Annotated in this window: 107 protein-coding genes, 1 tRNA gene, 3 pseudogenes and 1 riboswitch (1 of these 112 cut by a window edge); of the genes and pseudogenes, 42 read left to right on the top strand and 69 right to left on the bottom strand. The window is 62.5% G+C overall.

What is annotated here, in order from left to right:
• From Clow_RS06145 to rho, 5 genes and pseudogenes are all read right to left on the bottom strand, one after another.
• Positions 1-354: pseudogene (locus tag Clow_RS06145) on the bottom strand (MraY family glycosyltransferase) (its annotated part extends 721 nt beyond the left edge of the window); the annotation flags it as partial.
• The gene (locus Clow_RS06140; protein ID WP_055177814.1) at positions 355-1,023 is read right to left on the bottom strand and encodes an L-threonylcarbamoyladenylate synthase; all 669 of its coding nucleotides are present in this window, start codon (positions 1,021-1,023) and stop codon (positions 355-357) included.
• Positions 1,024-1,055: 32 nt separating this feature from the next.
• Complete coding sequence (gene prmC, locus Clow_RS06135; RefSeq protein WP_055177812.1) at positions 1,056-1,886, bottom strand: peptide chain release factor N(5)-glutamine methyltransferase; 831 nt, start codon at positions 1,884-1,886, stop codon at positions 1,056-1,058.
• Positions 1,883-2,956 carry a peptide chain release factor 1 gene (prfA, locus tag Clow_RS06130; protein WP_055177810.1) on the bottom strand — a complete coding sequence of 358 codons (1,074 nt, stop codon included), beginning with the start codon at positions 2,954-2,956 and terminating at the stop codon, positions 1,883-1,885. The genes prmC and prfA overlap by 4 nt, the downstream gene beginning before the upstream one ends.
• A gap of 1 nt (position 2,957) precedes the next feature.
• The gene (gene rho, locus Clow_RS06125; RefSeq protein WP_055177808.1) at positions 2,958-4,727 is read right to left on the bottom strand and encodes a transcription termination factor Rho; all 1,770 of its coding nucleotides are present in this window, start codon (positions 4,725-4,727) and stop codon (positions 2,958-2,960) included.
• A 305-nt stretch (positions 4,728-5,032) separates the two neighbouring features.
• On the opposite strand from rho, the gene Clow_RS06120 reads away from it, so the two are divergent.
• Both Clow_RS06120 and Clow_RS06115 read left to right on the top strand, forming a co-directional pair.
• The gene (locus tag Clow_RS06120; protein WP_055177807.1) at positions 5,033-6,709 is read left to right on the top strand and encodes a long-chain fatty-acid--CoA ligase; all 1,677 of its coding nucleotides are present in this window, start codon (positions 5,033-5,035) and stop codon (positions 6,707-6,709) included.
• A 75-nt stretch (positions 6,710-6,784) separates the two neighbouring features.
• On the top strand, positions 6,785-7,417 hold the full coding sequence (locus Clow_RS06115; RefSeq protein WP_055177805.1) for a helix-turn-helix transcriptional regulator: 633 nt from the start codon (positions 6,785-6,787) through the stop codon (positions 7,415-7,417).
• Positions 7,418-7,427: 10 nt separating this feature from the next.
• Here Clow_RS06115 and Clow_RS06110 read toward each other — a convergent pair whose 3' ends face one another.
• The 7 genes from Clow_RS06110 to Clow_RS06080 form a co-directional block, all read right to left on the bottom strand.
• Positions 7,428-7,727, bottom strand: a complete 300-nt coding sequence (locus Clow_RS06110) for a hypothetical protein (RefSeq protein ID WP_156334696.1) — start codon at positions 7,725-7,727, stop codon at positions 7,428-7,430.
• Between the two features lie 37 nt (positions 7,728-7,764).
• Positions 7,765-8,694: a homoserine kinase gene (thrB, locus tag Clow_RS06105; RefSeq protein ID WP_055177801.1), complete on the bottom strand. Its 930-nt coding sequence runs from the start codon at positions 8,692-8,694 to the stop codon at positions 7,765-7,767.
• A 9-nt stretch (positions 8,695-8,703) separates the two neighbouring features.
• The gene (locus Clow_RS06100; protein ID WP_055177799.1) at positions 8,704-10,035 is read right to left on the bottom strand and encodes a homoserine dehydrogenase; all 1,332 of its coding nucleotides are present in this window, start codon (positions 10,033-10,035) and stop codon (positions 8,704-8,706) included.
• 163 nt (positions 10,036-10,198) lie between these two features.
• On the bottom strand, positions 10,199-10,711 hold the full coding sequence (locus Clow_RS06095; protein WP_055177797.1) for a DUF1707 SHOCT-like domain-containing protein: 513 nt from the start codon (positions 10,709-10,711) through the stop codon (positions 10,199-10,201).
• A 24-nt stretch (positions 10,712-10,735) separates the two neighbouring features.
• Positions 10,736-12,106 (bottom strand): diaminopimelate decarboxylase, encoded by a 1,371-nt coding sequence (gene lysA, locus Clow_RS06090; protein ID WP_055177795.1) that lies wholly within the window; start codon positions 12,104-12,106, stop codon positions 10,736-10,738.
• Between the two features lie 159 nt (positions 12,107-12,265).
• On the bottom strand, positions 12,266-13,921 hold the full coding sequence (gene argS, locus Clow_RS06085) for an arginine--tRNA ligase (protein WP_055177793.1): 1,656 nt from the start codon (positions 13,919-13,921) through the stop codon (positions 12,266-12,268).
• Positions 13,922-13,954: 33 nt separating this feature from the next.
• Entirely contained in the window at positions 13,955-15,523 is a 1,569-nt protein-coding gene (locus tag Clow_RS06080; RefSeq protein ID WP_055177791.1) for an L-lactate permease, read from the bottom strand.
• A 152-nt stretch (positions 15,524-15,675) separates the two neighbouring features.
• Between Clow_RS06080 and Clow_RS06075 the strand changes: the two genes are divergently transcribed.
• The 4 genes from Clow_RS06075 to Clow_RS06060 all read left to right on the top strand — a co-directional run bounded on the left by Clow_RS06075 (position 15,676) and on the right by Clow_RS06060 (position 17,856).
• Positions 15,676-16,389, top strand: a complete 714-nt coding sequence (locus tag Clow_RS06075) for an AAA family ATPase (protein ID WP_055177789.1) — start codon at positions 15,676-15,678, stop codon at positions 16,387-16,389.
• Complete coding sequence (locus tag Clow_RS06070) at positions 16,382-17,146, top strand: AAA family ATPase (protein ID WP_055177787.1); 765 nt, start codon at positions 16,382-16,384, stop codon at positions 17,144-17,146. The genes Clow_RS06075 and Clow_RS06070 overlap by 8 nt, the downstream gene beginning before the upstream one ends.
• A 54-nt stretch (positions 17,147-17,200) precedes the next feature.
• Positions 17,201-17,273, top strand: a tRNA-Arg gene (locus Clow_RS06065).
• A 280-nt stretch (positions 17,274-17,553) separates the two neighbouring features.
• Positions 17,554-17,856: a hypothetical protein gene (locus Clow_RS06060; protein WP_055177785.1), complete on the top strand. Its 303-nt coding sequence runs from the start codon at positions 17,554-17,556 to the stop codon at positions 17,854-17,856.
• A gap of 115 nt (positions 17,857-17,971) precedes the next feature.
• Here Clow_RS06060 and Clow_RS06055 read toward each other — a convergent pair whose 3' ends face one another.
• Both Clow_RS06055 and Clow_RS06050 read right to left on the bottom strand, forming a co-directional pair.
• Positions 17,972-19,024 carry an esterase/lipase family protein gene (locus tag Clow_RS06055; protein ID WP_055177783.1) on the bottom strand — a complete coding sequence of 351 codons (1,053 nt, stop codon included), beginning with the start codon at positions 19,022-19,024 and terminating at the stop codon, positions 17,972-17,974.
• A 288-nt stretch (positions 19,025-19,312) separates the two neighbouring features.
• Positions 19,313-19,828 carry a MarR family winged helix-turn-helix transcriptional regulator gene (locus tag Clow_RS06050; protein ID WP_055178029.1) on the bottom strand — a complete coding sequence of 172 codons (516 nt, stop codon included), beginning with the start codon at positions 19,826-19,828 and terminating at the stop codon, positions 19,313-19,315.
• A gap of 149 nt (positions 19,829-19,977) precedes the next feature.
• Here Clow_RS06050 and Clow_RS06045 point away from each other — a divergent pair, with 149 nt between their 5' ends.
• Positions 19,978-20,517 (top strand): YceI family protein, encoded by a 540-nt coding sequence (locus Clow_RS06045; RefSeq protein WP_055177781.1) that lies wholly within the window; start codon positions 19,978-19,980, stop codon positions 20,515-20,517.
• On the opposite strand, the gene Clow_RS06040 is transcribed toward Clow_RS06045, so the two are convergent.
• Genes Clow_RS06040 through Clow_RS06025 form a run of 4 tightly spaced genes read right to left on the bottom strand, consistent with a single transcriptional unit; the run spans position 20,504 to position 28,187 of the window.
• Positions 20,504-23,074 carry an AAA family ATPase gene (locus Clow_RS06040; RefSeq protein WP_055177779.1) on the bottom strand — a complete coding sequence of 857 codons (2,571 nt, stop codon included), beginning with the start codon at positions 23,072-23,074 and terminating at the stop codon, positions 20,504-20,506. The two genes, Clow_RS06045 and Clow_RS06040, sit on opposite strands and share 14 nt — an antisense overlap.
• Entirely contained in the window at positions 23,071-24,237 is a 1,167-nt protein-coding gene (locus Clow_RS06035) for a metallophosphoesterase family protein (protein ID WP_055177777.1), read from the bottom strand. The genes Clow_RS06040 and Clow_RS06035 overlap by 4 nt, the downstream gene beginning before the upstream one ends.
• Before the next feature lie 10 nt (positions 24,238-24,247).
• On the bottom strand, positions 24,248-25,075 hold the full coding sequence (locus Clow_RS06030; protein ID WP_055177775.1) for a hypothetical protein: 828 nt from the start codon (positions 25,073-25,075) through the stop codon (positions 24,248-24,250).
• Positions 25,076-25,085: 10 nt separating this feature from the next.
• On the bottom strand, positions 25,086-28,187 hold the full coding sequence (locus Clow_RS06025; RefSeq protein ID WP_055177772.1) for a DEAD/DEAH box helicase: 3,102 nt from the start codon (positions 28,185-28,187) through the stop codon (positions 25,086-25,088).
• 178 nt (positions 28,188-28,365) lie between these two features.
• On the opposite strand from Clow_RS06025, the gene putP reads away from it, so the two are divergent.
• The 3 genes from putP to Clow_RS06010 are packed head-to-tail and all read left to right on the top strand — an operon-like array spanning position 28,366 to position 31,077.
• Positions 28,366-29,886: a sodium/proline symporter PutP gene (gene putP / locus Clow_RS06020; protein WP_055177770.1), complete on the top strand. Its 1,521-nt coding sequence runs from the start codon at positions 28,366-28,368 to the stop codon at positions 29,884-29,886.
• Between the two features lie 21 nt (positions 29,887-29,907).
• Complete coding sequence (locus tag Clow_RS06015; protein ID WP_082418567.1) at positions 29,908-30,552, top strand: HNH endonuclease family protein; 645 nt, start codon at positions 29,908-29,910, stop codon at positions 30,550-30,552.
• 33 nt (positions 30,553-30,585) lie between these two features.
• The gene (locus tag Clow_RS06010) at positions 30,586-31,077 is read left to right on the top strand and encodes a hypothetical protein (RefSeq protein WP_055178027.1); all 492 of its coding nucleotides are present in this window, start codon (positions 30,586-30,588) and stop codon (positions 31,075-31,077) included.
• 114 nt (positions 31,078-31,191) lie between these two features.
• Here Clow_RS06010 and Clow_RS06005 read toward each other — a convergent pair whose 3' ends face one another.
• Together Clow_RS06005 and Clow_RS06000 are read right to left on the bottom strand one after the other, a co-directional pair.
• A complete protein-coding gene (locus tag Clow_RS06005; RefSeq protein ID WP_055177768.1) occupies positions 31,192-33,150 on the bottom strand; it encodes a DEAD/DEAH box helicase in 1,959 nt (652 codons plus the stop codon).
• Positions 33,151-33,214: 64 nt separating this feature from the next.
• Complete coding sequence (locus Clow_RS06000) at positions 33,215-34,393, bottom strand: MFS transporter (protein WP_055177766.1); 1,179 nt, start codon at positions 34,391-34,393, stop codon at positions 33,215-33,217.
• A gap of 101 nt (positions 34,394-34,494) precedes the next feature.
• On the opposite strand from Clow_RS06000, the gene Clow_RS05995 reads away from it, so the two are divergent.
• Positions 34,495-34,995 (top strand): hypothetical protein, encoded by a 501-nt coding sequence (locus Clow_RS05995; protein ID WP_069724589.1) that lies wholly within the window; start codon positions 34,495-34,497, stop codon positions 34,993-34,995.
• On the opposite strand, the gene Clow_RS05990 is transcribed toward Clow_RS05995, so the two are convergent.
• The 5 genes from Clow_RS05990 to Clow_RS05970 all read right to left on the bottom strand — a co-directional run bounded on the left by Clow_RS05990 (position 34,992) and on the right by Clow_RS05970 (position 39,408).
• On the bottom strand, positions 34,992-36,137 hold the full coding sequence (locus Clow_RS05990) for an ATP-binding cassette domain-containing protein (protein WP_055177761.1): 1,146 nt from the start codon (positions 36,135-36,137) through the stop codon (positions 34,992-34,994). The two genes, Clow_RS05995 and Clow_RS05990, sit on opposite strands and share 4 nt — an antisense overlap.
• The gene (locus Clow_RS05985; protein WP_069724583.1) at positions 36,134-36,850 is read right to left on the bottom strand and encodes a CbiQ family ECF transporter T component; all 717 of its coding nucleotides are present in this window, start codon (positions 36,848-36,850) and stop codon (positions 36,134-36,136) included. Before Clow_RS05985 ends, Clow_RS05990 begins: the two co-directional genes overlap by 4 nt.
• Positions 36,843-37,580, bottom strand: coding sequence for a hypothetical protein (locus tag Clow_RS05980; protein ID WP_055177757.1), 738 nt, complete (start codon positions 37,578-37,580; stop codon positions 36,843-36,845). The genes Clow_RS05985 and Clow_RS05980 overlap by 8 nt, the downstream gene beginning before the upstream one ends.
• Positions 37,581-37,687: 107 nt before the next feature.
• Positions 37,688-38,626 carry a nucleoside hydrolase gene (locus tag Clow_RS05975; protein ID WP_055177755.1) on the bottom strand — a complete coding sequence of 313 codons (939 nt, stop codon included), beginning with the start codon at positions 38,624-38,626 and terminating at the stop codon, positions 37,688-37,690.
• Positions 38,623-39,408, bottom strand: coding sequence for a hypothetical protein (locus Clow_RS05970; protein WP_055177753.1), 786 nt, complete (start codon positions 39,406-39,408; stop codon positions 38,623-38,625). The genes Clow_RS05975 and Clow_RS05970 overlap by 4 nt, the downstream gene beginning before the upstream one ends.
• Positions 39,409-39,550: 142 nt before the next feature.
• On the opposite strand from Clow_RS05970, the gene Clow_RS05965 reads away from it, so the two are divergent.
• The 3 genes from Clow_RS05965 (at position 39,551) to Clow_RS05955 (ending at position 44,941) form a co-directional block, all read left to right on the top strand.
• Positions 39,551-40,369 carry a shikimate 5-dehydrogenase gene (locus Clow_RS05965; protein ID WP_055177751.1) on the top strand — a complete coding sequence of 273 codons (819 nt, stop codon included), beginning with the start codon at positions 39,551-39,553 and terminating at the stop codon, positions 40,367-40,369.
• Entirely contained in the window at positions 40,366-41,034 is a 669-nt protein-coding gene (locus Clow_RS05960) for a hypothetical protein (protein ID WP_055177749.1), read from the top strand. The genes Clow_RS05965 and Clow_RS05960 overlap by 4 nt, the downstream gene beginning before the upstream one ends.
• A gap of 163 nt (positions 41,035-41,197) precedes the next feature.
• The gene (locus Clow_RS05955; RefSeq protein WP_055177747.1) at positions 41,198-44,941 is read left to right on the top strand and encodes a multifunctional oxoglutarate decarboxylase/oxoglutarate dehydrogenase thiamine pyrophosphate-binding subunit/dihydrolipoyllysine-residue succinyltransferase subunit; all 3,744 of its coding nucleotides are present in this window, start codon (positions 41,198-41,200) and stop codon (positions 44,939-44,941) included.
• A 78-nt stretch (positions 44,942-45,019) separates the two neighbouring features.
• Here Clow_RS05955 and Clow_RS05950 read toward each other — a convergent pair whose 3' ends face one another.
• Together Clow_RS05950 and Clow_RS05945 are read right to left on the bottom strand one after the other, a co-directional pair.
• Positions 45,020-45,700, bottom strand: a complete 681-nt coding sequence (locus Clow_RS05950; RefSeq protein ID WP_055177744.1) for a hypothetical protein — start codon at positions 45,698-45,700, stop codon at positions 45,020-45,022.
• A gap of 10 nt (positions 45,701-45,710) precedes the next feature.
• Complete coding sequence (locus tag Clow_RS05945; RefSeq protein WP_055177741.1) at positions 45,711-46,223, bottom strand: general stress protein; 513 nt, start codon at positions 46,221-46,223, stop codon at positions 45,711-45,713.
• Between the two features lie 131 nt (positions 46,224-46,354).
• Between Clow_RS05945 and Clow_RS05940 the strand changes: the two genes are divergently transcribed.
• From Clow_RS05940 to Clow_RS05930, 3 genes are read left to right on the top strand one after another with little or no spacing between them, the layout of a single operon-like run.
• Positions 46,355-47,656, top strand: a complete 1,302-nt coding sequence (locus Clow_RS05940) for a magnesium transporter MgtE N-terminal domain-containing protein (RefSeq protein ID WP_055177739.1) — start codon at positions 46,355-46,357, stop codon at positions 47,654-47,656.
• On the top strand, positions 47,649-48,209 hold the full coding sequence (locus Clow_RS05935) for a DUF1003 domain-containing protein (protein WP_055177737.1): 561 nt from the start codon (positions 47,649-47,651) through the stop codon (positions 48,207-48,209). The genes Clow_RS05940 and Clow_RS05935 overlap by 8 nt, the downstream gene beginning before the upstream one ends.
• Before the next feature lie 20 nt (positions 48,210-48,229).
• A complete protein-coding gene (locus Clow_RS05930) occupies positions 48,230-49,363 on the top strand; it encodes an Mrp/NBP35 family ATP-binding protein (RefSeq protein WP_055177734.1) in 1,134 nt (377 codons plus the stop codon).
• A gap of 152 nt (positions 49,364-49,515) precedes the next feature.
• Here Clow_RS05930 and tatB read toward each other — a convergent pair whose 3' ends face one another.
• From tatB to sigE, 3 genes are read right to left on the bottom strand one after another with little or no spacing between them, the layout of a single operon-like run.
• Positions 49,516-50,007 (bottom strand): Sec-independent protein translocase subunit TatB, encoded by a 492-nt coding sequence (tatB, locus tag Clow_RS05925; protein ID WP_055177732.1) that lies wholly within the window; start codon positions 50,005-50,007, stop codon positions 49,516-49,518.
• 16 nt (positions 50,008-50,023) lie between these two features.
• The gene (locus Clow_RS05920) at positions 50,024-50,437 is read right to left on the bottom strand and encodes an anti-sigma factor family protein (protein ID WP_245625715.1); all 414 of its coding nucleotides are present in this window, start codon (positions 50,435-50,437) and stop codon (positions 50,024-50,026) included.
• A 29-nt stretch (positions 50,438-50,466) separates the two neighbouring features.
• Entirely contained in the window at positions 50,467-51,108 is a 642-nt protein-coding gene (gene sigE / locus Clow_RS05915) for an RNA polymerase sigma factor SigE (RefSeq protein WP_370871889.1), read from the bottom strand.
• A gap of 122 nt (positions 51,109-51,230) precedes the next feature.
• Here sigE and Clow_RS05910 point away from each other — a divergent pair, with 122 nt between their 5' ends.
• The 3 genes from Clow_RS05910 to Clow_RS05900 are packed head-to-tail and all read left to right on the top strand — an operon-like array spanning position 51,231 to position 54,221.
• Positions 51,231-51,908 carry an O-methyltransferase gene (locus Clow_RS05910; protein ID WP_082418565.1) on the top strand — a complete coding sequence of 226 codons (678 nt, stop codon included), beginning with the start codon at positions 51,231-51,233 and terminating at the stop codon, positions 51,906-51,908.
• A 54-nt stretch (positions 51,909-51,962) separates the two neighbouring features.
• Entirely contained in the window at positions 51,963-52,703 is a 741-nt protein-coding gene (gene budA, locus Clow_RS05905; protein ID WP_055177730.1) for an acetolactate decarboxylase, read from the top strand.
• 18 nt (positions 52,704-52,721) lie between these two features.
• Entirely contained in the window at positions 52,722-54,221 is a 1,500-nt protein-coding gene (locus Clow_RS05900) for a glycoside hydrolase family 32 protein (protein WP_055177728.1), read from the top strand.
• A gap of 5 nt (positions 54,222-54,226) precedes the next feature.
• Here Clow_RS05900 and Clow_RS05895 read toward each other — a convergent pair whose 3' ends face one another.
• From Clow_RS05895 to dapE, 7 genes are all read right to left on the bottom strand, one after another.
• Complete coding sequence (locus Clow_RS05895; RefSeq protein ID WP_055177726.1) at positions 54,227-55,093, bottom strand: methyltransferase domain-containing protein; 867 nt, start codon at positions 55,091-55,093, stop codon at positions 54,227-54,229.
• 59 nt (positions 55,094-55,152) lie between these two features.
• On the bottom strand, positions 55,153-55,329 hold the full coding sequence (locus Clow_RS11175; RefSeq protein WP_069724582.1) for a DUF3117 domain-containing protein: 177 nt from the start codon (positions 55,327-55,329) through the stop codon (positions 55,153-55,155).
• Between the two features lie 44 nt (positions 55,330-55,373).
• Positions 55,374-55,676 carry a DivIVA domain-containing protein gene (locus Clow_RS05890; RefSeq protein ID WP_055177724.1) on the bottom strand — a complete coding sequence of 101 codons (303 nt, stop codon included), beginning with the start codon at positions 55,674-55,676 and terminating at the stop codon, positions 55,374-55,376.
• A gap of 10 nt (positions 55,677-55,686) precedes the next feature.
• Positions 55,687-56,436, bottom strand: a complete 750-nt coding sequence (locus Clow_RS05885; RefSeq protein WP_055178023.1) for a glucosyl-3-phosphoglycerate synthase — start codon at positions 56,434-56,436, stop codon at positions 55,687-55,689.
• A 5-nt stretch (positions 56,437-56,441) separates the two neighbouring features.
• Complete coding sequence (gene folP / locus Clow_RS05880) at positions 56,442-57,278, bottom strand: dihydropteroate synthase (RefSeq protein WP_055177722.1); 837 nt, start codon at positions 57,276-57,278, stop codon at positions 56,442-56,444.
• A gap of 35 nt (positions 57,279-57,313) precedes the next feature.
• A complete protein-coding gene (locus tag Clow_RS05875) occupies positions 57,314-58,171 on the bottom strand; it encodes an LOG family protein (protein WP_082418578.1) in 858 nt (285 codons plus the stop codon).
• A 119-nt stretch (positions 58,172-58,290) separates the two neighbouring features.
• Positions 58,291-59,400, bottom strand: a complete 1,110-nt coding sequence (dapE, locus tag Clow_RS05870) for a succinyl-diaminopimelate desuccinylase (RefSeq protein ID WP_211256941.1) — start codon at positions 59,398-59,400, stop codon at positions 58,291-58,293.
• A gap of 95 nt (positions 59,401-59,495) precedes the next feature.
• Here dapE and Clow_RS05865 point away from each other — a divergent pair, with 95 nt between their 5' ends.
• From Clow_RS05865 to dapD, 3 genes are read left to right on the top strand one after another with little or no spacing between them, the layout of a single operon-like run.
• Positions 59,496-60,896, top strand: coding sequence for an amino acid permease (locus Clow_RS05865; RefSeq protein ID WP_055177719.1), 1,401 nt, complete (start codon positions 59,496-59,498; stop codon positions 60,894-60,896).
• The gene (locus tag Clow_RS05860) at positions 60,896-62,281 is read left to right on the top strand and encodes an amino acid permease (protein ID WP_055177715.1); all 1,386 of its coding nucleotides are present in this window, start codon (positions 60,896-60,898) and stop codon (positions 62,279-62,281) included. The genes Clow_RS05865 and Clow_RS05860 overlap by 1 nt, the downstream gene beginning before the upstream one ends.
• Positions 62,278-63,246 carry a 2,3,4,5-tetrahydropyridine-2,6-dicarboxylate N-succinyltransferase gene (dapD, locus tag Clow_RS05855; protein ID WP_055177713.1) on the top strand — a complete coding sequence of 323 codons (969 nt, stop codon included), beginning with the start codon at positions 62,278-62,280 and terminating at the stop codon, positions 63,244-63,246. Before Clow_RS05860 ends, dapD begins: the two co-directional genes overlap by 4 nt.
• 52 nt (positions 63,247-63,298) lie before the next feature.
• On the opposite strand, the gene Clow_RS11740 is transcribed toward dapD, so the two are convergent.
• Positions 63,299-63,670, bottom strand: a complete 372-nt coding sequence (locus Clow_RS11740; RefSeq protein ID WP_156334694.1) for a hypothetical protein — start codon at positions 63,668-63,670, stop codon at positions 63,299-63,301.
• Between the two features lie 573 nt (positions 63,671-64,243).
• Here Clow_RS11740 and Clow_RS05850 point away from each other — a divergent pair.
• The 3 genes from Clow_RS05850 to Clow_RS05840 are packed head-to-tail and all read left to right on the top strand — an operon-like array spanning position 64,244 to position 65,434.
• Complete coding sequence (locus tag Clow_RS05850) at positions 64,244-64,465, top strand: helix-turn-helix transcriptional regulator (protein ID WP_055177711.1); 222 nt, start codon at positions 64,244-64,246, stop codon at positions 64,463-64,465.
• Entirely contained in the window at positions 64,462-64,938 is a 477-nt protein-coding gene (locus tag Clow_RS05845; RefSeq protein WP_055177709.1) for a hypothetical protein, read from the top strand. The genes Clow_RS05850 and Clow_RS05845 overlap by 4 nt, the downstream gene beginning before the upstream one ends.
• Positions 64,939-64,951: 13 nt before the next feature.
• Positions 64,952-65,434, top strand: coding sequence for a hypothetical protein (locus Clow_RS05840; RefSeq protein WP_055177707.1), 483 nt, complete (start codon positions 64,952-64,954; stop codon positions 65,432-65,434).
• On the opposite strand, the gene Clow_RS05835 is transcribed toward Clow_RS05840, so the two are convergent.
• The 8 genes from Clow_RS05835 to Clow_RS05800 all read right to left on the bottom strand — a co-directional run bounded on the left by Clow_RS05835 (position 65,431) and on the right by Clow_RS05800 (position 72,792).
• A complete protein-coding gene (locus tag Clow_RS05835; protein WP_055177706.1) occupies positions 65,431-66,006 on the bottom strand; it encodes a GtrA family protein in 576 nt (191 codons plus the stop codon). The genes Clow_RS05840 and Clow_RS05835 overlap by 4 nt on opposite strands.
• Before the next feature lie 57 nt (positions 66,007-66,063).
• A complete protein-coding gene (gene dapC / locus Clow_RS05830) occupies positions 66,064-67,173 on the bottom strand; it encodes a succinyldiaminopimelate transaminase (RefSeq protein ID WP_055177703.1) in 1,110 nt (369 codons plus the stop codon).
• Between the two features lie 22 nt (positions 67,174-67,195).
• Complete coding sequence (fdxA, locus tag Clow_RS05825) at positions 67,196-67,519, bottom strand: ferredoxin (RefSeq protein ID WP_055177701.1); 324 nt, start codon at positions 67,517-67,519, stop codon at positions 67,196-67,198.
• 64 nt (positions 67,520-67,583) lie between these two features.
• Positions 67,584-67,994 (bottom strand): hypothetical protein, encoded by a 411-nt coding sequence (locus tag Clow_RS05820; protein WP_055177699.1) that lies wholly within the window; start codon positions 67,992-67,994, stop codon positions 67,584-67,586.
• Positions 67,987-68,874: an N-acetyl-1-D-myo-inositol-2-amino-2-deoxy-alpha-D-glucopyranoside deacetylase gene (gene mshB / locus Clow_RS05815; protein ID WP_055177697.1), complete on the bottom strand. Its 888-nt coding sequence runs from the start codon at positions 68,872-68,874 to the stop codon at positions 67,987-67,989. Before mshB ends, Clow_RS05820 begins: the two co-directional genes overlap by 8 nt.
• 11 nt (positions 68,875-68,885) lie before the next feature.
• Entirely contained in the window at positions 68,886-70,493 is a 1,608-nt protein-coding gene (locus tag Clow_RS05810) for an ABC transporter family substrate-binding protein (protein ID WP_156334692.1), read from the bottom strand.
• Positions 70,494-70,535: 42 nt separating this feature from the next.
• Positions 70,536-72,449: a translational GTPase TypA gene (gene typA, locus Clow_RS05805; protein ID WP_055177695.1), complete on the bottom strand. Its 1,914-nt coding sequence runs from the start codon at positions 72,447-72,449 to the stop codon at positions 70,536-70,538.
• A gap of 139 nt (positions 72,450-72,588) precedes the next feature.
• On the bottom strand, positions 72,589-72,792 hold the full coding sequence (locus Clow_RS05800; RefSeq protein ID WP_055177693.1) for a hypothetical protein: 204 nt from the start codon (positions 72,790-72,792) through the stop codon (positions 72,589-72,591).
• Between the two features lie 136 nt (positions 72,793-72,928).
• Here Clow_RS05800 and Clow_RS05795 point away from each other — a divergent pair, with 136 nt between their 5' ends.
• Together Clow_RS05795 and Clow_RS05790 are read left to right on the top strand one after the other, a co-directional pair.
• Entirely contained in the window at positions 72,929-73,618 is a 690-nt protein-coding gene (locus tag Clow_RS05795; protein WP_055177692.1) for an Rv1157c family protein, read from the top strand.
• Between the two features lie 53 nt (positions 73,619-73,671).
• Positions 73,672-74,163 carry a ribonuclease FAU-1 family protein gene (locus Clow_RS05790; RefSeq protein ID WP_245625714.1) on the top strand — a complete coding sequence of 164 codons (492 nt, stop codon included), beginning with the start codon at positions 73,672-73,674 and terminating at the stop codon, positions 74,161-74,163.
• On the opposite strand, the gene rraA is transcribed toward Clow_RS05790, so the two are convergent.
• Positions 74,144-74,641, bottom strand: a complete 498-nt coding sequence (gene rraA / locus Clow_RS05785) for a ribonuclease E activity regulator RraA (protein WP_055177686.1) — start codon at positions 74,639-74,641, stop codon at positions 74,144-74,146. The genes Clow_RS05790 and rraA overlap by 20 nt on opposite strands.
• 47 nt (positions 74,642-74,688) lie before the next feature.
• Positions 74,689-75,984 carry an isocitrate lyase gene (gene aceA / locus Clow_RS05780; RefSeq protein ID WP_055177684.1) on the bottom strand — a complete coding sequence of 432 codons (1,296 nt, stop codon included), beginning with the start codon at positions 75,982-75,984 and terminating at the stop codon, positions 74,689-74,691.
• Between the two features lie 453 nt (positions 75,985-76,437).
• On the opposite strand from aceA, the gene glcB reads away from it, so the two are divergent.
• Complete coding sequence (gene glcB, locus Clow_RS05775) at positions 76,438-78,639, top strand: malate synthase G (protein WP_055177681.1); 2,202 nt, start codon at positions 76,438-76,440, stop codon at positions 78,637-78,639.
• A gap of 61 nt (positions 78,640-78,700) precedes the next feature.
• On the opposite strand, the gene Clow_RS11965 is transcribed toward glcB, so the two are convergent.
• The 13 genes from Clow_RS11965 to Clow_RS05715 all read right to left on the bottom strand — a co-directional run bounded on the left by Clow_RS11965 (position 78,701) and on the right by Clow_RS05715 (position 90,469).
• Positions 78,701-79,216 (bottom strand): hypothetical protein, encoded by a 516-nt coding sequence (locus Clow_RS11965; RefSeq protein WP_211256940.1) that lies wholly within the window; start codon positions 79,214-79,216, stop codon positions 78,701-78,703.
• Positions 79,213-80,526, bottom strand: coding sequence for a subtype A tannase (locus Clow_RS05770; RefSeq protein WP_211256939.1), 1,314 nt, complete (start codon positions 80,524-80,526; stop codon positions 79,213-79,215). The genes Clow_RS11965 and Clow_RS05770 overlap by 4 nt, the downstream gene beginning before the upstream one ends.
• A gap of 170 nt (positions 80,527-80,696) precedes the next feature.
• Positions 80,697-81,299, bottom strand: a complete 603-nt coding sequence (locus Clow_RS05765; RefSeq protein WP_055177679.1) for a cation efflux transmembrane domain-containing protein — start codon at positions 81,297-81,299, stop codon at positions 80,697-80,699.
• 13 nt (positions 81,300-81,312) lie between these two features.
• Entirely contained in the window at positions 81,313-82,857 is a 1,545-nt protein-coding gene (locus tag Clow_RS05760; protein WP_055177676.1) for a dipeptide ABC transporter ATP-binding protein, read from the bottom strand.
• A complete protein-coding gene (locus tag Clow_RS05755) occupies positions 82,854-83,792 on the bottom strand; it encodes an ABC transporter permease (RefSeq protein ID WP_156334690.1) in 939 nt (312 codons plus the stop codon). Before Clow_RS05755 ends, Clow_RS05760 begins: the two co-directional genes overlap by 4 nt.
• On the bottom strand, positions 83,785-84,711 hold the full coding sequence (locus Clow_RS05750) for an ABC transporter permease (protein ID WP_055177674.1): 927 nt from the start codon (positions 84,709-84,711) through the stop codon (positions 83,785-83,787). The genes Clow_RS05755 and Clow_RS05750 overlap by 8 nt, the downstream gene beginning before the upstream one ends.
• Positions 84,708-86,279 (bottom strand): peptide ABC transporter substrate-binding protein, encoded by a 1,572-nt coding sequence (locus tag Clow_RS05745; RefSeq protein ID WP_055177672.1) that lies wholly within the window; start codon positions 86,277-86,279, stop codon positions 84,708-84,710. The genes Clow_RS05750 and Clow_RS05745 overlap by 4 nt, the downstream gene beginning before the upstream one ends.
• A gap of 66 nt (positions 86,280-86,345) precedes the next feature.
• Positions 86,346-86,762 carry an NUDIX hydrolase gene (locus Clow_RS05740; protein ID WP_281175660.1) on the bottom strand — a complete coding sequence of 139 codons (417 nt, stop codon included), beginning with the start codon at positions 86,760-86,762 and terminating at the stop codon, positions 86,346-86,348.
• Positions 86,749-87,237: a nucleoside/nucleotide kinase family protein gene (locus Clow_RS05735; protein WP_055177669.1), complete on the bottom strand. Its 489-nt coding sequence runs from the start codon at positions 87,235-87,237 to the stop codon at positions 86,749-86,751. The genes Clow_RS05740 and Clow_RS05735 overlap by 14 nt, the downstream gene beginning before the upstream one ends.
• Positions 87,234-87,995, bottom strand: coding sequence for an energy-coupling factor transporter transmembrane component T family protein (locus Clow_RS05730; protein WP_055177667.1), 762 nt, complete (start codon positions 87,993-87,995; stop codon positions 87,234-87,236). Before Clow_RS05730 ends, Clow_RS05735 begins: the two co-directional genes overlap by 4 nt.
• A gap of 2 nt (positions 87,996-87,997) precedes the next feature.
• On the bottom strand, positions 87,998-89,431 hold the full coding sequence (locus Clow_RS05725; protein WP_082418562.1) for an ABC transporter ATP-binding protein: 1,434 nt from the start codon (positions 89,429-89,431) through the stop codon (positions 87,998-88,000).
• Positions 89,428-90,015, bottom strand: coding sequence for an ECF transporter S component (locus Clow_RS05720; protein WP_055177665.1), 588 nt, complete (start codon positions 90,013-90,015; stop codon positions 89,428-89,430). The genes Clow_RS05725 and Clow_RS05720 overlap by 4 nt, the downstream gene beginning before the upstream one ends.
• A riboswitch (TPP riboswitch) is annotated at positions 90,005-90,104 on the bottom strand. It overlaps the preceding gene by 11 nt.
• Positions 90,105-90,118: 14 nt before the next feature.
• A complete protein-coding gene (locus Clow_RS05715; RefSeq protein WP_055177663.1) occupies positions 90,119-90,469 on the bottom strand; it encodes a DUF2218 domain-containing protein in 351 nt (116 codons plus the stop codon).
• A 57-nt stretch (positions 90,470-90,526) separates the two neighbouring features.
• On the opposite strand from Clow_RS05715, the gene Clow_RS05710 reads away from it, so the two are divergent.
• Entirely contained in the window at positions 90,527-91,414 is an 888-nt protein-coding gene (locus Clow_RS05710) for a patatin-like phospholipase family protein (protein ID WP_055177662.1), read from the top strand.
• A 195-nt stretch (positions 91,415-91,609) separates the two neighbouring features.
• Here the strand turns inward: Clow_RS05710 and Clow_RS11395 are convergent, their stop codons facing one another.
• From Clow_RS11395 to Clow_RS05690, 5 genes are all read right to left on the bottom strand, one after another.
• Complete coding sequence (locus Clow_RS11395; RefSeq protein WP_082418561.1) at positions 91,610-92,311, bottom strand: DUF3800 domain-containing protein; 702 nt, start codon at positions 92,309-92,311, stop codon at positions 91,610-91,612.
• A 47-nt stretch (positions 92,312-92,358) separates the two neighbouring features.
• The gene (locus tag Clow_RS05705) at positions 92,359-93,009 is read right to left on the bottom strand and encodes an ABC transporter ATP-binding protein (RefSeq protein ID WP_055177660.1); all 651 of its coding nucleotides are present in this window, start codon (positions 93,007-93,009) and stop codon (positions 92,359-92,361) included.
• 18 nt (positions 93,010-93,027) lie between these two features.
• The gene (locus tag Clow_RS05700) at positions 93,028-94,974 is read right to left on the bottom strand and encodes a hypothetical protein (RefSeq protein ID WP_055177658.1); all 1,947 of its coding nucleotides are present in this window, start codon (positions 94,972-94,974) and stop codon (positions 93,028-93,030) included.
• Positions 94,975-95,013: 39 nt separating this feature from the next.
• Positions 95,014-95,439, bottom strand: a complete 426-nt coding sequence (locus tag Clow_RS05695; protein ID WP_211256938.1) for a lactococcin 972 family bacteriocin — start codon at positions 95,437-95,439, stop codon at positions 95,014-95,016.
• A 125-nt stretch (positions 95,440-95,564) separates the two neighbouring features.
• Positions 95,565-97,511 carry a BCCT family transporter gene (locus Clow_RS05690; protein WP_245625713.1) on the bottom strand — a complete coding sequence of 649 codons (1,947 nt, stop codon included), beginning with the start codon at positions 97,509-97,511 and terminating at the stop codon, positions 95,565-95,567.
• A 45-nt stretch (positions 97,512-97,556) separates the two neighbouring features.
• Between Clow_RS05690 and Clow_RS05685 the strand changes: the two genes are divergently transcribed.
• From Clow_RS05685 to Clow_RS11390, 7 genes are all read left to right on the top strand, one after another.
• Complete coding sequence (locus tag Clow_RS05685; protein WP_055177654.1) at positions 97,557-99,905, top strand: ATP-binding cassette domain-containing protein; 2,349 nt, start codon at positions 97,557-97,559, stop codon at positions 99,903-99,905.
• Positions 99,902-101,083: a sensor histidine kinase gene (locus Clow_RS05680; RefSeq protein ID WP_055177649.1), complete on the top strand. Its 1,182-nt coding sequence runs from the start codon at positions 99,902-99,904 to the stop codon at positions 101,081-101,083. Before Clow_RS05685 ends, Clow_RS05680 begins: the two co-directional genes overlap by 4 nt.
• Positions 101,076-101,750 carry a response regulator gene (locus Clow_RS05675; protein ID WP_055177647.1) on the top strand — a complete coding sequence of 225 codons (675 nt, stop codon included), beginning with the start codon at positions 101,076-101,078 and terminating at the stop codon, positions 101,748-101,750. Before Clow_RS05680 ends, Clow_RS05675 begins: the two co-directional genes overlap by 8 nt.
• Before the next feature lie 91 nt (positions 101,751-101,841).
• Positions 101,842-102,552 (top strand): ATP-binding cassette domain-containing protein, encoded by a 711-nt coding sequence (locus Clow_RS05670; RefSeq protein ID WP_055177645.1) that lies wholly within the window; start codon positions 101,842-101,844, stop codon positions 102,550-102,552.
• On the top strand, positions 102,549-103,958 hold the full coding sequence (locus Clow_RS05665) for a lantibiotic immunity ABC transporter MutE/EpiE family permease subunit (RefSeq protein ID WP_055177642.1): 1,410 nt from the start codon (positions 102,549-102,551) through the stop codon (positions 103,956-103,958). Before Clow_RS05670 ends, Clow_RS05665 begins: the two co-directional genes overlap by 4 nt.
• Positions 103,959-103,968: 10 nt before the next feature.
• The gene (gene lplB, locus Clow_RS05660) at positions 103,969-105,024 is read left to right on the top strand and encodes a lipoate-protein ligase small subunit (RefSeq protein ID WP_055178019.1); all 1,056 of its coding nucleotides are present in this window, start codon (positions 103,969-103,971) and stop codon (positions 105,022-105,024) included.
• Positions 105,025-105,215: 191 nt separating this feature from the next.
• Positions 105,216-106,103 (top strand): Abi family protein, encoded by an 888-nt coding sequence (locus Clow_RS11390; RefSeq protein WP_211256937.1) that lies wholly within the window; start codon positions 105,216-105,218, stop codon positions 106,101-106,103.
• A gap of 2 nt (positions 106,104-106,105) precedes the next feature.
• Here the strand turns inward: Clow_RS11390 and Clow_RS05655 are convergent, their stop codons facing one another.
• Complete coding sequence (locus Clow_RS05655; RefSeq protein WP_055177640.1) at positions 106,106-106,987, bottom strand: GIY-YIG nuclease family protein; 882 nt, start codon at positions 106,985-106,987, stop codon at positions 106,106-106,108.
• Positions 106,988-107,000: 13 nt separating this feature from the next.
• Complete coding sequence (locus Clow_RS05650; RefSeq protein WP_055177639.1) at positions 107,001-107,345, bottom strand: DUF4143 domain-containing protein; 345 nt, start codon at positions 107,343-107,345, stop codon at positions 107,001-107,003.
• Positions 107,346-107,557: 212 nt separating this feature from the next.
• On the opposite strand from Clow_RS05650, the gene betT reads away from it, so the two are divergent.
• The 4 genes from betT (at position 107,558) to Clow_RS05630 (ending at position 113,176) form a co-directional block, all read left to right on the top strand.
• Positions 107,558-109,684 (top strand): choline BCCT transporter BetT, encoded by a 2,127-nt coding sequence (gene betT, locus Clow_RS05645; protein ID WP_082418558.1) that lies wholly within the window; start codon positions 107,558-107,560, stop codon positions 109,682-109,684.
• Entirely contained in the window at positions 109,677-111,152 is a 1,476-nt protein-coding gene (locus Clow_RS05640; protein ID WP_055177637.1) for an aldehyde dehydrogenase family protein, read from the top strand. The genes betT and Clow_RS05640 overlap by 8 nt, the downstream gene beginning before the upstream one ends.
• Positions 111,153-111,157: 5 nt before the next feature.
• Positions 111,158-112,729: a GMC family oxidoreductase gene (locus Clow_RS05635; protein ID WP_055177635.1), complete on the top strand. Its 1,572-nt coding sequence runs from the start codon at positions 111,158-111,160 to the stop codon at positions 112,727-112,729.
• Between the two features lie 129 nt (positions 112,730-112,858).
• Positions 112,859-113,176: a GyrI-like domain-containing protein gene (locus Clow_RS05630; RefSeq protein ID WP_055177633.1), complete on the top strand. Its 318-nt coding sequence runs from the start codon at positions 112,859-112,861 to the stop codon at positions 113,174-113,176.
• 192 nt (positions 113,177-113,368) lie between these two features.
• Here Clow_RS05630 and Clow_RS05625 read toward each other — a convergent pair.
• Positions 113,369-113,793, bottom strand: a pseudogene (locus Clow_RS05625) (VapC toxin family PIN domain ribonuclease).
• 270 nt (positions 113,794-114,063) lie between these two features.
• Here Clow_RS05625 and Clow_RS11735 point away from each other — a divergent pair.
• Positions 114,064-114,205, top strand: a pseudogene (locus Clow_RS11735) (PTS transporter subunit IIC); the annotation flags it as partial.

Here is a 114,205-nt window from a genome sequence, read left to right as displayed (position 1 = left end):
GAGCTTGGTCACGGCATCGAGCTCATAGAGATCATCGACGATTCCCACCAACACGATGGCGGCCCCGGCCCACACCACGGCATTCATCTCCGGGGTCACCGGCATGAAGCCACGGGTGAGCGCGGGCAGTTGATTGGCCACTAACACGGCGGAAAGGAAGCCGGTAAACATCGCCACCCCGCCCAAGCTCGGCGTGGGTTGCGTATGCACGTCGCGGGCGCGCACCTCGGCCACCCGCCCCGAGCGCAGCACGAGGGAGCGCACGGCCCCGGTGCTCAGAAAGGTCACCGCGGCGGCCACCAGGATCACCAGCCCCAACTCGCGCAGCGGCACTCCCTCCACGCCCACCCCCATCTAAGCGGTTCCCTCCGAGCCGCGTATCTCCGCCGCTCCAAGGCCCAGCACCTCGGCTATCGCCTCGGCGCTCACCGCACCTTCGCGCAGGATTTTCGGCGTGACTGCGGTGAGATCGACGATCGTCGAGGGCTCCCCCACCGTGGCCCGTCCGGCGTCAAGATAGGTTTCCACCGCATCGCCCAGTTGCCGTTGGGCCTCCTGGGCGGTGACGGGCGGTTGATGCCCGTGGAGATTGGCCGAGGAAACGGCCATCGGGCCAACCTCGCGCAGCAATTGCAGAGCCACGGGGTGATTCGGCATACGCAGCATCACGGAACCATGCGTATCGCCCAGGTTCCAGGGCAAAGAGGGAGCCTGCGGCACCACGAGGGAAAGTCCTCCAGGCCAAAAGGCCTCCACCAGCGTGCGCGCGGAATCGCTCAGGGAGGAGGTGAGCCCCGCGATGGTATCCCAGGAGCCCACCAGCACTGGCACCGGATAATCGGGGCCGCGCTTTTTTGCTGCCAAGAGAGCCGCCACGGCCTCGTTATTAAAGGCATCCGCTCCGATGCCATAGAGGGTATCCGTGGGCATGACCACGAGGTTGCCTGCCTTCGCGCTCTGGGCTGCGGAGGCAATCACCTGGGCACGAGTGCGGGCGTCCATACAACTAGCAATGGCCCCCATGAGGCTTCCCCTTTGGATTGACGGCAAATAGATCAGTTGTTGAGCTTACCCGCTATCACAAACCGATCCCTACCGGAGAGGTCGCGCAGAGGCTCTGGTGGGCTCATCAGAGGCAACCCCGCCACCAACTCCGCCACAGCCAGCGCCGTGGTGTCGTCGTGCTCAATGCCGAGTAATCCGCCTGGCCGCAGCAGCGCCGCGGCGGGGCCAACCAGGCGATTAATCACGCTCATGCCGTCCGCTCCGGCAAATACCGCCTCGTGTGGATCGTGATAAATCTCCGCCGGTAATCCCTCGGATTCCGGCACGTAAGGAGGATTACTCACCACCGCGTGTGCCTTTCCTGCCAGGTCAGCCAGCAGGGCGGGGTCGGTGGCGTCCCCCAGGCGCAGTTCCACGCCCAGGGGTTCAAGGTTGCGCCGCGCCCACGCGGCAGCCTCGGGGCTGCGCTCCACGGCAACCACCTGGGCGTCGCCACGCTGGTGCACGATATAGGCGGCCAGCGCGCCGGAACCGGTACACAAGTCGATCACCAGGGGCTTATCGACGCCGCGCAGCCCCCGCACCGCCCAATCCGCCAGCACCTCGGTTTCCGGGCGTGGAATGAACACCCCCGGCCCCACGGCCAGGCTCAGCGGGCCGAAGGCGGCCTGGCCCAGGATGTATTGCAATGGCTCGCGGCGGGCGCGGCGCTCCACCAGCTCCCAATAACCGGGAGGGGTCTCGGCTGCCCGCAGGGTGACCTCCAAGGGGGAGCACCCCAGCAGATGCGCGGCGAGTTCCCGCGCATCCACCTCCGGGCTTTCCACCCCCGCTCCCGCCAATATCTCGCGGGCGCGGGCGATGTCCTCGCGCAGGGTCATTCTGGCTCTAGGCGCTCGGCGCGCTCGGCGGCCTGCAAGGCGGTGAAGAGATCGTCGAGGTTGCCGTCGAGCACCTGATCCAGGTTATTGGCCTTGAAGCCAATGCGGTGATCGGAGATGCGGTTTTCCGGCCAATTATAGGTGCGGATGCGCTCGGAGCGATCCATCGTGCGCACCTGCTTGGCGCGACCCTCGGCGGCCTGGGCCTCGGCCTCATCCTCCTTGAGCTGCTGCAAACGCGCGGCCAGCACCTGCATGGCGCGGGCCTTGTTTTGAATCTGCGAGCGCTCCTTCTGACAGGTCACCACCAGCCCCGTGGGCAGGTGGGTGATGCGCACGGCGGAGTCGGTGGTATTCACACCCTGGCCGCCCTTGCCGGAGGAACGATAGACGTCCACGCGGATGTCCTTATCGTCGATCTCCACCTGCTCCACCTCGTCGGGTTCGGGGTAGACCAGCACGCCCGCGGCGGAGGTCTGGATACGCCCCTGGGACTCGGTGACAGGAACGCGCTGCACGCGGTGCACGCCGCCCTCGAACTTGAATACGCTCCACGCGCCATCGCGGGAGGGGTTCTTAGCACGGATAGACAAGGTCATGTCCTTGACTCCGCCGAGGTCGGACTCCGCAAGCCCCAGAATCTCGTAGGTGAACTCGTGCTTGTCCGCGTACTTCTCGTACATGCGCACCAGGTCACCCGCGAAGAGCGCGGCCTCCTCGCCACCCGCACCGGCCTTAATCTCCATGATGATGTCATCTCCATCGTGGGGGTCGCGCGGTGCAAGGAGATCGGCAAGTTTTTCCTCCAACTCCACCGCACTGGCCTCTAGGCGCTCGGCCTCGGCGGCGAACTCTCGGTCCTCCCGCGCCATCTCGCGGGCGTCCTCCAAGTCTGCGCGCACCTGCTCTAGGTCGGTGGCCACCTTCACGATGGGTTGAAGCTGGGTATAGCGCTTGGAGAGCTTACGGAACTGCGCCTGATCCCCAATCACCTCGGGATCGGCCATCTGCGCCTCGATGCCCTGGTACTCGGAGAGCACATCATCGACGGCTGAAACCTGATCCGCCATCTTAGGAATAATCCTCCTCTTCATCGCGCGCGGCCATCGGTGCAGAGGAAGCCACCTGCATGAGGAACTCGCCGTTATTCTTCGTCTTTTTCAGCTGCTTCATCAACAGGTCAATGGCCTGCTGGTTATCCAGTGCCGCCAGAATACGCCGCAACTTGTGCACCAGGCGGGCCTCCTCCGGGGCGAGCAGAAGCTCGTCCTTGCGGGTGCCCGAGGGGCCCACGTCCACAGCGGGGAATACCCGACGCTCGGAAATCTTGCGGTCCAGTTTCAGCTCCGCGTTGCCGGTGCCCTTGAACTCCTCGAAGATCACGGTGTCACCCGCCGAGCCCGTCTCCACCATCGCGGTGGCGATGATGGTGAGGCTGCCGCCATTTTCGATATTGCGGGCGGCACCCAGGAAGCGCTTGGGCGGATAGAGCGCGTTGGAATCCACACCACCGGAGAGGATACGGCCCGAGGCCGGGGAGGAATTGTTATAGGCGCGGCCCAGGCGGGTGATGGAATCCAGCAGCACCACCACATCGCGGCCCTGCTCCACCAGGCGCTTGGCGCGCTCGATGGCCAGCTCGGCCACGGCGGTGTGCTCGCTCGGGGGACGATCGAAGGTAGAGGCGATGACCTCGCCGTTCACGGAGCGCTGCATGTCCGTGACCTCCTCCGGGCGCTCGTCCACCAGCACCACCATGAGGTAACACTCGGGGTTATTGGTGGAAATCGCGTTGGCCACGTTTTGCAGAATCGTGGTCTTACCGGCCTTGGGCGGGGAAACGATGAGCGCGCGCTGCCCCTTACCGATGGGCATAATCAGATCAATCACGCGGGTGGTGAGGATCTTCTGCTCCGTCTCCAGGCGCAGGCGCTGGTTGGGATACAGCGGGGTGAGCTTGGCAAAGTTGGGGCGCTGGCGGGCCTCGTCCACGGTCATGCCGTTGACGGTGTCCACCCGCACCAGGTTGTTGTACTTCTGCTTGTTGCGCCCGTGCCCCCTGGTCTGAGTCTGGCCCTGCTTGACCTGCCCCACGATGGCGTCGCCACCGCGCAGCCCGCACTTGCGGATGAGCTGGCTGCTCACGTACACGTCCGCGGAGGAGGGGTGATAGCCGGTGGTGCGCAGGAAGGCCACGTTGTTATCCACGACGTCGAGGATGCCCGCCACCTGCTCCAATTCCTCGGGTAGCAGCGGCTCGTTGTGCTCGCGGCCCCCCTCGTGATTGCGGCCCCGGCGATTATTGCGCCGATTATTACGGCGGTTTCCACGCCCGCCACGGTGCTCCCTGTTATCGCGGTATTCCCCCTCGCGCTCGCCGCCGTCTCTCCCCTTCTCCGCAGCCCGATCGGTGGCCCGATCTGCGCTCTTATCGGAGTTCTCGGCGGTGCGTTCGGCGTTTCCCTCCTCGCGGTGCTGTTGCCGGGCGCGGTTGCGCCGTGCCCGGCGCGCGGCGGAACGGGATTCGTAGTGGTTGCTATCGGAGTTTTCTCGCTCCTGCTCCCCCGCTCCCGTTGCCCGCTCCGAGGCGTCGTGAGCCCGCTCCTGTGTGTTCTGCTCCGCCAATGCCTCTGGCTCCTTGACCGATGTTTTCTTGGGCGTGCTACGGGGAGTGCCGTGCGGCCCACGGCCTTGAATTGCATCAATCAGCTCGGATTTGCGCAGTCCCGAGATTCCTTTGAGTCCCCTCTGCGCAGCTAATGCCCGGAGTTCGGGAATACGTAAGGCCGCCAAGTTTTGCTCGGAGCCGCCCTGTGGGGCGGCGTTCTCCGGTGTGGTCACAGATGTCCTTTCATCGCTTGACCGGAAGTGAGGGGAGAAAGCGGGGGCAGATGGTGCCCGGAGGCGTTTCTCCATAATCTATTTCAGGGCGACGCCGCTCACCCCGCAGTGCGTGTGGGGAGCAGGCCGTACCAGCATGGGGTTCTCGCAGGAATACAAAAACTACGAGCCCTCGTGGAAACACACAATTCCGTGCGACTTCGTCCCTCCGAACGGCACTCGGAATTGATCCAGAATCAGTGTAACTCATAAAGCACGCCGCGATGTACCCGCCTCGTGCGCACCTCCCGGTTAGAGTAGACCTCATGCAGTCCACGATGCAGGACATTCCGCTGTCCCTCGCCAGTATTCTTTCCTACGGTGCCTCCGTGCACGGGGATACCAAGGTGACTACCTGGGAGGACGGCCAGGCTCACTCCACCACCTTTGCCGAGGTGGGGGCGCGAGCGGCGGCGCTGGCGCACGCTTTGCATGATGACCTCGGCATCACCGGGGATCAGCGGGTGGGGACCTTTATGGATAATTGCGCCGAGCATCTAGAAACAATCCTTGCCGTTCCCGCTATGGGCGCGGTCATTACTCCCCTCAATAAGAATCTGATGAGCGCGCAGATTCAGCACATCGTTAATCACGCGGAGGTGGAGGTCATCGTGGCCGATCCGCACCTGGCCTCTCCCCTGAGCGAGGTCCTAGCGGCCTGCCCGAGCGTGCGTGCGGTGCTCTTTACCGGGCTGGGACCCCTGCCGGACCACGGCCTGCCAGCCACGGTAGAGGTTCACTCCTACGAGGCGCTTCTCGACGGCCGCTCCACCGTCTACGAGTGGCCCACCCTCGACGAGACCACGGCGGCGGCCCTGTGTTATTCCACCGGCACCACCGGCCCGGCCAAACCCGTGGCCTATTCCCACCGCTCGATGTACCTCATGTCGATGGAACTGCGCACCACGGATTCCTTTGCTATCACCGAGGGAGAATCCTTCCTGTGCTGCGTGCCCATCTTCCACGTGCTCAGCTGGGGAGTCCCCTACGCCGCCTTCATGGCCGGTACCCCCTTGATATTCCCCGGCTCCGATCTCTCCCCGGCCACCTTGGCGGATCTCATCGCCACCACGCACCCCCGCGTAGCCCACGGGGTGCCTACCGTGTGGATGCAGCTCATCGTGCATTACCTGCACCACCCGCCGGAGCGCATGTCCCTGGTGGAAATCTATGTGGGCGGCTCCCCCGCCCCGCCCATCCTCATCCGCATGTGGGAGGAACGCTACGGCGTGGACGTGATTCACGTGTGGGGCATGACGGAGACCTCCACCGTGGGTACCGTGGCCCGCCCTCCCGCAGGAGTATCGGGCGAGGCCCGCTGGACCTACCGAATCAGCCAGGGGCGTTTTCCCGCGGCCTTGGAATATCGCGTGGTCAATGATGGCAAGGTGGTCTCCTCCACCGATCGCAACCAGGGCGAGATTCAGGTGCGCGGCAACCTCGTGGCCGATCACTACTACGACCCCGCAGGTGAGCAACCCCCCGAGCAGTTCACCGCCGATGGCTGGCTGCGCACAGGCGATGTCGGCTCCGTGACCTCGGACGGTTACCTCACCATCCACGACCGCGCCCGCGACGTGATTCGCTCCGGAGGGGAATGGATTTACTCCGCCCTCCTAGAAAATCTGGTGATGGAGGCCCCCGAGGTAGTGGAGGCCGCCGTGATCGGATACCCCGATAAAAAATGGGGTGAACGCCCCCTGGTGGTCACCGTGCTGCACGCCGATTCCGAGCCCTCCGAGGACACCGCGATCCTGCTGCGGGAGCGCCTACGCACCACAATTCCCCATTGGATGCTCCCCGAATACTGGACCTTCGTAAAGAGCATTGATAAGACCTCCGTGAATAAGTTTGATAAAAAAGACCTACGCAAACATCTCGCCGCGGGCGAGTTTGAGGTTATTGCCCTCCCCGGGCCCAGCCACAAACCCGATACCAAGTAATTTCCGCTCCGAGACTATTGGCGGTTACAATGACGTATCCGTATCAACACTGCCCCCGTACCCAAGGAGTGTTCCGTGCCCCAGGCATCGCAACAAACCCCTCGCGCTGCCACTGAGTTCTTCCCCGAGGCCCTCGCCCTGAGCCCCAAGCAGAACTTGGTGCTCACCACCCTGCGCGAGTTTCCCGAGGGAGCCAGCGCCACGCAGCTCGCTGAGCGCCTGGGGATGCACGCCAATACGGTGCGCGGCCACTTAGAAGAACTCATCGCCCAGCAGGCGGTAAGCCAGCACAACGCCCCGGTCAAGGGGCGCGGCCGCCCCACCCTGCTTTACCAGGTGCGCGTAGCCGATACCCGCGCCGTGGCCCAGGAATACATCACCATGATCCGCCACCTGGCCGGAGCAATCAAGCCCGAGCAGGCCCGCGAGGTGGGCCGCCTGTGGGCTCGTTCCGAGGGAACGGGGACAGTGACCGAGCTGATCGAAAAGCTCCGCGGCCTGGGCTTCGATCCCTCCCTGCGCGAGGACGGCACCGCCCTCGACCTGCGCGCCTGCCCCTTCATCCAGGACTCCACGCTGCCGCACCCCTCCGTCTGCGGAATGCACGAGGGCTTCTTCCAGGAGTTCCTTGAGGCCCCCAAGGACGCCACCATGCTCTCCTTGCAGGCCAACTGTGCCTGCACTGTTACTCTCGACGCCGCGAAGTAGCGCTCTAGCACTATCTAAAGCTCAGGTGCTCCGGGCTGGGCATGTGTATCGGCTCGTCTCTCACTGGGGCTACCTCAAGCTCAATGAGTTCATCGGCGTGAAGATGGAGCAGCACCATCGCGTGCTGGGCCGTATCGTGCGCGCCCAAAACCGTCTGAGAGCCTCCCTCTGTGGAAGAAAACCTCATAGAGGGGCAGATGCCACAACCGCATTGTTCGATCACGGTGCTAGCGCGCGAGGCAGCCAGCCACAGACGGCGCTGCTCCGGGCCAGGCTGAGGGCCTTGCTCCGCAAAAGCCCAGAGAATCATGGCTTCGAGCACCCGCCTTTCTGCGGGTTCAAGCTCCCTACTGACCATTCACCTGTGTTTCCGGCCGCCCCGCCACCTCAAGTTCCAGCACCCTCAGCCCGGCGGCCTTGGCCTCCGCCAGAATCTCCGGGTCCACCGGCTCGCTGTGCAGCACCATCACCGTGGGGCCTGCTCCGGAAAGATAGGCGGCATAGCCGCGGTTGCGCAGTCGGTTCACCCATTCGGCGGTCACCGGAAGCACATCGGCGCGATAGGGCTGGTGCAGGCGATCGCGGGTGCCCTCCCACAGGAGTTCCGGGTGCGTTTGCAGCGCCACGGTGAGTACGGCGGTGCGCGAGACGTTAAAGCGGGCGTCGATATGCGTGACGTGGCTGGGCAGCACGCGGCGAATGGCCTCAGTGGAGGCGTGGAAGTCCGGTACCAGGGCGGTGGCCTTAATCCCCTCATGCACCGGGATACTCACGGCGCGATAGGCGGGCTTGGAGCGGCCATCAATGGGAATCTCCGTCCAGGAGACCACGGCGGCACCCAGTACGGAGGCCCCGGCGTTATCCGGGTGTCCCTCAAAGGAAGAGGCCAACTGCACCAGCTGGGCATCATCGAGGGGGGAACCGGCCAGGGCGTTAGCGGCCAGCACCCCGCCCACCGCGGCGGCGGCCGAGGAACCCAGGCCACGCGATTGCGGGATGACGTTGGTGCACACCAGCCGCAGGCCGGGAGCGGTGACGTCGGCGGCATTCAAGCCCGCGCGCAGGGCCTTCACCACGAGGTTGGAGGAATCCCTGGGGAGGTCGTTTTCCCCCTCGCCGTGGATATGCACCTCTAGGCCGGAGGGAATCACCTCCACTTCCAGGGTGTCGTAGATGCTCACGGCCAGGCCCAGGGTGTCAAAACCCGGCCCAAGATTGGCCGTGGACCCCGGCACCCGCACCTTAACGCGGCGGCCTACCTCTAATTCCGTGCTCATGTGTGCTCCTTATTCTGCCAGTCGGATCACGCTATTGATCGCCAGGACGTCCTCAAAGGCCTCCAACTCCTTGACCGTGGTGGCGAGGTCCCCCTCGGAGGCCGTGTGGGTAAAGAGAATGAGGCGCGCGCCCTCTTCGGCCTCCTCCTGGCGCACGGTGCGCAGGGAGATACCGTGCTTGGCGCAGATAGCGGAGAGTTCCGCGAGCACTCCGGCCCGATCCCGCACGCGCATGTTGATGTAGTAGCGGGTGGGCACCACGGAGAAGTCCGCCAGCGGCAGACTCGCGTAGGTATTCTCCTCCGGAGCGCGCCCGCCGTGAACCTTGTTGCGGGCCGCGCCCACCAGATCGCCCAGCACCGCAGAGGCCGTGGGGTTACCGCCCGCGCCATTGCCGTAGAACATCAGGCGCCCGGCGGCCTCGGCCTCCACGAATACCGCGTTATAGGAACCGCTCACGCTGGCCAGGGGGTGATCGCGGCGCACGAGGGTGGGGTGCACGCGGGCGGAAACGGACTCCGTGCCCTCGGCGTCCGTGATGCGCTCGCACACGGCCAGCAACTTGATGGTGTAGCCGGCATTCTTGGCAGCCTCGATGTCATCGGCGGTAATGCCGGTAATGCCCTCGCAGTGCACATCGGAGAAGTTCACACGGGTATAAAAGCCCAGGGAAGCCAGGATGGCGGCCTTGGAGGCGGCGTCGTGACCCTCGACGTCCGCGGTGGGGTCGGCCTCCGCGTAGCCCAGGCGGGTGGCCTCGGCCAGCATGTTGTCGTAACTAGCCCCCGTGTTATCCATCGCGTCCAGGATAAAGTTGGTGGTGCCATTGACGATGCCGGAGATGCGCTCTACCTGATCGCCCGCCAACGAGCGGCGCAGCATACCCACCACTGGGATGGCGGCGGCCACGGCGGCCTCAAAGTACAGGTCCACCCCGGCCTTATCGGCAGCCTCGGCCAGCTCATCGGCGTGCGCGGCCACCAGGGCCTTATTGGCCGTGACCACGGACTTTCCGGCGTTCAGAGCGGCGAGCACCAGTTGGCGCGGGTAGTCGATGCCGCCGATGACCTCTACCACCACGTCTACGTCATCGCGGGCGATGAGTTCCATCGCGTCGTCGAAAAGCAATTCCTCCGGCACGGTGCGGCTGTGCTTGGTGGGGTTGGAGACCGCCACGCCGCGCAGCGCCAGCGGGCCGCCGATGCGATGGGCAAAGTCCTGGGCGTTTTCTTCCATGAGGCGGCGCACCTCTGATCCCACGGTGCCGTGGCCGAGAATGGCCACTCCTACCTCGCGTCCCTGTGCTTCCGGCTTGGCGGATACCTCACTGGTGGTGCTCATGGTTCTCCCAGAAAATTGTGACTTAGCCTTTCAGGCTAACTATAGCGACCCTGCGGGACGGGCAACAGACGCGCTCGGCCGCACCACACCGCCCACCGGCCTTATCCGCGCTCAGTCCCGGTCGCGCGGCCCGAATACAAGCCCGCGGGCGTGAAAATAATAGTTAGCGCCCCAACTCACGGCGCCGCTTGGCCGCGATGCGCAGGCGATCGCTGCGCTCCTTCTTTTCTTCCTCTTTCAGCTTCTCGAAGAGTTCTTCATCCTCATCGCCAAAGGAATAGATCATGCGCGCGCCTGCGGAGGCCACACCCGCTATCACAAACGCCACCCAGAGGTAATCCCAGTGGAAGACGAAGTGCCCCACGAGTAAGCCGGCGATGGCCGCGGTCCAAATAATGCCGTCCATCACCTTGACCTTGCGGCCGCGCTCTAGCACCAGGTCCAGTTCCTTTTGGGCGCTGGATTCCCCCGAGGCCGTCTCCTCTGCCTCTAATTCCGGCAAGTCGGAAAAGAGCACCGCCAGTTCCCCCTGGGTGCGCGCGGCCGCCGCTTGGCCCGTGCGCTCCTCGAACTCGGCGGCGTCGATAAAGCCGCGCACAAAGTGCTCCCCCAGGGCGTCGAGAGCCTCGCTGCGCTCCTTATCGCCCACCCGGATATTCTCAGCAGGATTAGCCATGCCTGAGATTATGCCAGTTTGCTTTTATTCGGCCTCAAGGGCCAGTAGATCCTCTACCGTTTCGCGCCGCAGCATTACCCGTGCCTTGCCCGAGGAAACCACGATGACCGGGGGGCGGCCAAAGGCGTTATAGCGGCTGGACATTGCGTAGCAATAGGCCCCGGTGGCGGGAATAGCCAGGATGTCTCCGGGCTCAATGTCGTTGGGGAAGTGGGCGTTTTCGATGAGAATATCGCCGGATTCGCAGTGCGAGCCCACCACGCGGCTCTCCACCGGGTCACCATCCACAAAGCGGGACACCACGCGGGCGTCGTACTGCGCACCGTAGAGGGCCGGGCGGATGTTATCGGACATTCCCCCGTCCACCGAGAGGTAGCGGCGCACGCGATCGTCCCCCACGTGAACGTCCTTGACGGTGCCCACCGTGTACACCGTCACCGTGGAGGGGCCCGCGATGGCGCGGCCCGGCTCCACCATCACGGTGGGCGTGGGCAGGGCCAGTTCCTCGGCTTGGGCGGCCACCTTGGCCAGGAGGTCCGCGGCCACGGCGGCGACGTCCAAGGGTTGTTCCTGGGCGAGGTAGGCGATGCCGTAGCCCCCGCCGAGATCGAGCGTGGAAAGCTGCTGGGCCAGGCCCTCGCGCCCACCGGGGTGTAGGGAACCCAACTCGGAGAGAATCGTACCGAGCAAGCCCAGCACCCGCTCGGCGGCCTGGGAGAATCCCTCGGCGTCAAAGACCTGCGAGCCCACGTGACAGTGCAGGCCCACCAGGCGCAGGTGCGGGTGCTCCAATACCTCGCGGGCGGCCTTCAACGCGGAACCGGAGGCCAGGGAGAACCCGAACTTCTGGTCCTCGTGTGCGGTGGCGATGAACTCGTGAGTATGGGCCTCAATACCGGGCTTGACGCGCACCAACACCGGCTGAACAACCCCGGCTTGCTCCGCCACCGCTCCCAGGCGCTCAATCTCCTGGAAGGAATCGAGCACGATGCGCCCCACACCGCGCTCTACGCAGCGGCGCAGGAACTCCACCGTCTTGTTATTGCCGTGGGCGGCGATACGCTCGGCCGGAAACTCCGCGGCCAAAGCGATCTGCAATTCATTATCCGAGGCCACATCCAGGCACAGGCCCTCCTCGTCCACCCAGCGCGCCACCGCGCGGGTGAGAAAGGCCTTGGCCGCGTAGTGCACGTGATCGGCCCCGCCGAAGGCCTCCGCCATCGTGCGGCATCGGCATCGAAAATCTGCCTCATCAATCACAAAGGCGGGGCTGCCATATTCCTCCACAATCTCCGGGAGCGGTACCCCAGCGATGGTGACCACACCATCCTCCTGGCGGCGCGCGTGGGTGGGCCACACGTGGCTGGGCAGCTCATTGAACGTATCGGCGTTCATGGATTCCTTTTGGCACTCACAGCGGGAGGGCCAGAAAAATCCGATCCTCCCGCATACTTCACGGACAAAAACATACGCGCGCTAGGCTACACTGCCGCCGGGCGCGCGCACTACTCCCCGCCCCCTTTAGATGCACGCCCAACGTGTTGACGTGCACGCCTACATGCGCTCGGGCGCGTTTACCCCCACCATGCCCAGCGCGTTAGCCAGCACCACGCGGGTGGCTCCCGCCAGGGAGAGCCGCGCGGTATGGATCGGCTCTACGTCCTCCCCCTCCTTGGGCAGGATCTGGCAGCGATCGTAGAAGCGGTGGAACACGCCCGCCAATTCCTCGCAGTAGCGCGCCAGGCGGTGCGGCTCGCGCAGTTCAGCGGCGGACTTCACCACGGCCGGGTATTCGCCCAGGGTGCGGATCAGATCGCCCTCGCGCTCGTGCACGAGCAGGGAGTAATCCGGGGTGGCATCGCTGACCACGCCCACGGACTCTGCTTTGCGACGCAGCGAGCACAGGCGTGCGTGGGCATACTGCACGTAGTACACGGGGTTATCCGAGGACTGCGAGGCCCACAGTTCGAGGTCAATATCCAGGGAGGAATCCACCGAGGAACGCACCAGCGAGTAGCGAGCGGCATCGACGCCGATGGCCTCCACCAGGTCATCAAGGGTAATCACGGTACCGGCACGCTTGGACATGCGCACGGTCTCACCATCCTTGACCAGGTTGACCATCTGGCCGATGAGCACTTCCACCTGATCGGCGGAATAACCCAGGGCCGCCGCCGCGGCCTTGAGGCGCTTGATATAGCCGTGGTGGTCTGCGCCCAGCATGTAAATGCACAGGTTGTGGCCGCGGCCGATCTTATCCCCGATGTAGGCAATATCGCCGGCGATATAGGCGGCATTGCCGTCGGACTTAATCACCACGCGGTCCTTATCGTCCCCAAAGTCCGTGGTGCGCAGCCACCAGGCCCCCTCGCTTTCGTAGAGGTTGCCATTTTCCTTCAGGGTTGCCACGGCGGCATCCACCGCGCCGGATTCAAAAAGCGAGTTCTCATGGAAGAAAACGTCAAAATCCGTGCCGAACTCGTGCAGAGATTCCTTGATGTGGGAGAACATCATTTGCACGCCCGCCTCACGGAAAACCTCTTGGGTTTGCTCCGGGGCGTGGTCCAGGGCGTCGGGATGCTCCTTGAGCACGGCTGCGGCAATATCCTTGATGTAGTCTCCGCCGTAACCATCCTCCGGGGTGGGCTCGCCCTTGGCGGCGGCCACCAGGGAACGAGCAAAGCGGTCAATCTGCTCGCCGTGATCGTTAAAGTAGTACTCCCTGGTCACGGTGGCGCCGGAGGCCTCCAGCACGCGGCCCAGGGAATCTCCCACCGCAGCCCAGCGGGTGCCGCCCAAGTGGATGGGGCCGGTGGGATTGGCAGAAACAAACTCCAGATTGACCTTCATATCCCGGTAGAGATCGCTGGTGCCGTAGGCATCCCCCTGCTCCCACACCCGGGCGATAATCTCGCCCTGAGCGGCGGCGGCCAGCCGGAGATTCAAAAAGCCCGGCCCCGCAATATCCGCGGCGGTGATGAAATCCTCCCCCGCCAGGGAATCCGCCAGCCACTGCACCAAATCCCTGGGGTTTGTTCCCGCTTTCTTAGCCACCTGAAGCGCCACATTCGTGGCGTAATCGCCGTGTTCGGGATTACGCGGACGCTCCACCGTCACCTGCTCCGGCAACACGGAGGTATCGAGGTCGTGGGCCGCCAGTACCTCCACGGCGTGACGGCGAATCAAGGAAGAAAGCTCAACGGGGGTCATAACTCGGGATTCTAGTCCACCCTCCCGTTTTTCCTATCCCAGGGTGGATTGGAGGAATACTAAAGCACACATTCCGGCCAAAAGCGGGAGAGAATAAGCAACAGAGGACTTCAAAATGGTGGACTCCCCGCCCTCCATCTGCGTAGCCGCAGCGGCGATGGCCGCGGTTTGCGGGGCCAGCATCTTGCCCAGGGTGGCGCCGGAGGTATTGGCCGCTACCAAGAGCGAGGGGTCCGCCCCCACCTGGGCCGCCGTGGTGGCCTGCATCTGGGCGAAGAGGGCGTTAGAGGAGGTGGCCGAGGCCGTCACCGAGGTACCCAGCCAGCCCAAAACCGGGGAGATCAGGGGGAAGGCCGAGCCCGTGGCCGCGAGCAGCGCGCCGATGGCGGCGGTTTGCCCGGAGAGATTCATCACGTAGGCCAAACCCATCACCGCCGCGATGGTGAAGTAAGACATCTTCATGCGGGATACCCCGCGCCCGAGTTCCCCGAAGCCGCGCCCCCAACCCAGGCGATAAGCACCCTGGCCGTCATAGGCCGTGAGCACCGCCACGGTGATGAGCGCGCACAGCATCAAGATGGTGCCGGGGCCGGAAAGCCAGTTGAAGGTATAGGTGGTGCCCAGGCGCGGCCATTCAATGAGCACATCGGTGCTGGCCAGTGCCTTGGGAATATCAATGCCCCAGCGCCAGAGCTTAGCGATGGCAAAGACCACCACGATAAGGATGTAAGGGAAAAGCGCCAAGGTGATCTTGGCCGGAGTCAGCACCGCCGTATTCTCCCCCGCCTGCGAGGCCTGATCCTCCGGGGTGGTGGGAGTCCACACTTGCAAGAAAGCCAGCCCCGCCGCCAAGGAAAGCAGGCAGGCCACCACATCGGTGAGCTCGTAGGCAAAGTAATTAGAGGCGAGGAACTGCCCGCCGCCAAAAGCGACGCCCAGCACCAGGGCCATCGGCCACACCTGCTTGAGGCCACGCAGCCCGTCCATGATGAGGCAGAGCACAAAAGGTACCACCAGCGCCAAAACGGAAACTTGCTTGCCGACGAGCCCCGCGACTTCCTGTGCGGGCAGATCCGCCAGGGCGGCGGCGGTGGTCACCGGAATAGCCATTGCACCATAGGCCACGGGAGCCGCATTGGCCACCAGTGTGACGAGCGCCGCTTTTAGCGGTTTCATGCCGATGGCGAAGAGCATGGCGGCCACGATGGCGATGGGAGCGCCAAAACCAGCCAGCGCCTCCAATAGACCACCAAAAGCAAAGCCAATGAGCATGGCCTGCACGCGCATATCGCCTTTACCCACCTTGGAAAACACCAGGCGCAAATCCTCAAAGCGCCCCGAGGCCACGGTGAGATCATAAATCCATACCGCGGCAATGATGATGTAAATGACGGGGAATATTCCGAAGGAAACTCCCTGCGCCAAGGCCAATCCCGCCTCCACGGCGGGGGTATCAAAAAGGAGAACGGCCAGTACCAAGCCCACTCCCAGGGCTCCCAAGGCGGCCCAGAGGGCCTTCCATTTCAGGCCCATCAAAAGAACAAAAAACGTAATAAGCGGGGTAACACCCGCTAGCGCTGCAAGCGCAAGTGAATCCACGATGTGGCTACCTTTCTTTCCGTGCGTCTAGTATCGCAGACACAATGGACCATTAGAACTTTCGTGATAAGCGTCACCGTGGACGGTTTGGTTACCCTGGTAGATACGGTTTTCTTCCCCGCTCGCAGAACAAAAACCTGCCGAGGAGTCCTTTCATGTTTCTCCAATCCTTAAGCCTCAACACTCCCCTCCATCACCTGTCCGAGGATTACGTAGCCGCCCTCCCCGCCGTGCAACATGTGGCACAGCACCCGCTGAGATTCACCGCCCCCGTCACCATCTTTAGCGGCGAAAACGGTGCGGGAAAGTCCACCCTCATTGAGGCCATCGCCGTGGGCATGGGATTCCAGCACCAAGGCGGCACCCGGCACCTCCGCACGGATAGGCCTAACGACGTCTCCGAGCTGTACAAATACCTCACGCTTTCCAGGAGCCAGAATCCCCCTCACGGATATTTTCTGCGCGGGGAAACTCACTTCAACGTGGCCATCGCCTATGGGGAGATAGACCCCGGCTCCCCGCACCTCAACCACATGAGCCACGGGGAATCACTCATGCAGGTAATGCGCCAGTACTTTCACGGCGGAGGATTCTTCATCCTGGACGAGCCCGAGGCCGGTCTCTCCCTACTCCGCCAACTAGAACTCCTGGGACTCATCGCCAATCTGGCGCGGCAGGGATCACAATTCCTCCTCGCCACTCACTCCCCCATTCTCATGGCTATCCCGCAGGCCACGCTGCTGGAAATCACCGACGCCGGAATATCCTCCGTGGCCTTTGAGAAGGCCGAGGCCGTGCAGGCCGCCCACGAGTTCATTCTCAATCCCGAGGAAACCGCGCGCTATCTACTGGGAGAAAACAATGAATAAGCTCTTTGTGGAATCCTTCTTTCTCTTCCCTCCGCACCAGCGCACGCATGAGCTGCCCCCGTGGGCGTCGGAAGTTCCCTCCATCGTGGCCGCACAACGCCGCCCCCTTACCTTTAGCAGCCCCGCCACCTTCATCACCGGAGAAAACGGCATGGGAAAATCCACGCTCATCGAAGCCATCGCTGTGGCCTGTGGCTTCGATATTGAGGGTGGCCCCTATGGCCTGCGCTCCAAAGGCACCTCGCCTTTTGACAAAGGCAGGGGCGAAAGCCCCTTTCACGGAACCGCCTCCGTTACCCGCGGACCGCGAAGTTTCGAGGGCTATTACTTACGCGCGGAATCTCACATCAACGTCCCCGAAAATCTCATTGACTACGCCCCCGAGCTTCAGGCCTACACCACCATGAGCCACGGCGAATCCGTCATGGCGATGATCGAACGCTATTTTCACAAAGACGGCCTTTACATCCTTGACGAGCCCGAATCGGGGCTATCCACCCTCCGACAAATGGCCCTCATGGCGGAACTCCACGCCCTTGTACAACACGGGGCGCAAATCATCGTGGCCACTCACTCCCCCATTCTGCTTTCTCTTCCCGGTGCCGCCATCTGGGAAATCATCGAGGCCGGGCTGACCCCCACCGCATTACGCGAGACCACCGCCTTCCGCGCCATGCGGGACTTCTTCGAGTCACCCCATGAAATCGCGGAGTTCATGGCCGAGTCCATGCAAAATGAGAGCACAGCCCGTGGTTAGGTTTGCCCCCTAGGCGGTGATAGAATCACTGCGTTGTCCGCGATGCGGGCACACGCCTCCGTAGCTCAGTGGATAGAGCGCCGGTTTCCGGTACCGTAGGTCGCAGGTTCGACTCCTGTCGGGGGCACTTTCATCACACCCCAGTTAAGCAGGGAAAATAGCCCACTCGCTGGGATTTTCTCATTTTCTCGCCCGTGACGGATAGCCCACGGATACAGCAAAAATACAGCCAAAACAGGGGTTTGCTGCCGCGCGTGTCGTCAAATTATCGTCACGAACGCACCCCGCCCATCGCCTGAAAACTTCATGCGTTTCCTTATCCTTTTTGCTGTGAACTATTTTCCTGCGGCCTCCTGGTGATTATTGTTAAAGATGCCCCAATCCAATACACCAAAGAAGGAGTGACGATGCGTTTTTCTCGCACGATGGCCGTCCCATCCATGTTGGCAGCCGCCGGGCTTGCCGCGTCCGTGGGCGTGGCTTCCGCCGATGATTCATTCTATGAGCAGCACCGATTCAGCGGTTCTTCAACCTCCGCCGAGGCCTTCCAAAAGTGGTTTGATGGCGAGGAGTTCGTTGAGCCCTCGGTTGAAACCCGTGACCTCACGGAGTTGAAGGTCAACGAGTTCGAGACCGCCGAGGCCGGTGACGTGATTTATAAGGACGATCAAGGGCGCTTTTGGATTATACAGGAAGCCGTGATTAAGTAGTCCCCCTACCAGTGAGGGGCTGGTTGAAGTAAAAGCTACATCCCAGCCCCCACCCCCGAGATACCCACGCGAAATACCTACGGCGCGGCCAAGGGGGGCGTCGAAAAGCCCCTGCTTAGGAGCTCAGCACCGTGGAGCCCACCGAGCTAGACGTCGGGAACGGGCCCGCCATGCCCACACAAGGAGCCTCCACCTGACGCCCCAGCGCATTAGCGGTGAGCGCATACGCGCGCGGCGAGAAGGTAATGCCCAGATGATCGGAACGATCCTGAACACAGCCCTCTTGAAGAACGATGTTCTGGTGATCGCCGGAAGAGAATTGGGTGTTGCTCAGCGGCGTGGCGGCCTCATCAAAGAGCGTGGAGATGGCCACGTAACGCACACCGGGCACCTCCAATCCACCCTCGCGCAGCTTCACCATGAAGTCAGAGTGCTCCAAAAGGTCGGCGGCCCCCGGCCCCATGATCTTGCCCACCGCCGGGTTTACCGAGGAGCCCGCGTTTTCCAGCCCATTGGCAGCGTTCGATAGCCCCAGCATGGAAGTTCCGCGCAGCACACCGGCCAGGGTCACGATGGTGCCCACGCCTTGTCCCTGCACCTGCTTGGCATAGGCCACGGCGAGGGAGCCGCCCTCGGAGTATCCCACCAGGTCCACCTCGGCGGCGCCGGTGTTCTGCTTGACCCGCTCGATCTGTTCGCTCACCTGCGCCAAGGAAGATTCCATCGGCGCCAGTGCAGCCGCACCGGGAACCGAGCCCACCAGGGAACTTCCCTCGGTTCCCTCATCGCCGTTAAAGGCACCGTAATTCATGCCGTATACGCATTTCCCTTGGTCCACCATGTAGGGCGCAAAAGAGGCAAAGGACTGGTAGAAGTTCGCCGCCATACCGTGAATGAAAATCACGGGATTCTCCCCCGGCGCGGGCGTGCAGGCGACGTTGGTATTGATGGGGCTGGGATTGGTGTATTTGGCCTGGGTGGCCATAGAGGAAACGATGTTATCTGTGGGCTCCACGTGCTCCCCCATGCCCGTCCAGGCCAGCACCTCACCTTTCGCCGTGGGTTCATCTGCCATCACGGTGGGTGCCGCGAGGCCTGCCACCAGGCCCAATGCAGCGGCAGAGGCCAAGACACGACGGCCCAGGGAAGAACAATGCGGAATCATCATAATCCTCACTTTGTGGTCAACAACATCATGGAAGGTGATGGAGTACACATAAAAATATCTCTGTGCTCAGCCCATCTTTTATGCCCTGACCCTACCGGATGATGAACATTCATTCACCACGTATACGAAAGTCGCCTCGTTAAATCTCTTCCTTAGAAATAGATATTGTCTACAACATATCGTCGCCCCAACAGCATTTCCCCAAACAAAGACCACAAAATACCCCGAGCCCCCGCTACCCCGCAGCCACAACATCGACCTTTTAACCCCCTACACCCCCGCGCACACCTACCCCCGATCCACCCCCATATCCCCGCACAGCGATCCCTCAAACCCCGGAACACCAGGGACGTTCTTCACCGCCATGACGCCCTGAAGAAACTCCGCCAAGCCCTCCATCTGCCCCTCTTCCAGGTGATCGAAGATGAGCCTGCGCACGCTCTCCACATGCTCCGGAGCCGCCAGGCGCAGCCGCCTCATCCCCTCCTCGGTGATAATCACCTCGACACCGCGCGCGTCCCCCTCGCTACGGCCCTTCACCACCAATTCACGCTTGACCATGCGCGTAACCAGATGAGAGGCCCGGCTGCGGTCCCAATCGAGGGAGGCGCATAGGTCCCGCAATCTCATGCGTCGCCCCTCCACCTCAGAGAGCGTGGCAAGTACGGCAAACTCCGAGCTAGAGAGGTCCTGCCCCACTTGAAGAGTCTCGTCTAGCACGCGATCAATTTTTCTCATGCTCGCCAAAAGGAGACGCCAGAAAGCCTGCTCATCTTCAGTAAGCCATCGCGGTGCAACTGCCATGAACCTCACCATAGACCGAGAGAGTACCCGGACAAAAACCCCTGTTGTCCAGCCAACATGGAGAACCAACTCCCCATACTGTTGACACGTCACTAAAATGGAGTACGCTGAACACCACCAGAGCAATAACACTCCAAGAAAGGAACACCATGTCCAACCTCAACGGCACCTACACCCTTGACCCTGTTCACAGCACCGTCGGCTTCGTCGTGCGGCACGCAATGGTCTCCAAGGTTCGCGGCTACTTCCGCTCCTTCGAGGCTTCCTTCACCGTGGACACCGAGAACCAAGAAAACTCCTCCGCCACCGCCACCATTCAGGTGGATTCCATCGACACCGCCAATAGCGACCGCGACGCCCACGTCAAGGGCGAGGACTTCTTCAACGCAGAATCCTTCCCCGAGATGACCTTCAAGGCCACCGCCTTTGAGATCAAGAAGGAAAACGCGGGCACCATCACCGGCGATCTGACCATCAAGGGCACCACCAAGCCGGTAACCCTGGATGTGGAGGTCTTTGGCGAGGCGGAGGACCCAATGGGCTCCACCCGCCTGGGCTTTAGCGCCACCACCAAGATCAACCGCAAGGATTACGGCGTTGACTTCCAGATGCCGATGAAGGCCGGCGGCCTCATGCTCTCCGAGGACATCGCCATCGAGATCGAGGGCTCCGCCATCAAGAACTCTTAAGTTCCTCGATGGGATATTCCCTCTTTCCCACCACGCGGGCGTAGCGCTGCGGGGTACAGGTCAGCACGAATACCTGGCGGCGCTCCCCCACCTGGCTCAACAATGTGGCCATGAGGGCGAGGCGATCGGGGTCAGTGCTGCCCAGGGCATCATCAATGAATACCGGCGCCTCCTCCCCCACCAAATTGGCAATGGCAAGACGCATGATGAGGGCCACCTGCTCCTGGGCACCACCGGAAAGGTCACCCAGGGGCACATTTTTTCCGCTCACAATGCGCTCTTGGATACTCAAATCCTCGCCCAGGCGGAACTCCACATCCCGGCCAAAAACTGTGCCTGCCAGGGCCGTGAGCTGCTGGGCAAAGGGCTCGGCATAGCGGGCTCGGGCGGCGTCGCGGTGCCGCACAAGTGCCTCGTACAGGCTGCGCGCGGCCTCCGCGCGGCGTCGGATCGCCTGCGCTCGACGCCGCGCCACCTGCGCCTGCGCCTCGGCCTCCGCCAGGCGTTCCCCCACGCCGTGAGCAAACTCGATATAACTGCTCAGCCGATCCAGTTCCCCGGTGGTCTGCGCCACCTTTGTGCGCAGCGAATCGCACTCGGCCTGCGCCCCCTCCCAGAGCCGACGGTGGTGTTCCGGGGAAGCCCCCTCCTCGTTCTCCTTGGCGGCCTCATAGGCCAGGCGCGCCGTATCCCTGCGCACCTCGGCTTCTCGCTCCGTGTCCGCCAGAGCCTCCTCGCCCGAGGCCTCCCGAGCCTTTTCCAACCGAGCGCGCAAATCCTCGCGGCGCTCGGCGGCAAATTCGCGCTGCGTATCCGCCCGAGCCGCAGCCTCCATGCTGGGGAATTGCTCTAGGTTCTCCACGGCTTCTTCTGCCTGGCGGTGAGCCTCCTCACGCTCGGTGAGAAGAGCCGCGGCCTGCTCTTCCGCTTCGGTGGCCTCCTGAATCGTGGGAAGGTCCGCCTCCCCCTTAAGTGTTTCGCGCAGCTGCACCGCCTCGGCTTCCAGAGTCTCCGGGCGCTGCGCCCCCATGAGCACGCCATACTCCTGCTTCAGCGCCGCACGCTGCCGGGTATTCTCCTCCGCCGCGAGTACCTCATCGAGGCCATCACAGCCCAGGGATTGAATCAGGGCTTCCAGTGCCTCCCGTGCTTCTGCCACCGGATCGGCCTGCTCCCCCGCTCCCTGGGAATACGTGATGCTTACCTCCCCGATACTCAGCCTCATGCCCTCGCGCAGTTCTATTTCCTGCGGCAAGGTGGCCGGGGTGTCGTCGATAAGCACCGTGGTCCCCTCCGGCCCCTCCAGGTGCAATCGCGCCGCGCTGCGGCTGCGCACGGCCTCGGCCACGCGCACCTCGCTATAGGCTTCTTCCACCGCTTTAAGCTGGGCTGGGCTGACCTCACGCTGGCCGGTGGCGGCAATCCGCTCGTGGAGTTCCGCGGCCTGGCGCAGCAATTCCTCCACCTCACCCAGGCGAGCCGCCCCGCGAGCAAGATCAAGCACCTTGCGGGCGCGAGCATGGTTCTGCCGCGCCTGCGTAAGGACCTCTCGGCTCTTTGTACGGGCCTCGGTGGCGGCTACCAGGGCTTCCTTATCCTTCGCGGCGGCCTCGCGGGCTGCTTCATAGCTTTGCGACGCCGCCTTCCACTCCTCGGCAGCCTCCTCGTACTCGCGCTGCAACGCCCGGCGCGCCTCCACCGCCGCATGAGCGGATTCCCACAGGGCCGCGGCATCGCGGAACTCCTTTTCCGCCTTCTTCCGCTCCTCGGTGGCTTTGTGTGCGGCCCGGTATTCGGCCTCCGCCTTCTCGGCTTCTTTCTCCGCGCCGGGAAGTTCCGCCTCGGCCTCGCTCAATCGCCGTTTGAGCCGTTCCACCTTTTCCACGCGCTCATTCAAGTTCTCCATATCGGAGCGCGCAGTATTCAAAGTTTCCTGAGCGGCGTTTTCTGCCTTCTCGGCTTCTTTGAGTTCGCCCTGGTTCTTACCCGTTTTGATGCTGTAATAGCGCGCGTATTCTTTTTCCGCCGCCTGCACAAGGGCGGAATCGGCTTGCACGTCCCGCGATTCCTGCCCGGTGCGCTCATCAAGCACGCGGGTCAGCGCCGGGATACCGGCGGCCTGGGCCATCGCGGTCGCCTCTCCCTGCTCCATAAAGAGCGCCCCGAGCAAATCCGCATCGGTATATTGCGCTAGCAATTCTTCCAGGCGATCGTCCGCTGGCCGTCCACTGAGATTTTGTGTTTCCGGGCCGCTCAGCCTCAGGGTGCTCATTTTCTTGCCTAACCACTGCTTAGTGATCTCCACCTCGTAGGGACCAATGGTGGCGTTCAACGATACCCGCGGGTTCTCATCGCTGCCCACGGTTTTCCAGGGCTTCACATTCTTATTAGTCGCGGTATGTTTTTCCCGCAGCACCCCCAATACCGCCTCCATGAGGGTGGACTTTCCCTGCTCGTTATCCCCGGAGATCACCACCACGCCGCTATCGGGCACGCCGTGTAATTCAAGGTGCTCAATGCCTCGAAAGTGGTCAATCACCACGCCGTGAATCTTCATGCTCGGCTCTTTTCCTTCCGCGTAGCACCCGGTATCCCCGCATTAAGCCGCAGTAGTAGATTCACCGCGTCCGTATTATCCGCCTCCATGAGTTCGCGCAGCGCGGCGGCGGCAAAGCCGGTGATATTGGTGTGCTCTATTTCCTCCGCGCTGGGGGCCAGGTGGAGGTCCATCTTGCTGCTGCGCTCATACAGGGCGGCAAAGATGGGCTCCCACCTTTCCAATCCCACCTCTAGGGCCCGCATGGCTTCCAGGCTCAGGGTGCCGCGCAGCGAATATTTCACCACCGTACATTCCTTATCCGGGTAAGCCTCTAGGGTCGCCAGAAAATCCTCCACCTCTTCAAGGCTGTTCACCTCGGCGTCAAGAGCCTCAAAGAGCCATCGGCCCACGGGAATCTTCTCCACGGACACCTGGGCGTCGGTAGGCCGAGTTTTTTCCACCGTCACGCACAGTACGTTGCCGGAGTCCACCTCACCGCCGTCTTTACCCAGGTAGTAATCGTGAAAATCGGTGGTCTCCGGGGCACCAGAGAACCACACCCTCCCGCTGCCTCCCACCTGCATAGTGGAGTGGGTATCGCCCAGCGCCAGGTAATCAATAACTCCCTCATCCAGGGCACTTTCTACCTTTGTGAGGTCAATGAGCGCCGGATCGGCCTCCCCGCTGCGCCCCTCTACCTGGCCGTGCCCCACGGCTATCCGAATCCCCGCGGTGGGTTCCAGGCCCCGCAGCGCCTGGGCCACCAAATCGGTATGCGCCTGCTTCGATTTCAGCGGAGCGCCCACCACCTCCAAGCCTTCGCGCAGCGCTATCGGCTCTTCATCGCGCAGGATGTGCACTCCCTCGATGTCCTCGGCGGCATAAAAGGGCGAATCCGCCGTCAAGGGATCGTGGTTTCCGGGCAGCAATAGCACGGGAATCCCCAGCCCCGCGAGCACTTCTAGGGCACGCCCTTGGGTGCGGGGCGAGAGGCTGTTGTGATCGAAAATATCCCCCGCCATAACAATGAAGTCCGCGCCGCGCTCGCGGGCGATCTCTCCGATCTTGCGCACCGCCTCCAAGCGCGCGGCGTCGAAGTTCGCCTGAGCATCGGAATCGAGGAACCAGCGGGTCATTCCCCACTGAAAATCGGATGTGTGCAGGAAGGTGGTGCTGGTCATGGTCTACGCCTCATCTTCTTAAGAGGTAGTCATACATATCTTCTATATCGGCCACCGCGCGCAGTTGTTCCACGGCGGTATAGGACACCGTGCGCATGGCCTGGTGCAGGAGGTTGATGTCAGAATCTTCTATCGCCGGGGCCGGGGCGGGGTCGGGCAGCTCCGGCAGCGTGCGGCCCTGCCAAAAGCGATCGTCAGTGGCCTGGGAGGATTCCTTGCCCACCTGCTTGGCTTCTTCCACCATCTGGCGTTCCACCCAGGCCATATCCAGGCCGCGCAGCTTAAAAAGCATCTCCGGTTGCTGCGCAATGCGCTCGGCGGCCACCTCGGCGGTAGCCACCGCGTGCTTACAGATGGTGGTGGGGTCGGGGCACTCGCAGCGGAAGGTCACCGGCTCTCCCACCAACGCATCGAGCACCTCGGCATCGAGGTCACCCTTGCGCGCTCGGCTCAACGCGCCGCTCCTGCTCGCCAGCGCTCGAATCGCGCGGCTTAGGTCATCAGTACTGCGGTGCGGCAGGGAGACCGTCACGTGAAAGGGCTCGTTGTGGCTACCCGCCACCACGCCGGTGATCCTGCCGTGCTCCACGTTGTGGGAGAGCACGTGCCCGGTGCGCATGTAGTCCCGCCCGCGCTTGAGGCGGCCAGAATCCACGGGAGCCAGGGCGTCGATAAGCCACTGTGCGGCGGAAGGGTACCTACGCTGCGGGGTGACCTCGTGGCGGGTGGGCGGCTCCGTGGAGAATCCCCCGGATTTCTTGGAACCAAAGTTGGCGTAAATGACGTTATCCCGGCGCGGGCGCGTAGACCGCGGGGGATTGTTCTTATCCTCTGTCACTGTTGCTCTCTTACTGCGATGCTTCCCGTCCACGATAGCTCATCAGCTGGGCCAAATCCTCCGGCGCAAGCTCGGTAATCCACCCCTCGCCCTCGCCCACCACGGCGCCGGCCAGGTGAGTTTTGCCGTCCAGAATATCCTGAATGGACTCCTCCAGCGTGCCCGCCGTAATCATCTTGTACACCTGCACGTTCTTATCCTGGCCGATGCGAAAGGCGCGGTCGGTGGCCTGGTTTTCCACCGCGGGGTTCCACCAGCGATCCATGTGCACCACTACCGACGCCGCCGTGAGGTTCAACCCCGTGCCTCCCGCCTTGAGGGAAAGCAGCATGGCGGGCGGACCTTGGGGGTCCTGGAAGCGTGCCACCATGCGATCGCGCGCCCCCTGCGCGATGCCGCCGTGGAGAAAGTCAATCGGCTCGCCCAGGCGCTCGGAAAGATAGGGCTGAAGAATCTCCCCGAAGGCGCGGTACTGGGTGAAGATGAGCACGCGGTTACCAGCCGCCACGTTCTCATCGAGCAAGTCCACCAGTTCGGCCACCTTGCCGGAGCGCTGCGCGCCGCGCAGCGTCACCCCGGAGCCATCGCCCAGGAAGTGCGCGGGGTGATTGCAGATCTGCTTGATTCTGGTGAGCGAGGCCAGCACCAGGCCCCGGCGTTCCATGCCGCGGGTGGCTTCCAGCCTGCGCTTGACGTCCTCCACGTAGGCGGTATACAAAGCCGCCTGCTCGGTGGTCATGCTCACGGTGCGGATCTGCTCGGACTTCTCGGGCAGGTCGTCGATGATATTGGGGTCGGTTTTGAGCCTGCGCATGATGAAGGGCGCGGTGAGCAGGCGCAGCCGCTCCGTCATCTGCTCGTCCTGCTCCCTCTCGATGGCCTTGGCAAAGTGATTGCGGAAGAAGGAGGCCGAGCCCAGCACGCCGGGGTTCACGAAGTCCAGGATGGAGCGCATCTCCGAGAGGCGGTTTTCCACCGGCGTGCCGGTAAGCGCTATGCGCTGGCGCGCGGGCACCGAGCGCACCGCCTTGGAGGAGCGGGTACCGGAGTTCTTGATGTGCTGTGCCTCATCGAGCACCACGTGATCCCATTGCACCTGCGCGCACTGAGCGTGGTCGCGGTTAAGCACCCCGTAGCTGCTAATCACCAGGTCTACCTCCGCCATCTTGCGCCTAAAGCTCTCCCCCCGCAGGCGAGTACTGCCGTGGTGAACGAGCACCCGCAGGTGCGGGACGAAGCGGGCAGCCTCGCGCGCCCAGTTGCCCACCACGGAGGTCAGGGCCACCACCAGGGTGGGGCCGGTGGCCTCGCCCTTGGCGTGCTCCACGGCCAGCAGGCTGAGCAATTGCAGGGTTTTACCCAAACCCATATCGTCCGCCAGCACCGCGCCGAGGTTATTGCGGGACATCCAGTAGAGCCAATCCACGCCCCGGCGCTGGTATTCACGCAGGGTGGCCTGCACGGTCTCGGGTATCTCCACGCGATCGGGCGCCGGGGTATTCGTGCCTCCCAGCAAGGAGGTGTACCAGGTGGAACCGGCGAACTCCACGGGCTCATCCGCCATCGCCTCCAAGGCAATCTGGCGCAATTCCGCCACGGTTACCTGGCCCTGATTATCCTGCTGGGCGTTGAACTCCTCGCGCAGCCGCTCCGCCTCGGCCATGAGCTGTTCCCAGCCGGGTTCTCCCTGTGCCTTGGCTAGTTCGGCGCGCATGGCGGCCTTTTCCATCGCCGCCTTGCGGCGCTTGTGGGAGTGCTGCGCCAATTCCTCCATATAAGAGGTGATCTTGGCCAAGGAAGAGGTATCCGCCAGCACCCATTCCCCGCGCAGGCGGATCAACCCGGACTTGGAGTGCACCAGTTCCGCCATCTCGGCGTCGTTAAGCTCCGTATCCCCCACTGAGAGCTTCCAGTTATAATCCACCAGCTTGTCCATGCCGATGTGGCGCTGCGTGGCCCCCTCCCCCTCCGAGGTCACCAGCGTGGCCTTCGTCTCGTGGGAGGCCCAGGCCTTGGGCAGCATAACCGTGAATCCCGCGCGCTTCAGTAGCGGCACATCGTGGGCGATGAAATGCACAATCTGCGAGGTATCCACGTACACATCCCAGTCCCCCGCGCTTTCCTCCCGCGCCCGCGCGCCGGTATAGGGGGTGCTTATCGACGCCCCGGTGCCACCACCGCCGCTTTCGCCCTCACGCAGCAGCGCCGAAATCTCCCGCATGCGCTGGCGAATCTGCTCCAACTGCACCAGGGAGCCGCGATCAAGCCCCTGCTCACGCAGCGGCTTCGGGCTCTCCACGCCGGAACGCACCTGGAAACGCACCGGCCACACGGCATCCTGGGGGTCGCCCGTCTCCTCTGCCGGGGGTTGTTCCACGATGAGCACCAGCTGAATATCCACCGCCGCGATGGAATCCTTCCACTCGCGCAGCCGATTGAGCATGCCCACCCCGCCCCGGCGCAGGGGCTGGTTATTGAGCAGCGCCACCGAAAAATCGTGCCAGGGGTGGGGGCGCGGGGTCTCGCGCAGACCGGTAAGTTCCGCCGAGGCGATCCAGTGCGGCAGCACCTCGATTAAGTCCTCATCCAGGTTGCGGTTATTCAGGCTCAAAATACCGGGTGCGGCGGCCATCATCTCCGCCACCCAGCCGCGCTCGCCTAATCCCTGGGAAAGCTGCCACTGCGGCCACCATTGATCGTCGATATAGGCGAGTTTGAGGGTGAGGCGGCCCGCCTGCACAAAGCGGCGCAAGCCCGTGTACATGCGGATCAACCAGCGCAAATCGGGGGCGATGGCCGCTCTTTGCGCCGAGGTGGCCGCGGGACTCTCCTCATTGAGGAAGGCCATCGTCGCCAAAATCTCCACCGCTTGCTCCGGGGTGCAGGCAGAGGTGGGGATCACTAAGGAGACCTCGCGGCCCTTGGGGGTGCGCAGCGTGGCGCGCAGACGATGGCGGAAACTACTGCGCGCCAGGATGCCCGCCACCGTGGGAGGAAAGGTGCCCTCGGGCACCTGATCGGGCATCACAATGCGGTGCCCTTCCACCTGCTCGATCCATAGGTGCAGCCCGGATTGCTGCACCCATAGTCCATGCAGGAGGAAATTGGCCATAAGGGCCAACCTACCATCCTGCTCACAGGATCGACTTTTTCTCTATGAATGTCCTGTAAAAATAAGAAAAATTGAGGAGATCATCACAAACCGCCGAGAGACTTTTGACCGATAAAGCAATGCGCTACTCTAACATCGCATCATCTTTTTGTTTGTGCCCTCACCAAGGAGCCTACTCGTGACTGAGACAACATGGTTCGTCCTGGCGATCGTCATATACATGTTCGCCATGCTCGGCATCGGATATTGGAGTTACCAGCGCACCGATAAGTATGACGACTACGTGCTAGCGGACCGCTCCCTCAACCCCTTCGTAGCGGCGCTCTCCGCCGGGGCCTCCGATATGTCCGGCTGGCTGCTCATGGGCCTTCCCGGCGCGCTCTTCGTCTCCGGGCTCTCCGAACTCTGGATCGCCATTGGCCTGCTCATCGGCAGCTACGCCTCCTGGACATTGGTGGCCCCGCGCCTGCGCTCCTACTCCGAGGTGGCCAATAACTCCATCACCCTGCCGAGCTTCTTTGAGAATCGCCTGCGCGATCGCTCCCGGGTGCTGCGCATCGTCTCCGCCACCATCATCATCGTCTTTTTCACCTTCTACGTCTCCTCCGGCATGGTCTCCGGCGGGCGTTACTTCGAGGCCACCTTTGGCGGGGATTACCTCACCGGCATGGTGATTATCGCGGCGGTGACCGTGGGATATACCTTCATCGGCGGCTTCCTCGCGGTATCCATGACGGACGTCGTGCAGGGCCTCATCATGTTCACCGCGCTTATCATCGTGCCCGCGATGGCGCTCATTGCTATCGACGACCCCTGGGACATCTTCACCTGGGCCACCCACCATGATTACGGCCCCTACACCGGGGGCACCGGCAACCCGGACTTCTTCAACCTCATCGGTGGGGCCTCCTTTGCCGCCATCATCGGCAACCTCGCCTGGGGGCTGGGCTACTTCGGTCAGCCTCACATCGTGGTGCGCTACATGGCCCTGCGCACCCCGGAAGAGGCCAAGAGTAGCCGCCGCATCGGCATCGCTTGGATGACACTGTGCATCGTGGGCGCGGTCTCCGCCGCCGTGGTGGGCACCGTGTTCTTCTCCCAGAACCCCGATATTTCGGTGACGGACCAGGTGAACTTTGAGACGATCTTCTTGGACATGGGCCGCATCCTCTTCCACCCCCTCATCGCCGGATTGGTGCTCACAGCGGTGCTCGCCGCCATCATGTCCACCATGAGCTCCCAGTTGCTCGTGGTCTCCTCCTCCCTGATCGAGGATTTGTACCGCATCTTCGCCAAGAAACAGCCCTCGGAGCGCCTGCTGATTAATCTCTCCCGCACCGCCGTGGTGGGCGTTTCCCTCTTCGCCGCGCTCTGGGCGATTAACCCCAGCGATTCCATCCTGGGCCTCGTGGGCTTCGCCTGGGCCGGTTTCGGTTCCGCCTTTGGCCCGCTCATGCTCTACGCCCTCTATTGGCCGCGGCTGAATACCCCCGGCGCGCTGGCCGGCATGATTACCGGCGCGGTGGTCTCCTTCACCTGGGGAATGTCCCCGCTTTCCGATCACCTCTACGAACTCATCCCCGGTTTCATTCTCTCCGCCACCGCCATTTGGCTGGTTTCCCTGGCCACCGCGCCGCCAGAGCAGAAGGTCCGCGAGGAGTTTGAGGCCGCCACGGCTTCTCTGGGAACCAAGGCCTAGGTCTCCGCAGTCTAAGGGGCTATGCCCGCTGCCCATCCTCACCGTGCCTTCGTTGGTTTCATTCTCCTGGTGCTCACGGTGGCCCTGCTATGGCGCCCGCACCACGTCCCAGAGGGCACCCATCCTGGGGTTTCCCTCAAAGAAACCCTCCCCCACATTCCGCGCCTCGCGCAGCGCATCACCGTCATAGGCTATGAGCGCTCGGCCTTTGGCAACGGTTGGGCACCTGCCTCCCAGTGCAGCACCAGGGAGGCCGTGGCCGCCGCGCAACTTGGTGAAGAATCGGTGCGCGATTGCCGCATTATCGGCGCTAGCCTCGATCCGTATTCCCACACCCCGCTTAATCCCACGGGCATAGATATTGACCACCTCTATCCTCTGGCGGCCGCCTGGGATATGGGTGCCCATGCCTGGACTCCCGAGCAGCGCCAGCGCTTTGCCAACGATCCCCTCAATCTCGTTGCGGTATCCCGTGAGGAAAACCGGGAAAAATCCGATAGCCTTCCCTCCGAATGGCTGCCTTCTTATCCCGGAGCACGGTGCTGGTATGTCCGCCGAATAGCGCTCGTGGCGGCTACCTATCGCCTGCCGCTGCCTCGGGAGGACGTAGCAGTGATGAAGGCTCAGTGCCGGTTTAGGGAACTACCAGGAACCTTATTAGGCTAAAGGGCGCACTGTACCCCGAAAGGCGTGATCTTTTTGTATACCGTACTCCTGATTCTGCACGTGCTCACGGCGATTCTCTTCCTCGGCCCAGTGACCGTGGCAGTATCGTCCTTCCACGTTCACGCGGTCAAGGCCAAGGATAATGACTCCCAGGCCGCTGGCATGGCCAGCCTCATGCACCGCATCACCACCACCTATGGCGTGCTCTCCCTGCTTGCCCCGCTGCTCGGTGTGGCCGTGATGTTCACCGATCCCGGCACCTACTGGAAGAACGGGGCCTTCCACGCCGCTCTGCTCCTGGCGTTGATCGCTTGGGGTTTGCTGTTCTTCCTCATCATTCCGCGCCAGAAAAAGATGATGGCCGCCCTGGGGCTGTTGGAGGCCGATGAGATTGCCGAGATGTCCAAGGATTCCAAGGCCGGTGTGACGATTGCCGATTGGAATAAGGCCAAGGGGCAGCTTTCCATGTTCGGTGGAATCTTCAGCTTCCTGTGGCTGGTGATTTTGGTTTTGATGTTCGTCTAGGCCCGTGTCCCAGCGCACACTGCCGCACACGCTCAAGGGGCCGCGCAGCACATTCCATTAGTGTGCTGCGCGGCCCCTTATCTGCGCGCTACCGCAGTCTGGGAATACAGAGAACTAGTAGCGATCCCTGCGTCCCTCGCGGCGATCTCCGCGATCACGGCGCTTGAAGTCGCGCTTGCCACCACGGTCGCGGTCACCACCGCGCTGGTAGCCGCCGCGATCGCGCGGCGGGCGGCCCGTATCCGGCTCGATGTTGATGAGCTGGCCGGAAATGCGGGTATCGGAAAGCCGATCAAAGACCTCACGCGGCAGACCCTGCGGCAGTTCCACCAGGGTGTGATCCCCAAAGATGGAGATGCGGCCAAAGTCTTTAGAGTTCAGCCCACCCTCGTTGGCCAGGGCGCCCACGATGGCACCGGGGCGCACGTGCTGGCGCTTGCCCACGGAGAGGCGGTACATCTTCTTGCCCGGCTCCGCCTCGAAGCGGCTACGCCCGCCACGGCGATCATCGCGGCGGTCGTCGCGGTCAAAGCGATCTCGACGCCCACCTCGGCGGTCATCGCGCCTATCGTCGCGCTCAAAACGCTCGCGGCGGTCCCGGCGAGACTCCTTGGGCTGCTCCTTCATCAGGAACTCGTCTCCAGCCTGGGCCTGGGTGGCCAGGGCAGCTGCGATGTCCTCTAGAGGGATGTCGTTCTTCTCGGAGTAGCTCTTCACCAGACCCCTGAAAATGTCGATCTGGGAGTCCTCTAGGGATTGGGTGATGGAATCGGCAAACTTCGCCTTGCGGGATTCGTTCACCTCGTCCACGGTGGGCAGATCCATCTCGGTGAGCGGAGCGTTGGTGGCCCGCTCGATGGAGCGCAGCATGCGGCGCTCGCGCGGGGTCACAAAGAGGATCGCCTCGCCGGAGCGGCCCGCACGCCCGGTACGCCCAATGCGGTGCACATAGGATTCCGTGTCATTAGGAATGTCAAAGTTCAGCACGTGGCTGATGCGCTCCACGTCGAGGCCGCGGGCGGCGACGTCGGTAGCCACCAGAATGTCCAGGCGGCCATCCTTGAGCTGGTCCACCGTGCGCTCGCGCTGCGCCTGGGCGATGTCGCCGTTGATGGCGGCGGCGGAGAAGCCACGGGCGCGCAGTTTCTCGGCCACCTCTTCGGTTTCGTTCTTGGTGCGCACGAATACGATCATGGCCTCGAACTCCGTCACCTCAAGAATCCGGGTGAGGGCGTCGAGCTTATTGCGGTGGGCCACGTGCAGCCAGCGCTGGGTGATGTTGGTGTTGGTGCGAGTCTTGGACTTCACCGTCACCTCACGCGGATCGCTGAGGTACTGCTTGGAGATGCGGCGGATGCCGGCGGGCATGGTGGCCGAGAAGAGGGCCACCTGCTTATCCTCCGGGGTGTCCTCCAGGATGCGCTCCACGTCCTCCTGGAAGCCCATGTTGAGCATCTCGTCGGCCTCGTCGAGCACGAGGAAGCGCAGGTTCGAGATGTCCAGGGAACCCTTTTCCAGGTGGTCGATCACGCGGCCGGGGGTACCCACGATGATCTGGGCACCGCGGCGCAGCCCGGAGAGCTGAATACCGTAGGCCTGGCCGCCGTAGATGGGCAGCACGTGGATATTGCCGAGGTGATCGGCAAAGGACTGGAAGGAGTCCGCCACCTGCAAGGCCAGCTCGCGGGTGGGGGCGAGAACGAGCGCCTGGGGGGAGCGCTCGGAGACGGTGATTCGGGAAAGAATAGGCAGCGCGAAGGCTGCCGTCTTGCCGGTACCCGTCTGGGCAAGGCCCACGACGTCGTTGCCCTCCATGAGGAGGGGGATCGTCTGAGCTTGAATCGGAGAGGGATTTTCAAAACCCACCTTGGACACGGCCTTGAGGACGTTATCGGGAAGACCGAGGCTATCGAATGTGGGCTGGTCGTTGTCCGCTGCTGCGGAGTCGGTAGCCTCAGAAGTCATCGCGTCCCTGGTGTCTTGTTCCCCACCCTGCGATAGTTCCTGAGATTCCGACGCTGTCATGGTATCCGGCTCGCTGACGCCGCCGGTGGCGTTATCGGTAATGCTCATTGTTTCCCCAGGATACGCCACAATGAGTATTTTCCGGCATTGCCCAGGTAAAAAGCCGAAATACCTAGGACACCAATGTTTCTCGTCCTCGCAGCCAGAGCAAAGCCGCCGTCAAGGAAAGCACACCACAAAGGGCAAAACCCCAGCCAAAGCCCCACGCCTGGGCCACGGTTCCCACCACGATGGGTCCCAGGATTGCCCCGAAATCCATAGCCATCTGAAAGTTCGCCAGCACCTTCCCTCCGGAACGCTGCGCGCCCACCACGTCGGCCACCACGGCCTGCTGCGCCGGGGTGAGCATGCCCGCACCCGCACCGGCTCCCACGGAGAAGGCCAGGAGCAGCGGCAGAGTCTCGGCCACGCCCATCAGCCCGGTAAAGAGCCCATTGACCACCAATCCCGTCACGATGAGTGGCCTGCGCCCCACGGAATCCGCCAAGCGCCCGGAAAATTGCAGGCACACCGCATTGCCCAGGGCAAAGGCCGTGAGCGCAAAGCCCGCCGCGGCCCCCGATTGTTGGAAGATGGCCGCCACAAAAAGCGGCAACGTAGCCACCCGCACCCCAAAGTTCGACCACCCATGCGCAAAGGCGCTCACCAAAGCGCTGCGATAGGCGGAATCGCGGTAGGCCTCGCGGAAACTCATCGGCGCGCGCTCATCGGCACCCTCGGGCTTATCGACGCCCCGGGGCATGCGCAGCCACACCACCGCGACGGCCACCATGAGCGTGGCCCCGTAAATAACAAAGGGAATACGCATACCCAGCGGGGCCAGCACCGACCCCACCAGCGGGCCGAGGATACCGCCCATGAGGAAGGCCGAGGCGTAGGCGGAAGAACAGCGCCCTCGTATCTGTGGCGGGGCAAGCCCCACGATGAGATTCATGGCCGAGACGGTAAACATCGTCGAACCCACCCCTGCCATGCCGCGCAGCAGCAGAATCTGCCAGTACTCCTGGGCAATGGAAAGCGCCGCCGTGGTGAGCGCCACCAGCACCAGCCCGGTGAGGTACATGGCGCGAGAGCCCAGGGCGTCGATAAGCCTCCCCGAGACGGGCGCAAAGACCAGCCGGGATAGCGCAAAGACCGATACCACCGCGCTGGCGGCGGCCATGCCCACGTCAAAGGTTTGAGCGAACTGCGGAATGATGGGCGCGATCAGCCCATAGCCCAGGGCGATGAGGAAGGCGGCGGTGACGAGCACCCGTATTTCCCTGGGAATCACGATGAGGTTTTTGGCCATAGCAATTCCACCCTAGACCTCCCGCACCCAACCGAGTAAGATTAGAACACATGTTCACAAATAACGCCCCTTCGCCCCGTCCGCACGCTACCGTCTCGGGCATGAAGAACAGCCACGCCACCGTCACTCCCCTCGCCAATCCGGCCCTGAGTTTTACCCTGGCCGAACACCTCCGCGAGCACTATGCCCCCGATCTCTCCGCCGTGCAGGCCATCCTGCGTCATCCTCGGTGCCTGGCGCGCACGGCCTCGACGTGGCGTCCACCCACGCGCGTGATCCCCGATCCCCTTTCCGGCGGAGAACTCATCGTGGCGCTCACCCGCCATCGCATTGGCCCGCGTGCACGGGCCCGTATCCGGGGCTTCGACCCCTCCCACACCGCCGCCTATCTGCTCAGCCTCCGCTTTAGCCGCACAGATGGGCAGCCCGTTCACCCCGCCACCGCCGAGGCCTGGGTGCGCGCCCTGCTGCCCGAGGAATCCATCGACTCCGTGCATGAGTTCCTCGGAGAGTCCGCCCCCACCTATCGCTGGTGTGTGGACGGGCGCTTTCAGCCCGTGGCTTCTCCGGCTTCCCTCTTCGCCGGAGCCTCGGCCGCTTAGCTGTTTGCGGTGCCCAGATCGTGAATATCCACGCGGGCATACCGGGATACCTCTGCCATGAAGGTTTGCTCATGGCAGGTCATCACCACCCCCGTTCCCGCTGCCAGGTAGGAGGCCACGATCTGATGTAGGCGTTGACGGCCAAGAAAATCACAGCCCACCTCCGGCTCGTCGAGGGCCAGCACGCGGCGGTGAAGCTCGCCTGCCCCTAGCACCTGGGCGCAGCGCAGATCGCTCGCGCACAGGTCGAGGGGGTGTGCCTCGGGGTCAAGGCCCCATTTCCGGCATACCTGTTCCCCACCTGCCATTGCCGCCGTGCGGGAATCAATCACCTGGTCCTCGCTGCGCTGCAAGGCGAGGGCCACCGGGTGTTCGGGGGCCGCCGCTCCATCGAGTCCGGCGAGTGCTCGCAAAAGCGAGGTTTTCCCCGTCCCATTCGGACCGCGCAACCACGTCACTCCCCCACAGCGCACGGTTATGGTCTCGGGTCCGCAGTGGAAATCCTTACCCCGAGTGGCCGTCACCCCGCTGAAAATCGTGCTTTCCGTCCGAGGGAATACCGGAGCCGGAAGATCGTGGTGACGCTGGGGAGCCTCCTTATTCAACCGCTCCCCGTCCCACCACAAAACCGTGCCGGATAGCCCTGGAACCGGGGCATAGCCCACCACCAATACGCTGCCTCCCCGCCGTGCCACGTGGGCGCACAGCGAGATCACCGCGCCCGCCGAGTCCGCATCCAACCCCGCGCAGGGGGAATCGAGGATGAGAATATCGGGGGCGAGCACCGCCACGCTGGCGATGGCTAAGCGGCGGGTCTGCCCTCCCGAGAGCTCTCCCGGCGCCGCCTCCGCCAGGGCTTCCAAGCGTAACTGCCCTAAAATCTGTGCCACCCGTTCGCGCATGGCCTGCGGAGGTACACCCCGCTGTTCCAACCCAAAGGCCACCTCCTCGCACACGGTATCGCGCAATCCGCTCAAGGCTCCCTCGGCGTCCTGGGTAACCATCATGGCTCCATCGTGAGCCCGCGCCACCCGGCGGCCAATGGTGGAACGTCCGCTGCCGGAATCGCCCACCACCTGAACAATCTCCCCCGGCCGCAGGTATTCTCCCAGCAACTCCGCCGCTATCTCTTGAGTATTCACAGCGCCACCTTTGCTATCACGATCATCACGCAGAGCAGCGGAATGAGCCAGCGCACCAGCCGCTGCCCTGTGGAGTCGGGAACCGGCCGCAGCACCGTGCGCGCACCGGGCAGCCCCACCCCAATGGTCTCTAGGGTGTCCGCGCGGCGCACCGCACCGCTGACCACCTGGGTTATCAATGGCAGAACCACCCGGGGAATCACCGCCAGCCCTTTCGTGGAGCGCCCGGCTAAGTCATTAGCCTGCCGTATCTTCCGAGCCACCACCCGCACCTCCGGGGCCAGTTGCAGGGTCGCCCCCACCACGTATCCCAAGGAGGCCACCACGCCCGCCCCCTGCAAGGCTTTGGCAAGGTCCGCCACGCGAAAGGAGGCCACCGCTGCCACCACGGCCGTCACGAGCGCCAAGAAGCGCAGGGACAGCACAGCCGCCACCACGAGGCCGTCGCTAGTAAGCAGCGGTGCGATGGAATTGTGCCCATGCGGGGCGTGAATAATCAGCATGGACGCCGCCACCGGGGCGCTCAGGCCCAGGCTCCACGCGGGTACTCGCCACGCGGGGTGTCGCGCCGCGCTCAAGGCCCACGCCAGGGCCACCACGCAGCCCGATACCCACGGGGAATTGAGTCCCACCACGAGTATCCAGGCGCTCGCCGCGAGAGAGAGGCTGGTAAAGGGATGTGGGCTCTTCCCCGCAGGCGTGGCCTCAGACATCCTCGCCCCGCAGCCCCGCGAGAGTGCGCTTGGGCAAGATCCCCAAGGTCTGCCGCACCAGAGCAAAAACGATGATCTTATCTAGGGGATCAGAGAGGAAAGATTGCAAGGTAACCGCGCTGAGCAGGCTATTGCCCATCGCACGGAAGGCCGATACCAGCGCTCCCGTGCCCACGCCCGCCGTACCGCCGTACACAAAAGCCGCCACCGGCGCAGACACCATGCCGCACACAATGCCCAGCACGGCTCCCGACGCCACCAGGGTCCACCACCGCTGCAAAGCGCCTCGGGAAATCAACCAGCCGCCGAAGCCGCCGACGAGCGCGCTCACCGCCGCGAAGGGCAAGGCCGCGGGATTGAGTAGGCCCCACACCACGGAACTCAGCGTGCCCGTGGCCAGACCAACCAGCGGGCCGGCCAACGCCGCGATGAGGATGGTGCCCAGGGAATCGAGGTACAGGGGCACCCCGATACTGCCCACGATCTCCCCCACCACGATATTGAGCACCAGGGCCATAGGAATCAGCGATACCGTGCGCACCGGAATAGAGGGCAAGGTAGCGGCAAGAAGAGCCAGCGCCCCGCCGATATATCCGGCCAGCGTAATAAGCGCCGGGGTGGAACCACCCACCGATTCCCAATCAACCGGACGCGCAAATACCAAATAAAGCCAGGTGCCAACGATACAGATAACGCCAAAGGCGGCAAGAAAACGGCGTGACAGGCTCATAGGAAAACTCCTTGGGGCAGGGGCAAGAGCACCCCTATAACCTATGTCACCTCGGCCGGGGTAGCATTTTCGGAAAAAATACTAACACTGCGGCGCCGGTAGTCGGCCTATTTCTCCCGCTTATCCCACTGCTCCCGCAATAACGCAGCAGCGCGCAATAATTCCCGGTGCCCACCCTGCACATCGGCTTCCCGCACCAAGAGGGCATTGGGCTTGCCCTGCCAGTGCCCGCGTAAATCGGCCACCGTGGTGCCTCGGAGCAAGGCGGAATCGGCCTCCACGTCCACTCTGGCGGCGGTGGCCTCAAAGTCCACTTTTCCGAGCGCGATCATGCAGGTGAAAAGATCATGGATCTGGGCTAGGTAGCCCTCCCCCTGGTCTCGGTGAAACTCAAAATAAAAACGGAGCAGCTCGGGCAACTCCCGCGCTATGGGCACCTCCCCCAGTGCTTCTATCAATGCGCCCAGGGAATCCGGATCGAGGGTAAAACGCTCCGTTACCCCCAGCGAACACACCGTGATGGGCTCTCGCGCCTGGGCAAAGGCCCTCTTTGCCGCGTGGGGATCTACCCAGGAGTTCCATTCAGCCGTGGGGGTGGTATTACCCGGATAGAGGTATGCCCCGCCCATGAGTGTGGCCTCGGGCCACGCGCCCCACAGGGCCAGGTGCGTGGCTGGCCCGAGCACGATCACGTGTGCCTGTGGGTGGCGCTCCCACAGATCGCGCCATTCTTGCGAGGGTTCTAGCGGAGGCTCCGGCGAGGCCTGGAGGTATCCCAGGCCGGTGAGGCCGTGGGTTTCCGGGGTGGTTACCAGCTCTACTTCCAGGGGGCCGGGTTCCCCCGCCACCACCGGAATATCCGTTATGCCGCAGCGGCTCAACACATATCTGCTGTTGCTCGCCGCCTGTTGCGCGGTGGTATTTCCCGCCGTGCAGGTAACCCCACACAGCTCTATTTCACCGGCCAGGTGCAGCGCCGACGCATAGATCAGGGCGAGGGAATCGTCTATGCCGGTATCGCAATCGAGGAGAACCTGGGGAACTATTCTTCTTCCCCCTCGGCCTCAGCCTCATCGGCCTCGTCAATATCGCCGTCTGCCGGATCGTAAATCTCCGGCTCCTCATAGTCATCCTCGTCAAAAGGCAGGAGCTGTTCTTCCCAGCTTTCCGCCTGGTCAGCGGCCAGGGAAAGCACGTCGAAGAGCTTGTCAAAGTCGGTGAACTCACCCAGCTCCAAAATCTCCTCGCCGCCCAGATCGGCTCCCTCGCTCAGATCGCTAAAGAGGCGCTGGCGATCCTCCTCGGAAAGCATGGCGTGGCCATCCGATTCCCAGAGCTCGTCAATGGCCTGATCTACCAGGTCATCAAAGGTTTCCCCCGCGCTGATAAAGCTCACCCGGGCGGTGGGGTGGCCGTCGATAAGCTCCACGAACACCTGCACCTCGGAGTTCTCCGCCACCTCGGCGCGCACGAGGTTGGGTTCCAGGGCATCCTGATAAAAATCCAGGTCGCTAATCCGCTCATCGGTACCTTCGAGCAGATCGCGCAGCACGGTCACCACCTGATCGGTGGCGATGTGATGCGCCACCGTGGCCACGGCATCCTCCACGGAGAACACCACAGAAACCAAGACAGCCTCGAAATCCTCGTCGTCCTCGTCCACATCGGCGGCGGCGATATAGACGTTCGCAGCAGGCAGGAGGGCGTCAATTTCTACGAACTGAATCTCCACCTCGGAGGTGATGGGGACGAACAACACCTCACCACCCACGCGGGCTTCGATGCCATCGGAATCGAGAGCAGCGGCGATGTCCTCAAAGAAGCTCATGATCTTGCGTACCTTCCCAACGACTTCCCAACGACAAGGAAATGAACACGCCCTAGCCTAGCCGCGCCGCGCGCCCCTCGCCCGTCACCGACATTCGCCCAGTTCATGCGCGGTGTCCCGGTGATGTTCTACGGTGGTGTTTATGGTAAATCTCGTTGACCGCGATACCACGCTCTGCGTCTCGTTGGCCGCCCGCCCCTCCAACCACGGAGTGCGCTTTCATAACTGGCTTTATGCCCAGCTAGGCCTGAACTATCTTTATAAGTCCTTTGCCCCGGAGGACATCACCGCAGCCGTGGTGGGTATTCGGGGCCTGGGTATTCGCGGGGCCGGGGTCTCCATGCCGTATAAGCAGGAGGTTATCCCCCTGATCGACGCCCTCGACGCCTCCGCGCAGCGCCTCCAATCCGTGAACACCATCGTGAACGAGAACGGCCGCCTCACCGGCTATAACACGGACTACATCGCCGTGCGCTCCCTCGTGGAATCGCACCAGATTGATCCCGCCCTCCCCGTGGCGCTGCGCGGCTCTGGGGGAATGGCCTCAGCCGTGGCCACCGCCCTTGCCGATCTCGGTTTCCAAGGCACCATCGTGGCCCGCAATCACATGACCGGTTCCGCCCTGGCCTCCCGCTTGAATTGGGAGTTTTCCACGGAGGTGCCGCAGGATGCCGCCTTCCTCGTCAATGTCACGCCCCTGGGAATGAGCGGGGCGGACGAGGACGTTCAAGCCTTTAGCGACGCCGAGCTCTCCCGCGCTCGCGCCGTGTGCGACGTCGTGGCCTCGCCCGTTCTCACCCCGTTGGTGCGCCGAGCCCGCGAACTAGACCTTCCCATCATCAACGGTGGCGAGATCATCGCCCTACAGGCTGCGGAGCAGTTCGCCCTTTATACCGGCGTTACCCCTACCCCCGAGCAGGTACAGGCCGCCGAAAACTACGCACAGGAGGACCACGCATGAACACCCCCGATACTTCCATGCCCCGCAATCCCACCGCGCGTGCGCTCGTCAAGGGGCTCGACCGCGCCGTGCGGATTCAGGCCTCCACCATCGAAGCCTACGTGGAGCGGCTGCGCCGCCAGCATCCCGACGCCTCCCCCGAGGACCTTCAGGACCGGCTGGACAAGCACTTCCTCCGCCTGGTCACCGGCTCCGGAGCCTCGGCCGGCGGCGCCTCCGCCATTCCCGGCGTAGGCCTCTTCACCGGGGCCGCCGCCATCAGCGCGGAATCCCTCGTATTTCTCGACGCCGCCGCCTTTTACTCCGTGGCAAGCGCCTATGCCCAGGGCGTAGACGTGCGGGACCCCGAGCGCCGCCGCATGATCGTGATGATGTGCCTGCTGGGAAGCTCGGGCACCGCCGTCGTTGATGTCCTGTTGCCCTCGGGCGTCGATAAGCTCTCCGTTCCCAGCGTATCCCGGCTTTCTGGGTCCGCCCTTGGCAATATCAATAATCGGCTGCTGCGCACCGTGCTCAATCGCACCACCAAGCGCATGGCCGGGGCGTGGCTCGGCAAGCTCATGCCCTTCGGCATTGGTGCGGCGGTGGGGCTCATCGCCAATCGCAAGATAGCCAAGCGGATGATCCGCCACACCCGCGAGGCTATGGGGGAGCTTAAAACGTAAAAATCTCACGACCCGAACCCCCACATTCGGGGGTAACAGCATATCCTGTATGACGTGCGTATCCTGGGGGAGCACCCAGAGATATTCGAAGATGATTACAGTAGACGGTTAAAGTCGAGTACGCGATGACAACCCACCAAAGGAAACGAGGCGAGTAACTGCCGTGAGCAGCGCTAACAACTTCGGCCAAAATCAATGGCTGGTCGATCAGATGTACCAGCAGTGGCAGAAGGATCCGCAATCCGTGGCCCAGGAATGGCGCGATCTTTTCTCCAACCAGGGCGCTACCTCCTCCACCCCGGCTGCCGAGCCTCAATCAGATTCGGCCGCGTCCGCACCGGCTGCCACTACCTCCACCGCCTCCGCGCAATCCGCTCCTGCTCCGCAGAGCAACGAGCGCGCGGTCATGGCCCCGGAGAGCAGCAAGACCTCCACCCCCGTTGGTTCCCCCGCTCGCCCCAAGCCGGTGCGCACCAAGCCCTCCTCCCCGCTCGCGGACATCGCGGAGTTGCCGGAGGCCGGAGCCACGCAGCTCAAGGGCACCTTTAAGGCCATCGCCAAGAACATGGAGGAATCCCTCACGATTCCCACGGCCACCACGGTGCGCGATATGCCCGCCCGGCTCATGTTCGAGAACCGGGCCATTATTAATGACCATCTGCGTCGCACCAGCGGTGGCAAGATCTCTTTCACCCACATCATTGGTTGGGCGTTGGTGAAGGCCACCCAGATTCACCCCGCGATGAATGTGCGCTACGAGCTCAACGATGCGGGCAAGCCCACCGTGGTGAACCCGGAGCACATCAACCTCGGCCTGGCCATTGATCTGCCTCAAAAGGATGGTTCCCGCGCCCTCGTGGTGGCGGCCATCAAGGAGACGGAGAAGATGACCTTCCGCGAGTTCCTGGATTCCTACGAGGACATCGTGGCCCGCTCGCGCAAGAACAAGCTCACGATGGATGACTTCCAGGGCGTGACCATCTCCCTGACCAACCCCGGTGGCATCGGCACCCGCCACTCCATTCCCCGCCTGACCAAGGGGCAGGGCACCATCATCGGCGTGGGCGCGATGGATTACCCGGCCGAGTTCGCCGGGGCTTCCACCGATCGCCTCGCGGAATTGGGCGTGGGCAAGCTCGTGACCATCACCTCCACCTACGATCACCGCGTGATCCAGGGCGCCGAATCCGGCGAGTTCCTGCGTGAGATGTCCCGCCTCCTCGTCGATGATGAGTTCTACGACGAGATCTTCGCGGACATGGGTATCCCCTACTCCCCGATGCGCTGGGCCCAGGACGTTCCCAACCAGGGAATTGATAAGAACACCCGCGTTATCCAGCTCATTGAGGCCTACCGCTCCCGCGGCCACCTCATCGCGGACACGAACCCGCTGCACTGGCAGCAGCCCGGGCTCCCCGTGCCCGATCACAGCGACCTCAATATCGAATCCCACGGCCTGACCATCTGGGATTTGGACCGCCACTTCAACGTGGGTGGCTTCGGTGGCAAGGAGACCATGACCCTGCGCGAGGTGCTTTCGCGCCTGCGCGCCGCCTACACGCTCAAGGTCGGCTCCGAGTACATGCACATCATGGACAATGATGAGCGCCACTGGCTCCAGGATCGCTTGGAGGCCGGTATGCCCAAGCCCACCACCGCGGAGCAGAAGTACATCCTGCAAAAGCTCAATGCCGCCGAGGCCTTTGAGAACTTCCTGCAAACCAAGTACGTGGGCCAAAAGCGCTTCTCCCTGGAGGGCGCGGAATCCCTCATCCCGCTCATGGACTCCTCCATCGACACCGCCGCGGGCCAGGGTCTCGACGAAGTTGTTATCGGTATGCCCCACCGCGGCCGCCTCAACGTGCTCTTCAACATCGTGGGCAAGCCGCTGGCTCAGATCTTTAACGAGTTCGAGGGCAACATGAAGCAGGGGCAGATCGGTGGCTCCGGCGACGTGAAGTACCACCTGGGCGCCGAGGGCCACCACCTCCAGATGTTTGGCGACGGCGAAATCAAGATCACGCTCACCGCCAACCCCTCTCACCTTGAGGCAGTGGACCCCGTGATGGAGGGCATCGCCCGCGCCAAGCAGGACATCCTGGACAAGGGCGAGGATGGCTACACCGTCATGCCGCTGATGCTGCACGGCGACGCCTCCTTCGCCGGCCTGGGTATCGTTCAAGAAACCCTCAACCTTGCCCAGCTGCGCGGTTATACCGTGGGCGGCACGGTGCACGTGGTGGTCAATAACCAGATTGGCTTTACCACCACCCCAGATTCCAGCCGTTCCTCCTACTACTCCACCGACCTCGCCAAGGCCTACGATTGCCCGGTGTTCCACGTCAATGGCGATGACCCCGAGGCCGTGGTGTGGGTGGGACACCTCGCCACCGAGTACCGCCGCCGCTTTGGCAAGGACGTATTCATCGACCTCATCTGCTATCGACGCCGCGGCCACAACGAGGCCGACGACCCCTCGATGACGCAGCCGACGATGTACGCCCAGATCGAGAACCGCCCCTCCGTGCGTGCCCAGTACACCGAGGACCTCTTGGGCCGTGGCGACCTCAACTCCGAGGAGGCCGAGGCCGCCGCCCGCGACTTCCACGATCAGATGGAATCCGTGTTTAACGAGGTCAAGGAAGAAGAAAAGAAGGGTGCCCAGGAGCAGACCGGCATCGCTTCCTCCCAGGAGCTCACCCGCGGCCTGGATACCTCCATCAGCCGCTCCGAGTTGGTGGAGATCGGTGAGGCCTATGCAAATCCGGGCGATGACTTTGAGTTCCACCGCCGCGTGAAGAAGGTGGCGCAGCAGCGCGCCACCTCCGTGCGCGAGGGAGGCATCGACTGGGGTTGGGCCGAGCTCATCGCCTTCTCCTCCCTGGCGAACTCCGGCAAGCTCGTGCGCCTGGCCGGTGAGGATTCCCGCCGCGGTACCTTCACCCAGCGCCACGCCGTAGTCTTTGACCCGAATACCGGCCAGGAAGCCAATCCGCTGGCGGACCTTGCCGCTGCCAAGGGACAGGGCGGCCGCTTCCTGGTGTACAACTCCGCGCTCACGGAATACGCGGGCATGGGCTTCGAGTACGGCTACTCCGTGGGTAACCCCGAGGCCCTGGTGGCCTGGGAGGCCCAGTTCGGTGACTTCGCCAACGGTGCTCAGACCATCATTGACGAGTACGTTTCCTCCGGTGAGGCCAAGTGGGGCCAGCTCTCCTCCGTGGTGCTGCTGCTGCCGCACGGCTATGAGGGCCAGGGGCCGGACCACTCTTCTGCTCGCATCGAGCGCTTCCTTCAGTTGGCGGCCGAGGGTTCCATGACCATCGCCCAGCCCTCCACCCCGGCCAACCACTTCCACCTCCTGCGCCGTCACGCGCTGGGAAGCATGAAGCGCCCGCTGGTGGTATTCACACCGAAGTCCATGCTGCGTAACAAGGCCGCGGTTTCCGCGCCCGAGGACTTCACCGAGGTCACCACCTTCCAGTCCGTGATTAACGATCCCAATAAGGTGGATCTTTCCGGCAATGCGGTGGGAGATACGGAGAAGGTGCGCACCATTCTCTTGGTCTCCGGCAAGCTCTATTGGGATTTGGAGAAGCGCCGCGCCAAGGAAGGCCGCGACGATATGGCGATCGTGCGCCTTGAGATGCTGCACCCGATCCCCTTCAACCGGCTTAGCGAGGCCTTCGCCCACTACCCCAACGCAGAAGAGATCGTGTTCTGCCAGGACGAACCGGCCAACCAGGGACCGTGGCCCTTCCTCCACGAGTACCTGCCGGAGCTGATTCCGGATCTGCTGCCCATGCGCCGCATTTCCCGCCGCGCGCAGTCCTCCACCGCCACGGGTATCGCCAAGGTGCACCAGGCGGAGCAGGAGCAGCTGCTCAACGAGGTGTTTAAGGCTTAACGCGCCACCTCACCCCAGAAAAAAGGGGCGGGGCCAGTTACAAGAATTTGTGTACTGGCCCCGCCCCTTTTTCTTAGTCTAAATAGATGCGTTATCCCGATACCACTCCTGCGCGGTTTCTTGAATATCGCCGGAGGATTCGGCTTCTTCAATCAGCGTTTCTACATCGTGCGTGGTAATCAGGCGGGTAAGCCTATTCATTTCTTTGAGGGCTTCCCTATTCACGCTCAGTTTGCGGAATATGGGCAGAATATTCTGCGGTAGCACGTCTCCCTCGCTCACCTCCGCCGCGCAGCCCTGCGCCGGGGAGGGATCGGGCACTCCGTATTCATAGCTCAGCGTTCCCATGAGCGTTTCATAGGTGCGCTGGAATCCTTCTTGGGAATTAGGGTTGCTATCGTCCCCGCTCAATTCCTCACTGAGCTCCGCGGCCTGCCGGGGCGAGGAGTGGCTGAGCAATTCCCCCGTGCACCCCACGATCATGTCCGTCTCCGGGTCCATGAGCCATTCCAGGCGATTATCCCCCGGTAAGTCCTTGACCACCACGGTGGAGGCCACGTTTTCTTCCGCCATCGCCAACCGATAGAGATTGGCGAGCACCTGCTGCTCCGTGGAGTTAGAGGCCGCCACAATGCGCATTCCCACGGGCTGTTGTTCCTGGGCATCGGGGTTTTCTGGTTCCGCGGAGGAACAGGCGTTGAGAGCGAGGGCCGCGCTCATCAGCGCGGCCAGGCAGGCAGAAAAGCAGCGGCGAATCATGCCGGATATGTTACTCGGCGTTGGGTACCGTTCCCAGGTTCATCTGAGCGATGGCGTCGCGCGCCTGCGGGGCGAGGCTGGGTTCGCACAAAATGTCATAGCGGCCCGCCACGATGGTCGTGGCGGAAGTGAAGTCGCGCTGGCCGCGAGTCATGGCATAGGGCACCGCCGCCATGACCACGCCGAAGAAGGCACCCATGATGATGCCGGTCAGGATGGGGGCTACAAAGTTTTCATCGAAGATTCCCAGGAGCAGGCCGATGAAAATACCGATCCAGGCACCAGAGAGCGCACCGCCACCGAGCACGCGGCCCCAGGTGAGCCTTCCAGTCACGGATTCCACCTCCATGAGGTCCACGCCCACGATGGTGAGGTTATTGACCGGGAAGTTGTTATCGGAGAGGGTATCCACCGCGCGCTGAGCCTGGGCGTAATTTTCAAAACTGCCCACCGGCCACCCGGAGGGGCGCTCCCGAAGAAGCGGATTGCGCGGCTGATTATTGCCATTGACGGGAGTAGTCATAAGGGGTTCCTTTCATCTCTTACCCCTGATGTAACGCCGCGGTAGGAACAAAGGTTCCCCTTTCCTGCTGCCTTCATCACCGACGGCCGTCGCCACGTTGCATATGCCATTGAGCTGTACACTGTGAATCCATGAGTGCAGTCACCCGCGTATATTCCGGCAGGCTCTCCGGCATGGTAGTGCGCGGCCCCGATATGGATACCATCGGTCGCGTGCGCGACGTGGTGGTTAATATCCGCCCCGAGGGCCACACCTCCCGTGCCCTCGGCCTCGTTGTGGAATTGGTCAATAAGCGGCGCATTTTTGTGCCCATGCTGCGCATCGCGGCTATCGAGCCCGGCGACATCACCCTAGTCACGGGTTCCGTTTCCATCCGTTCCTTCCAGCCCCGCACCGGGGAATTGACCATCATGGGCGATCTGGTGGGCTCCAAGGTGCATACCGACGAGCCCGAACTGGAACACCTGCACGGACGCGCCGTCGAGATCGCAGACGTGGAACTAGAGCGCAGCCGCACCCGGGATTGGGTGCTCTCACGCGTGGCGGTTTTCGGTTCTCGCCAGCGCTTTGCCCGCTCGCGGGAACTCTTCACGGTAGATTGGCAGTACGTGCACGGTATCAGCGCCGCCGGCGTGGGCCTTTCTAATAGCCTGGCCGATACCATCGCCGCCTTTGAGGATATGCGCCCGGCGGACGTAGCTAATTACCTCCACTCCCTGCCCGCCACGCAGCGCAATCAGCTGGCTAATGAGCTTGGCGACGACCGCCTGGCCGACATCCTCCAGGAAATGCCCGAGGATCACCAGGCGGAACTCCTCGAAACCCTAGACATTGAGCGCGCCGCCGACGTTCTCGAAGAGATGGATCCCGACGACGCCGCGGACATCCTTCAAGAGCTGCCCGATAACACCGCCGAGGTGCTGCTCGAACTCATGGACCCGGAGGAATCCGCCCCGGTGCGCCGCCTGATGAGCTTCTCCCCGGACACGGTGGGCGCGCTCATGACCCCGGAGCCGCTGATTCTCAGCCCGCAGACCACGGTGGCCGAGGCCCTGGCCCTGGCGCGCAACCCAGAGTTGCCCACCTCGCTGGCCTCCCTTATCTTCGTGGTGCGCCCGCCTACAGCCACCCCCACGGGCCGTTATCTGGGCTGCGTGCACCTGCAAAAACTCCTGCGCGAGCCCCCTTCCACGCTGATCTCGGGCATTCTCGACCCCGATCTTCCCCCTCTTTACGCGGATGATGACCAGGAAACCGCCGCCCGCTACTTTGCCACCTACAACCTGGTGTGCGGCCCCGTGGTGGACGAGGATAATCACCTGCTGGGAGCCGTGGCCGTGGATGACCTCCTCGATCACCTGCTGCCGGAAAACTGGCGCGAGCACGGCCTGCGCCCCCATACCCCGCTGACGGAGGAGAAGAATCATGGCTGAACGCGAACGCCCTCACTTCCTCGATACCCCGGTGGCGGGTTCCAAGCGCAAACTCATCAATATCAATGATGACGCCGTGGGAGCCCTGGCGGAAAGGGTTGCCCGCTTTTTTGGCACAGGGAAGTACCTCATGTGGCAAACGGTGATCGTGATTGTGTGGATTGCGCTCAACGTGGGTGGCTTCTGGTGGAACTGGGACGCATATCCCTTCATCCTGCTCAACCTCGCCTTTTCCACCCAGGCCGCCTACGCCGCCCCCCTGATCCTGCTGGCTCAAAACCGCCAGGAGGACCGCGATAAGGTGGCGCTCAATAATGATCGTCGCCGCGCGGAGCAGACCAAGGCGGATACGGAGTTCCTGGCCCGTGAACTCGCGGGCGTGCGCCTGGCCGTAGGCGATATGGTTTCCCGCGACTATCTGCGCCATGAGCTAGAGGATGTGCACGCCCTCTTGGAGCGCATCGAGGCTAAGCTTGACGACGCCGCCGCCGAGGCGATGGACTCCCCCGAGGATCTGCGCGAACCCACGCAGGGTGACCTCAGCTCCTCATAGCGGGAGTAAGATAATACGCGATGTCTACCCTGAGCGAATCCGATGTACGCAAGGCCCTCTCGCGCGTGGAGGACCCAGAACTAGGCAAGCCGATTACGGAACTAGGAATGGTGAAGTCCATTTCCATTGAGGGCTCTGCCGTGTCCGTGGAGATTTACCTCACCATCGCGGGCTGCCCCATGCGCGATACGCTGCAAACCAATACGCGGGCGGCCGTCGCAGAATTGCCGGGCGTGGACTCCGTGGAAGTCACCACGGATGTGATGAGCGATGAGCAACGCCGCCAGTTGCGTGCCTCCCTGCGTGGATCGCATAGCGAGCCGGTAATCCCCTTTGCCCAGCCGGATTCCACCACCCGCGTTTTCGCCGTGGCCTCGGGCAAGGGTGGAGTGGGTAAATCCTCCGTCACGGTGAATCTGGCCACCGCACTGGCCGCCCGTGGGCTGCGCGTGGGCATCGTGGACGCCGATATTTATGGACACTCCGTTCCGCACCTCATGGGCTCCGATCAACCCCCCACAGTGATGGAGGAGGACATGATTCTTCCCCCCATTGCCCACGGGGTGAAGTTCATCTCCATCGGTCAGTTCGTGGAGGGCAATGCCCCGGTAGTGTGGCGCGGCCCCATGCTGCACCGCGCTATCCAACAATTCCTCAGCGATGTGTTCTGGGGAGACCTCGATGTGCTGCTGCTTGATCTTCCCCCCGGCACCGGCGACGTGGCTATCTCCGTGGCACAACTGGTGCCCAATGCGGAACTCCTCATCGTGACCACCCCGCAGGCCGCCGCCGCCGAGGTGGCGGAGCGCGCGGGCTCGATTAGCCAGCAGACCCGCCAGCGCGTAGCAGGCGTGATTGAGAATATGTCCGCGATGGTGCTTCCCGACGGCACCGTCATGGAGGTCTTTGGCTCCGGTGGCGGCGAGCAGGTGGCAGAACGACTCAGCACGCTCACTGGCGCGGAGGTGCCGCTCCTCGGCCAGATTCCCCTGGACCCGGCGCTGCGCGTACACGGAGATACGGGCACCCCGGTGGTGCTCAGCGAGCCGGATTCCCCCGCCGCCCAAGCCTGCGCGGGGCTGGCGGAAAAGTTGGCGGTGCGCCGCCAATCCCTGGCGGGGCGCCCCCTGGGGCTGGGCGTGACCCGCTCCTAGCTCGGCAGGCTTTTAGGCTCAGCGCGTTCTTAAGCTCAGCAGGTTCAGCAGGTGAGCCCAGCCGGGTAACTCGGAGGTGGTAAGCGGCCCAAAGCCACAACCCGGCGCGGTAGCAAGGGCATAACGCCGTAAGCCAATCCCGGCAGGCGGGATCACATAATATCGGCCCAGTTGAACTCCCCGCTGCTGGGAGCGGGGGCAGAAGCCGTGGGGGCCGTCGATTGCACAGACGGGGCAGGCTGGTTAGTGCGGGGGGATGCGGGAACAGAAGGCTGCGGCTCCGCAGCCTTCTGTTCTTCCTTTTTGCGCCGATGCGCCTCCCCCGCGGTGTCCTTGGCCATGATCTTCTTGGGGTCAAAGGAATCCATGAACTCCTCATCCCCATCAAAAAGCGCCTTGGTGATCGCCGCGCGCGGTCCCATCCGCTGCCATTTGGCCACCTCGGAGATGGGTTTGCGGAACTCCTCGAACTCCTCCCCCAGGTCACCATTGAGTTCTGCCTTGGCATTGTTAATGGCTTTGCGTGCGGCGTAAATCGCGGCTCGCACATCTTGAATAAGCCCCGGCATTCGCTCGGGGCCGATCACGATGAGTCCCAGCAGGAATATCGTAAAGACCTCTGGCCATCCAATGCTTGAAAACACAATATAACCTTAGATGTCAGCGCAAACCCGTATTTTTACGCACGGTTCGTACCAGTACTTCTAATTTATCGAGCATCGTCTCGGGGCGCGGAGTGGGCACAGCTTCGGCCCCCGGCCCTGCCCCGCAGGCTCCCTTCGCAATATCGTGCAGCTTGCTCAGCAATTCGCTGGGCGCGCGCACCTCCGCGGTCCAATTGGCCTGGTGCAGGGCCTCAGCGGCGGAACGCTGGCGGTGCACCTCGCCTCGGCATTCCCCGCAGTGCACCAGATGAACGCGAGCCCTGTGCAAAGCTGTGGCGCATAATTCGCCATCGACAAAACCCGCTACGACCTCGGGATTGAGGTGATCCACGGAGGCAAATACCTTGGGGCGGCGCTTCTTATGCGCAGCTCCCCCAGGGTATCCCCGCTCGTGTGTATCAAAGCTCATGGTGCCCCACGCTACTCCTTTATGCGCGGTTAGCGCCCGGCGCTGGGGAGGAGCAGGCGGGCGTCCTCGCTGCCCTCGGCCGCGCTTTCCAGGCTGGCGCGCAGTTGGGAACGTCCGCGGTGAATACGGGAACGCACAGTACCCATCTTCACGCCCAGGGTGTCGGCTATTTCTTCGTAGCTCATTCCCACCACGTCACAGAGCACCACGGCCACGCGGAAGTCCGGAGCGAGTTGATCCAGAGCCTCCTGGAGCACGGGGTTGAGGTGGTTGACGTGGTAGGCCTGTTCTGGAGTCATATCCGTGCCCGGTACCCGCTCATAGTCCTCCGGCAGGGCCTCCATGCGGATCTTGTTGCGGTGACGCACCATATCCAGGAAGAGGTTGGTGGTGATGCGATGCAGCCAGCCGCGGAAGGTTCCCGGCTGGTAGTGCTTGAGGGAGCGGAATACGCGCATGAAGGTCTCTTGGGTGAGGTCCTCGGCGTCGTGCTGGTCACCGCTGAGGCGATAGGCCAGGCGGTAAACGCTATCGGCGTGCTCGGCCACGAGTTCGCCCCAGGAGGGCATATCCCCGGTGCCGGCATCGAACGCGGCGGTGCCCGTCAGTACCTCGGATTCATCCTGATAGTCGGTGCTGAGCGTGGCTGACTCATCGCGTCCTTGCGTCATCATGGTGACCATTGTGCCAAGCGCTTCTCCCAAAGACCATACAAGCCCCGTAGAGATTTCTGTGAGCCACAGAGCGTGCCTTTATCCCCCTCACCCTCCTCTGCGTCCTACACTAAGAAACCGTGACTGAAACAGCCTTCGATTCCCTGCGTGATTACATCAATTCCCTGCCTGCTACCCAGGAGGAGGGACCGCAAGCGAGCGTCGATAAGGCGATTGCCGCCGCGCGGCGCGATGCCGAGGAATACGGGCTCACCGCCCCCGATCACCTCACCGGAATGGTGCTGAGCGCCCTTACCGCCGCCAGTAGCAGCACCAAGTCCGCCGGGGCCATAGCGCTAACCCCTGCCCTCGCGGTGGTGGGGCTTTATCTGCTGCGCGGTATGCCTCAGCAGGGCACAGTGACCTGCATTGATCCCGAGGCCGAGCACCAGCGCCAGGCTAAGGAGGCCTTCCGCGCCGCGGGCTTTGCTCCGTCGAGGGGACGCTTTTTGCCCTCGCGCCCCCTCGACGTGCTTTCCCGCATGGCCCCGGAAAGCTACCAGCTGGTCTATGCGGAGGTAGAGCCCGTGGAACTGCGCGCAGTTATCGACGCCACCTGGCCCCTTCTCGTCCCCGGAGGCACGCTGGTGCTTGCCGACGCCCTCCTGGACGCCACCGTGGCCGATACCTCCCGCAAGGATCAGGCCACCGCCGCAGCCCGCGCCGCACAGGAGCATCTGCTCACGTTCGGAGAGAAAGCCGTGATCTCTCATCTTCCCTTTGGAGCCGGAACAACGCTGGTCACACGCCTTTCTTAAACTTTTCTTTAAGGCCCGTGCAGGAAGGTTCGCGCGTGACTATCCTCGGGCGGCATGGGAACGGAAAAACATTTTCCCGCGCAACGGCACACCATCTTCCAAAACTCTTTGATGACCGCCCTGCTTGACGGCATTTACGATGGCGAAATGACCGTGGGGGAACTCCTCGGTCATGGCAATTTTGGAATAGGCACCTTTGATGCCCTCGATGGTGAAATGATCGTGCTTGATGGCGTGTGCTATCAGGTACGCGGAGATGGCAGCGCCCAGCGCGCTACTTTAGATCAGCTCTCCCCTTTTACCGTGATGACCAATTTCGTGCCGCATATCCGCGATACTCCCCCACCTGGGCTACGCCGCACCGAACTCGCGGACTTTATTGATGAGCTTCAGCCCAGCGAAAACTACATGTATGCCGTGCGCATCACCGGGAGATTTAGCGACGTCACCGTGCGCACCGTGACCAAGCAGGCCAAGCCCTACCGCCCCATGGTGGAGGCCACCGGCGACGACGCCGAACTGCATTTTCGTGATATTGAGGGAACACTCGGGGGATTTCGCACCCCGGTATATGAAAAGGGCATAGGGGTTCCCGGCTGCCACGTTCATTTCCTCGATACTGAACGCAGCAAAGGCGGGCATGTCTTAGATTTCACGCTGGAATCCGGGATCGTGGAATTATGCCCCGGCACTGACCTTTCCCTCCGGCTTCCCCTCACCACCGATTTCTCCCGAGCGGCACTCGCGCCCGAGGACTTAGACCGCCAAATCCACACCACCGAGATAAAGAACTAAGCACCGAAAGGCCCCACTATGAGCAATACCGAATATTACCGCCCCGAACTTCACCTCACCGCCGAGGTGGGCGTGCTGGACGCCCCCGCAGCCGTCCTGCTTGATGGCGATACCTGGCATGTTTTTCACCAGTACCGCCCCGATCCGGCGGCACCGGCGCGCTGGGGGCACCAGTTCTCCGAGGACACCCCCTACGAATGGGAGGAATGTGATGACGTGCTCGCGCCCTCGGCAGAGGAAGCAAAAGTGCGCGCTGGTTCTATCGCGGCAATGGAAAACGGCCTGCACCTCTACTTCACCTCCGTGACCTCGCAGACCGATTCCGAGCAGAGCACGCAGATTCACCTCGCCCACATTGATAACCTCCCGGCCACCACGGCCGATCTTTCCGAGGACCCCCTGGCCCTTGATCCCCAGGTGGAGCGCCTGGGTGCGGTGGTCACCGATGAGACGGGCGCGGAAGCCGGAATTAATAACTTCCGCTCCCCCTGCGTGGTTCCCGATTGGGTGACTCACGAGGACCGCGACGAGGGCCACGCGGGGTGGCTCATGCTCGCCGTCACCGGTTCTATGGAGCGCCCCGGCCTCGCCATGCTGCACTCGGACGATGGCCGCACGTGGCAGCTCCAAGGTGCGCTGCGCTTTGAGGGAAACACGGGCATTGATCCGGCAGCTAATATCGTCTCCCCCCGGATTCTGCGCCTGCGCGATGAGGTGGATGGAGAGATTCACGATGTGCTCTTGGTAACCGTGGAACACGAGGGCGTGGACATATCCGGCTATCTGGTGGGTCAACTGCACCAAGCGGTGTTCACCGTGAGTTCCCCCTTCCGCCGTATTGATTACGGGCACGACTTCACCCGTCCCCGCAACACCACCTTCACCCCCGGCACCATGGCGGAAGAAGAACGCTTTGATCGCGCCGCCCTCGTGGGCCAGCTCAACGGCATAGGCCGCCTCGACGATCCCGCCAAACACCTCAGCCTCACCGCCGAGGGCTGGGCCAATGCGATGTCGATACCGCGCGTGACCACCTTGCAGGGCGGCGTACTCTTCCAAACCCCCGCCGCCGGGCTCGTGGAGCAGATCACCCACACCCACAGCGCGCAGTCGTGGACCGGATTGTGCGAGGTTCCCGAGGGCTCCGAGATCACCGTGGAGCTTCTCGACGCCGCGGGCAACCTCGCCACCCGCGTCTCCCACCGGGGTTCCACCCTGGTGCTTGACCGCTCCATGAATCCGCACCACCAGGGCGATCGCCCCGCCAGCGCCGACCTGGCCGAGGGAGATTCCGATTCCCTCACGATCATCGTGGACGGCTCCACCGTGGAAGTCTTTGCCGATGGTGGAGCCGTTTCTATGGCCAGCCGGGTGTACTTTGAGGGCGGCTGCTCGGAGATTCGCGTGAGCGAATCCGGGCAAGCCAGCGTGGAGCGTTCCTTCCGCCGCTCGGCGGGTTCCCTGGACACCTCCCGGCTGCCCGACTGGGCGGAAGAAGAACTCGACGCCGAGTTTTAGGCAGGCTAAGCGCGGCCCAGCCGCGTGATGGTGGCCCTCGCCGTAACCGTCATGGTGGGCGGCAGGGCCTGGATACGCCGCTGCAATTCGGTGGGTTCGATGTGCCGCGCCGAGGGGCTCATCCCTATCTGCGCGGCAATGGAATCTTGATCCAGATTCATGGGGAACTCGATGGTACGAGGCTGACCCACCAAGGCGAGGTGCCCCGAGGCCTGCTCGATGAGGCGATCCACGTTGCCCTTCTCGACGTCGATAATGCCCAGGGGTTCGCGCAATTCCGCAAGGTGACCGGTATCAGCGGTGAGCACCACTACCTCGCCGCGCTCGGTGAGCACGCGAGCAAACTCCTCGGCATTACGGGGAGCGAAAATCACGGTGATGGCGTCCACCGAGGCATCGCGCAGCGGCAAGCGCGACCACGCATCGGCCACCACGGCCCCCACGCGTGGGTGGCACTTAGCCAGATGTCGCGCGGCGGGGATGGAAACGTCCAGGCCCACGCCGCGCGAACCCAGCACCGTATCGAGGGTGTGGGAGAGATAGTAGCCGGTGCCCGCGCCGATCTCGCAGATCACCGGCTCGGCCTCATCGGGCACCTGGGCCTCATCGAGAACATCACCGACGGTATGCGTCACCGCCTCCACGAAAGGAGCGAAATGCCCCCGGCTCAGGAAGGTCTCGCGGTTGCGAATCATCTCCACATCGTCGCCGGAGTGTCGCAACCCCGATCCCCCGGCGAGGGTCACATACCCCTGCTTGGCGATGTCATAGCTATGTCCCGATTCCGAAACCAAGCGGCGGAACTCATCCACCCCGCTCAGCGCGGTGCCGTCGATAGGATCGGCCAAAACGTCAATGACATCGTGAAGCATGGGGCGACTACTCCTATCAACGATCGTGGGTGATTCTTCCCACAGGATATACGGTGACCTTAGTTGCCGGATTCAGCGGCCTGGCTAAGCAGCTCTCCGAGCTCCGAGGCTTCCTCGTGCGTCATCTCCACCACAAGCCTTCCGCCACCATCGGAGGGAATACGCATCACGATCTTGCGATTTTCCACTACGGCTTCCATCGGGCCCCCGCCAGTGCGGGGCTTCATCGCTGCCATTTCACCAGGCTCCTTGCAGATTTCTACAGATACTCTTCACAAGCCTAGTCATTTTTGCCCGCAGCGTGCCGGGCCACCTGGGCTTCTAGGGCCTCGATACGCTGCCACAACTCCACAATCACCGCATCCACCTGATCGGGACGATACCCCCTAAGCACCAGCTCAAAGCGCACATCGTCAAGCTCACCCCGGGCCAATGCCTCCGCATTGTGTTCCTGCACACGCAGGCTCTCCTCCATCGGCGCATCCACCTCAGCGCGCCCAAAGATCCTGCCCCAGGCCCACGTGCCCACCACCACCAAGGCGCAGAGCACGAGGATGAGCAGTATCCACATCACAAAAACCATTCGGCGCTCCTTATTCCGGCTTCACCATAGTAGAAAGGGGCGGGCGCTGTGCCACCTCCACGCCGGGAACCCCAGCGCGGGAAAGAATGGTGGCGGCCACCATGCGGGCCATCGGCCCCAGTTCCGAAAGAGGGCGGTTACGGTGGCTCCGGGTTCCCAAATCCACCTGGGCGATAGCTGCGGGACCGTAACGCTGGGCGACGTCGATAAGCAACCCCGATTCCACCCCGTAACCCTCCACGAAGGGCAGGCTCAACGCGGTGCTGCGCCGCAGGGCATACTCGCCGCCGAGGGGCTGGTGTATTCCATCGAGTTCGGGAAAGAGTGCGCTCAGCAGGGGCTTCGCGGTGAGCTCGGTGACTCTCCCGCCGGCCCCGGGCCGCCCCTGAAAGGTACGCACATAATCGGCCTTGACCATATGCACCCCCTCATCGCCAAACGGAGCGCTCAGAGCCCTCACCATGCCCGGCGCGGTGGCGGTGAGGTCGGCGTCGAGAAATACCACCACCTCCCCGCACGCGGCAGCCACCCCGCGCCACAGCGACTCCCCCTTGCCCGGCGCGGGTTTCACCTGGGGAAGCACCTCGCGCCAATTCACCACCTGTGCTCCGGCGGCGCGGGCCTCGGCGGCGGTCTCGTCCTGCGAATCTGCGTCGATCACCAGCACTTCCAGGGGGCGATCCGCCGCAGCATCGCGCACCACCTGCCCTACCGTGGATTCCTCATTGAGCGCCGGAATCACCACGCTGACCTGCTCTATCGGGATCACGCCAGCCCCCGGATAGTGGAGAGGGGCGCCATTTTCCCTTCAATGGCCGCGATCATGCGCACCACGTCAAGGGTCTGAGCCACCTCGTGCACCCGGAAAGCCGCCACTCCCCGCTGTGCAGCCCAGGCCGTCGCGGCAAGCGTGCCCGCCACCCGCTCGCGCACGGGGCGATCCAGAGTTTCTCCCACAAAGTCCTTGTTAGATAGCGCCATGAGCACCGGCCAACCGGTAGCCACCAATTCATCTACTCGGCGCAGCAATTCCAGGCCGTGAAAAGAATTTTTACCGAAGTCGTGAGTGGGGTCGAGGAAAATCTTGCCCTCCGGTACCCCGCACGCCACCGCGCGTTCGGCCAACGCCGTGGTCTCCTCAATCACATCCGCCACCACATCGTCGTAGTGCACCCGGTGCGGGCGGGTGCGCGGAGTCATGCCGCCCGTATGCGAGCACACATAGCCCACACGGTGATGCCCGGCCACCTCCACCAACTCGGGGTCCGCCCCCGCCCAGGTGTCGTTCACTAGTCCCGCGCCGGCCGTGATGGATTCCTGTGCCACCTCAGCTCGCCAGGTATCCACGGAGATCAAGGCCTCAGGATGACGTCGGTGTAGTTCCTCGATCACCGGAACCACGCGGCGTATCTCCTCCTGGGCATCCACCTGTGGTCCGGGACCCGCCTTGACCCCTCCCACGTCAATGATGGAAGCCCCCTCGGCCAGCATCTCCTCGGCGCGGGCGAGGGCTTCCTCATGGCGATACGTGGCGCCCTTGTCATAAAAGGAATCGGGGGTGCAATTCACGATGGCCATGACCGCAGGCAACGCAGGATTCATGCCCGTTAATCTACCGCTGCCTCGTGTCTGCTCTTTCACTTTCCTCCCTGTCGAGGGGTGCTGCCGCTCAAAGACGTATCGCCACTCGCACGTGTGCTGTCTCCCAGAGGCATATTGTCACCCAGCACCTTCCGGTGCACGGAGCGAATGTGGCTGACGGCCTCTTCCACGGAATCGGTGACGAAGAAGAGATCGGCGTCCTGCGGCGATACCATCTTTTCTTCCACCAGGCGCTCCCTAATCCACTGGATAAGCCCGCCCCAATACTCGGTGCCCATGAGCACAATGGGGTAATTGCTCATCTTGCCGGTCTGCACCATGCACAGCACCTCGAAGAGTTCGTCCAACGTACCCATGCCACCCGGTAGGCACACGAAGCCCTGGGAGTACTTCAGGAACATCACCTTGCGGACGAAGAAATAGCGGAAGTTTAATCCCACGTCCACGTACTCGTTGAGGCGCTGCTCATGGGGAAGCTCAATGCCCAGGCCCACGGATAATCCGCCCGCCTGTTGTGCTCCCTTATTAGGGGCCTCCATGAGTCCCGGCCCGCCCCCGGTCATCACCGCGTACTGAGCCTTCACCAGAGCTTGGCCCAATTCCACACCCAGGGAGTAGTAGGGGTGGTCGGCGGGAACGCGCGCGGAGCCAAAGACACTCACGGCGGGAGGAAGATCGGCCAGAGCATCAAAGCCAGAAACAAACTCCGACTGAATACGCAGAATGCGCCAGGGGTCCGCGTGCATCCAATCGTGATCGGCGCGCAGCTCTAGAAGCCGCTGATCGTAGGTGGATTCTTGATTCCCCGAGGAACGCACCAATAAGGGGCCGCGCAATGTTCTCTTTTGCCGATCCCGCTGATCCTGCCGCACTTCTTCCGTATTTTCTGCCATGCCATCCGAACCTAGCCGATGAACCACGTCTGCGCTCTTCTCGTTCACTTTCCGCTCTTCCACTAAGCCCTGCTTTTCCGCTACGCCTCGGCCCTAGGCCTCACGCCTAAGCCGCTCCTCTACGCCTCGCCCCGGAGATAACGGTGGAGCGCCTGGGATACCTCAGTGATCTGCTCTACCGGACACTGCTCATCCTTCTTGTGGGCAAAGCCGGGGTCACCGCAGCCGAAGTTCACGGCGGGGATACCCAATTGCCCAAAGCGGGACACATCGGTCCAGCCGTACTTGGCCCGCACCTCGCCGCCCACGGCCTCCACCAGCGCTCGTGCTGCGGGAACGCTCAAACCGGGGGCCGCCGGGGCCGCCACATCGTCTACCTCGTAGCTGAGGTGTTCTTCTTCCTCAATATCCAGCACCCCTAGGAGATGTTCTAGGGCCTCATCGCAGGTGCGGTCGGGCGCAAAGCGAAAGTTCACAAAGAACCATGCTTCATCGGGGATCGTATTATTAGCCACCCCGGCCTCCATGCGCACCACATTCAGGCCCTCTCGATATACGCAGCCATCCATCTCCACGGCCTCGCGCGGACTGTATTGCGCCACGCGCTCTATCACCGGGCTGAGGCGATGAATGGCGTTGGCCCCCAGCCAGGCCCGCGCGGAGTGGGCGCGGGTACCCGTGGCCTTTACTTTCAGGCGAATAGAGCCCTGGCAGCCCGCCTCGATCACGCCACCGGAGGGCTCCCCTAGCAAGGCGACATCCCCGCGCAGCCACTCCGGGTGTTCCTTTTCGATATGGCCCAGCCCGTTAAACTCCGTGGCTACCTCCTCGCCCTCATAAGCGATAAAGGTGAGATCGTGGCGCAGGTCGGGGGAATCCGCAAGCGAAGCAAAAGCCTGAGCATAGACCGCCAGGCCGGACTTCATATCCACCGTTCCACAGCCAAAGAGGGTATCGCGGCCTTCCCCATCCTTGCCGCGGGTATGCGGAACATTATCGGCCAGGGGAACCGTATCGAGATGGCCGGCAAGAATGACACGGGAGCCCAATCCCCGCTGGGTGCGGGCAAGCACATTGTTGTTATATCGCAGCACCTCCACCTCGGCAGGGAGGGTAGCGCGCAGGGAGGCCTCCAGGGCGTCGGCAATAGCCTCCTCATGGTGCGATGGGCTGGCAATATCGACGAACGCGGCAGTCAGCTCGATGGGGTCGCCGGTGAGGTCAAGCACGGGAGAAGTGTTCATGCCCTCCGAGCGTAGAGGGTGGGTGGGACACGGGGGTACCCGGTGTGGAATGGTCCCGGGGCGGTTATACAGTTTTATCCATGTCCACCTTGACCGACACAGGATTAGGCCACGGCCTGCGTACCCGGCATCTGACCATGATGGGGTTGGGTTCCGCGATCGGCGCGGGCCTCTTCCTGGGCACCGGCGTGGGAATCCGGGCCGCAGGCCCCGCGGTGCTCATCGCCTACCTCATCACCGGAATCATCACCGTGCTCATCATGCGCATGCTCGGAGAAATGGTGGCGGCACGCCCCTCGGCTGGCACCTTCTCCGACTACGCCGAGCAGGCCTTTGGCCGCTGGGCGGGATTTAGCGTGGGGTGGCTTTATTGGTTCATGATGGTGATGATTATGGGCGCGGAAATGACGGGCGCGGCGGCCATTATGGCCTCGTGGTTTGGGGTGAGTCCTTGGCTGCCAGCCCTGATTTGCGTGGTTATTCTCGCGGCCGTCAATCTGCTTTCCGTGCGTGGTTTCGGGGAGTTCGAATTCTGGTTTGCCTTTATCAAGGTGGCGGTGATTATCGCCTTCCTGGTCATCGGTGGGCTGCTCATTTTTGGCCTGCTGCCCGGCCACGAGTTCGTGGGTACGCAGCACTTCCTGGGTGAGCACGGCTTTATGCCAAACGGTTGGTCTGGGGTGGCGGCGGGCCTGCTTGCCGTGGCCTTTGCCTTCGGCGGCATTGAAATGGTGACCATCGCTGCGGCGGAATCGGAGGACCCGCAGCGCTCGATCACCACGGCGGTCAATTCCGTTATTTGGCGGATTGGCATTTTCTATATCGGTTCGGTTTTGGTTATCGCCTTTTTACTTCCCTACGCCACGATGGGCGGGGCCGATTCCGCCGCCGAATCCCCCTACACCCTGGTATTGGAACAGGCTCAGATTCCCGGCGTGGTGGGATTTATGGAGGCCGTTATTGTGGTGGCGCTGCTTTCTGCCTTTAATGCACAACTCTACGGTTCTTCTCGCTTGTGTTATTCCCTGGCCCTGCGTGGCGACGCCCCCGCGATCTTCGCCCGCACCAGCGATAACCAGGTGCCCACCGCCGCCCTTTTGCTCTCGGTTTTCTTCGCCTTTGCCTCGGTGGGATTGCAGTGGTGGAACCCCACCGGCCTGCTCGATTTCCTGCTGAGCGCCGTGGGCGGCTGCCTCGTGGTGATCTGGGTATCCATCATCGCCTCCTATCTGCGCTTGCATCCCCGCCTAGTGCGCTCCGGGGAAATAGGGCAGGTGCGCATGTGGGGCTATCCCTGGGCCGCCTGGGGCACCCTAATCGCGGTCGGCGCCATCGTTGCGCTCATGCTTGCCGACGCCGCCGCACGCACGCAGATCTACGCCGTACTGGTGATCTGCGCCATTATTTTGGCGATAGCATTCATCACGCGCCGACCAGCTACATTAAACGGAACAGAACGTTCACAGCATAAGGATCACTGATGACCAATCAGAGCGACGAAACTCAGCTAGGCAGCGGATTAAAAACCCGCCACCTCACGATGATGGGCCTTGGCTCCGCCATCGGCGCGGGCCTCTTCCTGGGCACCGGCGTGGGGATTCGCAGCGCCGGCCCCTCGGTGCTGCTCGCCTACCTCATCGCGGGTGGCGTGGTGCTGGCGGTGATGTACATGCTCGGTGAGATGGCCGCCGCCCGCCCCGCCCCCGGTTCCTTTGCCACCTACGCCCGCGCGGCCTTTGGCCCCTGGGCGGGGTTCACCCTGGGCTGGCTCTTCTGGTTCATGATGATTATGGTGCTCGGCGCGGAGATGACCGGCGCCGCCTCCATCATGGCCTCCTGGTTTGGCGTAGACCCCTGGATACCCGCCCTGGTGTGCGTCACCTTTTTTGCCGTGGTCAATCTGGCTAAGGTGAGCGGCTTTGGCGAGTTCGAGTTCTGGTTCTCCTTCATCAAGGTCAGCGTGATTATCCTCTTCCTGGTCCTGGGAACGCTACTCATCTTCGGGTTATTGCCCGGCCATGAGTTTGTGGGTACTGAGAACTTCCTCGGCGAGGGCGGTTTTATGCCCAACGGTATTCCGGGCCTGGCCGCTGGTCTTTTGGCCGTGGCCTTTGCCTTCGGCGGCATTGAGATCGTCACCATTGCGGCGGCAGAATCGGAAAATCCGCAGGATTCCATCAAAACCGCCATTCGCTCTACCCTCTGGCGCATTGGCCTGTTCTACCTCGGCTCCGTTTTGGTAATTACCTTCCTGCTCCCCGCCTCTCAGATTCAAGGGGCGGAAACAGCCGCGGAATCTCCGTTTACCCAGGTGCTCAAGATCGCTGATATTCCCGGCGTGGTGGGCTTCATGGAAGCCGTGATCGTGGTCTCCCTCCTTTCCGCCTTTAATGCCCAGATTTACGCCAGCTCCCGCATGGCTTATTCCCTTTCCGTGGAGGGCAATGCCCCGGCTTTCCTGGGCAAGCTGAATAAGGAAAACGTGCCCTTTAATGCGGTGCTGCTCTCTATGGTCTTTGCCTTTGCCTCGGTGGGATTGCAATGGTGGAATCCCACTGGCTTGCTTGACTTCCTCTTGAACGCCGTGGGCGGCATTCTCATCGTCATTTGGATTATGGTGGCCGCCAGCTACCTCAAACTCCACCCAGAGCTGGAACGCAATGGGGAAATCACCACCGTGCGCGTATGGGGCTATCCCTGGATCGGTTGGGCCACCATTGCCGCACTCTTGGCTTTCGTGGCGCTCATGCTTTTCGACGCCGGCTCGCGCTCGCAGATCTTCTCCGTGCTCATCGTCATGGCGGTGCTCATTGCCCTATCCTTCATCACCAAACCCCGCCCCTCTCAGGTAGGTTCAAAATCATGACTTCTGCATCAGCTCAAGGAATAACAACCCTCACCCACGACGGCACCGTCCTCGACGTCTGGTTCCCCGCACCTCAGCTCCACGACACCCCTTTGACCGCGGGAACCGACCGTCTTGACGAGGCCCCGGCCCATCTCGCGCCCCTCACCGGGCCGGACGAGGACCGCGGCGTGGCTCGCGTGGCGGTAGAAACGCGCATCGCCTCCTTAGATGAGGCCCCCGCCGATGCTTACGACGCCTACCTGCGCCTTCACCTGCTCTCGCACCGCCTGGTACGCCCCCACGGGCAAAACATGGATGGTATCTTCGGCCTGCTCGCCAACGTGGTGTGGACTAATTACGGCCCCTGCACCCCGGCCGATTTCCAGATGGTGCGCGCCCGCCTGGCCACGCGCGGCCCGGTGACGGTCTACTCCGTGGATAAGTTCCCACGCATGGTGGACTATGTGGTTCCCACCGGCGTTCGCATTGGCGACGCCGACCGCGTGCGCCTCGGTGCCCACCTTGCGGAGGGCACCACCGTCATGCACGAGGGCTTCGTGAACTTCAACGCCGGCACGCTGGGTAACTCAATGGTGGAGGGCCGTATCTCCGCCGGTGTCGTGGTGGGCAATGGCTCCGACGTGGGCGGCGGCGCTTCCATCATGGGTACCCTTTCCGGCGGCGGCAAAGAGGTTATCTCCATCGGTGAGCGCTGCCTGCTGGGAGCTAATGCCGGCGTGGGTATCTCCCTGGGTGATGATTGCGTGGTGGAAGCCGGCCTGTACGTTACGGCGGGTACCAAGGTATCCGTTTTTGGCACGGTGGCCCAGGCTGCTGGTGTCGATGAGGGCACCACGGTGAAGGCCTCCACTCTCTCGGGTGCCTCCGGTATTCTCTTCCGCCGCAACTCCGTTTCCGGCTCCGTGGAGGCCACCCCCTACACCTCCTCGGTAACCCTCAACGAGGCCCTACACGCCAACTAGTCTTTTCACTCCACCCCCGTGGGTGCCCCGGTCAACAACCAGGGCACCCACTTTAAGCATCAGTAGCTTTACGCATCGTCCAGCTAAAGTCTGCGCCGGGTGAAGTTTCTACCCCCTCAGGATAAACTCCATGCACCAAGTGCATAGAGTCGTACCTCTCTCCCTGTTCATCAACGCAAACCTGAATAAATAGGATAGCGATTGATTCCTTGGGCTTCACATTATCTTCAGCCCAAGAAATAACCTCCATAATGCCCGTGGCATGAGAGCACTTATATCTTCTCGTTGAGAATCTAGATTCCAGATCATCAGATTCTTCTTCCTTCCAGAAAGTAACGCAATATTCAGGATTTTTAAGCTCCCCTGATACATCATTTTCCGGCGTCAGAATAGCCGAGTTGATATAATCTTTCACGTCCATCACATTCCTCCTATATTAGCTAGAACAAACATAGAAACAGATAGCTCTCACTAGACAGTATCATTTATATTCATAGCACACATGACAAATCCTTACCGCGTAGTCTGTGGGTTTTTTCCTACAATATTAAGCATGCTCTAGAAACATGCCACAGAGTTCCAACATCCGCCATCAACCGTGCAAAATAAATACACCGCCCTGTCTGGACAAAAGAATGATGCAGGTTTAGGCGATAGAAGACATCACGCATCCCCACAGGCCATAAAACCCGCCGCAACCACGACACCGAGCCACCACGTTGCACAAGGGTCAATGTCCCCTAAACCTAATCTGCCGCCTTCAGCACAACGTGCCACCCCCCCTTCCGCCGCAACTCCGTTTCCGGCTCCGTGGAGGCCACCCCCTACACCTCCTCGGTGACCCTCAACGAGGCCCTACACGCCAACTAGCCTTTCCACTCCACCCCCGTGGGTGCCCTGGTCGTTGACCAGGGCACCCACTTTTTTACCCCAGACCACTAGACAAGATGTAAATTATTCTTTACACTTTGCCATGTAAGCATCCCAAAGGAGCCCTATGCCAGAAGTTCCCCCCAACATGGTGCGCAAGTACCGCCGATGGAACGAACTTTCCCAGGCCGAACTCGCCCAGCGGGTTCAGGTGTCACGGCAGACCATCGCCAACATCGAAAAGGGAAACTACTCCCCCTCGGTTCACCTTGCCCTCGCTATCTGTCACGAACTCAACCAAACCGTTGAAAGCGTCTTTGGCGCGAATCAAGAGGAGACCCCCGCATGAGTTACGCAGACTACGTTATAAAACGCACTAACCGGCTTGTCGATGACGAGTTCGAGCAAGCCATGCTCCATAAGTCCTCCACCGTGGCCCTGGCCTATAACGATTGGTTTTGCATCGTCCTCGGTGTCATTTTCGCTTGGGTTTTACCTGGGGCCTATTCTCTCTTGGCCTGTATCATTCTTCTCATTCCGCTTACGCTGCCCCGCCTCATCGGCGTCTATTGGATGCGGCGCACCGTTCCGATTCCTCGATACTCCACACAATCACCACCGGAGTTCATTCTCTCTGTCCTTCTCATGGTGTGCATGGGCGTGGGTATATTCCACAATATTGGCTGGCCCAGCGATCCCTTCGCTTTCACACCTTTCATCGGCGGACTCGGTGGCGCCTACTACGGTTACAAGCGCTCCGAGAAGAGGCGCGAAGAAGATCGAAAACGCCTGGATAAAGAGCTCGATTCCGAGAGTCAATAAGGAGACCCCCACTATGAGTTACGCAGACTACGCCATTAAACGCACTAACCGGCTTGTCGATGACGAGTTCGAGCAAGCCATGCTCCACAAATCTTCTACCGTCGCAGTGGCCTATAACGATTGGCTCAGTCTCCTTATCGCGGCCGTCTTGGCCTGGGTCCTGCCCGGCTACTATTCCCTTCTTTGTGCTCTCCCCCTCTTCGCTTCTAGTTTCGCTCAGCTCGCCGGTATCCGGTGGCTGCGCAGAACGGTGGCGATACCGTGTGCCCACACAAGATCTCTGCCGGAATTACTCATAGCGGCTCCACTCTGCATTATCGCAACCGTCGGCATGGCCTATAAGTTGCACCTCCTCGGCGAGTCCATCATCACTCTACTCATTGGAGGCCTAACGGGATTGATCTTTACTATGTACCATTACGGCACCAAACAATCAGAAAAGCGCCGGCGGAAAGATCGCCAGCGCCTAGATAAAAAGCTCGATTCCGAGGATTAACCCTGCCCCACGGGTTCCTGTTCTAACACCACGCGGTGCCCGCGCTGGCGGCCAAAGGTCCATAGTTTATTCACCACAAAGTTCACCGGCATGGCCACTAAGGTGGAAATAATAGTTGCCCAGTAGAACTTGGTACGCAGCCCGGAAGAATCATCGAGAATATCCGAGGGCAGCGCGATGGGTGAGGTGGGATTCATCAGGAAAGTAGCCACCACGGTGCTCACCGCAAAGGCTCCCAGGCCGGTAAAGAGGAAGGGGAAGAAGTCCCGCAGCCAACTGCGCGTGCTCATACCCTTGAACGTCCACATGCGGTTGAGCTGGTAATTCCAGGTATTAGCCACCAGGAAGGCTATCACCATGAATACGTGGTACCAGCGAATGTGAAACTGCGTGCCCAGGAGATTCAAAAATGGATCGTCCACGGAGATACCCGCCGTCCACCCGGCGATCTTCTTGGATAAAACGGCCACGGCAAAGTTCACTATGGTGCCGGAGCCACCGATGAGGCCAAAAGTGAGGAACTGTCGAAAATTGCGTGAAAGACTTTCACGGGAAAGACCACGGTTCACTATGTTCAGCCCTCACTAGAATACGGATACCTCAAGGGCTTTACTTTACTTGCCGCAGTGCTATGCGCCTAACCTGGCGGTGGCGGCGTCGATACGCTCATCGGTGGCGGTCAGGGAGATTCGCACATGCTTGCCCCCTGAGGGGCCATAGAAGGAACCGGGGGCCACGAGGATGCCGCGCTCGGCAAACCATTCGACGGTATCCCAGCAGTCCTCCCCGCGAGTGGCCCAGAGATAAAGCCCGGCCTCGGAGTGCTCGATCGTGAAACCGGCCTCGGTGACCGCCCGCAGCAGCGTGGCGCGGCGGGCGGCGTAGCGCATCTTTTGCACCTGCTCCTGGGTGTCCTCCTCCAAGGCGGCCCGCAGGGCAGACTGGATAGGGTACGGCACCATGAGTCCGGCGTGCTTGCGCACCAAGGTGAGTTCTGCAATAAGCCCACTATCGCCCGCAAAGAAACCCGCACGGTATCCGGCCAGGTTGGAGGTCTTAGAAAGCGAATGAATAACCAGCAGATTGCTGTGGTCGCCTCCACAGACCTCGGGGTGCAGCAAAGAGAGCGGACGGCGCTCGTCGTCCCAGCCTAGGCCGAGGTAGCACTCGTCGGAGGCGACGATTACGTCGCGCTCGCGGGCCCATTCCACCACCTTGCGCAGGTGTTCCACCCCGAGCACCCTGCCGGAAGGGTTGGAGGGGGAATTGAGGAAGATCAGGCCCGGCCTCTGCGGGCCTAGTGCCACGGTGGAGTCGGTGCGCAGCACCTCGCAGCCCGCCAGGCGTGCGCCCACCTCGTAGGTGGGATAGGCCAGTTCCGGGATCACCACGGTGTCGCCCTTGCCCAGCCCGAGGGTGGTGGGCAGCCAGGCGATAGCCTCCTTGGTGCCCACCACGGGGAGCACGGAGTTCTCCCCTAGCTCGGTGATCCCGTAGCGGCGAGCGCTCGATTCGATGATCGCGCGCCGCAGTTCCGGGGTGCCGACGGTCTGGGGATAACCCGGATAGGCTGCCGCCTCCGCCAAGGCCAATTGGATACCCGGCGCCACCTCATCCACGGGGGAACCCACGGATAGATTGACGATTCCCTCGGGGTGCTCGGCCGCGCGCTTCTTGGCGGGGGCGAGCGAGTCCCAGGGGAAATCGGGCAGCGTATCTCCCAGCGGAGTGCGGGTCATGGCGGGCCTTCTCTCAAGCGGATTAGTCGGTGTTTTGCGGCGGAAGGGCGGCGATCAGCGGGGCGTCGAAGTCCTGCGGTCCCAGTTTTTGTGCCCCGCCCGGAGAGCCGAGGTCATCAAAAAAGGCCGCATTGGCATCGTTGTAGTCCAACCACTCATCGGGCACATCGTCCTCGTAGAAGATGGCCTCCACCGGGCAGGCGGGCTCGCAGGCACCGCAATCGACGCACTCATCGGGGTGAATGTACAGGGAGCGCTTGCCCTCATAGATGCAATCCACCGGGCACTCCTCCACGCAGGCGCGGTCCATGACATCCACACAGGGCTGTGCGATTGTATAAGTCATCGTGTATCGGGAACTCCATTTACGGGAAATCACGCGCGGTAGCGCAGTGACACCGCATAGTATGTCATTTTCTTATCACCAGCGGCCAACCGCCTCCGATCATTCCCGCGATGAGCAGCGCAACGCTGCGAATATTATTGCCCACCAGCTGATCCCCCGTTACCGCTACCCACATGGTGAGCACCACGTATCCCATCAACCAGGTCCACAGGGGAATACCGGCCAGGCCCGCGTGGCGGGTCCACAACAGGGCCGTGCGGCTGAGCACGCGGTTGAACAGGAAGGCCACCACGATCATGTAGGGGAAGGGGATCTTCGTGCCACCGGGCAGGGTAATCCAGGTACCCAGGTACACCACCTCCAACAACACGGAGATCAGCGCCGCAATAGCCAGCCACAACAGGCCCAGAGCCGCCTCCCCTTTGGAGAAATCGGTGCGGGTAAGGGGCTTATCGACGCCCTCTTGCTCACTCACCGGCAGCCTCCTCCCACCAGCGCACATCGCCCAGCAGCGCCGAGCCCTCCCCCACCTGATAGTGCTCCTTCCAGGTCAGCGGCTGCGCGATGAGGTTAGACAGGGCAAAGACCTGGGCGGCGGGGCCCGGATGGCGCAGCGTGGCATAGGCGGCCTGCGGGTTGGTGGCGCTCACGGAGCCATCGGCCAGCCATAGTTGGGTGGCGTGGGCACGAATGGCGGCAGCCTTGGCCGCCATCTCCCCCACCGTCATGTGGACAGCCAGGTCGGCCTGCGGCACGCAGGCGATCTCCCCGGACTGGGCCGCTCGCCACCCGGCGGGAATATGCTCGATGGCCTCCAAGCCCGCTTGCAATTCCGATTCCAAGGTCACCGCCCACAGGATTCCAGCCACGGGCACCTGCCGGGCTGCCGCGTGAGTAATCTCGTGTGCCCGAATATGATCCGGGTGACCATAACCACCATCGGGGCCGTAGGTAATCAGGAGGTCGGGGTGAATCTCCTCCAGTATCTCCACGAGGTCAGTAACGGCTGTTTCTCCCGAGGAGGCAAAGGCCGGTGGGTGCTTAGCCGCGGGCGTGCCCGCCATGCCGGAATCCCGGTACTTCCCCGGCGCGCCCAGGAAACGGCCGCACACTCCCAAGGCGTCCAGGGAGGCGCGCAGCTCCCCGATGCGGAAACCGCCGAGTTGATCCGCGTGATCGGCCACCAAGTTCGCGTAGGGGTTCCCGATCACCTCGCCCTCCTCCCCGAGCGTGCAGGTGACCACGGTCACCTCTGCGCCCAGGCGAGCGAGGCGGGCCAGGGCGCCACCGGTCCAAATCGCCTCATCATCGGGGTGGGCGTGCACCGCCACCACGCGCTTTCCCATGAGATTCATCGGGTTCCTCCTCATCGCTTCTTCCATTGCGCCGCCGTGGCAAGGCCCTGCCACTGCTCGGGGTTCTCGGGCAGGCCCTCTACTTCCGGCCCGGCCACCATCAGCCGAGTTTCCCGCAGGAGCGGCAGGCTGAGGTGTTCGGTTTCCTCCACCTCGTTGAGAACCGAGGGGTCGGCCTGGCCCGCCAGCACCTCCCCGATCAGCCCCTGGGTGGGCAGGGAACAATAACCAGAAAGATTGCTGCTCCGCGCCGTCGTTTCCGAACAGCTATAGCGCCCGGCCGCCTCGATAGAATCCGGCTCAGCGCCGCGCCAGGACACCACGGCATCCACCTCCCCGGCACCAAGGCCCTCGCCGGTGACCTGCTCTACGTCGCTGGGCACCACCTGCGCGACCACCCCGGCCCCACTGAGGCTATCCACGATGGCCCGCACCGCCGCCGAGGCCTCGCTATCGGCGGGATCGGCGGCAATGCGCAGCGGTTGGGCGTTCGTTCCCTCACGTAGGGTATTTAGGGCCTCCTCGGTGGCCTGCTCAGCGCTGCTCTCCGGCACCTCTAGGTTGACGCTGCGCCCGGCCGCCAGGCGGGCGATAGCGGGGACGTCGATAAGCGAAAGAAGGGCCGCGCGCGCAGACGGCTCCCCCAGCGCCGCGGAATCCACGGAGAGGGTCAGCGCTAGTTCCCGGCCGGTGCTCACGACGCGCTGGCGGCTCTGCGGCACCAGTCCGAAGGCCTGCTCGGAGGTCTCTGCGGGGGTAATGTCCAGGTAGCTGAGCTGGCGGCTACGCAGTTGATCGGTGCCCTCGGTGGTGCCGCGCACGGAGCGGAAGAGCAGGAGTTCCGTCACCGCCGGGCTACTCCCCCAAAAGCGATCGTTACGGCTTAATTCCACGGTGCCGCGCGCGCGATCCACCTTGCGCACCATATACCGCCCCGCGGAGGCCGGGATTCCCTCGCGCATCCCCTGGTTAAAGCCCACATTCTGCATCAGGTGTGCGGGCAGCAGATGCCTAAAGAGGCTGCGCCACTGGGCCACGGGCTGAGCAAAGTCCACCTCCACCGTCTTGCCGCCGCCACTGGTGCGGACGTCGGCAATGGCGCGGTATCCCGCCTCCCCACGCACGCCGGGGGTATCGCGCAGGGATTCCCAGAGATACACAAAATCGTTGCCGCTCACCGGGGTGCCATCGGACCACTGCGCCTCCGGGGTGAGCACGTAGCGCACCGTCTGCACCACCTGCGGATTGGGCGGGTCCACCGGCTCGGCGGAAACCAACAGATCGGCATTGAGTTCTTCCCCGTTAAATGCCGAGGGCAGCACCAAATCGGCCAGGGAATCCACAAAGGCCGTGGAATCCGCCAGCAGGTGCGGGTTAAAGCCATTGCGCAGCGGATCAATGCCCATTGCTAGCGACGTCCGCTCCGGTTCCTCGCGCGCGGAGCGCTGGGCCGCCGAGGTCGTGGTCGGCGCAGCGCTTTGCGTGGGGGCCTCCTCCACCGGAGGCGGGGCGGGCTGAGCCGAGCAGCCCGCAACGATGCAGGCCGCTACCACGGTGGAAAGGGCAGCGAGGCCGGCGCGGTGGCGGCCTGCACGCCCTAGATTCTTCACGGGGTTCACGCAGAACAAGGGTAGTGCACAGCGGGGCGTGAGCGCCGCAACTTACTTGTTGCGGGCCTTCTCGCGGGAACGGGCACGGGCACGCTCGGTGGCATTGAGCACCACCTTGCGCACGCGCAGGACGTCGGGGGTGACCTCCACGCACTCATCGCCGCCACAGAACTCCATCGCCTCATCCAGGGAGAGGGTGCGGGCCTTGGCCAGCGTCACGGTGGCGTCCGCCGTGGCGGAGCGCATATTCGTGAGTTTCTTCTCCTTGGTGATGTTGATGTCCATATCCTCATCACGGTTATTGGCGCCCACGACCATGCCCTCGTAGGTCTCGGCACCCGGCTCCACAAAGAAATCGCCACGATCGGCCAGCTGCGTCAAGGCGTAGGCCGTGACCTGACCGGAGCGGTCCGCCACCAGGGAGCCATTGGGGCGATCCTTGATCTCCCCCGCCCACAGGTCCATGCCATCGGAGTAGGAGTTAGCGATGCCGGTGCCGCGCGTTTCCGTCATAAAGGTGGTGCGGAAGCCGATGAGACCACGGGCCGGAACGCGGTATTCCATGCGAATCCAATCGGAACCCGGCGTGGTATCCATCGCCTGCATCTGACCCTTGCGCGCGGCCATGAGCTGCGTCACCGCGCCCTGGTGCTCGGAAGGAATGTCGATGACCATGATCTCGTAGGGCTCGTAGAGCTTCCCGTCGATGGTCTGCGTGACCACCTGGGGCTTGCCCACGGTGAGCTCAAAGCCCTCGCGGCGCATCGTCTCCACCAGCACGGAAAGCGCCATCTCGCCGCGGCCCTGCACCTCCCAGGCGTCGGGGCGCTCGGTGGGCAGCACGCGGATAGACACGTTACCGATGAGCTCCTGGTCTAGGCGCGCCTTCACCAGGCGGGCGGTGAGCTTATCGCCGCCACCGCGGCCGGCCATCGGGGAGGTATTCACACCGATGGTCATGGAGATAGCCGGCTCGTCCACGGTGATGCGCGGCAGGGCCACCGGGTTTTCCAGGTCCGCCAGGGTATCGCCAATCATGATCTCGTCAATGCCGGAGACCGCCGCGATGTCACCGGCCACCACCTCATCGGTGGGAACGCGGTTCACGCCCTCGGTGCGCAGCAGCTCGGCAATCTTGACGTCCTTGGTGTGCTGGTTGCCCTCCTCGTCGTAGTGAATCCAGGCCACGTGCTGGCCCTTCTTCAAGGTGCCGGAGTGGATGCGCACCAGGCCGATGCGGCCCAGGAAGGAGGAAGAATCCAGGTTGGTCACGTGCGCCTGCAAGGGGCCGTCGAGCGTGGCGGTGGGCTCGGGCAGCACCTCGTAGATGACGTCAAAGAGCGGCTGCAAATCCGGGGAATCGGGCACATTGCCATCGCCGGGGTTATTGGTAGAGGCCTTGCCCTCGCGGCCGGAGGCGTACAGCACCGGCAGGTCGAGCAACTGCTCCGCGGCCTCGGCGGCCTCGGGGTCATCCAGGCTAGAGGCCAGCTCCAGCAGCAGATCCTGGGACTCCTCCACCACGGCGTCGATACGCGCATCAGGGCGGTCGGTCTTGTTCACCAGGATAATCACCGGCATCTTGGCGGCCAGGGCCTTGCCCAGCACGAAGCGGGTCTGCGGCAGCGGCCCCTCGGAGGCATCCACCAGCAGCACCACGCCGTCCACCATCGACAGCGCGCGCTCCACCTCGCCACCGAAATCCGCGTGGCCGGGGGTGTCGATCACGTTAATGATGAGGTCATTGCCGTCCTTGCCCAGGCCCTTGCGGCGGATGGCGGTGTTCTTGGCCAGGATGGTAATGCCCTTTTCCTTTTCCAAGTCACCGGAGTCCATCACGCGGTCGGCCACCTCCTCGTGGTCGCCAAAAACGCCGGATTGCTCCAGCATGGCGTTAACAAGGGTGGTCTTGCCGTGGTCCACGTGCGCGACGATGGCGACGTTACGGAACTCTGGGTGGCTCACTACGGGGGTACTCCTAGCACAGTGCGGGGATATAAGAACTGATGAAAGGTTACTCCGTGCGCGGCAGCGGTGCACGTTGGCTTATGTATGGCTTATCGACGCCCCCGCTGTGCCCCTTATGCGCACCGTTATACCGCTCCTACTGCTGCGGCTTGCGCAGCTCCCGCGACCAGGCCCGCGCAATATATAGGGAGGCCATGCCCGCGCCCAGGAAGAGGCTGAAGAGAGCCCATTGCCACTCTGCGGCTGCGCTGAAAAGCATGGGCGCCATGAAGATGGCCAGCGCTGCCATGAGACTTCCCCCGAAGAGCAGTATCGCTACCGATTTATCGTTCTTCTGCATACTTTCCTCCTGATCTCTCTTACTCTCTTGCACCGTCCACCACAGTATGTGCTATCACCGGCGCGGAGGCAACCGTTCATTTTGTGGTGTAGAGTTTCACGGGAGTAACAGAAACCGCGCAAGAAAGGGCCTCGCCGTGCCGCACCTCTCCCGCCGCCTCGGAGCCACGCTCGCCGCCATCGTCACCAGCGCGGGGCTCGGCCTCGCCGCCGCCCTGCCTGCCCAGGCGGCCCCCATTCTGCCGGTTCCGCCGCTGCCCGAGGGGCCGCTCTATCTCCCCTCCCAGCAACAGGTGCAGCAGGCCCGCGACTTTGCCGCCCAGCCCTGGCTGCCCAAGGATATGGCCTCCGCCATCCGCGCGGCGGCGGACTTTTATGAGGGCACCGGCAATACCGAGGGTGCGGTGGAACTGCCCGAGAATGCCCCTCACTTTGCCCAGTTCTACTGGCCCACCGTGGCGGGTAACTGCATTGAGGGGCAGCTCAACTCCGTGGGCACCGCCATCGGTGTACCCGGCCCCGCCCAGATTCCCGCCCCCGGTGCCGCCGAGGGCCAAACGGCCTTCCTCTTCACCGGCCTGGGCACCGCCGCCGCGGCCCCGGAGCAAAATGACATGTCCGTGCATTGGTTCAACCTGAACACTCTGGCGGCGGGGACCACCAAGCTGGGCAACCACGGAATCAACCCGCAGGGTCCCGCCACGCTCTCCGCCACCGCCGATACCGGCAAGGGCACCATCGTGGCCGTTATCACCGGCACCGTGCACACCCAGCAGGGTGCCTGCACCTACCTCCCCACGGCCGGGATCGTCAATAACGCCCGCTAGTTCTCATGGTTGATCTCCACCCGATCAAGCGGGAGACCTTTGATCTTGGGACCATGACCAATACCGATCCCAAGGGCTTTCTCCGCCCCGTGGATCGCTTTGACCTCGCACCCTGGGGGCTGTACATGGCGCGCGGTGCGAATCACCCGCGCTTTGGCTACCTGGAATCCTGGCTGCTGCCTGAATGGAATCTGCGCGCCAATATCTTCCACTTCCGCCCCGGTTATGAAAGCAGCCAGCGCCTTTATATTGACGTCGCCGCTATTTCGCACGAAGGGCAGCGCTGGTACACCAGAGACCTCTACGTGGATTTGGTGAGCCACAGCGATGGCCGCGCCCTTGACGTACTCGACCTCGATGAACTGGCCGCCGCCACCAGCGCGGGGCTCATTGACTCCGCCGAGGCCCAGGTGGCCCTGGAAACCACCGTGCAGGCGGTGGCCGGCTCTGCTCGACACGGCGAGGACCCCCAAGCATGGCTTGAGGCCCAGGGAGTAAAACTCACCTGGGCCTCAAACGTGGCTCTTATGCCTGCGGAGGAGTAATCGGCTCCTCCGTGACCACCACGCCATCCGCATCCGCGTAGACGTACTGGCCCGGCACAAAGTCCACACCACCGAAGTGAACGGTGACGTTCTTCTCCCCGGCACCATCCTTGCTGGACTTGCGAGGGTTAGTCCCCAGAGCCTTGCAGCCAAAGTCCAGCTCCGCGATCACAGCGGAATCGCGTACCGCGCCGTTGATAATTACTCCGGCCCAGTTATTTTTCAGACCCGCCCCGGCGATGAGATCGCCCACGAGGGCGGTGTGCACGGAGGCGTCGCCATCGACGACGAGCACCCCACCGTTGCCCTCTGAGTTCAGCGTCTGCTTTACCAGGCCGTTATCCTGAAAACACCGGATCGTGGTGATGGGACCGTGGAACTCCACGCGCCCACCGATGGTGCGGAACTGCGTATCACAGCTGCGCACGCTTTCACCGATGATGTCTACGAGGTCTGCGGTGGGGATAAACTGCGTCATCGTTTCTTACACCCTCCTTGGGTATTCGATGGTCGTGGAGCTCGTTCCTAGTGGAACTGGCCTTCCTCCGTGGAGCCCTTCAGGGCGGTGGTGGAGGAGTTCGGGTCCACGGTGGTGGCGATGGCGTCGAAGTAGCCCGCGCCCACCTCGCGCTGGTGCTTGACGGCGGTGAAGCCGCGCTCCTCGGCTGCCTTGAACTCGCGGTTCTGGAGGTCCACGAAGGAGGTCATGCCGTTGCGGGCATAGCCGTGAGCCAGGTCGAACATGGAGTAGTTCAGGGAGTGGAAGCCCGCCAGGGTGATGAACTGGAAGGCGAAGCCCATCGCACCCAGTTCCTTCTGGAACTTGGCGATCTCGTCCGCATCCAGGTGTGCCGACCAGTTGAAGGAAGGCGAGCAGTTGTAGGCCAGGAGCTGATCCGGGAACTCGGAGCGCACGCCCTCGGCGAAGCGCTTAGCCAGATCCAGGTCCGGGGTACCCGTCTCCATCCAGATCAGGTCCGCGTAGGGAGCGAAGCTCTTGGCGCGAGCGATGCAGGGCTCGATGCCGTTCTTCACGTAGTAGTAGCCCTCGGCGGAACGCTCACCGGTGAGGAACTGGTGGTCGCGCTCGTCCACGTCGGAGGTGAGCAGGGTGGCGGCCTCGGCGTCGGTACGCGCCACGATCACGGTGGGCGTGTTGGTAACGTCGGCAGCCAGACGCGCGGAGGACAGGGTGCGGATGTGCTGCTGGGTGGGGATAAGCACCTTGCCACCCAGGTGGCCACACTTCTTCTCGGAGGCGAGCTGATCCTCCCAGTGGGTACCGGCGGCACCAGCGGCGATCATGGCCTTCTGGAGCTCGTAGACGTTGAGGGCACCACCGAAGCCAGCCTCGGCGTCCGCCACGACGGGAACGAGCCAGTTATCCACGGAGTCATCGCCCTCAACGCGAGCGATCTCATCGGCGCGCAGCAGGGCGTTGTTGATGCGACGCACCACGTTGGGCACGGAGTTCGCCGGGTAGAGGGACTGATCCGGGTAGGTGTGGCCGGAGAGGTTGGCGTCACCTGCAACCTGCCAACCGGAGAGGTACACGGCCTTCAGACCAGCGCGCACCTGCTGCACGGCCTGGTTGCCGGTCAGGGCACCCAGGGCGTTGATGTAGTACCCGTTGCCCTTGTTCACCTCGTCCCAGAGGATCTCAGCGCCGCGGCGTGCGAGGGTGTTCTCCTCAACGACGGTGCCCTGGAGCTTGGCTACCTGCTCTGCCGTGTAGTCGCGCTGAACGGCGGACCACCTCGGGTTTTCATCCCAATCCTTCTGAATTTCCTCGGCTGTACGGGCTTGGCCGGTAGCGGTCATAATCGCACCAACTTCCTAACGTGGGTCTTGAAAAGTGGGATACTGCTGGGCTCCAACGAGATAGAACCCTCTCACACCACATCCGGTGGCGTGATTCACAGAATGGCAGTATCGAAGGCTCACGTCAATGAATCTGGCCAAGATTTTTTCCACCGGGGGTAGCGGAACGGACTCAAAAAACTCACGAGATGTTAGTTCTCCCCACTAAAATCACCCCCGCGCCACCCCGTGACCCACCACACGAAACCGCTTGTCATACACCCTACTATCCCCAATAAAACATTCGCCACTACCCCCGACACCGCCCCTCCACACTTCCGATTATGACGGGGGTAGCCGGAAGAAAATTTTTCCAAAGTACTTTGCACGGTGACTTCACACACATACGATGAGCCACCAAGCGGCGATCACGCCGCGCTTTCATTCGTTCGCCACATCATGAGGAGTTCCCAGATGCCCACGACCCCGGCTCTCAGCACAAAGGACGACCGCGTCCAGGTCGCCGGAATGGACGTAGCCCGTGTCCTCCACGACTTCGTCGTCGAGGAGGTTCTGCCCGAGATCGGCAATGACGCGGCAGAGTTCTGGCAGGGATTCGCAGCCATCGTGGCGGACCTGACCCCGCGAAACAAGGAACTGCTGGCCCGGCGCGAGGAGCTGCAAAGCCAGCTCGATGAATACTTCCGCGCCAACCCCGGCCGCCCCGATCCCGCGCAGCACGAGGAATACTTGCGCTCCATCGGCTACCTGGAGCCCACCCCGGACAAGGCCACCATCAGCACCGAGAACACCGATCCCGAGTTCTCCGAGATCGCTGGTCCGCAGCTCGTGGTGCCGGTGCTCAACGCCCGCTTTGCCCTCAACGCCACCAACGCACGCTGGGGTTCGCTGTACGACGCTCTCTACGGCACCGACGTCATCCCCGAGGACGATGGCGCACACCGCTCCGGCCCCTACAACCCCGTGCGCGGGGCCAAGGTGATCGCCTGGGGCCGCGCCTTCCTCGACGAGGTTGTGCCTCTCGACGGCGCGAGCCACGCCGAGGTGGAGAGCTACAGCGTGGTGCGCGGCAGCCTCTGTGCCCGCGTGGATGGCGAGTGCATCCCGTTGAAGAACCCCAAGGCCTACAAGGGCTTCGTGGGTGACTTCGGTGATCCCTCCTCCATCATCCTCTACAACAACGGTCTGCACATCGACATCCGCATTAACCCCACCTCCACCGTGGGCAAGACGGATCGCGCTGGCGTGGAGGACATCGTTCTCGAATCCGCCACCTCCACCATCATCGACTTCGAGGATTCCGTGGCCGCTGTGGATGCCGAGGATAAGACCCTGGGTTACCGCAACTGGTTCGGCCTGAACACCGGAAAGCTCAAGGAGGAGGTGACCAAGGGGGATAAGACCTTCACCCGCGAGCTGAACCCGGATCGCACCTACATCTCCCGCACCGGCTCGCAGACCGTGCTCAAGGGGCGTTCCACCCTACTGGTGCGCAACGTGGGCCACCTGATGACCAACCCCGCCATCCTCATCGACGGCGAGGAAATCTACGAGGGCATCATGGACGCCGTGATTACCGCGGCCTGCGCCCTGCCCGGTATCCGCGAGGATAACCCGCTGCGTAACTCCGTGACCGGCTCCATCTACATCGTGAAGCCCAAGCAGCACGGCCCGCAGGAAGTGGCCTTCACCGATGAACTCTTCGGCCGCGTGGAGCAGCTGCTGGGCTTGGAGCCCAACACGCTCAAGGTGGGCGTGATGGACGAGGAACGCCGCACCTCTGCAAACTTGGATGCCTGCATACAGGCCGTGGCGCACCGACTGGCCTTCATCAACACCGGCTTCCTCGACCGCACCGGCGATGAAATCCACACCTCGATGGAGGCCGGCGCGATGGTGCGCAAGCCCGATATGCAGACCGCTCCCTGGAAGCAGGCCTACGAGGATAACAACGTGGACGCAGGCCTAGAGCGCGGCCTTTCCGGCGTAGCGCAGATCGGCAAGGGCATGTGGGCCAAGACCGATCTGCTCGCGGAAATGGTGGAGCAGAAGATCGGCCAGCTGCGCGAGGGCGCTAATACCGCGTGGGTTCCCTCCCCCACCGCCGCTACCCTGCACGCCACGCACTATCACAAGGTGGACGTGCGCGAGGTGCAGCAGCAGCTCATTGAGGCGGGCCGCCGCGATTCCTTCCGCGATCTGCTCACCGTGCCGGTAACGGAGAACCCCACGTGGTCTGCCGAGGAGATCAAGGAAGAGGTGGACAACAACTGCCAGTCCATCCTCGGCTACGTGGTGCGTTGGGTGGAGCAGGGCGTTGGCTGCTCCAAGGTCCCGGATATTCACAACGTGGACCTCATGGAGGATCGCGCCACCCTACGCATCTCCTCCCAGTTGCTCGCCAACTGGTTGCGTCACGGCGTGATTAGCAAGGAGCAGGTCATTGAGTCGCTAGAACGCATGGCCGAGGTCGTCGATAAGCAAAACGAGGGCGATCCCGCCTACCTGCCGATGGCGCGCGACTTCGACTACTCCATCGCTTTCCAGGCGGCTAAGGATTTGATTCTCAAGGGAACCGAATCCCCCGCCGGTTATACCGAGCCGATCCTGCACGCTCGCCGCCGCGAGTTCAAGGCGCGCGAGGCCGCAAAGTAAGGCATAGATAAAGCCCGCCCCTGCCCTTTTCGAGGGATATAGGGGGCGGGCTTTTCTCTTTTTATGTGGCCTGCTTGACCCACTCGATGAAGTTGGAGGTGGAATCACCCTCTAGTTCCGCCATCGTGTGTCCCTGGCCCCAAATGGTGGCAAAATCCGTATCAATCCCCTTGGCCTTGAGCGCCAGAGCGAGATTATATTCCACGGTGGTGGCGGTATCGCCCTGCTTAATGCCGGTGCGGATACGCCAATTCGGGGCTACCGTGGAGGTGCCCTCACCCGCGTAATGCTCGCTAAGGAAGTACATGGGGTTGTACATATTCATGCGGGTTTCCACGTCGGTGCCCTGGGCATCGGTGGTCTTAAAGTCGCTCTCGTAGCCAGAGGCCGCATAATCGGAGTTCCAGCCGGAAGCCTTCGCGTATTTCTCCTCGTTCTGCTTTAGCACCGAGGCCGAGGACTCCGAGAAGTGCAATGGCTCATCGGCGCCAATCCCCATCACGGTGTTTTCCGTTTGGCTGCGGTCATACCCATCAAGGGCACCGACGCTCTTGGAGGCATTCTTCTGGCTCTTCACAAAGCCTTCGCGGTGTTCTTCGCGGAGTCGTACTCCACCCACTCGGAATCGGAGTTGAGGGAGTCGATGTATTCCTCCACCGTGTTATAGGTGGTGGAGTCCTCCTCGGAATCGCCGCCCATGCCGGCCGGCGGGGTGGCCCCCTCGGGGAGTTCCGGTAGAGAATCACCACCCTGCCCGGCGGCACCGGTCTGACCGATACCCGTGCCCATGCCCGCCATCGTCACGTTCGAGGGCGTGTAGGGGAATTGGGTGACCTTGAGGAAGTCGTTAAGGGAATCTTCCACCACCTGCACGATGGCGTCGTAATAAGAACCGGCTTGATAGATGCCGTTATCGCTTTCCTTTAGTTCCAATTCCTCGCCATTTTCGCCCTTGAGATTCATCTCATTGATGTACTGGGCAAATTGCGCGGCCAGGTCGTTAGAGTATTCCTTTGTCCAGGTACCCTCGGCGCGGGTATCGGTATCGGCAAACTGGCCCATATTCCACTCATAGGCGGAATTGGCCTCGTCCAGGCTGGTAATCGGGCACCAGGTCATGGCCCCGGCCACGGCGTCGGAAAGCTCTTTGCCAGAGGCGTCCATCATGGCTGCACCGATTGTGTTGAGGTAGGGCTCGTAGAGTTCCGAATCACCGGAGGCACCCACGATGGCGGATTGTGCTCCACCGCCGGAGTGACCGAACACGAATACCTGCTCCTTATCTCCCGCCAGCGCCTCATCGTTATAGCGCAGATAACGGATCGCGGCCTTGATGTCCGTGGCGCCCCAGGGGGCATTGCCGGTGTATTCCGCAGTATTGGAGTCTTTACCCCGGATACCGGGCCACACGTAAATCATGCCGGCGTTCATGTATTCCGCAATGGAATCATAGCTGTATTCCGTGGGCGGTTTTTGAGCCGCATAACCAGGTGTATTGACCGGCAGCACGATGGGCGCGGTGGAGGCCTTGTAGTCCCCCACCGAAGCATCCTTTTTCACCGAGGCGGTGTAGGTGCCGTCGCCATTATCCTTGGCGTCCAGGTACGCACCGGGAACGAAAATGCCCATTGTTTCATAATCGGTGGCTTCCGGCTGGGTCACGTATTCATTGCCCAATTGGTAGTACACGTCATTGTCAGAGTCGTACTTCCAGGCTGCATTATCAATAGCCAGCGAGGAGTAGTCGATGTTCTGCGAACTGCTTGCTGGAGCCGCTGTGCTCGCCGCGGAGGAGGATTCCTGCGAGGTGCCACAGGCCACGAGGGTGACGCTTCCCAGGCCAACGATGGCCAGGGTTCCTGCGATGGTGAGCAGGGATTTCTTCATGAAGGAGGCTGCCTTTCTGTTTAGGGAATCAGCCATACCTCTTCAATTAGTACACCCTTAGTGCGTACATAGACGGTTTTCCATATATCTGCTATACTTAGCAGCAATCGTTCAGCCCGCGCCGATTTTTCACGAATTATCGGCAGTGGGCTGGATCTCTTTGTAGGGTTCTAACCCTCCACCTCCGGGTCCTCCGCCCGCGCCTGCTCGAATACCTCCTTGGCCGCGCTGAGATTAATAATCCCGATGAGCACTCCCACCGCAATATCCGGCCAGGGGCTCCACCACAAGAAGGTCACCACCCCCGCGCCCACGATGAGAATGTTGGCGGCCACGTCGTTGCGGGCCGCCAACCAGGCCCCGCGCACGAGCGCGCTGCCGGACCCCCGCAGCCGCAACAGCAATACCGCGCACACGAGGTTGATAATCATGGCCGCTATCGCCGTGGCGGATAATCCCAGGGGCTCGGGTGGTTGCCCAGAGACCATCTTGGCCGCCGCCATACCAAAGGCCGCCAGCGCGGGAATCAGGATCAGCCCGGCCAGGGCGTAACTGGCCTTGCGTCTGCTGGCCAGCGACCACCCCAGGGCGGTGAGCACGAGGGCGTTGATGAGGAAGTCCTCAAGAAAATCGGCGGCGTCCGCATAGAGTGCGGCCGAGCCAAGGACGCTGGCCATCACCATCTCCGCCACGAAGCCCGCCAGGTTCAGGCCCGCCACCCAGGTGATGAGGCGTCGGGCGCGCCCATTCAAGGTAGAGGCAGAATCACTCACAGCAGCGCAGCCCTCAACCCCAGCCAGGAACGGCGTCGATAAGCTGGCGGGTGTATTCCTGGCTGGGGTTGAGGAAGATGTCCTCGGTGGCCCCGCGCTCCACGATCTTGCCGCCGCGCATGACCACCACATCATCGGCAGTGTGGCGCACCACGGCGAGGTCGTGTGTGATGAAGAGATAGGAAAGTTGTAGGTCCTCCTGCAACTGGTTGAGCAGGGTGAGCACCTGGTCTTGGACCACCACGTCCAGGGCGGATACGGCCTCGTCGAGCACGATCACCTCGGGCTTGAGCGCCAGGGCACGGGCGATGGCGATGCGCTGGCGTTGCCCACCGGAGAGTTCGTTGGGGTAGCGGCGCGCCACCGAACGCGGCATGGCCACCATGTCCAGCAACTCTCCCACGCGCTGAGCGCGCTCCTTGCGGCCAACGCCGTGAATCTTCATCGGCTCCTCGATGCAGCGCTGAATCGAATACATCGGATCCAGGGAGCCATAGGGGTTTTGGAATACCACCTGCATGCGACGGCGCATCTCAAACTTCTCGCGGCGGGAGAGTTCATCGAGGTTCTTGCCCTTGTAGCGCACGATCCCGGAGGTGGGTTGGAGCAGGCCCAGAATCATGTTGGCCACCGTGGACTTGCCGGAGCCCGACTCCCCCACCACCGCCGTGGTGGTGCCGGTGCGCACGTAGAAAGAGACGTCATCGACGGCACGGTTCTTACCGAAGTCCTTGGTGAGGTTTTCCACGCTGATGACCTTCTCCTCCCCTGGCCGCTTGCGCGGCTGCGCAGGGGTACCCACGGCGGGTGCGGCCGCCACCAGGCATTGGGTATAGGGGTGCTGGGGGTCGCGCAGAATCTCGCGGCTGGGGCCGGATTCCACCACGCGGCCGTTCTGCATCACCACCAGATGCTCGGCGCGCTGGGAGGCCAGCCCGAGGTCATGGGTAATAAAGAGCACGGCGGTGCCGAGTTCCTGGGTAAGCGCTTCTAGGTTATCCAGGATGAGCTTTTGCACCGTCACGTCCAGGGCGGAGGTGGGCTCATCGGCAATGAGGAGCTTGGGGCGAGCGGCCAGGCCCATCGCAATGAGGGCGCGCTGGCGCATACCACCGGAGTACTCGTGCGGGTATTGGCGGGCGCGGCGGGCGGCGTCATCCAGACCGGCTTCTTCCAGCAGGGCCACGACGTCCTCGTCGCCGGGGGCCTCGGCAATCTGATACCCCACGCGCCACACGGGGTTGAGGTTGCTCATGGGGTCCTGGGGCACCAGGCCGATCTCGCGGCCACGCAGCGCCTCCCATTGCTTTTCCGTGTAGGCGGTGACGTCCGCGCCGTCGAAAAGCACGCTGCCCTGGGTGATCTGGGCGGTCGGGGCCAGCAGCCCCATCGCGGACATGGCGGTGGTGGATTTGCCGGAGCCCGACTCCCCCACGATCGCCACCGATTGTCCGGGGTAGACCGTGAGGTTCGCGCCCTTGACCGCGTGGACGGGGCCCGCGGCGGCGTCGAAAGTAATGTGGAGGTCGCGGATTTCAAGCAGGGGTTTCGCGGTCATCGCTTCCTCGCCTTCGGGTCAAGGGCATCGCGTACGACGTCGCCCATCATGATGAAACTGAGCACGGTCAGCGCCAGGGCCGCCGAGGGATAGAAGAGCACCATCGGCTTGGTGCGCAGGCTGGTCTTGGCCGCGGCGATGTCCCCACCCCAGGAGACCACGGTGGAGGGTAGCCCGATACCCAGGAAGGATAGCGTGGCTTCCGCCACGATGAAGGTGCCCAGCGCCACGGTGGCGTAGACGATAATCGGCGCGGCGGAGTTCGGAATAATGTGGGTGAGCAGGGTTTTCCACCCCGGCTGGCCCATCGCCCGCGCGGCCGTGACGTACTCTTCATTCTTCACGCTCATCACCGTGCCTCGGGTGATGCGCGCGATGCTCGTCCAGCCGAAGAGCGCCAGGACGATCACCACCGTGAGAATCGTGCGGTGATCGCGGAACATTTGCATCACGACGATCGCAGCGAGCACCAGCGGCACGGCAAAGAATACGTCGGTGAGGCGGGAAAGCAGAGTATCGACGAAGCCGCCGAAGTACCCAGCCAGCGCGCCGATCGCGGTACCGATGAGGACCACGAAGGCGGTGGTGAGGATACCCACCGTTACCGAGGCGCGGGCGCCGTAGACGGTGCGGGCATAAATATCGCAGCCCTGGCGGTCAAAGCCAAAGATGTGCCCGGCCTCCGGTCCGTTCAGGGAGCGCGCGAGATCGCAGGCCCTGGGGTCGGCGGAACTGAAAAGCTGAGGGAAGGCCGCTAGCGCCACGGCCAGCAGGATCAGCACCGCACTGACCCAAAAGAGCGGGCGACGCCGCAGGTAGCCCCAGGCCACCGCCCACTGAGAGGCCGGTGCCGCCTGCTTTTCCGGCTGCGTGGTCTTGTCCGTGCGGGGTTCCACCTCCGCCACAAAGCGTTCTTGCTGAGGATAATTAGGCATAGCGAATCCTTGGGTCGAGCACGGCATAGATGATGTCCACCAGCAGGTTGGCCAGAATGTATACGATCACCAGCACGGTGGCGATGGAAACCACGGTGCTGGGCTCCCCCTTCAAGATGGCCTGGTAAATCGCACCACCCACACCATTGATGCCGAAGATTCCCTCGGTGACGATCGCCCCACCCATGAGCGCGCCGAGGTCGGCGCCCAGGAAGGTCACCACCGGAATCAGGGAGTTGCGCAGCACGTGGTGCGTCATCACCCGGCGCGAGGAAATCCCCTTGGCCCGTGCGGTGCGCACATAATCGGCCTGCAAGTTCTCGCTCACCGACTGGCGAGTGAGCCGCAGCACGTAGGCGAAGGAAAGGGAGCCCAGCACGATGGCGGGCAGAATCAGCGCGACGAGCGATTCATTACTACCCACCGTGGCGGGCAGCAGCTCCCACTTCACACCCACGAAGAATTGCAGCACGAAGCCCACCACGAAGGAGGGCACGGAGATCACCAGCAGGGAGATCACCAGCACCGTGGAATCGAAGAAGCCGCCCTTGCGCACGCCCGCGATCACGCCGAAGATGATGCCAAAGACGGCCTCGAAGATCAGCGCCATGACCGCGAGCACGATGGTGACCGGGAAGGCCCTGGCCATGACCTCGGAGACGGGTTGGCCGGAGAAGGTGGTGCCAAAGTCCAAGACAAAGATGCCCTTGAGGTAGAGCAGGTATTGCACCAGGAAGGGCTTATCCAGGTTGTATTCTTCCTCGATGGCGGCGCGGGCGGCGTCGGTCATTCCCCTATCGCCGCCAAGGGCGGCCACGGGATCGCCGGGCATGAGGAATACCAGGGCGTAGAGCAAGAAGGTGGCCCCGAAGAACACGGGGATCATTTGGAGCAGGCGACGGCCCACGTACTTCATCATTGTTCGATCCTCCGCACCTGATCGAGTTCCGCGAAGGAGGTCCACGCAAACACGACGTCCTCGACGTGCTCGCTGTAACCGCCCACCGTGTTGGAATACCACAGCGGAATCGTGGGGAGATCCCTCATCAATTCCTCCTGGGCGAGGTTGTAGTGCCTATTAGCCTCCTCCATCTCGGGCGAGGCCTTGCCCAGGGCCAGTTGCCTATCGAACTCCGGGTTGGAGTAATCGCCATCATTGGAGCTGCCGGTGGTGGAGAAGGTGGCCACCAAAAAGTCGCTGAGCAGTGGGGTATCGGCCTGCCAACCAGTGCGGAAGGAACCGGTGGTGGTGCGATTTTGAATATCATCGCGGAAGGATTTGAAGTCCGGGTAGGCCTTGCCCACGGCCTCAATCTCTAGCACGTTGCGTATCTGGTTGGTCACGGCGTCCACCCAGCCCTGGTGGCCGCCATCGGCGTTATACCCAATGCTGAACTCCCCGCTCCACGGAGAGATGGCATCGGCCTGGGCCCAGAGTTTCTTGGCTTCCTCGGGGTCGTAATCCAACACCTCGGAGCCGGGAAGATTATCCGAGTGCCCCGGAATGATAGGCGAGGTGAAGTCCGTGGCCGGGGTGCGAGTGCCATCGAAGATACGGTCGGTGATCTGCTCGCGGTTAATGGCGTGCGAGATCGCGCGGCGGCGCAGGTTTCCCTCCTCCCCGGAGAAGTGCTCTAAGCGAGCGGGAATCGCAAAACCTTGGAAGATAGCCACGGGCTGATTCACCGAGCGGCCTTCCAACTCCTCCTCATAGGTGGCAAAGGAGGTATCCGGCACGGCGTCGAGCACGTCGAGGTTACCGGCCAGGAGATCTGCGTAGGCGGAATCGAGGGTGGCGTAGAAGATGAACTTCACGCCCTCGTTCTTCACCTCGCGCGCCCCGGTGTATTCCTCATTGGGCACGAGGGTGATGTTGTCATAGTGCGTCCACTTCTTAGCCTTGTACGGCCCGTTGCCCACGGGGTTTTGGCCAAAGGCATCCATATCCTCGAAGGCCACATCCGGCAGGGGATAAAAGGCGTGGTAGCCCAGCCGCACAGGGAAGTCCTGTTCCACCTCCTTGAGGGCCACGGTGAAGGTCTTATCGTCGATCACCTCCAAACCAGAGAGTTCCGGCACCCCCTCCTCGTAGCCCTCAATGGCCGCGAAGGAATCCCCCATCGGCAGGGAGTTAGCCACCACGTAGTTCCAGGAGCGCACAAAGTTCTGGGCCTTGACCGGGGTGCCATCGGCAAAGTACGTGTCCTTGAGGCGGATGGTGTAGTGCTTGCCGTCCTCGGTCTCGATGGATTCGGCCACCTCGTTATAGGGTTCGCCCTGGGTGTCATAGGAGACCAGGCCTGAATAGAGCAGGTCGATGATCCTGCCGCCGCCGGTCTCGCTGGTCGTACCAGGCAATAGTGGATTCTGCGGTTCCGAGCCATTGGCCGTGATGTAATCCGTGGGGTCCTCGGGCGCGCAGGCCGCTACACCTCCCGCCGCTAGTCCCATCGCCGTTATGAGGGCGATGATTTTTCTTCGGACCATGCTGCCTCCTTCACGCTTTGTCAGACAGCATAGTCTGTGAAGGCTGCTACATAGATAATCTCCCTGCTAGTTACCTAACAACAAGGGGAAAACCACGTCTCTGGTTAAAGGCGCCAATTCCCTCGCTTGGGACCCCACGGGATAGAAGCGCGCCTGCTCGATCTCCGCGCGCACGGCGGGAGCCTCGTGCAGCACCCCGGCCCATTCAAAGGCTGCGCACTCCACCACGTGACCTGGCTCATTGGCCGCCGGTGCGCGCAGTTCACCTAGGGGTTTGAGGTCGCCTGCTTGCAGGTCGAGCCCCAGTTCCTCGCTGATCTCCCGGCGCTCGGTTTCCACCGGGGCCTCCCCCTCCTCTAACTTCCCACCGGGAAACATGAAGGCCTCGGTGCCGCGCTTGCGCACCGTGAGTGCTTCCCCGGCCTCGTTGTACATCACCACGGCGGCAATGCGGATCACCGCTGAGTTCTTATCCTTCTCCACGCCCATCAATCCTTTCATCTACTTCCAGCCCAGCAATCTTGGCAAAGTGCTCGCGCTCCTGGCGCGCCCACATCTCCCACCAGGGTTCATAGTAGGGATCGCGGGCCAAGGCGCGGGCGCGGCGCAGCGGTGCCGGGGCGTCGATAAGCACGGTGCGTACCGGCCCGCGACGTCGCGCCGCTTCCAGGGATTGCCTGGTCAGAGCCCCCGCACCCTCGATAATCAGCGGCTCGCCTGCGTCTAGGGGCACCCATTGCCCCACGCGGTCATTTTCCCAATCCCAGCGGTAATAGCCAGGGTTGTGGGGGTGAAGCACCTGCTCGGCCACGATTGTTGAGGCCGCAGCCAACCCCGCCCAACCGGGATAGAACTCGTCGAGGTGCACCACCCGATGCCCCAGGCGCTCGCCCAGGGCGGTGGCGTAGGTGGTCTTGCCGGAACCGGAGGGGCCGTCGATAAGCCAGGTGCGTATCATCCCAACCCCAAGAAACTCCAGGTCCCGGCCCCCCACGCGCTGCCAAGCGCAATGATGGGCACCAGCGCCCATAGGGCCAAGGCTGCGGCGTCGCGCCGCCCCACCGTGGAGGGACGCGCCCAGGTGCGGGGAATATCGGTGCGGCCAAAACCACGCGCCTCCATCGCCACCGCGAGTTTGGAGCCGCGCCGCAGCGAGGAAACCAACAGACCAAAGAGCAAGGTAAAAGCCCCGCGCAGCCGTCCCTTATCCGCCACTCCTCGCGCGCGACGGGCACGGCGCAGCGAGGCGGCGTCGTCGCGCACGAGGGTGAGCAACCGCACCGCCGCCACCGAGGCGATAACGAAGCGGGCGGGCAGGCGCCAGACCTGGGCTAGGCCATCGCCCAACTCCGTGGGGTCGATGCCCGCGGAGAGCACCAGCACCGGCAACACCCCGGCCAACACGCGCAGCACCACCGCCAGGGCGAGCATGAGGGAATTATCCGTGATGTGAATGGTGAGGAAGGAGAAGTATTCTCGCCCGCCGGGCCGCGCGTAGAGCAGCATGGAGATGCCCGTGAGCGGGGCGATGACGAGCAGCGGAGCGCTGCGGCGCAGGAGCGCGGGCAGGCTCAGGCCACACAGCGGGGCCAGCACGAGAGTGACCGCGATGGCTACCAGGGCGGAGAGCCAATCCAGGCTGAGCAGCAGCGGGGTGGTGGCCAGGGCGATGGCCGCCACGCGGGTCACGGGGTTCACGCCGTGGAGGAGGTTCATGGTTACTGGCCCTCCCCTGGTTCGGTGGTTGTTGGGGCTGTGCTCGGTTGGTTCTCCGTGCCTGAGTGGTTTCCTGCACTCGGTTGGCGCCCCACGCCCAGGTGCTTCATGTCCAGGTGTTGATCGCCCAGGGTATGCACGAAGTCCTCGTCGTGGGTGATGGAAAAAACCGTGGTGCCCTGCTCGGTGAGCTCGCGCAGCAGCACCGTGAGCTCGGCAAAGGTGGCACTATCCTGACCAAAGGTGGGCTCATCGAGCACCACCAACCCCGGCGCCCCCATGAGAGCGGTGGCCACGGAAAGGCGTCGCTTCTCTCCCCCGGAAAGGGTGTACGGATTCGCCTTGCGCAGGTGCCCCAGCCGCAGACGCTCCATTAATTCCTCGGCGCGCTCGGCGGGACCTCCCACCAGTAGATCTTCCTCCACCGTGCGGGCCACAAACTGATGCTCCGGGTTCTGAAACACCGTGCCGATGCGCCGCGCTAAGTCCTTGGAGCGCCAGCGGTGCGGAGGGGTTTTCAGCCCTTGGGCAAGATCGGGGTGCAGCCGCAGGCTCCCGGAACGCGGGGCGTCCAAGCCGCCGAGCACCATCGCCAGTTGGGTCTTACCCGCCCCATTAGGGCCGGTGAGCACCGTGGAGGCCCCGCGCGGCAGGCTCAAACTATGCGGCGTGCCGGTGACCGTGCTGATTGCCTCCGCGCTGAGCAGCGCCTCGGCGCGCGCCCTTTCCGGCTGTGCGGCGGGCAGGTGCGGGCGCTGCGGCAACTCTTCTGCCGTGATCTCTCGCGCGCCCTGCGCGCTCAGGTGAATGAAGCGAGTGGCGAAGTCCCGCCACAAATCGGTGCGGTGTTCCACGATGATAACGGTGGCCCCGGTGCGCTCCACCAGCTTATCGACGGCCCCCCGAACCTCCCGGTACCCAGCGGGGTCGAGGTTGGCCGTGGGCTCATCGAGCAGCACAATATCGGCGCCCATCGCCACCACGCCCGCCAGAGCTAGGCGTTGCTTTTGGCCTCCCGAGAGATAGCGCGTGGGGGTATCCAGCGGCAGGTGCAGCCCCACGAGATCGAGGGCCTGGTGTACCCGCCGCCAAATCTCCTCGCGGGGCACGCCGAGGTTTTCGCAGCCAAAGGCCACATCGTCGCCCACCCGGGAGGCGATCACCTGAGAATCGGGGTCCTGGAGCACCAGCCCCACCACGCCCTCTACCGCTAAGCTCCCGGTGCGCTCCCCATCATCGGCCCCGCCGAGTAGCCCGGCAATGGCCCCCAAAAGAGTGGACTTCCCCGCCCCGGAATCACCGCTGAGCAACACCCGCTCCCCTGGCGCGACGTCCAGATCAATTCCGCTGAGTGCCGGGTTTTTGCGGGTGGCGTGCCGCCAACCAAAATCGCGGGCACAGATACTGCCCCGCCCCGTGGATTTCCGCCCGCTCATACGACGCCGCGTACCTCGCGCCCGGCGGCAAAGCGATCCAGCGCACCCGTGCGCGCCAGAGCCTTCACCAGGGCATTGCCCACTACCCCGGCGAGCAGCGCACCGGAGATCATCAAGCAGACGAGATAAATGGCGTTGTACTCAAAGGACTTGGCGATATTGGGCACTGAGAATAGCTCAAAGATAAAGGCGCCGATACCCGCCGCAACCCCCGCCAACATGGCCGTGGGGAGACGGAAAGAACGATAGGCAAAGAGAGCAAAGACCAACTCAGCGCCCAAACCCTGAACGATGCCGGAATACACGGTGCTGATATGCCACTGGCTGCCCAGTGTGAGGGAGACCACCGCCGCTATTACTTCCACAAAGAATGCCGCGCCGGGCTTACGAATCACCAGACCACCGAGCACGCCGCCCAGCAACCAGATTCCCACCGCCAGACCACCCAGGCCAGGGGTGAGTGATTCCATCGCCTGCAACCAGAGGTTGCCCACCGAGTTCCACAGCACAAAGATCAGCCCGCAGGCCAGGCCCAGCACGGCGGCCACCACAATGTCCACCACGCGCCACTGCATAGAACGCATATTTCCTCCCTAGCGCCGGTACTAACCGGATCAGGTTCATACGGTTTCATCTCAGCCCGGCTGCGCGCCGGGCACCCGTGTTTAGGTTTCCTGAAATTGTAGGCTAATCCAGGTCTGCCACCGTCCAGGTGCTCCCCTCGGCACCCCCGGTGCGGCGCCACCGCACCACCAATTCATCGCGCTGTCCAAAGCGCACCAGGTGGAGGCCCACCACGCGCTCTAGTAATTCCTGCTGCTCCTCGGATTCGCACTCCGCGTGCATAAGCAGCACCCCCTCGCCTGCCACCAGGGAGACCTCCCCGCGCAGGGGACGATCCGGGGCGTCGAAAAGCAGCGTGCCACGGCCGGTTTCCCCATCCCAGCTTGCGGTGATCTTGCGGCCAAAGTGCTCGGCCAACTGCTTGGCATAGCGGGCGGGACGCTGCGTGCTCACTCGCGCGGTGGAAGAGGTCATACCTCGCAATGTACCTTTTGAGTCCCCTTTCCTCCCATAACCGGGTACCGTGGCACCATGACGATTGATGCGAGCAATACCGCACTCGTCCTAGAAGGCGGGGGAATGCGTGCCTCCTATACCGCCGCCGTAGTGGATAAACTGCTGGCAGAGGACGTGCGCTTCGGTTGGGTGGGCGGAATCTCCGCCGGCGCCACCCACACGGTGAATTACCTTTCTGGTGAGCGCGAACGCGCTCGCCATAGTTTTGTGGACTTCGCCTCAGACCCCCAATTCGGCGGTGTGGCCTCCCTACTACGCGGCCGAGGCTACTTCAACGCCGAATACATCTACGGGCGCGCCCCCACACTTAACCTGCCCGGTCCGATGGACTACGAGGCCATCGCCGCTAGCCCAACGGAGTTCCGCATCGGGGCCGTGGAGGCACATACGGGACGCTCCGTGTACTGGGGGCGCGAGGACGTGGATAGCTCCGAGAGCCTGCTCGCCCGTGTGCGCGCCTCCTCCACCCTGCCGCTGCTCATGCCCCTACCGGAGATCGACGGCGTTTCCTACGTTGATGGGGCGCTCGGCCCCGCAGGCGGCATACCTCTCGACGCCGCCGAGGCCGACGGCTACACCCGCTTCTTCGTGGTGCTCACCCACCCGCGCGGCTACGTTAAAGACCCCATTCGCTACCCCAGCCTGCTGCGCAGCCTGCTGAGTTCCTACCCCGTGGTGGCCGAACGACTGATTACCCGGCACACCCGCTATAACCGCACGCTGGCGCGGCTACGGGAACTAGAGCGCCAGGGACGGGCCTACCTCTTCTACCCCACGGGCAGGCTGGTGGCCTCCACCGAACTCAACGGGGACCGGCTGCGCGGCTCCTTTGACCGGGGCGCGCTGCAATCGGCCCGCGAGTGGCCACAGTGGCGGCAGTTCTTGGAGGGGGATGGGGAGTAGGGGTTGTGGGTGGCCTTTGTCGAGAGTTCGGTGTAGGTACCGGAGATGGCTTAGGCATAGCACAAGGGTTAGCGTGATTTTATTTATGCTAACCCTTGACCACAAACAATCTGAAAGGTTAGTATAGGCATACGACGAGCCGGATACCGGAGCGTTGTCGCCTGGAGCCGCGTAGGCTCCAGAGCTTTTTCTACACTAGGGAAGCCACTTCCTCTGATGAACTACGGCAGGCCCAAGAGCCTTAACTAAGCGCGCTGTTATCCTACGCGAGGATCTACTTGCTGCTGCATCTTCACGATGCCGTCGCAATATGTAAACAGAGAGGTCAGCCGCTTGAACCCCTCTATGTTTCCTCGAATCAACAAAATCAATATCCCCATCAATACAAAGTAAATTATGTTTTCGATAACCCAGCGTGCCAGCACGAGCAAAACCTAATATTCTCTCATTAAACTTTTCTTGCTGCGGCAACATATCAGCGACAACCTTAGACATCTCCCCCTTACGACTACAATATTCGTCAATATGCTCAAGCATGCGGCGAAACACAATCTCATGAGGACTATCCGGGTACCGATAACGAGCATTGAGCCGAGTCACATCAACTCCTTCAAGATAAATCCTGGCGCCTGAGTTCTGAATAGCATGCAATGCCATCTGATAGATGCGCACACAAGCACCAAAATTTCCCTTAAGGCTCACCCAATCCTCCACCCCATTCATAAGGGAATGTCCATGAAACTCGGGAGAAGTGGACCAATTATTGCGTATTTGTATATTTCTGGCCAAATCCTCAAGGCGAGTTACTAACTCATTAGCCTGCTTTTCCTCCACAAGAACACCCGCCACATAATAGTGATCTTGTTGATAGGATTCATCAACGAAAAGTTGATACATACGGGATCACCCCTTACATAGGCCTCCATAAACTTTCCCACATTCCTTTAACCAAGTTCCACCACCTGATCGCACTGCCGCGCAAAGGCAAGGTCGTGCGTGGCCACCACGATGGTGGCACCTTCTTTTCTTGCGGCGGGCGCAGCCGCCTCCCGGAAAAGTTCGCGGATTAAACCCTGATTTTGAGCGTCCAGGGAGGCCGTGGGTTCATCGGCAAACCATACCCTCGCCCGCTTATAGAGCGCGCGGGCAATAGCCACCCGCTGCTTCTCTCCGCCGCTGAGCCGAGCGGCGATCTCCTTATCTCGACCTTGAAGCCCTACCCGGCTCAGTACCTCTTTCAAGCGCGCAGGATCGGGAATAATCGTGCGGCCCCACAGCGAACTTTTCATCGTGACGTTGAAGGCCACGGTTTCTTCTTCCACCACCCCGTAATCCTGCTGAATAAAGGCCGCCGACTCCCGCCAAAAGCGCAGCTTTTGGGAGTCTGACCACCCAGAGGACTCCTCCTTGTCCACCCATACGCTCCCCTCCGAGGGAGAAACCATGCCTCCCAAAGTTTGTAGAAGCAGCGTTTTCCCGCTGCCGCTCGGTCCTACCAAAGCGGTGACCGTGCCGGGGCGCAGTTTCACATTGACCCCGTGGAATACCCTCTTTTCCGCGAGGGATACACCTAGATTTTCGCCACGGATAATCATGGTTCTGATCTCCTTCCCCTAAATCTTCCTGCTCATGGCTGCCACCACCGACTTCTTAGCCATCACCGCATAGGTGCCTATGCTCATCGCTACAAGAAGCACCGCTACTACCGGTATCATCCCTATCCCTTGCTGGTTGAAAATAATTGCTGCGGTGGCCGATAGCGCCGCCAGCGTTATGGTGAGAATAATGTCCTTCCATAGCGCCATCACAGAGATTCGTAGCAGGGAATCACCGGCAAGATGTTGGAGCATATTCCGCTTGGCATGAAGCACAGAATTAGTGGCGGCGGCTCCTACCAGGGCCACCACAAGCGCAATAATCAAAACCCCCAATGCCAAGGCCATAATCCTCGCACGATATTCAAACATTTTGGCAATGTATACGCTCTCCTCACCGATATAGTAGACGGAGGCCAGGCCGCGCGCCGAGCTCTCATTGAGCACGCGAGAAGCGGAATCCATATTGATAGCAGATATATTTCCGCTAGTCATCATGGAAGTAAGGAAGCTATCATCAAATGCTTCCAAGGTAGGTACTTCCACCAGCACCATGTCCTGCACTAATTCCATGCCACCCGTCAAAGGCGATAACATTCCCACACCAGAATCAGAATGAACTATATGGTATTTCCAATCCACCGGTGGCTCATTACCCTCCCGAAGCCAAATATTGGGATAGAGCGCTTCCCGATACTGCTCTGGCAACTCTTCCCAACTCACCATCTCATCGGCAGAAGCATGCTCGGAGAACTCCATTGCATCCAGCCACACACTATTAGCAAAGGCCAGGGGAGGAATATCCTCCGGCAGACCCACCGACAGCGGCGGAGGAAGATAATTAAACGCCGCTACCCCCTCACGATCCAGCATGAGCATGAGCTCCCCAAACTCCGCAAGGCTCCCCTCAAGTTGCTCATAAGAGATATTTTCTACCCTGTATCCCACGAATGATTCGATGTTATAGGCAACGTCGTGGGCCTGCGCTATTTTCTTAGAATCACTATGAGCAGAAGCGACCCAAGGAAGAGTAAAGAGAACACAGGCAAGAGATAGGATTTTCATACCCACAATCAACGGGTGAAGTTTTCCCAGCCAAGAAAAACGATCCCTCATTTCTGCCACTCGTGGGCGCGTATAGCAGAGCATAACCGCCAGCAGGAGAAGAAGCACAGCTATCAGGAAGCCGTACATCTTCAGCATTATCACCAGCACTGGGTGGTTAAAGGGGGAATCGACTATAAGGAAAAATACACCTCCGCCCGCAGCCAGCACCGTAATGAAAGGAAGGAGAAGCCCCAGGATCTCACGAAAAATAGTCTCCCGCGCGGCGCGACCAAAAATTAGTTCCTGCTGCCGACGCCGCCCATGCGCTCCCACCCAATACACCGAGAGACTACACAAAAGGAGCACCGTCGCCAGTACCGAGAAAAGAATCATCGGTTGGCGGAACGAACGCAGAGAGAAAACCTCTCCATCGGAAACCTCATCCGCATAAGCAATTTCCACACCCATCTCTCGAAGCGCCTGGGCAAAGCCATCCACGTCTGCGTGTTCCTCGCATAGCAGATAAAAACCACCCGGAAGGGAATGTTCCAAGGCTTCCAGTGAAGCCACAGGAGAGACGGAGCCATCCATACGAGGCACAGTCTCTGGTATGCCTATGCTCCCTGCCTCAAAGTCCGTGCCATGTTGGAGGAATACGAAGGTCTCCCCCTCCGCGCGACGCAGGGGCTTTACCAGGCCAAGGCCTAATTCAGCGTTCATTTCTGCTAAGCGCTCATAGGCTTGGGCTGCGGGTATATCGCTGTGGGTGAAATCGAGTTCCACGATATAACTCGACCCCAGGGCTATTGCGCTCTCTTTGTCGCTGAGTTCCACCTTCAACAAAGCGAGCGCCGCAGTAATGACCACCACGATGAGCGCACAGAAGAAGATAGCCGCCTGCTGGATATACTTATTCATGAGCGCATATGCCCCTCATCCACGTCTTAAAGGAAAGACCTAGCAGAAACGGTAGTAATACTCGTCTCGAATATCGTCTTTGTTGAGAACCCATTTTTCGGCCACGGAGGCATGGCCCGCCGCTGTATCCACGCTGCGCATCTTGCGCCCATTAATCATCACGGTGCTGCCATGACATTCACTGGGATGATCGAAGTAAGAGCGAGCCTTCCCACCCCATAGGCCGTATTCCCATTCCCCGCCCCTGGGCGGGTCCTGCTGCCGTTTGATGTCAGCAAACCAGTCCAGCGGGCCGTCGGCCCCTGCTTCTCGTCCTTCCGCCATCACCCCGGCCTCATATCCGGTGTAATCGTTCTCCGCTTCATCGACCGGGCCATCTTCCTGAGCACCCACAACCCCCACGCCTAGCAAAACCAATGCCGTGCCCACGGTGGCCATCACGCCCACGAACCTCTTTGTGCTCACCACTACCCTCCTCAGATTCGGGGCGGCGCAGCGCCCCAGATCGCGTCAGAATATTGTGAGCTACGCTACACCAAAGAAGGATAGGTGGACAATAGTTTTCTTAAAATACCCCCTCCCAACACCCCCTACCCCCTGTTCGGCCCATCGTTCGGCTCAGGCAGGTACTCCCCGGTCTCGTAGTCATAGCCCACCCGGTTTCCCTCCTCATCGGTGCGCGCGTACCACTCCACCACCTCCTCGGCAGCGGAATCGAAGTTCGCCCCCGTGGCGTACTCCTCCTCTCCGCTGGGCTCCACCGTCAGGGCAAAGTTATCCCCGTATTCCCGCACACCGTGCACCACGGCATTGGCCACGGCTTGACGCTGATATTCCTGGCGGATTGCGGCGGGGTCGTTACGCAGTTCCCGTATGAGGGCCACCATCATGCCCACCAGAATCACGGCAAAAGGTAACGCCGTAATGGTGATGAGGTTCTGCAAACCCTTTAGCGCATTATTGCCTCCGGCCAGCAGAATCACCACCGCGATGCCCGCCATGCACAGCGCCCAAAAGGCCGTAACCCTGCGGCGCGGCTGAGGATTTCCCTGCTGGGAGAGCTGGGAATTGACCAGAGAGGCGGAATCGGCGGTGGTGATAAAGAAAACCGCGAGCATCACAATCACCACCGGAGCCACCACCTGTGCGCCGGGGAGATGGTCGAGGACGATAAAGAAAATATGTTCCGGGTCGGGTAACGCTGCGAGATCATTACCGGGGGCAATATCGCCGTCGCGGCGTTGCAGCCAAATGGCGGTGCCGCCCAGAATGCTAAAGGCCACGATGATAATGCTGGATGGAATGAAGAGCACCCCGAAAATGAATTGCCTAATGGTGCGGCCCCGGGAAATCTTGGCCACGAATACTCCCACAAAGGGAGACCACGAAACCCACCACGCCCAGTAGAAGGTGGTCCAGCTAGAGAGGAATTGTTGCATGTCCTCGCCCTGACCCATATTGGCCGCGAGCATTTCCGGCATGCTTCCCGCATAGGTCACCAACACCCCGGGGAGCATATTAATGAGGAAGGCCGTAGGACCCGCCACAAAAAAGAACAGCGCCAGACCCATTGCCAGTACCAGATTGATATTGGAAAGCCAGCGTATGCCCTTGGCCACCCCGGATACCGCCGAGGCGATGGTGCCGATGGTCAGCAGCACAATCACCCCGATGGCCAGGGCATTGCCTTCTCGGGACCACCCGCTGACTACCTCCACCCCGGTGCCTATTTGTAAGGCACCGATTCCCAGGGAGGCCGCCGTGCCGAAAAGGGTGGCGATAATCGCCAGGGAATCAATAATGCGCGCGGGAATGGAGGTGGTGGAACGCTGCCCCAACAGGGGCATGAGAATGGAACTCATCAAAGGGACCCGACCCCGGCGATAGGACACATACCCCACCGAGAGCCCCACCACCGCATAAATAGCCCAGGCATTAACACCCCAGTGCAGGGCCGATTGTGCCAGTGCCCCCATCACGGCCTCCTCCGAGGCCGCCTCATAGGCTCCCGGGCGTGGACTCAAGTAAAAACTCATAGGTTCAAAGGGGCCAAAGAAGATGATGGCAATGCCAATTCCGGCGGCAAAGAGCATAGCCGCCCAGGAAAGGGTGGAATATTCCGGCTTTTCACCATCCAGGCCCAGCGGTATCCGCCCATAACGGGAAAGCGCGAGAACAAAAAGCACCACTACCAGCCCCACGGCCACGGTATTAAATACCCAGCCGAGATTGAGCATCACCCAATTCAAGATGGTAGTAGAAACGCTAAGTACCTGAGCCGGGGCAAGAACACCCCAGGCCACAAAGGCGAGAATTAAACCGCCCACGGTGAGCGTAATGGGGCGGTCAATCCGATATTCAATGCGTTGATCTTCCACGCTCACACCGGGAACAAGCGCAGGGTGAATACTGTGCGGGTAGGTCACCTCCCGCAGGAAGGTGCGGGCGCGGCCTCCGCGCGGCGTCGTGGGCGGAACCTGCGAGGTAGAACCGTCATCGGAAGGCGGGGGTACCGGGGTGGCGTCGTGAGTGGGCATGCACTCGAACATAACGCGTCCCATCCTCCTAGTAGGATCGCGGGCATGACGGCAAGCGATCTGCATGACACCATCCGCATCCACGGTGCCCGCGAGCACAACCTGCGCGGAGTGAACTTGGAACTGCCCAAACGCACGCTCACGGTGTTCACGGGAGTGTCAGGTTCGGGGAAGTCCTCGCTGGTGTTTTCCACCATCGCCGCGGAATCGCAGCGCCTCATCAATGAGACGTATTCTTCCTTCGTCCAGGGCTTTATGCCCTCGCTGCCCCGGCCGGACGTCGATCTGCTCGAAGGAATCACCACCGCCATCGTGGTGGATCAGGAGCCACTGGGAGCCAACCCGCGCTCCACGGTGGGTACGGCTACCGACGCCACGGCCATGCTGCGTATCCTTTTCTCACGCTTGGGCGAGCCCCATGCCGGCGGGCCGGGTGCTTATTCTTTCAATGTTCCCTCGGTCAGCGCCGCCGGGGCCATTTCTGTGGGCGGCGGCAAAAAGGAAAAGGTGAACTTCCAGCGCACCGGCGGAATGTGCCCAGAATGTGAGGGCACCGGGCGGGTCACGGATTTTAATTTAGAGGAGGTATTTGATTCCTCCCTGAGCTTGGATGAGGGAGCGCTCAAAGTTCCGGGTTATAAAACCGGCGGCTGGTCATATCGCATGTACGCCGAATCGGAGCTTTTCCCCGCCGATAAGCCCATCGCGCACTTTAGCGAGGAAGAGCGTGCAGACTTCCTCGAAAAAGAGCCCACAAAAATGAAGATCGCCGGAATTAATATGACCTACGAGGGCCTACTTCCTCGGCTGCGGCGTTCCATGCTCTCCAAAGACAAGGAGGGAATGCAAAAGCATATCCGCGAGTTCGTCGAACGCGCAGTTTCCTTTGTTCCCTGCCCCGCCTGCGGCGGTACCCGTCTGGCCCCACACGCGCTGGAATCGAAGATCAACGGCAAAAACATCGCGGAGCTGTGCCAGATGGAAATTGGCGATCTGCGTAAATGGGCCGCCGACCTAGAGCACCCCAATCTCACCCCGCTTCTCGACGCCCTGCGCGCCACCCTGGATAACTTCGTTTCGGTGGGCCTGGGCTACCTCACCTTGGATCGCCCCACCGCCACCCTTTCCGGCGGCGAGGCGCAGCGCGCCAAGATGGTGCGCCACCTGGGTTCACCACTTACGGACATCACCTATGTGTTTGACGAGCCCACCGGCGGCCTGCACCCGCACGATGTGGATAAGATGAACAGCCTGCTGCGCAGCCTCACAGAAAAGTCCAATACCGTGCTGGTGGTGGAGCACAATCCGCAGACCATTCTCACCGCCGATCACGTGGTGGACATGGGCCCCGGCGCGGGTAGTAACGGCGGCACGGTGTGCTATGCCGGGCCCGTCGAGGGCCTGGAAAAGGCCGGTACCGTCACCGGCGCGCACCTCTTTGACCGCGGCGAGTGCAAGGCCGCCGATGCCGTGCGCACCCCCACCGGTGCCCTGGAGATACGCGGGGCCAAGGAGAATAACCTCCGCAGCGTGGACCTGGATGTGCCGCTTGGGGTGCTCACCGCGATCACCGGCGTGGCGGGTTCGGGTAAGTCCTCCCTGGTGCGCAGCCTGCCGCGCGATGAGCAGACCGTGTACATCGACCAAAGCGCCATCAAGGGTTCGCGCCGCTCCAATCCCGGCACCTATACCGGGGTGCTCGACCCCATCCGCAAGGCCTTTGCCAAGGCGGCGGGCGATGGGGTGAAGCCGGGCCTCTTCTCCCCCAATTCCGATGGGGCCTGCCCCCACTGCAAGGGCGCGGGCGTGATGTATGTGGACCTGGGCATCATGGCCGGGGTGGCCAGCCCCTGCGAGGTATGCGAGGGCCGCCGCTTTGCGGAATCGGTGCTTCAGTACACCTTTGGCGGCAAGACCATCGCGGATGTGCTGGAACTTTCCGCTCTCGACGCCGCCGAGTTCTTTGCCGCCAAGGAATCCAAGGTTCCGGCCGCCGCCAAGATGTGCCAACGCCTGGTGGACGTGGGACTGAGCTATATCACCCTGGGTCAGCCGCTCACGGAGCTTTCCGGTGGCGAGCGCCAGCGCCTTAAATTGGCTACCCACATGGCGGAGAAAGCCACCCGTTACATTCTGGACGAACCCACCAGGGGCCTGCACCTGGCGGACGTTCGCAACCTCATAGATGTGCTTGACCGCCTGGTAGACCAAGGCATTAGCGTGATCGTGGTGGAACATTCGCTGGCCGTCATCGCGCGAGCCGACCACGTGATTGACCTCGGCCCCGGCGCCGGTTCCCAGGGCGGCCAGGTGGTATTCGAGGGCAGCCCGGCCGAACTCGCGGCCTCCGGGACGGTGACGGGGCGGTACTTGGCGGAGTACGTGGGGCAATGACGCAGAATCGACGCGGGTGGTTCGGGGTGAGGCTTGGCGACGCCGCCCTCGCCTGCCTCGCCGCCCTGTGCGCGCTGGTGTACCTCGCCATCGCCGCTGCCGATCCCACGCCGATTACCTGTGCCCAAGCAGTACTGGCCCTCGGTTTCATCCCGGCTCTCTTGTTCTGGCGCACGCGGGTGACCTTGGCGGCCCTGGCTCTCCTTGTGCTCCTCGCCGGGTGGGCAATAACTTTCCTTGCTGCGTTGCCGCTCTATACCGGGGTGCCTCCCTATCTCCTCGCCGCGCCCCTGGCGGTGTACTCCACGTCCAGGTACTCCACGAATCCCGAAGGCCGCTGGCTCCCTCGCGTGGTTCTCGCCCTCTGTGCTGTGGGTAGCCTCATCAGCCCCGTGATGTGGGTATGGGACGATTCCTTTCACCTGCACTATCGCCACAACGCCGATGCTGCTATCACGCTGGGAGCGCACTGGGCTCTGCTGGGGTTGGCGTATTTCTGGGCTCTGCACCGCCGTGACCTCGCGGAACGAACCGCCCAGGAATACGTCGCCGCTCGGGAGCGCGAGCGCGTGCGCATCGCCCAGGAGATTCACGATGTTCTGGCCCATAACCTCACCCTCATCAACGTGCAATCCTCCGCCGGACTCATAGCGGCGGGCACCGATCCCCAGGCCGCTACCGAGGCGCTGCGCACGGTCAAGGCCGTGAGCGCGGAGGCCCTGGGGCAGGTGCGCGGGATCGTCGCCACGCTGCGTTCGCCCGATCAGATTGCCGAACCCACGCCGGGCACCCTGGCGGAGATCATCGCTGGTTTTCAAGGGGCTGGCATGAATATCACCACTGAATACGCTCAATCCACGCTCGATGATCTGCCCGCACAACACTCCCTGGCCCTGCGCCGCATTATCACCGAAGCCTTGACCAATGTGTTGCGCCACCAGGAGGCTGGGAGCACGGTGCGGCTTAGCATCACAGAACACGCGGGCGAGGTAGAACTGCGCGTGCTCAGCCTGGGCCGCGCGCAACACCAACACACCACGATGGGCACCGGCACGGGATTGGTTGGCGCGCGGGAACGCGCCGAATCCCTGGGCGGAAAACTCAGCGCGCAGCCCACCGGGGACGGCTGGCTGGTGAGCGCTTGCTTGCCCCTGCCCATGAGGGCTCACCATGACTGACCAGCCCATCCGCGTCCTCATCGCGGACGATCAGCCCCTGCTCGCCTCCGCGCTGGCCACCATTCTCGGCGCGCAGGAGGGCATCACGGTGTCCTCCATCTGCCACGATGGAGCGCAGGCGCTCCAGGCCGCGCGCGAGCACACCATCGACGTCGCGGTGCTCGATATTCGTATGCCGCACATGAACGGCATCGAAGCCACCCGTGAATTGGTGCGCCGGGGCGTCAAAGTATTGATGCTGACCACCTTTAATGTGGATTCCTTTATCCGCGATTCCATCGCCGCCGGGGCCTCTGGATTCTTGCTCAAGGACACCGAACCCGAAGAACTCGCGCGGGCCGTGCGCTGCGTGGCGCGCGGAGAATCGGTGCTTAGTTCGGGAGCCACCGGGCACGTGTTGAGCGCCTATCGGGAGGCCGTGGCCGGTGCTGCCGGTACTAGCCTCACCCCAGAGCAGCGCCAGGGCTTGAGCCTGCTCACCCCACGGGAGTTGGAAATACTCACCCTCATCGCCCAGGGCTATACCAACGGGGAGATTGCCGCGCAGTTGGTCATTGGGGCGGCCACGGTGAAAACGCACGTCTCGCACCTGCTGGCTAAGCTGCATTGCCGCGACCGCGTGGCGCTGGTGCTGCTCGCGCATAAGGCGCGGCTTGTCCAACAATGATTCCTCTCCACCCATAGGGGGAGAAAAACCTTGCTCATAATCCCCCGGCGCGCTGATCTGTTTTCTTTCCAGGCACCGCATACTCAGCGCCATGAACACTCCCCTTTTGACCTGCCGGGGTCTTTCTATCAGCCTCGGTGGGCAGCAGATACTTGATAACTTCTCACTTACTCTCACCCAAGGCCGGGTTCACGCCCTGCTTGGCCGCAATGGGGCAGGCAAGTCCACCGCCTACCGCGCCATGTTGGGGTTGATTCAGTCCAATGCCGGAGAGATCACCGTGCTGGGTAAGCCTCGCACTCGGTCCTCCCTGCGCCACATTGGGGCCAGCGTGAATGGCCCGGCCCTCTATCCTCACCTCAGCGCGCTAGATAACCTCATGGTGCATTGTCACTTACTGGGGCTTTCCCGCAGTGAGGCCGAACGCGCCCTGGCTGCGGTGGGTTTGAATACCCGAGATCGCAAGCGGGCCGCGCAATTCAGCACGGGTATGAAGGCGCGCTTGGCCCTGGCCATCGCCATGCTGGGTGAGCCGGAGATTTTGCTGCTCGACGAGCCTCAAAACGGCCTCGATCCCCAGGGCATCGTGGAATTGCGTGGGCTTCTGCGTGCCTGGGCCGCGCGCGGAGGCGCGGTGCTGGTGAGTTCCCATCAACTCGGGGAGGTGGCCCATCTGGCCGATGACCTCACGGTGTTGGCCCAGGGCCGTGACCAATACAGCGGGCCGCTGGCAAAGTTCGCCCCGCAGGGGAAATTGGAAGAACGCTTCCTGGAACTCACCCAGGGAGGTGGGCTCGCATGAGTTCGGTGCTCTCTGGTTCCCTGCGCGCGGAATTATTACGCACCAAGGGCAGTGCGGCGATGTGGCTGCCTCTTTTGGGCCTGCTCATTGGATCTGTGAGCATGCTCTTTTCCCTGTCCAGCGGTACTACGGGCAGCGCCCTGGTAGCCCAGGGGTTGTATATCACGGGCATGGCCGCCCCACTGAGCGCGCTTTTTGCTTGCCTGGTGGCAAGCCGTGAGCGTACCGCGCGCTCGGGAGGTACCTTGTGGCGCGATTATTCTCGCAGCGCACTGCGCGGCGCCCAGGTGCTCGTGCTCGCGGGGTTGCTGGGTATCTTCACGGTGCTCTGCTTCGGGGTGACTCTGGCACTCAGCCTCGCTCACGCTCCCGGCGAGGCTCCCTCCGTGATACTCGCCGCCGCTCTGTGTTGGTTGAGTCAGGTGGGGGTACTGTGTTTCTTCCTTCCGCTGGCAAGAGCGATGGGCACGGGGATCACGCTGCTGGCCTCGGTGGGCTGGCAGGTACTCGGGGTGCTATTCGCGGAGTCCGCACGCTGGTGGTTGGTGCCTCCGGCCTGGCCGGTGCGCTTGCTCCTTCCGGTATTGGATACCCATGCCAGCCTCGTCCCCTTGGCTCCGGGTGAAACTCCTCCCGCGCTGCACACGGTGCTGTTGGCCTGCGTGTTCTTCTGCGCGGCGTCGGCAGCGGGAGCGGTGCTCTTGCCACAGGTTTCCCTACCTCGGCTCACGTTACCCGGCCTTCCGGCCATGCGGTTCTCCGCTGCTCGTCGCTCTCCTCTGTTGGCGGTGGCTCTCGTGGCGCGGCGGCGCGGAATCTACCCCCTCATCGCGCTCACGTGTTTAGGCCTGGGCTATACGGCCCGCGCTTATCCTCCGATCACCACCGTGGCGCTGAGTTCCTTCCTTCTTCTCCCGCTGGGAACCGCCCTGCTCGCCGTGCTCTCCTGGGGCGCGCTCTCCCCCGCTTGGGTGGTGTCGGTGCTGCATAATCCGGTTTTTCGCCGGGCCACTACCGCCTGGCACCTGGGCGTCGTGGGTCTGCTGTGCCTGTGCGCCGCCGGGACTGTTGCTTTCGCGGGCATGCCGCTGCGCGACGTCGCCCTGCACACGGTGCTGTGGTGTGCCACCGGCTTCGTGCTCGTAATGCTCTGGCTGTGGCTCACCGTGCGCTTTTCTGGGGCGCTCACTCTGGGGCTTTCCGTGGTGGTCACAGTTGTTTCCCTCACCCTCGGCGGGGACGTGCTGGCGGGCACCAGACTGTGGGTGATAGCACTGCCTTCCTGGGGATACTCTGCGATGGAGGGCACCCGCCCGCTCGTTGCGCTAACGATCTGCGCGGTGCTCTTGGCGGTGCTGCTGCCCGCTCTCCACCGCTCCTATCGGTGCTTTGAGGGGCGCTCCTAGTATGGGCACCATGAATCACCACTTTGAGATCAAAGTCCCCGGCGGAAAGCTCGTGGTAGCCGACATCACCGAGGACGGCCACACCATCACCAACGCCCGCATTTCCGGCGACTTCTTCCTCGAACCCGAAGAAGCCTTCCCCGCCATTCACGCCGCCCTGGAGGGCGCGCCCGTCACCGCCAGCACCGAGGAACTACAGGGGCTTATCGACGCCGCCCTTACTCCCCTTAGCGCCCAACTCCACGGTTTCAGCACCGCCGACATCGCCACGGTGACCCGCCGTGCCCTCCTCGACGCCAAGGACCTTACCGATTACGAATGGGAGATTTTGCGCCCCGGTGTACTCCCCACCCCGGTAAACGTGGCGCTCGATGAATACCTCCTTAACGAGGTGGCCGCAGGGCGGCGCGGCCCCACCCTGCGTATCTGGGATTGGGAGGACCGCGCGGTGGTCTTTGGCTCCTACCAGTCCTATTCCAACGAGTTGGATCAAGGGGGCGTCGAGAAGCATGGGATTACTGCCGTGCGGCGTATCTCCGGCGGCGGGGCGATGTTTATGGAGGGTGGCAACTGTGTGACGTATTCGCTCTATGTGCCCGAGGACGTGGTGCGGGGCCTGAGTTACGTGGAGTCGTACCAGTACCTCGACGCCTGGGTGCTCGCCGGGTTGCGTTCCCTGGGCGTGAACGCCTGGTACGTGCCGATTAACGACATCACCTCGGACCACGGAAAGATCGGCGGGGCGGCACAGAAGCGCGTGAAGGGGGCGGTGCTGCACCACACCACGATGAGTTACGACATCGACGCCGCGAAGATGATGGAGGTGTTGCGCATCGGCAAGGTGAAGGTGGCCGATAAGGGGCTGCGCTCGGTGGTCAAGCGCGTGGACCCGCTGAGGCGGCAAACTGGGGTGAGCCGCGAAGCTGTTATCGACGCCCTGGTGGCGGCCTTTGAAGCTAGGTATGCGGCGGTGCCGGGGGTTTTGAGCGAGGAAGATGTGGCTGCTGCGCGGCGATTGGTGGAGGAGAAGTTTGGGACGCGGGAGTGGACGCATCGGGTGCCGTGAAGTTAGGAGAATAATCCCTTGCTTTGGCCTGCTTCTCTAGCGTAGAGTAACTAGTGATAGATCCCCGGTCAGGCCTCTTGCCGCTATAGGTAAAGCACAAATGACCGGGGCCTTTCAATTCACAGGGGGATCGGGTGACCAAAATCTGGTTAAGCTATAGCGATCAAATATCGCTATTAAAACATCGGGGAATGTCTATAGAAAGCGATATCGACGCCACTAATTTCCTATCCCACGTAGGCTATCAAAGATTCTCAGGATATTTCCAATACTGGCAACAATATCCACACAGAGATGACAGCGGATTCATCGAAGGCACATCGTTCGAAGCGATAAAGTCCTTATACGACGCCGAGCAGAAACTTGCCGTCGCCTGCAATGAACTATTACGCACCATAGAGGTGCTGCTCCGAAACCGCTTTGCACATTCCTATGGCCGTATAGTCGGCACCACCGGCACATTTGCCCGAGGGGTAGGCTTCACACAATTATCAAATCCCAATTCAAAAAGAGTAGAAGAACATGCGCTAGCTAATCTAGATCGAAATAAAGAGGCTTTCATTACAAAATACCGCGACGAAAGTAAACAAGGCCATACTTACAGGCCAGAAGCCTACTACCGCATGCCCATCTGGGTTGCAGTTGAAGCATTCTCCTTCGGCAGCCTATCGCGCCTCATAGCAGCATCTGGACAATCAGGAGTTCTAGACGACATCGCAGATTCCATAAATAGCTCACGTAGATTACTACCTAGCCAAGTACGGTCGTTCGTTTATCTTCGAAACCGGATTGCACACTGTGCACAGCTATGGGGTCATTCCGTGCTCGATGTTCCAGGACTCCAACCCAAGACCACCCGGCGCGCCAAACAACGCTATCGAGATTTTTCCGACCATTCGATTTACAAGATTCTGATTGCCCTTGACGATATAGCAAAGCGCTCCCAGCTCCACAAGGATTGGCTCCTTAGAAAAATAGAACCAATCCTCAACAAACACCCAATATTATCTTATGGAATCTCACACCCAACCAAATACGGCGAGATTCATAAACACTTAATCAAACAAGAGTGTGACTAAGCCTACCCTCTAAAATCCTCACTCCCCTCCAAATCTTTCAGCGAGACGCCCCGCCCATCGCGCCAACTATCCGGGCCGCTAAGCGAGGCCCCCGCCACGAAACTCGCCGCAGCACTGGGCGTCGAAAAGAGCACGTCCTCAGTAAGCATCATGTCCGGCCCGATGCTGCCGCGATACTTCACCCGGTTCTTCTTCGCGTTCGCCGGAGCCGAGCGGGTGAACTTCTCTTCGGCCACCACCCGGGAACCTGCGAGCACCACAAAGCCATCGCTTGTTTTCCGCCCACGCGCGTCTGCTCCTCGCATGCGCAGTATCAGGTCCTCCCCAGCTTCCCCACCTCTCACCGTCTTACTATCGTCCACGGGCTCGAACATCTTGTACCCCATCGCACCGATCACCACGCGGGAGTACTCCATGAACTCATCGAGTTCTGCCTTCTTTTCCTCCGGCACGCCACCTGCGGGCGGCTCGTTCGCGTTCATCAATGTGTACCGGCGCGCGGCACTAATCCACCGGTGGAACCGGCTTTCCAGGTAACTAATCTCCGTGGGGCCAAGAGAATCATCGGCTGCCACGAGTGCGATGGCGAGCGTCCAGTATCCCTTTTTCACGTCGCGTTCATGCTCGCGGATACGGCCCAGCACCCCGTTATCATTCTTCCGGCCGCGCGCTTGGCCCACATACACGATAGGGCGGTCGTCGTCGTCCCTGCCCAGGAGAAAGTACACACCGCTTTGCTTTAAATCTTCCCTGGTCCTGGACTTTTCCAGGGTAATGCGTGGAAGAAAGTACGTGATGCCCGTCCAATTCCTCAGCGTGGCCTTCATTCTTCCCTGCACGGTCCCATCCATGAGGAAGAGTTGAATGGTCTTGGGCTTTTCCATCGTCACCAATCTTTCACAATCCCAGCAGTGCTAAGGGCACCACGGCCACCCCGTCGGGGCGTCGATAAGCATGCTTACCCGTGGTGATAATCACCTTATCCGCCACGCGCTCGCCCAGTTTCTCTTCCAGCCAATTGAGGTGGCGCACATCGTGATCGTCCACCGCCTCTTTGAGTTTCACCTCGATGGGGAGCACGCGGCGATCCTCCAACTCCACGATGAGATCAATCTCCTGGCGCCCCGCCTTGGTGCGCAGGTGATACACACGCGCCTCCGCTGCCTCCGCCAGCGCCCGCACCGAGAGCGTGACCAGCGATTCAAAGATAAGGGTGAAGTCCATCCAAAAATTATCTGCCACTCGCCTGCCATATTCCCTGCTCATCGTCTCCTATTAGTCTTCTGGACCACTCTTTATTAGCCCTCTGGACCACCTTCTACTAGCCTTCTCGACCACTTCCGAACCCATCTCAAAGCCCATCCCAACCCCGTCCCAAAACCACTCCCCACCCCTTTCCGTTACCATGGATAGGGTTCACAGCCACACCACGACCCCACGGTAAGGAATGGCCCGTGCCACAATCCCCACCCGAATCCCCCGAAACACAACAAACGCAAGCACAACAAACCCACGCCCCGCTCAACCGCCCGGTGTTCTTCACCTCGGCGGCGATAATCCTGGCCTTCGTGGTGTGGGCCTGGCTGGCTCCCGGCCAGGCGGAAAGCGTGATCTTCGGGGCGATGGGCTGGGTGTCCGCCAATCTCGGCTGGTATTACATTCTCACCGCCGGGATCGTCGTGGCTTTCGTGCTCTTGGTGGCCTTCTCCCGGATTGGCCGCACCAAGCTGGGCCCCGATCATTCCTCACCCCGCTTTGGCCTGTTCACCTGGTCCGCCATGCTCTTTGCGGCGGGCATCGGCGTGGATCTGATGTTCTTCGGCGTCTCGGGTCCGGCCACGAACTTCCTCACTCCCCCGGACGTCACCCCGATGTCCGAGGAGGCTGCCCGCATGGCTCCCATCTGGACAATGTTCCACTACGGCGTGCCGGGCTGGGCGCTGTACGCCCTGATGGGCATGGCCTTTGGGCTCTTCGCCTACCGCTATCACCTGCCGCTCTCGGTGCGCTCGGCGCTGGCCCCGATCTTCGGACGGCGCATTCACGGGGCGGTGGGCCACGGCGTGGAGGTGGCGGCCACGCTGGGCACGGTGTTCGGCGTGGCCACCTCCTTAGGCATCGGAGTGGTGTTTCTCAACTACGGCCTGAACTTCCTGTTCGGCCTGCCCACGGGCACCGCGGTGCAGGTGGCGCTCATCGTCCTGTCTGTAGGTATTACCATAGTCTCCACCGTCTCCGGGGTAGATAAGGGCATCCGGCGGCTCTCGGAGCTGAACGTGGTGCTGGCGGTGGGCCTCATGGCCTGGGTGTTGTTCTCCGGGCGCACCAGCCACCTGCTGGACGCCCTAGTACAAAACATCGGGGACTTTCTCAGCGCCTTTCCCTCGATGATGCTCAACACCTTCGCCTACACCTCGGGCATGGAGGCCTACCCGGCGGATCAGTGGCTGGCGGACTGGACGCTGTTCTTCTGGGCGTGGTGGATCGCCTGGGCACCCTTCGTGGGCCTGTTCCTGGCCCGCATCTCGCGGGGGCGCACCCTGCGCGAGTTCATCCTGGGCGTGCTCATTATTCCCTTCGGCTTCATCCTGCTGTGGGTGTCCATCTTCGGCAACGCCGCGCTGGACGCCTTTGGGTCCGATCCCGGCCTAGCGCAGCGGATCGTGGGTGCCCCGGAGTCCGGCTTCTTCGAGGTGCTTCGGCAGTACCCCGGGGCCACCGTGACCAGTGGCCTCGCGGTGCTCACCGGGCTGCTGTTTTACGTCACATCCGCGGACTCCGGCTCCCTGGTCATGGCGACCATGACCTCCCAGGCCCCGGAGAAGACCGACGCCAGCGGCCCCGCCGAACAGGACGGCCCACCCTGGCTGCGCATCGTGTGGGCGGTGATGACGGGCCTGCTCACCCTGGTCATGCTGTTCATCGGCGGAGTGTACACGCTCCAGGCCGCCACGGTGCTCATCGGCCTGCCCTTCTCCCTGGTGCTCTACCTGATGATGTTCTCCCTGTGGAAGGTGCTGCGCGGGGAGCGCTACTCCGCGCAGGCCCGCCGCCACGCCCTCGTGGGCGCGCAGCACACCTCGGAGCCGCGCGGCTCCTGGAAGCAGCGGCTCACGCGGAAGATGGCCTTCCCCAGCGCCGAGCAGACCGCGCGCTTCATCGAGGACACCGCGCAGCCCGCCCTGGAGGCGGTGGGCGCGGAGCTGGAGGGCCTGGGCGTGGAGGTGCACTATCACCGGGGTACCCACCCGGAGTACCCCATCCCCTACGCGGACCTGGTGGTGTGCTTCCCGGACCAGGATGACTTCAAGTACCAGGCGTACCCGGTGGCCCACGCGGTGCCCAACTTTGCCGCTAACCTGGCCGTGGTGCGCGACGTCTACTTCCGCGTGGAGATCTTCTCCGCCACGGGCTCGCGCGGGCACAGCATCATGGGCTACACGCGCGATCAGGTGATCGCGGACGTCCTGGATGCCTACGAGGCCCACCTGAACTACATGACGCTCACCGGCGACGCCGGCACCCCCACCGGGGAGGTTCACGCCGTCGCGCCGCAGAAATGGGAGGATAACCATGACTAAGACCCTGTACATCGACGGTGAGTGGACCGAGGCCGCCAACAACGCCACCCGCACCATCGTCTGCCCCGCCGACGGATCCGAGGTGGGCACGGTCTCCGAGGGCAGCCGGGAGGACGCCGAGCGCGCCATCGCCGCCGCCCGCGCGGCCTTCGACGCCGGGGAGTGGTCCGCGCGCCCGGCCGCTGAGCGCGGCGACCTGCTGCTCGCGGTGGCCGAGGAGATTACCCGGCGGCGCGACGAGTTCGCCCGCGCCGAGGCTCTGGACACCGGCAAGCGCCTGGTGGAGGCCGAGATCGACATGGACGACATCGCCTCCTGCTTCCGCTACTTTGGTAAGATCGCCGATCATCACCCCGGCCGCCTTGTGGACGCGGGGAATAACGCCGTGATCTCCCGCGTCGTCTACGAGCCGGTGGGCGTGTGCGGCATGATCACCCCGTGGAACTTCCCGCTGCTCCAGGCCGCGTGGAAGGTGGCTCCCGCGCTGGCCGCGGGCAACACCTTCGTACTCAAGCCCTCGGAGCTCACGCCACACACAGCGATCCTGCTCATGGACGTCCTGGACGGGCTCGACCTGCCCGCCGGGGTGGCCAACCTGCTGCTCGGGGCGGGGGCGGAGGTCGGCGCGCCGCTCTCCGAGCACCCGGACGTGGACATGGTCTCCTTCACCGGCGGCCTGGTCACCGGGCGGTCCATCGCAGCCGCCGCCGCGCCCACGGTGAAGAAGGTGGCGCTGGAGCTGGGCGGCAAGAACCCCAACATCGTCTTCGCGGACGCGGAATTTGACGCCGCCCTGGACAACGCCCTCAACGCCGGGTTCCTGGACTCCGGCCTGGTGTGCTCGGCGGGCACCCGGCTCATCGTGCAGGACTCCATCGCGGAGCGCTTCGTGAACGCCCTGGTGGAGCGCGCGGGGAGCATCGTCATGGGCGGTCCCTTCGACGAACAGGCCCAGACCGGACCGCTGATCTCCCGGGAGCACCGGGACAAGGTCACCGACTACGTCCGGCGCGGCGTGGAGGCCGGGGCCCGGCTGCGCGTGGGAGGCGACTGGGGCGGCCCGGAGCACGAGTCCGGGTGCTTCTACTCCCCCACCGTGCTGGACCGCTGCGACAAGGACAACCCGGCCGTGGTGGAGGAGGGCTTCGGCCCGGTGATCACGGTGGAGACCTTTAGCACCGAGGCCGAGGCCATCCGGCTTGCCAACCACACCCGCTACGGCCTGGCCGGGGCCGTGTGGACCTCCGACGCCGGGGTGGCCAACCGCGTCTCCCGCGCCCTGCGCCACGGCACCGTGTGGATCAACGACTACCACCCCTACCTGCCGCAGGCAGAGTGGGGCGGCTTCGGGGAGTCCGGCACCGGCCGCGAACTCGGCCCCAGCGGCCTGGACGAGTACCGCGAGGCCAAGCACATCTATCAGAACACCGAGCCCGCCGTCACCGGCTGGTTCCCCGTGAAGGAGTGATGAGTATGCCCAATCAAATATATGACTACATCGTGGTGGGCGGCGGCTCCGCCGGTGCCGCGCTAGCCTCCCGGCTCAGCGAGGACCCCGCCGTGACGGTGGCCCTGCTGGAGGCCGGCCCCACGGACGTCGATAGGTCCGAGGTGCTGGACCTCCAGCGCTGGCCGGAGCTGCTGGAGTCAGGCTTCGACTGGGACTACCCCATCGAGCCGCAGGACAACGGCAACTCCTTCATGCGCCACGCCCGCGCCAAGGTGCTCGGCGGGTGCTCCTCGCACAACTCCTGCATCGCCTTCCACCCGCCCGCCGAGGACATGGACCTCTGGGAGGAGCTGGGCGCCACCGGCTGGAACGCCGAGACCATCCTGCCGCTCATCACGCGCCTGGAAAACAACGCGCGCGGCGGGGACAACCACGGCACCGAGGGCCCAGTGCACCTCATGGACGTGCCGCCCCACGACCCCGTGGGCGTGGCCCTGTTGGAGGCCTGCGCGCAGGCGGGCATCCCCACCGCCACCTTCAACGAGGGCGAGACGGTGGTCAACGGTGCCGGGTTCTTCCAGATCAACCGCAAGGCCGACGGCACCCGATCCTCTTCCTCCGTCTCCTACCTCCACCCCGTGATGGAAGAACGCGAGAACCTGCACGTGCTCACGGATCACTGGGTCTCCCGCGTGCTGTTTGAGGATTCCGATTCCGGGGTGCCGCGCGCGGCGGGCGTGGAATACTGCGACAACCCCCACAACCGACGCCGCGAGCTGCGCGCCCGGCGCGAGGTGATCCTGAGCGCGGGGGCCATCGACACGCCCAAGCTGCTCATGCTCTCCGGGATCGGCCCCGCCGAGCACCTGCGCGAGGTGGGCGTGGACGTGCTGGTGGACTCCCCCGGCGTGGGCTCCGGGCTGCAGGACCATCCCGAGGCCGTGATCTCCTGGGAGGCCGCAGAGCCCATGACCAGGGACGCCACCCAGTGGTGGGAGATCGGGATCTTCACCGCCATCGACGGCGACGACCTCCCCCTGCCCGACCTCATGATGCACTACGGCTGCGTTCCCTTTGACATGCACACCGCGCGCCACGGCTACCCCAGCGCGGACGAGTCCTTCGCGCTCACGCCCAACATCACCCACGCCCGCTCGCGCGGCACCGTGCGGCTGCGCTCCCGCGACTACCGCGACAAGCCCAAGGTGGACCCCCGGTACTTCACCGACCCCGAGGGCTACGACATGCACATCGCCGTGGAGGGCATCAAGAAGGCTCGCGAGATCGTCTCCCAGCCCGCGATGGCCCGCTACGTGAAGTGCGAGCTGTTCCCCGGCGCGGATGTGCAGACTGACGAGGAGATCGCGGAGTACGTGGCCAAGACGCACAACACCGTGTACCACCCGGCGGGTTCCTGCCGCATGGGCGCGGCGGACGACGCCGAGGCGCCGCTCGACCCCGAGCTGCGGGTCAAGGGCGTGGAGGGGCTACGCGTGTGCGACGCCTCCGCCATGCCGCAACTGACCGCCGTGAACCCCAACATCACCGTCATGCTCATGGGCGAGCGGGCGGCGGAGTTGATTCGGGGGGAGTAAGTTTTTTTGGGGCTGCTTGCTGAGGTGTAGCCGCGAGGGGGCGCGGCTCTCCTGGGTTTGGTGAGCATTAATAGCCGTTGACCGGCCCAGCTCCCCCAGCGTGGTGGTGCGAGGGGCCCATTTGAGGAGTTGCGGGAGTTCTGCGGCTCCACCTTTGAGGTACTCAGCGCCGCGACCCAGCGCGGAGACCTCGTGCCCACCGAACCCGCCTTTGCCCTCTACCGCAGGAGTCCCCCGGAAACGCTGAACCTGGAGGTAGGATTCCTGGTGACAGTCGATTTTACTGGGGGGCGGCTCGGCGGTACTTCTAGTATAGAGGCCAGCAAACTACCCGGCGGTCGGTGCGCCGCCGCACTGCGCAGTGACTACAACCTCCTCCCCCAAGCGTGGGAGGAGTTCATGGAGGGGATCTCGGCACAGGGCGTGACACAGGGCATGCCGTTCTGAGAGATCTACCTGACGATGCCCACATCTGAGGGCGATCCGGGGGAGAGAGAATGTGACAGGGTTGGTGGTTCCGGTTTCCTAAAGGACTGATCCGCAAGGTAAAGGGTCGGGCGCTCGCGCGTACCATCCTGCCCTCGCCCAGTACTATGGCTCCCGCACGGGGAACTACACGGCCGATACTCCACCGTCGCGTTAGCCGAACGCCAGGGTTTCCACAGATTGGCCGGTGACCTCCGCGATGAGATCAAAATCTTCAGTCTACAGCAAGAACCGTAAGCCCGGCCTTTTCCGCTGTCGCCGCGATGAGCAAAACGGGAATTGAGGGTGCTCGATGTTGCCCGCGATCTGCAAGGAGAATCTGCACCTCCTCGGCACGATCCTCAATCGCGGGTGTGGTGCGTTCCACCGGCATCAACGAGACTGGCCGGTTGACGGAGCCCCGCACGCCCGTCTACTCCCGATCGCGCCGAGTATCCCGGTTCCAAACGCTTAATCGGGGAGATCCGGATGAGGCCACGATTGATCCGAGTTTTCCACTCGCCGATCTCCGCCGCCTGCCCCAGCTGGATCCTAGCGAACGCGGACTTATCGATGAGCCAGCAACCCGTTAGCGCCATGCGTTGGCCATCACCTCTGGATCGGCAAAAATCTTCCCCGGCGCGACGCCAATGCTCGTCCGTCGCAGCCTCAGTTTCTCGGGGCTGTCCCCCTCAAGCTTCCGACGAAGAGACTCGTTGCGAGACAACCCTAACGCAGCCGCCTCCGTGTCGATCCCCTTCACTGTAGATTCTCTGAGCCCTCGAGTGAGCACGTTCGTCATAGCAACTACACTTCCAAAGAAATGCTATCACGATATCAAAGATCTTTAGGTCGATTTTCTACCAGCCATTAGTAGTAGCGATGAGGATCTTAAGCTGCCGGAGGGCCTACGCTTCCTGCGCGACTCCATGGTCGCCACCGCGCTCTCCATGGCGCTGATGTACCTGGTGCTCGCCGCGATGTTCCTCGCCCGAGCCGGGCGGGCCGAGG

The organism is Corynebacterium lowii (assembly GCF_001412085.1).
In the GTDB taxonomy this organism is placed as follows: Bacteria; Actinomycetota; Actinomycetes; order Mycobacteriales; family Mycobacteriaceae; genus Corynebacterium; species Corynebacterium lowii.
Note: the sequence above shows the minus strand (reverse complement) of the source record. Positions and strands in the feature narration are given on the sequence as shown.

Bases quoted from the DNA above. Each gene is read 5' to 3' on its own strand.
- Clow_RS06140 (WP_055177814.1), bottom strand. From the start codon at position 1,023: ATGGGGGCCATTGCTAGTTGTATGGACGCCCGCACTCGTGCCCAGGTG.
- prmC (WP_055177812.1), bottom strand. From the start codon at position 1,886: ATGACCCTGCGCGAGGACATCGCCCGCGCCCGCGAGATATTGGCGGGA.
- prfA (WP_055177810.1), bottom strand. From the start codon at position 2,956: ATGGCGGATCAGGTTTCAGCCGTCGATGATGTGCTCTCCGAGTACCAG.
- Clow_RS06120 (WP_055177807.1), top strand. From the start codon at position 5,033: ATGCAGTCCACGATGCAGGACATTCCGCTGTCCCTCGCCAGTATTCTT.
- Clow_RS06110 (WP_156334696.1), bottom strand. From the start codon at position 7,727: ATGATTCTCTGGGCTTTTGCGGAGCAAGGCCCTCAGCCTGGCCCGGAG.
- thrB (WP_055177801.1), bottom strand. From the start codon at position 8,694: ATGAGCACGGAATTAGAGGTAGGCCGCCGCGTTAAGGTGCGGGTGCCG.
- Clow_RS06100 (WP_055177799.1), bottom strand. From the start codon at position 10,035: ATGAGCACCACCAGTGAGGTATCCGCCAAGCCGGAAGCACAGGGACGC.
- Clow_RS06095 (WP_055177797.1), bottom strand. From the start codon at position 10,711: ATGGCTAATCCTGCTGAGAATATCCGGGTGGGCGATAAGGAGCGCAGC.
- lysA (WP_055177795.1), bottom strand. From the start codon at position 12,106: ATGAACGCCGATACGTTCAATGAGCTGCCCAGCCACGTGTGGCCCACC.
- argS (WP_055177793.1), bottom strand. From the start codon at position 13,921: ATGACCCCCGTTGAGCTTTCTTCCTTGATTCGCCGTCACGCCGTGGAG.
- Clow_RS06075 (WP_055177789.1), top strand. From the start codon at position 15,676: ATGTTTCTCCAATCCTTAAGCCTCAACACTCCCCTCCATCACCTGTCC.
- Clow_RS06070 (WP_055177787.1), top strand. From the start codon at position 16,382: ATGAATAAGCTCTTTGTGGAATCCTTCTTTCTCTTCCCTCCGCACCAG.
- Clow_RS06060 (WP_055177785.1), top strand. From the start codon at position 17,554: ATGCGTTTTTCTCGCACGATGGCCGTCCCATCCATGTTGGCAGCCGCC.
- Clow_RS06055 (WP_055177783.1), bottom strand. From the start codon at position 19,024: ATGATGATTCCGCATTGTTCTTCCCTGGGCCGTCGTGTCTTGGCCTCT.
- Clow_RS06050 (WP_055178029.1), bottom strand. From the start codon at position 19,828: ATGGCAGTTGCACCGCGATGGCTTACTGAAGATGAGCAGGCTTTCTGG.
- Clow_RS06045 (WP_055177781.1), top strand. From the start codon at position 19,978: ATGTCCAACCTCAACGGCACCTACACCCTTGACCCTGTTCACAGCACC.
- Clow_RS06040 (WP_055177779.1), bottom strand. From the start codon at position 23,074: ATGAAGATTCACGGCGTGGTGATTGACCACTTTCGAGGCATTGAGCAC.
- Clow_RS06035 (WP_055177777.1), bottom strand. From the start codon at position 24,237: ATGACCAGCACCACCTTCCTGCACACATCCGATTTTCAGTGGGGAATG.
- Clow_RS06025 (WP_055177772.1), bottom strand. From the start codon at position 28,187: ATGGCCAATTTCCTCCTGCATGGACTATGGGTGCAGCAATCCGGGCTG.
- Clow_RS06015 (WP_082418567.1), top strand. From the start codon at position 29,908: ATGCCCGCTGCCCATCCTCACCGTGCCTTCGTTGGTTTCATTCTCCTG.
- Clow_RS06005 (WP_055177768.1), bottom strand. From the start codon at position 33,150: ATGAGCATTACCGATAACGCCACCGGCGGCGTCAGCGAGCCGGATACC.
- Clow_RS06000 (WP_055177766.1), bottom strand. From the start codon at position 34,393: ATGGCCAAAAACCTCATCGTGATTCCCAGGGAAATACGGGTGCTCGTC.
- Clow_RS05995 (WP_069724589.1), top strand. From the start codon at position 34,495: ATGAAGAACAGCCACGCCACCGTCACTCCCCTCGCCAATCCGGCCCTG.
- Clow_RS05985 (WP_069724583.1), bottom strand. From the start codon at position 36,850: ATGTCTGAGGCCACGCCTGCGGGGAAGAGCCCACATCCCTTTACCAGC.
- Clow_RS05980 (WP_055177757.1), bottom strand. From the start codon at position 37,580: ATGAGCCTGTCACGCCGTTTTCTTGCCGCCTTTGGCGTTATCTGTATC.
- Clow_RS05970 (WP_055177753.1), bottom strand. From the start codon at position 39,408: ATGAGCTTCTTTGAGGACATCGCCGCTGCTCTCGATTCCGATGGCATC.
- Clow_RS05965 (WP_055177751.1), top strand. From the start codon at position 39,551: ATGGTAAATCTCGTTGACCGCGATACCACGCTCTGCGTCTCGTTGGCC.
- Clow_RS05960 (WP_055177749.1), top strand. From the start codon at position 40,366: ATGAACACCCCCGATACTTCCATGCCCCGCAATCCCACCGCGCGTGCG.
- Clow_RS05950 (WP_055177744.1), bottom strand. From the start codon at position 45,700: ATGATTCGCCGCTGCTTTTCTGCCTGCCTGGCCGCGCTGATGAGCGCG.
- Clow_RS05945 (WP_055177741.1), bottom strand. From the start codon at position 46,223: ATGACTACTCCCGTCAATGGCAATAATCAGCCGCGCAATCCGCTTCTT.
- Clow_RS05940 (WP_055177739.1), top strand. From the start codon at position 46,355: ATGAGTGCAGTCACCCGCGTATATTCCGGCAGGCTCTCCGGCATGGTA.
- Clow_RS05935 (WP_055177737.1), top strand. From the start codon at position 47,649: ATGGCTGAACGCGAACGCCCTCACTTCCTCGATACCCCGGTGGCGGGT.
- Clow_RS05930 (WP_055177734.1), top strand. From the start codon at position 48,230: ATGTCTACCCTGAGCGAATCCGATGTACGCAAGGCCCTCTCGCGCGTG.
- Clow_RS05920 (WP_245625715.1), bottom strand. From the start codon at position 50,437: ATGAGCTTTGATACACACGAGCGGGGATACCCTGGGGGAGCTGCGCAT.
- sigE (WP_370871889.1), bottom strand. From the start codon at position 51,108: ATGACGCAAGGACGCGATGAGTCAGCCACGCTCAGCACCGACTATCAG.
- budA (WP_055177730.1), top strand. From the start codon at position 51,963: ATGGGAACGGAAAAACATTTTCCCGCGCAACGGCACACCATCTTCCAA.
- Clow_RS05900 (WP_055177728.1), top strand. From the start codon at position 52,722: ATGAGCAATACCGAATATTACCGCCCCGAACTTCACCTCACCGCCGAG.
- Clow_RS05895 (WP_055177726.1), bottom strand. From the start codon at position 55,093: ATGCTTCACGATGTCATTGACGTTTTGGCCGATCCTATCGACGGCACC.
- Clow_RS11175 (WP_069724582.1), bottom strand. From the start codon at position 55,329: ATGGCAGCGATGAAGCCCCGCACTGGCGGGGGCCCGATGGAAGCCGTA.
- Clow_RS05890 (WP_055177724.1), bottom strand. From the start codon at position 55,676: ATGGTTTTTGTGATGTGGATACTGCTCATCCTCGTGCTCTGCGCCTTG.
- folP (WP_055177722.1), bottom strand. From the start codon at position 57,278: ATGAATCCTGCGTTGCCTGCGGTCATGGCCATCGTGAATTGCACCCCC.
- Clow_RS05875 (WP_082418578.1), bottom strand. From the start codon at position 58,171: ATGGCAGAAAATACGGAAGAAGTGCGGCAGGATCAGCGGGATCGGCAA.
- Clow_RS05865 (WP_055177719.1), top strand. From the start codon at position 59,496: ATGTCCACCTTGACCGACACAGGATTAGGCCACGGCCTGCGTACCCGG.
- Clow_RS05860 (WP_055177715.1), top strand. From the start codon at position 60,896: ATGACCAATCAGAGCGACGAAACTCAGCTAGGCAGCGGATTAAAAACC.
- dapD (WP_055177713.1), top strand. From the start codon at position 62,278: ATGACTTCTGCATCAGCTCAAGGAATAACAACCCTCACCCACGACGGC.
- Clow_RS05850 (WP_055177711.1), top strand. From the start codon at position 64,244: ATGCCAGAAGTTCCCCCCAACATGGTGCGCAAGTACCGCCGATGGAAC.
- Clow_RS05845 (WP_055177709.1), top strand. From the start codon at position 64,462: ATGAGTTACGCAGACTACGTTATAAAACGCACTAACCGGCTTGTCGAT.
- Clow_RS05840 (WP_055177707.1), top strand. From the start codon at position 64,952: ATGAGTTACGCAGACTACGCCATTAAACGCACTAACCGGCTTGTCGAT.
- dapC (WP_055177703.1), bottom strand. From the start codon at position 67,173: ATGACCCGCACTCCGCTGGGAGATACGCTGCCCGATTTCCCCTGGGAC.
- fdxA (WP_055177701.1), bottom strand. From the start codon at position 67,519: ATGACTTATACAATCGCACAGCCCTGTGTGGATGTCATGGACCGCGCC.
- mshB (WP_055177697.1), bottom strand. From the start codon at position 68,874: ATGAATCTCATGGGAAAGCGCGTGGTGGCGGTGCACGCCCACCCCGAT.
- Clow_RS05800 (WP_055177693.1), bottom strand. From the start codon at position 72,792: ATGCAGAAGAACGATAAATCGGTAGCGATACTGCTCTTCGGGGGAAGT.
- Clow_RS05790 (WP_245625714.1), top strand. From the start codon at position 73,672: ATGACCAATACCGATCCCAAGGGCTTTCTCCGCCCCGTGGATCGCTTT.
- rraA (WP_055177686.1), bottom strand. From the start codon at position 74,641: ATGACGCAGTTTATCCCCACCGCAGACCTCGTAGACATCATCGGTGAA.
- aceA (WP_055177684.1), bottom strand. From the start codon at position 75,984: ATGACCGCTACCGGCCAAGCCCGTACAGCCGAGGAAATTCAGAAGGAT.
- glcB (WP_055177681.1), top strand. From the start codon at position 76,438: ATGCCCACGACCCCGGCTCTCAGCACAAAGGACGACCGCGTCCAGGTC.
- Clow_RS05770 (WP_211256939.1), bottom strand. From the start codon at position 80,526: ATGAAGAAATCCCTGCTCACCATCGCAGGAACCCTGGCCATCGTTGGC.
- Clow_RS05760 (WP_055177676.1), bottom strand. From the start codon at position 82,857: ATGACCGCGAAACCCCTGCTTGAAATCCGCGACCTCCACATTACTTTC.
- Clow_RS05755 (WP_156334690.1), bottom strand. From the start codon at position 83,792: ATGCCTAATTATCCTCAGCAAGAACGCTTTGTGGCGGAGGTGGAACCC.
- Clow_RS05750 (WP_055177674.1), bottom strand. From the start codon at position 84,711: ATGATGAAGTACGTGGGCCGTCGCCTGCTCCAAATGATCCCCGTGTTC.
- Clow_RS05745 (WP_055177672.1), bottom strand. From the start codon at position 86,279: ATGGTCCGAAGAAAAATCATCGCCCTCATAACGGCGATGGGACTAGCG.
- Clow_RS05735 (WP_055177669.1), bottom strand. From the start codon at position 87,237: ATGATACGCACCTGGCTTATCGACGGCCCCTCCGGTTCCGGCAAGACC.
- Clow_RS05730 (WP_055177667.1), bottom strand. From the start codon at position 87,995: ATGAACCTCCTCCACGGCGTGAACCCCGTGACCCGCGTGGCGGCCATC.
- Clow_RS05725 (WP_082418562.1), bottom strand. From the start codon at position 89,431: ATGAGCGGGCGGAAATCCACGGGGCGGGGCAGTATCTGTGCCCGCGAT.
- Clow_RS05720 (WP_055177665.1), bottom strand. From the start codon at position 90,015: ATGCGTTCTATGCAGTGGCGCGTGGTGGACATTGTGGTGGCCGCCGTG.
- Clow_RS05715 (WP_055177663.1), bottom strand. From the start codon at position 90,469: ATGACCTCTTCCACCGCGCGAGTGAGCACGCAGCGTCCCGCCCGCTAT.
- Clow_RS05710 (WP_055177662.1), top strand. From the start codon at position 90,527: ATGACGATTGATGCGAGCAATACCGCACTCGTCCTAGAAGGCGGGGGA.
- Clow_RS11395 (WP_082418561.1), bottom strand. From the start codon at position 92,311: ATGTATCAACTTTTCGTTGATGAATCCTATCAACAAGATCACTATTAT.
- Clow_RS05705 (WP_055177660.1), bottom strand. From the start codon at position 93,009: ATGATTATCCGTGGCGAAAATCTAGGTGTATCCCTCGCGGAAAAGAGG.
- Clow_RS05700 (WP_055177658.1), bottom strand. From the start codon at position 94,974: ATGAATAAGTATATCCAGCAGGCGGCTATCTTCTTCTGTGCGCTCATC.
- Clow_RS05690 (WP_245625713.1), bottom strand. From the start codon at position 97,511: ATGCCCACTCACGACGCCACCCCGGTACCCCCGCCTTCCGATGACGGT.
- Clow_RS05685 (WP_055177654.1), top strand. From the start codon at position 97,557: ATGACGGCAAGCGATCTGCATGACACCATCCGCATCCACGGTGCCCGC.
- Clow_RS05680 (WP_055177649.1), top strand. From the start codon at position 99,902: ATGACGCAGAATCGACGCGGGTGGTTCGGGGTGAGGCTTGGCGACGCC.
- Clow_RS05675 (WP_055177647.1), top strand. From the start codon at position 101,076: ATGACTGACCAGCCCATCCGCGTCCTCATCGCGGACGATCAGCCCCTG.
- Clow_RS05670 (WP_055177645.1), top strand. From the start codon at position 101,842: ATGAACACTCCCCTTTTGACCTGCCGGGGTCTTTCTATCAGCCTCGGT.
- Clow_RS05665 (WP_055177642.1), top strand. From the start codon at position 102,549: ATGAGTTCGGTGCTCTCTGGTTCCCTGCGCGCGGAATTATTACGCACC.
- lplB (WP_055178019.1), top strand. From the start codon at position 103,969: ATGAATCACCACTTTGAGATCAAAGTCCCCGGCGGAAAGCTCGTGGTA.
- Clow_RS11390 (WP_211256937.1), top strand. From the start codon at position 105,216: ATGTCTATAGAAAGCGATATCGACGCCACTAATTTCCTATCCCACGTA.
- Clow_RS05655 (WP_055177640.1), bottom strand. From the start codon at position 106,987: ATGGAAAAGCCCAAGACCATTCAACTCTTCCTCATGGATGGGACCGTG.
- Clow_RS05640 (WP_055177637.1), top strand. From the start codon at position 109,677: ATGACTAAGACCCTGTACATCGACGGTGAGTGGACCGAGGCCGCCAAC.
- Clow_RS05635 (WP_055177635.1), top strand. From the start codon at position 111,158: ATGCCCAATCAAATATATGACTACATCGTGGTGGGCGGCGGCTCCGCC.